Here is a 113,455-nt window from a genome sequence, read left to right as displayed (position 1 = left end):
TCCGCGTCACGGGAGCACGGTGCTCCGCACGGCCGTGGACGGCGGGATGACCGTCAGCGTCGAACTCCTGCGGGACGGCGAGCCGTTCGCGGGTCAGGACCAGCAGACGGGGCACGGCGCCATCGCGACGCTCCTGGAGCACGCGCTGGGGCTGCGGGCCTCCTCCGAGGAGCTGGCGGCCAGGGCGCTGCGGTACGGGGACCCGGAGCTGGACAACTGGCACGAGTCGGTCAGGGCGTTGCGGCTGCGCGGTGACGAGGAGACGTTCCAGGCGGCGGCCGCCTGGACGGCGAGCGACGATCCGCTACGGCAGGCGTTCGGGGCCCAGGTGCTGGCACGGCTCGGATTCCGTACCGGTGCGAAGCCGTTCGCGGCACGTGCCGTGCCCCTGCTGCGGGAGCTGGTGCGCGGGGCGTCGGACCCGGTGCTCATCGCGTCGGCGGAACGGGCGCTCGGTCATCACGAGGACCCGGCAGCCCTGCCGGAGGAGCCGCACGGCCTCTCGGACGGCCCCGGGGACTGAGGACACGGACCGTGGCCGAGGGCGGACATGACGACGGGCACGGCGACCGGCAGGAGCCGGTCCCCGTGCCCGGGGGGGGGTCTGGCGGCTACGCGGCCCGGCGCCCGCGCCCTCCGCCACCGGCCCGGCCGGCCCCGGCGCCACGGGCGGATCCGCCCGCGCCGCCGGCACCACCGCGCGCGCCACCGCCGCCGCGCGTCGCACCTCCACCGCTCTGTGCGGCGCCCGAGCCCGCGCCCGTACCCCCGCGACGGCCGCGGCCCCGGCTGCCCGAGCGGACGGCTCCGCCCGCCGCCGGACCAGAGCCGGAACCGCGTGTACGCGGCTTGGGCTGCGTCGGCTGCGGCACCTCGATGACGATCGCGACGCCGGACGGCTCACGGGCACCGGTGATCCGGCTGAGCTCCTCGTCGCTGGACCTGATCCGGGTGGTGCGCGGCGCGATGCCCGCGTCCGACATCAGCCGGGTCATGTCCCGCTTCTCCTCGGGCAGCACCAGCGTGACGACGCTGCCGGACTCCCCGGCGCGCGCCGTGCGCCCACCACGGTGGAGGTAGTCCTTGTGATCGGTCGGCGGGTCCACGTTGACGACCAGGTCGAGGTCGTCGACGTGAATGCCACGGGCCGCCACGTTCGTCGCGACCAGCGCCGTGACCTGGCCGTTCTTGAACTGGTCCAGCGTCCGGTTGCGCTGCGGCTGCGACCGGCCGCCGTGCAGGGCCGCGGCCCGCACACCGCTGGCGAGCAGCCGCTTGGCGAAGCGGTCGGCGGCACGCTTGGTGTCGACGAACATGATCACCCGGCCCTCACGGGCGGCGATCCGCGTGGCGACGGCCTTCTTGTCCGTCTCGTCCGCCACGTGCAGCACGTGGTGCTCCATGGTGGTGACGGCGCCCGCCGACGGGTCGACCGAGTGCACGACCGGGTCGGTCAGGAACATCTTGACCAGCCGGTCGATGTTCTTGTCCAGGGTCGCGGAGAACAGCATCCGCTGCCCGTCCGGCTCGACCTGCTTGAGCAGCGCGACGACCTGCGGCATGAAGCCCATGTCGGCCATCTGGTCGGCCTCGTCGAGGACGGTGACGGCGACCTCGTCGAGGCGGCAGTCGCCGCGCTCGATGAGGTCCTTGAGCCGTCCCGGTGTGGCGACGAGCACCTCGGCGCCGCGGCGCAGCGCGCCGGACTGCCGGCTGATCGACATGCCGCCGACGACCGTGGCCACGCGGAGGTTCACGGACGTCGCGTACGGCGTCAGCGCGTCGGTCACCTGCTGGGCGAGCTCACGGGTCGGGACGAGGACGAGGGCCAGCGGGGCGTGCGGTTCGGAGCGGCGTCCGGCGGTGCGCGCGAGCAGGGCCAGGCCGAAGGCCAGGGTCTTTCCGGAGCCGGTGCGGCCACGGCCGAGGATGTCCCGTCCGGCCAGCGAGTTCGGCAGGGTGGCGCCCTGGATGGGGAACGGGTCGGTCACACCCTGGGCGGCGAGGGTCTTCAGCAGCGCGGCGGGCATGTCCAGCTCGGCGAACGCCTCGACGGCGGGCAGTGCGGGGGTCATGGTCTCCGGCACGGCGAATTCGCCGCCCTGTGCCGGTGCGGGCCTGCGACGGGCCGGCGCCTTGCCGGAGCCTCGGGTGTTCGCCTGCGGCCGGTCCGCGCCGCGCCCTCTTATCGGGCGGTTGCGGGTGGGACGGTCCTGGCGTTCGGAGCGGGTCATACGGAATTGCCCTCCTGGGGGATTCCTGGGATTACTGCCGACTGCTGCGGACTGCTTGATGTGCGCCCCAGGATGCAAGCACAGAGCAGGTGTCCCGGACACGGAGCGGACCGGGGACGGTACGAGCCGGAAACAGCACAAACCGGGGCCCGCACCTTCACGGTGCGGGCCCCGGCTGCGAGGTACGCGTCCGGCGATTAGGCCGGGACGATGTTCTCCGCCTGCGGGCCCTTCTGGCCCTGCGTGACGTCGAAGGAGACCTTCTGGCCCTCCTGGAGCTCACGGAAGCCCTGGGTGGCGATGTTCGAGTAGTGGGCGAAGACGTCGGCGCCGCCGCCGTCCTGCTCGATGAAGCCGAAGCCCTTTTCCGAGTTGAACCACTTCACGGTTCCAGTAGCCATGTCATTCTCCTAAAAGAGGTGCAGTGCCGGAAATCCGCACTTTACGAATTCCAAGTCGCCGCATTGAGCCCCATCCGGAGAAAGCCGGAAAACAATAAAGCGCCTGAGGAGGGTTCCCGTCAGGCGCACATAAAGTTCATGGGTACCAAAACTGCAACTGGGCAACCGTAGCACGTTCTGTCGCCGAGCGGCAGATCCCCTCTGACCCGCCCCGCGGGAAGGTGCGCCGACCAGGGCGGTCACCGGGGCCGTTGCCGAGGGTTCCGGAATCGCCCCCCGACGCTTCCCGCGCTGTTCTCCCAAGGGTTGTGAGCCGTGGGGAGAAGGAGCGGAACCTCCGGATCATCGCTGCGGCCGACCGGGAGGACATTCACCCGAATGCCGCGCCCGCGCGCGTCCGGCGGGCGCGGACGCGGCGGACGGAGCGGGCAGGTTCTCGGCGCGGGTTGCTCCGGTCGGGTGCCCTCGGGTGGGCGCCTTCGGGTGGGCGCCTTCGGGCACATTCATCATGTACGCGACGCGATGCCGTCCTTGATCAGGGAAACGCCCCGGCCTCGAGCTCCTCGGGGCCGGGATCATCGCCCGGCCGGTACCAGGAGCCCGCGCCCCGGACGGTGTCGCGCAGGAAGCGGCCCGTGACCGGGATGTCCAGGCCACCGGGGGGGGAACCGGACGCTCACATCTCGCGGGGCGGGCTGTCGCCGTTGCCCCTGCGCAGGGTCCGCAGCGGGCCGCCGGGGCGCCAGACCTGGACGACCAGGTCGTCCCCGTCGAGCCCGGTGCGGACCACCTCGTCGGGTGCGGCGCGGAAGAGGAGGAAGGGTTCCGGCGGCGTCACCGCCTCGACGAAGCGGGCCAGCACGGCCGGGTCGGTGATCTCCACCGCCCGGCCGGAGACCCGGACGTCGCCGTCGGCCATCTCCGCGTCGGGCCCCGGGTTGGCCTGGACGGCGAAGCGGGGGTCGCGCCGCAGGTCGAGTGCCTTGCGGGAGTTCGGCATCATGCCGAACCACATCTCCTCCAGCCGGAACTCCACCTCCAGTCCGGTCACCCGGGGTGATCCGTCCTTGCGGAGCGTGGCCAGGACATGGTGCCTGTACTGCTGGAACCGCTTCCGGACGGTGGCGGCGAAGGCCGGCTCGGCCGCCTGGAAGTCTTGCCACGAACTCGATGTCATGCGGTCATCGAATCCCGTGATCCCGGCATCTTCCGTCGGGGTTTCCCGGGACTCTCCGGACGTCACCGGATCGGATGCCGCCTCGTCGCGCTCCTGGTGCCGTGGAAGGGGCGTGCCGTCGCTCCGGCGGCGGGGGCCCCGCCGACCCGAGATGAGTCGGACGGCGGTCTTCACGAAGGCCGTACTGCCCGGCGTGACGCCTGAGCGGTACGACGCGCTCGACGCCGAACCGCGGGCGCTCCCCGGTGACACGTTCGCCGGATGTCTTCGCACAGGTGTGTGCCGACCGGCGCCGGCCCGGAGATCCACGGCCTCTGGGAGTCGGAGGAGGCGATGGAGAAATTCGGCACGCTGATCATGCCGATCGCCCAGAGGCAGGGTCTGCCCCCGTCGTCCGGGCCTCCCGGCGTCCCCCCGGTGCGCCGCTACCGGGTGTCCGGCGCGTGACGCCGCTTCACCGGCCCGGCAGGGTGACGACCACCGCGTATCCGCACGTCCGCAGCACCCCCGGTGACTCGCCGACGGCCAGCACCGCGTCGTGACGGGCCAGTTCGACGTCTGTGCCGCCCTCCAGCACCGCACCGTCCTCCAGTGCCACGGCCACGACCGCACCGCCGTCCGGCGGGATGAGCCGGACGGTGCCTCGTACGACCGCGGTCGAGGCCGGCGGGCGGTCCCTGCGGTACATCACGTTGAGGTTGACGACCGGGCCCGCGAGGAGCCGGCCGTGGGTCGGCAGGTCGCCGGGGAAGTCGTGGGGCCACAACGGCTCGTCGACGATGTGGTGTTCCCCGCCGACCACGAGGTCCATGCCTTCGCCCTCGACGACGGTCAGGGTGCGGTCCAGGCCGGGGAAGAGGGAGAAGGGTCCGTCGCGGGACACGTCCGCCAGGCTGATCCGCCAGTCGACGGAGTCGGCCGCCGCGTCCTCGGGGGCAGCCGCGATCTGCCGGGTCACTCCCCCGCCGTTGTGCCAGGGCACGGCCGTCCGCCCTGCCGCCCTCAGTACGCGCAGGGTCACCGGACGACCCCCTGGGCCCGGGCCGCGGCGAGCCAGTGCGGGAATTCGGCGACCAGCCGGTCGTAGAGTTCGGCGTCCGGGACGGTCCGTGGGTCGGATCCGGCGTGGAAGAAGCCCGCGTTGTCCAGGGGTCGCATGCCGGGTACGGCCAGTTCGTCGAGCCTGCGCAGGAAGTCGAACTGGGAGCTCCGCCTGTTGCCGAAGCCGACGAACTGCCAGAACAGCGGAAGCCTCGCCGCCTTGCAGAGGTAGCGCTGTGCCGCGTGCTTGCTGATCGGTCCGCCGTCCGTCTGGAAGACGACGAGGGCGGGTGCGGTCGACCCGCTGTCGAGGTAGTGGTCGATGACGGCGTCCATGGCCAGGTGGTAGCTGGTCCTGCCCATGTGTCCGAGGCCGGCCACGATCGCGTCGATCCGGCCGTGGTGGTGGTCCAGGGCTATGTCGGTGACCGCGTCGACGTCCGTGGAGAAGAGCACGACGGGCACCCGGCCGTCGTCGTCGAGATGGGCGGACAGTCCGAGCACCCGGTCGGCCAGCGCCTGGACGCTGCCGTCCCGGTAGTACTCCTTCATCGAGCCGGAGTAGTCGAGCACCAGGTACACCGCGGCCCGTTGACCGCTCATCCCGTGCGTGTCCAGTGCCGCCCGCGCGCTCTCGTACGGGCCCGCCAGCGCCGGTGCCCGCTCCCGCACCTTGCTCAGGCTGATGGCCGGGCCCGGGGCGGAGGACGGTTCGGCCATGGCGGTCTCCGATCAGGGGATCCGGGCTGCCGGGGTGCCGGCGGCGGGTCCTTCGAGACTACGGGCTGCGCCACCCAGGTGTGCCCGTCTCCCCGGGCGTTCGCTATCTTGAGCGCCGCCGCCCCCAGCGGCCCCTCCTCTCCGTCCACGAATGAAGGAGCCGGCCATGGAGGCCGCCGCCACCACGTGTTACCGCCACCCGTCGTACGAGACGTACGTGCGCTGCACGCGCTGCGACCGGTACATCTGCCCCGACTGCATGCGCGAGGCCGCGGTCGGTCATCACTGCGTGGAGTGCGTGAAGGAGGGGCAGCGTTCGGTCCGCCGGGCCCGCTCGCTGTTCGGCGGTGCGGTGCCGACGGCCGCGACGCCGGTGGTGACGTACACACTGATGGTGCTGAACATCCTCGCGTACGTCGTCGAGGTGGTCCGTTCCGAGACGGTGGACCGGTTCGGGATGCTCGGTGCGGTGCTGGTCGATGCGGAGGGCGAGCACTACTACTACGAGGGCGGGTCCGTTCCCGGCTTCGACCTGATCGGGGTGGCCGACGGCGAGTGGTACCGGCTGCTGACGGGGGCCTTCCTGCATCTGCCGCCCGACGCCTCGTTCGGCGTGATGCACCTCGTCTTCAACATGTTCGCGCTCTGGAACCTGGGCCGGGTCGTCGAGGGGCAGCTGGGCCGGGCGCGCTATCTGGCGCTGTACCTGCTGTCGGCGCTCGGCGGTTCGGTGCTGGTGTACCTGGTCTCGCCGGAGACCACCGCGGTCGGCGCCTCGGGGGCGATCTTCGGTCTGGCGGCTTCCTTCTACGTCATCAACCGGCGCCTGGGCCGGGACATGCGGCCGGTCAACCGCTTCATGGCCGGGTTCCTGCTCTGGATGGTCATCTCCGCCGCGTTCACCTCGTGGGAGGGGCACCTCGGCGGTCTCCTGACCGGCGGTCTGGTGACCTACGGGCTCGCCTACGCACCGGCGAAGCTGCGGACCTCCGGGGTCCAGCTGGCCGGCGGGGTGGTCCTGGTCGCGCTGCTGGCGCTGGTGGTGTTCCTGAGGACGGCTTCGCTGACCGGCGCCGCCTGAGGGCGCGTACGGCTCCGGCCGGTGGGGCGGCGGCAGCCGGTGGACGCCCGGGGGCCCGTCGCCGGCCGGCCCGGAGACGTCCCGCCGGTCCCGGTCGCTGAACCGGCTCCGGACGCGCCACGGCGCCCGCCATGGTCCGGTCGGGGACGAGGCGGGCGCCGTGTTCAGTTCCGTACGCCTTTGTACGGGACGTCTGTGTGTGCCGTGATCAGACCGTCAGTGAACGGTCCGTCGGGCGGATCGGGGCCGGCAGTGCGCTGGTCCCGGTGAGGAAGCGGTCCACGCCGCGTGCCGCGGAGCGGCCCTCGGCGATGGCCCACACGATCAGGGACTGGCCGCGGCCCGCGTCGCCGGCGACGTAGACGCCGTCGACGTTCGTCGCGTAGTTCTCGTCGCGCGCGATGTTGCCGCGTTCGTCGAGGCCGAGGCCGAACTGCTGGACGAGGCCGTTGGCCTGGTCGGTGCCGGTGAATCCCATGGCCAGGGTGACGAGCTGGGCGGGGATGACCCGCTCGGTGCCGGCCTTCTGCTCCAGCTTGCCGTCCTTGAACTCCACCTCGATGAGGTGCAGGGACCGGACGTTTCCGTCCTCGTCGCCCTCGAAGTGGGTGGTGGAGACGGAGTAGACCCGCTCGCCGCCCTCCTCGTGCGCGGAGGTGACCTTGTAGAGCATGGGGAAGGTGGGCCAGGGCTGGTTGGCGTTCCGCTCCTCGCCCGGCCTCGGCATGATCTCCAGCTGGGTGACGGAGGCGGCGCCCTGCCGGTGGGCGGTGCCGACGCAGTCGGCACCCGTGTCGCCGCCGCCGATGACGACGACGTGCTTGCCCTCGGCGCTGATCGGGGTGACCGTCAGGTCGCCCTCCTGCACCTTGTTGGCGAGCGGGAGGTACTCCATCGCGAAGTGCACGCCGTTCAGCTCACGGCCCGGGACGGGCAGATCGCGGGAGACGGTGGCACCGGCGGCGATGACGATCGAGTCGTAGCGGCGCCGCAGCTTCGCGGCGTCGATGTCCCGGCCGATCTCGATCTCCGTACGGAACTTGGTGCCCTCCGCGCGCATCTGCTCGATGCGGCGGTTGATGTGCGACTTCTCCATCTTGAACTCGGGGATGCCGTAGCGCAGCAGACCGCCGATGCGGTCGGCGCGCTCGTAGACGACGACCGTGTGGCCGGCCCGGGTGAGCTGCTGGGCGGCGGCCAGACCGGCGGGACCGGAGCCGATGACGGCGACGGTCTTGCCGGAGAGGCGCTCGGGCGGCTGCGGGGTGACGTCGCCGCTGTCCCAGGCCTTGTCGATGATGGAGACTTCGACGTTCTTGATGGTGACGGCCGGCTGGTTGATGCCGAGCACGCACGCCGACTCGCAGGGAGCGGGGCACAGCCGCCCGGTGAACTCCGGGAAGTTGTTCGTGGCGTGCAGACGCTCGGACGCCGCCGACCAGTCCTCACGGTAGGCGTAGTCGTTCCACTCGGGGATGAGGTTTCCGAGCGGACAGCCGTTGTGGCAGAACGGGATGCCGCAGTCCATGCAGCGGCCGGCCTGCTTGCTGATGATCGGGAGCAGCGAGCCCGGAACGTAGACCTCGTTCCAGTCCTTGACGCGCTCGCCGACGGGGCGGGTCTGCGCGACCTCGCGGCCGGTGGTCAGGAAGCCCTTGGGGTCAGCCATTGGTCGCCGCCTCCATCATCTTCTCGGTGGTCTCCTGCTCGGAGAGACCGGCGAGCTCAGCGGCGTCCTTGGCGGCGAGCACTGCCTTGTAGGTGGACGGGATGATCTTGCTGAACCGGGCCACCGCGGTGTCCCAGTCGGCAAGCAGCTTCTCGGCGACCGTGGAGCCGGTCTCCTCCTGGTGGCGGCGCACGACGGCGTGCAGCCACTGCTTGTCGGTGTCGTCGAGGGGGCCGACGGCGCCGAGGTTACCGGTGTTGACGTTGTCGGGGTCCAGGTCGATGACGTAGGCGGTGCCGCCCGACATGCCTGCCGCGAAGTTGCGTCCGGTCTCGCCGAGTACGACGGCGTGGCCACCGGTCATGTATTCGCAGCCGTGGTCGCCCACGCCCTCGGAGACGACGGTCGCACCGGAGTTGCGGACGCAGAAGCGCTCGCCGGTCCGGCCGCGCAGGAACAGTTCGCCGCCGGTCGCGCCGTAGGCGATGGTGTTGCCCGCGATGGTGGAGTACTCCGCGAGGTGGTCGGCGCCGCGGTCCGGGCGGACGACGACGCGGCCGCCGGAGAGGCCCTTGCCGACGTAGTCGTTGGCGTCGCCCTCCAGGCGCAGCGTCACGCCGCGCGGTACGAACGCGCCGAAGGACTGGCCGGCGGAGCCGGTGAAGGTGATGTCGATGGTGTCGTCGGGCAGGCCCGCGCCGCCGAACTTCTTGGTCACCTCGTGGCCGAGCATGGTGCCGACGGTGCGGTTGATGTTGCGGATCGCGATCTGGGCGCGGACCGGCTGGGCGGCCTCGGCGCTCTCGGCGCCCAGGGCGTCGGCGGCGAGCTTGATCAGCTGGTTGTCGAGTGCCTTGGCCAGGCCGTGGTCCTGCTCGGCGATCTGGTGGCGCACCGCGCCCTCGGGCAGCTCGGGTACGTAGAAGAGGGGCGCCAGGTCAAGGCCCTGTGCCTTCCAGTGCGTGACGGCCCGGTCGGTGTCGAGGAGTTCTGCGTGGCCGACGGCCTCCTCGATCGTGCGGAAGCCGAGCTCGGCGAGGATCTCGCGGACCTCTTCGGCGATGAACTCGAAGAAGTTGACGATGTATTCGGCCTTGCCGGAGAACCGGTCGCGCAGGACCGGGTTCTGGGTGGCGATGCCGACGGGGCAGGTGTCGAGGTGGCAGACGCGCATCATGACGCAGCCGGAGACGACGAGCGGCGCGGTCGCGAAACCGAACTCCTCGGCGCCCAGCAGCGCGGCGATGACGACGTCGCGGCCGGTCTTGAGCTGGCCGTCGGTCTGGACGACGATGCGGTCGCGCAGACCGTTGAGCAGCAGCGTCTGCTGGGTCTCGGCGAGGCCGAGCTCCCAGGGGCCGCCCGCGTGCTTGAGCGAGGTCAGCGGGGACGCGCCCGTACCGCCGTCGTGGCCGGAGATGAGGACGACGTCCGCGTGGGCCTTGGAGACACCGGCCGCGACCGTGCCGACGCCGACCTCGGAGACCAGCTTCACGTGGATGCGGGCCGCCGGGTTGGCGTTCTTGAGGTCGTGGATCAGCTGAGCCAGGTCCTCGATGGAGTAGATGTCGTGGTGCGGCGGGGGCGAGATCAGGCCGACGCCCGGGGTGGAGTGCCGGGTCCTGGCGACCCACGGGTAGACCTTGTGGCCGGGCAGCTGGCCGCCCTCGCCGGGCTTGGCGCCCTGTGCCATCTTGATCTGGATGTCGTCCGCGTTGACCAGGTATTCGCTGGTCACACCGAAGCGGCCGGAGGCGACCTGCTTGATGGACGAGCGGCGTGCCGGGTCGTACAGCCGGTCCGCGTCCTCGCCGCCCTCACCGGTGTTGGACTTGCCGCCCAGCTGGTTCATGGCGATGGCGAGGGTCTCGTGCGCCTCCTGGGAGATGGAGCCGTACGACATGGCACCGGTGGAGAAGCGCTTGACGATGTCGGAGACGGACTCGACCTCGTCGAGGGAGATCGGCTCGCGGCCGCTCCTGAAGCCGAAGAGTCCGCGGAGCGTCATGAGGCGCTCGGACTGCTCGTTCACCCGGCCGGTGTACTTCTTGAAGATGTCGTACCGGCGGTTGCGGGTGGCGTGCTGGAGGCGGAAGACGGTCTCCGGGTCGAACAGGTGCGGCTCGCCCTCGCGGCGCCACTGGTACTCGCCGCCGATCTCCAGCGCACGGTGCGACGCGGAGATGCCGGAGGCGGGGTACGCCTTGGCGTGCCGGGCGGCGACCTCCTGGGCGACGATGCCGAGACCGGCGCCGCCGATCTTGGTGGCGGTGCCGTTGAAGTACTGCGCGACGAAGGCCTCGTCCAGGCCGACGGCCTCGAAGACCTGGGCGCCGCGGTAGGAGGCGACGGTCGAGATGCCCATCTTGGACATGACCTTCAGGACGCCCTTGCCGAGGGCGTGGATCAGGTTGCGGATGGCCTGCTCGGGCTCGATGCCCTCGATGAACGTGCCGGCGCGGACGAGGTCCTCGACGGACTCCATCGCGAGGTACGGGTTGACCGCGGCGGCGCCGTAGCCGATCAGCAGCGCGACGTGGTGGACCTCTCGTACGTCACCGGCCTCGACCAGCAGGCCCACCTGGGTGCGCTGCTTGGTGCGGATGAGGTGGTGGTGGACGGCCGAGGTGAGCAGCAGCGAGGGGATCGGTGCGTGCTCGGCGTCGGAGTGCCGGTCGGACAGGACGATCAGGCGGGCGCCGTCCTCTATGGCGGCGTCGACCTCGGTGCAGATCTCCTCGATCCGGGCGGCGAGGGCGTCGCCGCCGCCGCCGACCCGGTAGAGGCCGGCCAGGGTGGCGGCCTTCATGCCCGGCATGTCGCCGTCGGCGTTGATGTGTATGAGCTTGGCCAGCTCGTCGTTGTCGATCACCGGGAAGGGCAGCGTGACGCTGCGGCACGCCGCGGCGGTCGGCTCCAGAAGGTTGCCCGCGGGGCCGAGCGTGGAGCGCAGCGAGGTGACGAGCTCCTCGCGGATGGCGTCCAGCGGCGGGTTGGTGACCTGGGCGAACAGCTGGGTGAAGTAGTCGAAGAGCAGCCGGGGGCGCTCGGAGAGCGCGGCGATCGGCGAGTCCGTGCCCATGGAGCCGAGGGGCTCGCCGGCGGTGCGGGCCATCGGGGCGAGGAGGACGCGGAGCTCCTCCTCGGTGTAGCCGAAGGTCTGCTGGCGTCGGGTGACCGAGGCGTGGGTGTGGACGATGTGCTCGCGCTCGGGGAGGTCCTCGAGCTCGATCTCACCGGCTTCCAGCCACTCGGTGTAGGGCTGCTCGGCGGCGAGGGACGCCTTGATCTCGTCGTCCTCGATGATGCGGCGCTCGGCGGTGTCGACGAGGAACATCTTGCCGGGCTGGAGGCGGCCCTTGCGGACGACCTTCGCGGGGTCGATGTCCAGGACACCGACCTCGGAGGAGAGGACGACGAGGCCGTCGTCGGTGACCCAGTAGCGGCCGGGGCGCAGACCGTTGCGGTCGAGGACCGCGCCGACCTGGGTGCCGTCGGTGAAGGTGACGCAGGCCGGGCCGTCCCAGGGCTCCATCATCGTGGAGTGGTACTGGTAGAAGGCGCGCCGGGCGGGCTCCATGGACGCGTGGTTCTCCCACGCCTCGGGGACCATCATCAGCACCGAGTGCGGCAGCGACCGGCCGCCGAGGTGGAGCAGCTCCAGGACCTCGTCGAAGGAGGCCGAGTCGGAGGCGTCCGGGGTGCAGACGGGGAAGATCCGGTCGAGCTGCGCCGCGCCGAAGAGGCTGGAGGCGAGCTGGGACTCCCGGGCCTTCATCCAGTTGCGGTTGCCCTTGACCGTGTTGATCTCGCCGTTGTGCGCGACGAAGCGGTAGGGGTGCGCGAGGGGCCAGCTCGGGAAGGTGTTGGTGGAGAAGCGGGAGTGGACCAGCGCGACCGTGGTGGCGAAACGGCGGTCGGAGAGGTCCGGGAAGAAGGGTTCCAGCTGCCCGGTGGTGAGCATGCCCTTGTAGACGATCGTGCGTGCGGAGAGTGAGGGGAAGTACACCCCGGCCTCCCGCTCGGCGCGCTTGCGCAGCACGAAGGCCTTGCGGTCGAGGGCGACGCCTGTGCTCCCACCGTCGGCGACGATCACCTGGCGGAACTCGGGCATCGTGGCGCGGGCGAGGCTGCCCAGGAGGTCCGGGGCGACCGGGACCTGACGCCAGCCGAGGACGTCGAGGCCCTCTTCGCCGGCGATCTTCTCGATCTGCTGGACGGACTCCGCGGAGCCGTCGGCGGGCAGGAACGCGATTCCGACGGCGTAGGAGCCCGCCTCGGGGAGGTCGAAGGCGACCTCTTCGCGGAGGAAGGCATCCGGGACCTGAAGCAGGATGCCGGCGCCGTCGCCCGAGTCGATCTCGGATCCTGTGGCGCCGCGGTGTTCGAGGTTGCGCAGTACGGTCAGCGCCTGCTCGACCAGCTCATGGCTGGCCACACCGGTAAGAGTGGCCACGAACCCGACGCCACAGGCGTCGTGCTCGTTACGGGGGTCGTACATCCCCTGCTGGGCGGGGCGACCGTCCATGGGCGACCAGGCGTGGATACGCATCGGCTCTCCCGTCGTCGTCGTGGCATGTGCTGTGCCGAGGGACGACGTTGGCCCTCTGCGAAATTTCGTGCAGGTTACATGATGGAACGCTTCTCAAGAAGCGGATAGGGCGTTCCAGCATGCGGACACCACGGAGTCGTGGTGGAAGTGGGTCAGGAGCGGGCGGATCCTTGTGGATCACCGCCCGGGCGACCGGAGAGCACAGGCGTCGTTGCCCGCGGTGTCTACGGCTCTTGCCCTGCGGTCATGGATTCGAAACCGCCGGTTAACGGCTACTTATGTGTAGCGCCGCATAGGATCTCATTTTACGGCCGGGAGGCCCCGTCCGCCCAGTGACGTGCGCCAAGACGTACGTCACACCGTGCCAACGTCCGCGAGGCCGTTCAGCTTCCCGTCGCCACGCCGAACAGGGTGCCCAGACCGTACGTGATCGCCGCGGCGGCCCCGCCGAGCAGGAGCTGGCGCAGTCCGCTGAACCACCAGCTGCGCGCCGTCACCCTGGCCACCACCGCGCCGCAGCCGAACAGGCCGGCGAGGGCGAGGAGCACGGCGGGCCACAGCGCGGTGGCGCCGAGCAGGTACGGCAGTACGGGCAGCAGGGCGCCCAGCGCGAAGGCGCCGAAGGAGGACACGGCCGCGACGAGCGGGGAGGGCAGGTCGCCGGGGTCGATGCCGAGCTCCTCGCGGGCATGGATCTCCAGCGCCTGCTCCGGGTCCCTGGACAGCTGGCGCGCGACCTCCTGGGCGAGCGCGGGCTCGACTCCCCGGGACTCGTACAGCGCGGCGAGCTCCCGCATCTCGTCCTTGGGGTGCTTGCGCAGCTCACCGCGCTCCACGTCGAGCTCGGCCTCGACGAGCTCGCGCTGCGAGGCGACGGAGGTGTATTCACCGGCCGCCATGGAGAACGCGCCCGCGGCCAGACCGGCGAGGCCCGTGATGACGAGGGTCTGCTGGGAGACCGCTCCCCCGGCGACTCCCGTCATCAGGGCGAGGTTGGAGACGAGGCCGTCCATGGCGCCGAACACCGCGGGCCGCAGCCAGCCGCCGTTCACGTCGCGGTGGGTGTGGTTGTCCCGGTGCGCCTCGTGCAGTACGGCGTCGGTCTCGATGATGGACACAGTTCTCCCCTTCTCCGGAAGCGGGCTCCCCGCGTTCCGGCCCCCGCTCGACATGAGGGAACGTACGCACGAAAAGGGGCTCCCGCCAGCAAGGAAGGCCGTACTTACCTGCTCCGGGCACGTCGTCGGCGGCATCATCCGTGTGGCCCTTTTGTTGCCGTGATCGGGCTCGTGGGGGCCTTCGCGTGGCACAGATCGCTCAGCCGGCACCTGCCGGGGCGAACGAAGGGTCGACGCGATGGAGCTGACGGCGGACAGTCCGGCACAGCCGCTGACGGGTGCGGGGCCCGGCGGTACGGGCGACCGGGCCCGGGGGGCGCTGCTGGGGCTCGCGGTGGGGGACGCGCTCGGTGCCCCGGCGGAGAACCTGCGGCCGTCCGAGATCCGCCGGCGCTGGGGCCGGATCGAGGGCTTCGTCAGCGACGACCCGGCGGGCACGGACGACACCGAGTACGCGATCTTCTCCGGGCTGCTGCTGGCACGGCACGGTTCGGCGCTCACGGTCTCGCACGTCGAGCGGGCGTGGCACCACTGGATCGCCGACCTCGACGAGGGCCCGTTCCGCGGCGCCGGGTTCAGCGAGCGCGGCACGCTGGAGAATCTGCGGCGGGGCCTGGCCGCTCCCATCTCGGCCCAGCACCGGCACGCGTGGAGCGACGGTCTCGCGATGCGGGCGGCGCCGTTCGGGGTCTTCGCGGCGGGCCGGCCCGCGGAGGCGGCCCGGCTGGTGGCGGTGGACGGCCGGGTCAGCCATGACGGGGAGGGCATCTACGGCGGCCAGGCGGTCGCGGCGGGTGTGGCCGCCGCGATGGTGGGCGCCGGGCTCGCCTCCGTGATCGCCGCCGCGCTCTCGGTCGTACCGATGGACTCCTGGACGGCCCGTTCGCTGCGGCGCGCGGTCACCGCCGCGCAGCGCCCGTACCCGGACCGGCTGACGAGGGAGCGCACGGTGCGCTCCGCCGTGGTGATCGGCGGCTATCCGTGGACGGATCTGGCACCGGAGGCGGTGGGCCTGGCGTTCGGCGCGTTCACGGCGGCGCGCGGCGACTTCCGTACGGCGGTGCTGACGGCCGTGAACATGGGCAGGGACGCCGATACGACGGCCGCGGTGGCGGGGGCGCTGGCCGGTGCCCTGCACGGGGCATCGGCGATTCCACGGGACTGGGCGTCGGCGATCGGCCCGGTGCGGGGCAGCTGCCTGCCGTCGATGCGGGGCTACCACGTGCTGGACATCGCGGAGCTGCTGACCCCGGACGACGCCGAGGACGCTCCGCCCGGCCGGGACCGCCCGGCCGGCGCCCCTGCGCGGGTCGCCCCCGGCCTCCGGTGGGACGGCTCGGCCACCGGCGAGGGAGCCACCCGATGACCGCCGCGCACGGAGCCGGGGCCGCCGCACCCGCCCCGGGGGCCCCGTCCCACCCGGCGCCTGGCCCGGAGCGGGACGCTCCCGCCGTCCCGCCGGACACGGCTCCCCGTGTCGCCATCCGCATCACCGCCGGACCGGCCGACCGCCCCCGCACCGACGGGGCGACCGGGACGCGGGCCCCCGGGCGGCAGGCCCGGATCGAGGGGCTGCTGCTCGGGCTGGCCGCCGGGGACGCCGCCGGCTGGCCGGCCGCGCGGCACCGGGCGGCACGGATGCCCGAGTGGACCCGGCGGCTCACCCGGGAGCTCGACACCTTCGCCGAGCAGAACGCGACGACGACGCTGCCGGTGCCCATCGCCCTCAACCAGCCGCCCGAACCGCTGCGGCTCGGGCCCTCCGACGACGCCGAGTGGGCCGCGTTCGCCGCCCGGACCGTACTGGCCGCCGCCGCCGACCACGCGCCCGGCCTCTCCCCCGGCCACCGGATGCGGGACGCGATCGACCGGTCGTGGAACGCCCTGGCCGCGAAGGTGGCCGCAGCCGGCGCACGGGCGCCGGAGGTGGAGTCCGCCGTCCTCCCGCTCCGGGCCCGGATCTCCGTACGGGCCGGGCTCGGGAATCTCGCCGCCGGACTGCGCCCTCCCGCCACCGGCCACGACAACCCGCACTACTTCGACGACGCGGCCTGTGTCAGGGCCGCCGTGCTCGCGGTCGTGCATCCCGGCGATCCCGCCGCCGCCGCCGGACTCGCCGAGTTCGACGCGCGCTACACGCAGGACGGCGACGGGGTGCACGGCGCCCGCGCGATCGCCGCCGCGATCGCCGAGGCCCTGGCCGGGGCGGACGTCGACACCGTGGTGAACGCGGCGCTCGACCGGCTTCCCGAGGGCACCGAGATCGCCCGCAACGCCGTCCACGCGGTGCGGCTGGCCCGGGAGTTCGCGGGAGAGGCGGCGGGTGCCTTCGCCCTCGTCCCGGTGCTGGAGCACCAGATCGTCGACCACGTGTACAGCTACGGGATCGCCGCGGCCGAGACCGTGCCGGTCGCCCTGGCCCTGGCCACCGCCGCCCGGGGCGAGATCGCCCAGGCCGTGCCCGCGGCGGCCTGCCTGTCCCGGGTCGCCGACTCGGCGCCCGCCCTCGCCGGAGCGCTGACCGGTGCGCTGGGCGGGATCGGCACCGTGCCCGCGGGCTGGCGCGAGGCCTGCCGCACGCTGGCCGGGTGCGCGCTGCCCCGGCTCGCCGGCACCGATCTCATGGAACTCGCCGGGCTGCTGGCGGCCACGGACGTCACCTCGGGTGGACAATTCCGGCATGACACCCAAAACTCCCGCACCGTTCGCGGCGGACACGACCCGCACGACGCTCACCCTGGATGAGCGGATCACCGGCGCGCTCGTCGGGGCGGCCGTCGGCGACGCCCTCGGCGGCCCCGTCGAGGGCTGGACCCCGGAGCAGATCGCCGAACGCCACGGCGGCCGGGTGACCGGGATCGTCGGCCCCTGGCACGGCGAGGACTGGCGCACCGCACGCCGCATCGCCCCCTACCACAAGGGCGACGGGCACGTCACCGACGACACCCTCATGACCCATGCGCTGATCAGGGTGTACGAGACGGTGCGCGGTCATCTCGACGCGTACGCCGTGGCCGACCACCTCGTACCGGATCTGATGTCCCGTCCCCGCTGGATCCCGGAGCTGGAGGCCGAGGCGCTCCCCCTGCAGCGGATCTTCCTCGCCGAGAAGTGGATCGTCGCACGGCTGCACTACGGCCACGCCGACCCGCGCGAGGCCGGCTCCGGAAACATCGTCAACTGCGGAGCGGCGATGTACATGGCCCCGGTCGGACTGGTGAACGCGGCCCACCCGGAGGCCGCCTACGCGGAGGCGCTGGACGTCGCGGGTGCCCATCAGTCCTCGTACGGGCGGGAGGCGGCCGGGATCCTCGCCGCCGCCGTCGCCGCCGCCTGCACCCCGGGCGCCACACCCGGGTCCGTCGTCGGGACCTGTCTGGCGCTGGCCAAGGACGGCACGCGGTCGGCGATCGAGGCGGTGTGCGAGGTGGCCTCCCGGTACACCGACTTCGAGTCCGCGCTGGCCCCGGTCCGTGCCGCCGTGGCCCCCTTCGACACGGTGGGCCCGCACTACCGTGATCCCTCGCTCGGCGCCCGGCGGCCCTCCCGGCTGCACTCGGTCGAGGAGCTGCCGGTCGCGCTCGGGATGCTGCTCGTCGGCGGCGGCGACTACCGGCACACGGTGCTCGGCTCGGTCAACTACGGCCGTGACTGCGACTCGATCGCGACGATGAGCGGCGCGCTCGCGGGCGCGCTCCACGGCGAGCGGGCGGTCCCCGCCGCCTGGGTGAAGACGGTCGCCGAGGCCAGCCGCCTCGATCTGCACGCCCCTGCACGGGCCCTGACGGAGGTCGCCCGCGAGATCTTCGTACGGGACACCGCCCGCCGCCGGGCCCACGAGGCCGCGTTCGCGACACTGGCCGGCCCCCGGTGACCGTACGGCTGACGTGGGTTCAGCCCGAGGACCTGGTGGGGCACGAACTGCGCCAGGCCGCACAGGACGGCAGGGACGCCGGGGACGTGGAGCGCCGCTGGTACGAGGCCGGCGGCGCCCCCGCACCGGAGCGTGCGGGGGCGGCGAAGTCCCCCGCGTCACCCCGGCTGCGGGCGCTGGCCGAGCGGTTCCTCGACGAACTCGCGCTGCTGGAAAGCCCGTTGGCGAAGGTCGAGCCGACCGCACTGGCCGCGATCCAGGCGGCCTGCCCGCGCTGGCCCGCCCCCCGGCCCCGTCCCGCGGCCCTCGGGCCCGAACGGCTGCACGCCGCCTGGCTGGGCCGGGCCGCCGGCTGCCTGCTCGGCAAGCCCGTCGAGAAGCTGCCCCTGGCCGGCATCCGCGCGCTGGCCCGCGCCGCCGGCAACTGGCCGCTCACCACCTGGTTCACCGGCCGCGGGCTGCCGGACGAGCTGGCGGCCGCCCACCCCTGGAACCGGCGCTCGGCGACCACCTCCCTGGCCGAGAACATCGACGGCATGCCGGAGGACGACGACCTCGACCATCCCCTTCTGACCGTGCTGCTGCTCCAGCGCCACGGCCGCCGCTTCACCACGGCCGACCTCGCCCGGCTCTGGCTGGACTCGCTCCCGGCCGGCCGGGTCTTCACCGCCGAGCGCATCGCGTACCGCAATCTGCTCGACGGCATCGAGCCGCCGGACACCGCCCGCCACCGCAACCCGTTCCGGGAGTGGATCGGCGCCCAGATCCGGGCCGACGTGCACGGCTGGACCAACCCGGGTGACCCGGCCGCCGCCGCCGCGCAGGCACACCGGGACGCGGTGCTCACGCACACCTCCAACGGGGTGTACGGGGCGATGTTCACCGCCGCCGCGCTCGCCGAGGCGGCCGGCGGTGAGACGGACGTCCACGGCTGCCTGGCGGCCGGGCTGCGCGTGGTGCCGCCCCGCTCCCGGTACGCCCACGCGGTGCGCCTCGGGATCACGACGGCCCGGACCGAACCGGACTTCGACACGGTCGTGGACCGGCTGCACGCCGCCTACGCGGCCACCCACCACTGGGTGCACGTCCTGCCCAACGCGGCGCTGCTGGCCGCCGCCCTCACCCACGCGGACGGCGACTTCGGCCGCTCCGTCTGCTGCGCGGTGTCCGGCGGCTGGGACACCGACTCGAACGGCGCGACGGCCGGATCGCTCGCGGGCCTGCTGGCCGGGCGGCCCGCCGCGCTGCCCGACCGGTGGACGGCCCCGCTCAGGAACCGGCTTTCGACATCCGTGCCCGGCTTCGGCTCCATCGGCTTCGACACACTCGCCGAACTGACCTACCAGGAGGTACGCCGCCCATGACAGCGATCGCCGTGCTCGGCAGCACCGACAGGGACCCGGTCGCCCACGTCCACCGGGCGTCCCCGGCCGCTGCGCTCCGCGTGCGCAGGCCCGGCACCCCGGTGCCGACGCCGTACCGAAGCGAGACCGATGCCGTATGAATGCGACGACCGCTCCCCTCTCCGGCCTGCGGGTCCTGGACCTCGCCACGCTGTTCGCCGGACCGCTCGCGGCCACCATGCTCGGAGACTTCGGCGCCGAGGTCATCAAGGTCGAGCATCCGCGCAGGCCCGACCCCTCGCGCGGGCACGGTCCCGTGAAGGACGGGGTCGGCCTGTGGTGGAAGCTGCTCGGCCGCAACAAGCGCACGCTGACCCTCGACCTGTCCAGCCCCGGTGGCCGGGAGGTGCTGCTGCGGCTCGCCGCGGACACCGACGTGATCATCGAGAACTTCCGGCCCGGGACACTGGAACGCTGGGGCGTGGGCTGGGAGGAGCTGCACGCCGTCAACCCCCGGCTGGTGCTGGCCCGGGTCACGGGCTTCGGCCAGTTCGGCCCGTACGCGCACCGGCCCGGCTTCGGCACGCTCGCCGAGGCGATGAGCGGCTTCGCCGCCGTCACCGGGGAACCGGAGGGGCCGCCGACCCTGCCACCGTTCGGGCTCGCCGACTCGATCGCGGCGCTCGCCACGGCGTACGCGGTGATGACGGCCCTGTCCGGGCGTGACCGCACCGGGCAGGGGCAGGTGGTCGACCTGGCGATCATCGAGCCGATCCTGACCGTGCTGGGGCCGCAGCCGCTCTGGTACGACCAGCTCGGCTACGTCCAGCCGCGCACCGGCAACCGCTCCCGCAACAACGCCCCGCGCAACACCTACCGGACCTGCGACGGCCACTGGGTGGCCGTCTCGACCTCGGCCCAGTCGGTCGCCGAGCGCGTCATGCGCCTGGTGGGGCGCCCGGACCTGATCGACGAACCGTGGTTCGCCGCCGGGACCACGCGCGCCGAGCACGCCGACGAACTCGACGACGCCGTGGGGCACTGGATCGCCCGGCGCACCAGGGAGGAGGCGCTCTCGGCGTTCGAGAAGGCGGAGGCGGCCATCGCGCCGGTCAACGACGTACGGGACGTGATGGAGGATCCCCAGTACCGGGCGCTGGGCACGATCACCGAGGTCGACGACCCGGAGCTGGGGCCGCTGCGGATGCAGAACGTGCTGTTCCGGCTCTCGGGGACGCCGGGGGCGATCCGCTGGGCGGGCCGGCCGCACGGCGCGGACACCGACGAGATCCTGGCCGGACTCGGCCTGTCGGCGCCGAAGATCGCGGCACTGCGGGAGGAGGGTGCGCTGTGAGTGGTGCCCCGGCGGTGGCACTGACCTGGCTGTACGTTCCCGGGGACCGGCCCGCGGTGGTCCGCAAGGCGCTCGGCTCGGGGGCGGACGTGGTGATCGTGGACCTGGAGGACGCGGTCGCGCCGGACCGCAAGGAGTACGCACGGGCGGCGACCCTGGAGCTCCTCGCGGATCCGGTCACGGCCGGCCCGATGGCGGTGCCGGTCCATGTCCGGGTCCACGGCGAGGACGACGTGAAGGCCCTGAGAGGGCTGCCGGGGTTGTCCGGGATGCGGCTCCCCAAGATCACTCATGCGGCGTCCGTGCACCATGTGGCGGCGCTGGCGCCGGGGGTGGCGCTGTATCCGCTGCTGGAGTCGGCGCTGGCGATCGAGCACGCGTACTCGATCGCCGGTGCCCATCACGAGGTGCGGGGCATCGCGCTCGGCGAGGCGGACCTGCGGGCGGATCTGGGCGTACGGGAGGACGCCGGGCTCGACTGGTCACGCAGCCGCGTCGTGGTCGCCGCCCGGGCGGCCGGGCTCGACCCGCCCGTCATGTCGGTGTTCCCCGACGTCCGGGATCTGTCCGGGCTGCGGTCGTCGTGCGCGCACGGGCGGGGGCTGGGGCTGCTCGGCCGGGCGGCGATCCATCCCCGGCAGCTGCCGGTGATCGAGCGCTCGTTCCGGCCCACGGCCCAGGAGATCGAGGCCGCGGAGCAGATCATGGAGGCGTCACGGACGGACGCCGGGGCGCTGGCCCTGCCGGACGGGAGGTTCGTCGACGCCGCGGTGGTGGCGGCAGCGCGGCGGACCCTGGCCCTGGCGGGACGCCTGACGTGAGCCCGGCGGCACCCCGTCCGACGGGCCGTGGCACAGGAAGGGGCCGCCGGACCTCGCGGTCCTGCGGCCCCTGTGCGTTCCGGGTGGGTCAGCTCTTGTCGGCCTTCTGCGGGGCCGCATCGTCCTCCGGCGCCTTCGCCTCCGCGTCCGCCTCCTGAGCTCCGGCGTCCTTGTCCTCAGCGTCCTGCGCCGGGGCCGCGGCCCCGGCGCCGTCCTTGCCGGGCTCGCGGTCCTCGTCCGGCTCGCCCCCGGCCGGCTCCGCCGCGGCGGGCTCGACGATCTCCTCGCGGCCGGGGCGCACCTTCGCCGAGATCACGATGTACGTCACCGCCAGCACGAGGACGATGATCGCCGTCCACACGTTGAGCCGCAGGCCCAGCACGTGGTGCGCCTCGTCGACGCGCATGTACTCGATCCACCCGCGGCCCGCGCAGTACGCGGCCACGTACAGCGCGAAAGCCCTGCCGTGTCCGAGCGTGAAGCGGCGGTCCGCCCAGATGACCAGCACGGCCACACCGATGCACCACAGCGACTCGTACAGGAACGTCGGGTGGTAGGTGCCCGCGACCCGGTTCGCACCCTCGCTGATCTCCAGCGCCCACGGCACATCCGTCGGCTTGCCGTACAGCTCCTGGTTGAACCAGTTGCCCCAACGGCCGATCGCCTGGGCGAAGGCGATGCCGGGCGCCAGGGCGTCGGCCCAGGCGGGCAGCGGGATCCCACGTCGGCGGCAGCCGATCCAGGCACCGACCGCGCCGAGCGCGATCGCGCCCCAGATGCCGAGGCCGCCTTCCCAGATCTTGAAGGCGTCCACCCAGTTCTCACCGTCGCTGAAGTACAGCTGGTAGTCGGTGATGACGTGGTAGAGCCTGCCGCCGACAAGGCCGAAGGGCACGGCCCAGACGGCGATGTCGGCAACGGTGCCGGCTCGGCCGCCCCTGGCGATCCAGCGCTTGTTGCCGAACCAGACGGCGACGAAGACACCGATGATGATGCAGAACGCGTAGCCGCGGAGCGGGATCGGGCCGAGCTCGATCACGCCGGTCGACGGGCTGGGAATGAAGGCAAGGTTCATGACGGGGTCGACGCTACCCTGCCGGACGGGACGTACGGCAAGCCGTCCGGCAACTTCTGGGTAACGAGGCGCCTCATGGGGAGGGTGTCGCCCCTGCCGTGGCCGGTTTCTTGCCCTTGTTCGCCTCGGCCACCCACTTCTCGAGGTTCGCGACGGAGATCTCCTCGTCCCCCTTCTTCGGGAAGATCGGCTCGCCGTTGAGCAGCGCGGTGGGAGTCCCCTGGAAGCCGCCCTCGCCGAAGGCGGTGTCGGACTTCTCGACCCAGCCGTCGTAGGTGCCGTCCTCCACGCAGCTGCGGAAGGCGGGCGTGTCCAGGCCGTCCACCGAGCCCGCCAGCTCGATCAGCTTGCCGTTGTCGGCGAAGGCGTCGTCCGACTCGGCGGGCTGATTGCGGTAGAGCACGTCGTGGTACGGGGCGAACTTGCCGGCGTCCTGGGCGCAGGCAGCCGCGTTGGCCGCGCGCAGGGATCCGCTGCCGCCGAGATTGCCGTCGATGATCGTGGCCAGGTGGTAGTCCACCTTGATCCGGCCGTCGGCCGCCAGCTCCGCGATCGTGTCGCGGAAGGCGTCCTCGAACTGGGCGCAGACCGGGCAGCGGAAGTCCTCCCAGATCGTGAGCGTGGACGGCGCGTCGTCCGCTCCCACCCGGAGGGTGAGGCCGTCCTCGCCGGTCGCGCCGGACGGGGTGACCACGGGCCCTGCCTGGCCGTCCTTGTCGTTCTTGCCCGCGTTGGCGGCGATCAGGCCGATGACCGCGGCCAGCCCCATCACCCCCACCACGGCGGTCGCGACGATCAGCGTGCGCCTGCGGCGCTCCCGCGCACGGTCCAGCTCACGCTGCTGTACGAGCCGGTCGCGCGCGGCTCTCTTTCGCTCATGGTTCTTGTCGCTCACACCGCGCAAACGAACCGGGGAGGCACGTCAGCGCCTCCCCGGTCCCAGGTCCACCCGAACGGGTGCGGACCGAGTCAGCGCTTTCGAACGCCCTCGGCGAGTTCGCCGGCCAGCTCACGGACGGCTACGAGGCCGGCGGCCGCGTCCGGGGCGTCCAGCATCCGCTTGACGAACGCCGAGCCGACGATCACCCCGTCGGCGAAGGCCGCGACCTGCCGGGCGTGCTCGGGCGTGGACACACCGATGCCGACGCAGACCGGCAGGTCGGTGGTGGCACGGGTGCGCCGCACCAGTTCCTGGGCCTGCTCGCCGACCGACTCCCGGGTACCGGTGACGCCCATGAGCGAGGAGGCGTACACGAAGCCGGAACCGGCCGCCGTGATGGCGGCGAGACGCGCGTCCCGGCTGCTCGGCGCGACGACGAAGACGGTGGCGAGACCGTGCTTCTCGGCGTGCTCGCGCCACGGTCCGGACTCCTGGACCGGCAGGTCCGGCAGGATGCACCCGGCACCGCCCGCCTCGGCGAGCTCGGCGGTGAAGCGTTCGACCCCGTAGCGGTCGATCGGGTTCCAGTACGTCATGACGAGGACGGGGACACCCGTGGCCTCGTGCGCCTCGCGGACCGTGCGCATGATGTCCGCGATCCTGACGCCGCCGCGCAGCGCGATGTCGTCGGCGGTCTGGATGACCGGCCCGTCGAGCACCGGGTCGCTGTGCGGGAGGCCCACCTCGACGATGTCGGCGCCGCCCGCGACGACCGCCTTGACCGCCTCGATGCCGCCGTCGACGGTCGGGAAGCCGCCGGGCAGGTAGGCGATGAGCGCGGCCCGGTCCTGGGCCGCCGCCTTCGCCAGCGTCGCCTCGAGGAGCTCTCGGTTGCCGCTCACTTCTCCTCCTCCTGGTCGTACAGGCCGAAGTACCGTGCGGCCGTGTCCATGTCCTTGTCCCCGCGGCCGGACAGGTTGACCAGGATCAGCCCGTCCTTGCCCAGCTCCCGCCCGACCTCCAGGGCACCGGCCAGGGCGTGCGCGCTCTCGATGGCCGGGATGATCCCCTCGGTGCGGGACAGGAGGCGCAGCGCCTGCATGGCGGCGTCGTCGGTCACCGCGCGGTATTCGCCGCGGCCGACGTCCTTGAGGTAGGCGTGCTCCGGGCCGATGCCCGGGTAGTCGAGGCCGGCCGAGATGGAGTACGGCTCGGTGATCTGGCCCTCGTCGTCCTGGAGGACGTACGACCGGGAGCCGTGCAGGATCCCGGGCTCGCCCGCGGTCAGCGTCGCCGCGTGCTCACCGCTCTCCACGCCGTGTCCGGCGGGCTCGCAGCCGATCAGCCGGACGCCCGCGTCCGGGATGAAGGCGTGGAAGAGGCCGATGGCGTTGGAACCGCCGCCGACGCAGGCGACCGCGGCGTCCGGCAGCCGGCCGGTGCGCTCCAGGATCTGGCGGCGGGCCTCGACACCGATGACCCGGTGGAAGTCGCGGACCATCGCCGGGAACGGGTGCGGCCCGGCGACCGTGCCGAAGAGGTAGTGCGTGCGGTCCACGTTGGCGACCCAGTCGCGGAACGCCTCGTTGATGGCGTCCTTGAGCGTCCTGGAACCGGACGTCACGGCGATGACCTCGGCCCCGAGCATCCGCATCCGCGCCACGTTCAGCGCCTGCCGCTCGGTGTCGACCTCACCCATGTAGATGGTGCACTCGAGCCCGAAGAGGGCGCAGGCGGTCGCCGTGGCGACGCCGTGCTGGCCGGCTCCGGTCTCGGCGATGACCCGGGTCTTGCCCATGCGCCTGGTGAGCAGCGCCTGGCCCAGGACGTTGTTGATCTTGTGCGAGCCGGTGTGGTTCAGGTCCTCGCGCTTGAGGAAGATTCGGGCACCTCCGGCGTGCTCGGCGAAGCGCGGGACCTCCGTCAGCGCGCTGGGCCTGCCCGTGTAGTTGACCATGAGCTCGTTGAGCTCGGCGGCGAATGCCGGGTCGGCCTTGGCCTTGTCGTACTCGACGGCGACCTCGTCCACGGCGGCGACCAGCGCCTCCGGGATGAACTTGCCGCCGAACGCGCCGAAATACCCTTCGGCGCTGGGGATCAGACCCTCGGGGTCCGGAATGAAGAAGTCGGACGACATGCGGTGTACTCCTCGACCTGCGACGGGTGGTTTCACCGTGTGCGCCGTGAGCGGAGCGCCGCACCGGCCGGTGAGCGGTCGGTGCGGTGGGTCGGCGGCTCCCCCGGCGCGAGGTGCGCGGAGGGAGGGCGACGGCCGGGGTTCGCTACGGCGCGGACCCCGTGCGCCATCGCATGCCGTTGACCTGTCCCGGTTCGTCGCCGATCACGTACCGGACCCGCCGGCCGTGCACCCGCCGGGCGGGGGCCCGGCAGCCGCGGTGCCAGAACGGCGGCGCGCAGCGCCTGGGCTGGGGGTGGTCGCGAGGGGCGGGCGGGGGGCAACCGCGCGGCTGCGGCCCGTGGGGGTCCCGGGCCGTCGCCCCGGCGGGGCGCAGGCCCGGCCGGGTGCGGGGCGCGGGACGGTCGGGCACGGGTGAGGTCAGCCCCGTCCGTGCCGCAGCGCGGGGTGGGTGCCGGCGGCGACCAGGTCGGCCACGGCGGCGCGCGGGTCGCGGCCGGTGACCAGGGACTCGCCGACCAGCACGGCGTCGGCGCCGGCGTTGGCGTAGGCGATGAGGTCGTGCGGGCCGCGGACGCCGGACTCGGCGACCTTGACGATGTGGTCGGGGATCTCGGGGGCGACGCGTTCGAAGGTGGAGCGGTCGACCTTGAGGTCCTTCAGGTTACGCGCGTTGACACCGATGATCTTCGCTCCGGCGTCCACGGCGCGCTCCGCCTCCTCCTCGTCGTGCGCCTCGACGAGCGGCGTCAGGCCGATCGACTCGGCGCGCTCGATCAGCGAGACCAGGGCCTCCTGGTCGAGGGCGGCGACGATCAGCAGGGCGAGGTCGGCGCCGTAGGCCCGTGCCTCCCACAGCTGGTACGAGGTGACGATGAAGTCCTTGCGCAGGATCGGGATGTCGACCCTGGCGCGGACGGCTTCCAGGTCGGCGAGCGAGCCGCCGAAGCGGCGCTCCTCGGTGAGGACCGAGATGACGGACGCCCCGCCGGCCTCGTAGTCCCCGGCGAGCGCCGCCGGGTCGGCGATGGCTGCCAGGGCCCCCTTGGAGGGGCTGGAGCGCTTGACCTCGCAGATGACGGTCACGCCCTCGCCGCGCAGGGCGGCGACTCCGTCCTTGGCCTGGGGAGCGCGCGCCGCGCGCTCCTTGAGCTCGTCGAGGCTGACACGCGTCTGCCGCTCCGCGAGGTCGGCGCGGACGCCGTCGATGATCTCGTCGAGCACACTCACGCGAGCGGCCCCCTTCCGGAACGGTGATGAGGGAACACGATCAGACTTCTCGATGGTATCCGCAGGAGGCCGCAGGGCCCGCATCCGGAGACGGTACGTCCCACTACCTGGGCATTCACGGCGCCAGCCCTGACCCGAACGGCAGGTTCCGGAGGACCGAGAAGGCCAGCAGCACGACCCCCAGGCCCCACAGGTGGACGGGCGCGAGTGCGATGCGCAGGGGCTGTCCCCGGCTCGCGCGGACCATCCAGAGCAGCCACACCGCGGCGAAGACGACGTAGCCGGCGACCGCCAGGGCGTTGGAGCCCAGCGCCGCGACGAGGTCGCCGTGGGCGAAGGCGTGGGCGCTGCGCAGCCCTCCGCAGCCGGGGCAGAGGATGCCGGTGAACCGGAGCACGGGACAGACCGGGTAGTGGCCGGGTTCGTTGGGGTCGACGGTGGCCACGTAGCCGAAGGCTCCGACGACGGCCGCCATGACCCCGACGGGTGTGGCCAGCCGCCTCAGCCAGGAGACCGGTGCGGGCGCCGGGGGGAACACGGGGCCGTGACCGGCCGGGGGCGCCGGGGCGGCCCGTCCGCGATCGGCGGGTACGGGGGCCGGGCCCGGGGCGGCGGGAGAAGCTGAAGCGTCCACCCGCCGATTGTCCCCGCTGACGCGGAAAGGCGCAGCCCGCTCCGGGCTGCGCCTCGCGTCGTGTCGCCGTGGCGGCACGGTGCTCAGGAGGAGATCTGCGCCTGTCCGGCACGGGCCCTGGCCGCGGCCAGCTCGGCCGACTCCTTCGGCATGCCGAGGCCGGCGACCTTCATGGCGAGACCGACGGCACCGCCGAGGAGGGTGACGGCGATTCCGGCCCAGAAGCCGAGCGGGTTCGCCGCGACCATGAAGACGCCTGCGACGCAGAAGCCGATGAAGCAGATGATGACACCGGTCCAGGCGGCCGGGGTGTGTCCGTGGCTGCTGCCCGCCATGAGTTGCTCCTCGTTGGTGTTGCGCTGAAGGTATCGCTGTACAGAAAGCTCGGTGCCATTGTCCCGTACGTGCCGTGGGACCTGAGCCCGGGGGGTCATGCCTCGCGCGTCGGGTCCTCGCCGCGGTCCAGGGCCTTCCACAGGTCCTCGGGCCGGTCGGGGTCCGGGGCGGTGCGGGGGGCCTTGCGGGGGCGAGGGGTGCCGTCGCGCTCGTACCGTCCCGACATGGCGGGCCAGCGGCTGCCGTAGCGCAGGGCGAGCAGTCCGGCGAGCAGGATCAGCAGTCCGCCGACGGCCGTGACGTACGGCCACGCGGTGTGGCTCAGGGCCTGGATGGTGGCCGAGGCGTTGCCGGTGGTCTGCGCGGCCTTCTCGTCGAGCGCCTGACTGTCGGACGCTCCGGCGTAGGCGCTCAGTCCGGCGCCGAGGCCGCTGAGGGCCAGCAGCCCGGCGACGAGCGTCCGGCCGCTGCTGCGGACGGCGAAGACGGCGACGAGGGCGGCCAGGCCGACGACGGCCAGGGCCGCCGGGAGGCCCGTGACGTCCTGGCCGTCCGCGGTCAGCGGCAGAGTGCCGCCGCCGACGGCTGCCCTGCCCTCCGCCCAGGTCTGCCCGGAGGCGAGGAGCACGACGGTGGCGCCTGCGGCTCCGAGGAGCAGGCCGGCGCCCAGGCTTCGGCGGCTTCCCGCGCTGTCGGGCGCGGAGGCGGCCCGGCCACGGGGCTGGGGTACGGGGACAGCACTCACGTACTCCACTATCCCCTACCGGCTCCGTGGGCCCGGAGCCGGTTCGCCGTATGCACGGCCCGCAGGACCGCGGCGGCCTTGTTGCGGCACTCGGTGTCCTCGCCCACCGGGTCGGAGTCGGCGACGACTCCGGCTCCGGCCTGGACGTACGCGGTGCCGCCGCGGAGCAGGGCGGTCCGGATGGCGATGGCGGTGTCGGAGTCGCCGGCGAAGTCGAGGTAGCCGACGCATCCCCCGTACAGGCCTCGGCGGGTGGGTTCGAGCTCCTCGATGATCTGCATGGCGCGCGGCTTGGGGGCGCCTGAGAGGGTGCCCGCGGGGAAGCACGCGGTGAGGACGTCGAAGGCGCTGCGGCCCTCGGCGACGCGCCCGGTGACGGTGGACACGATGTGCATCACGTGCGAGTACCGCTCGACGGACATGAAGTCGACGACCTCGACGCTGCCGGGTTCGCAGACCCGTCCCAGATCGTTGCGGCCGAGGTCGACGAGCATCAGGTGCTCGGCGCGTTCCTTCGGGTCGCCGAGGAGCTCCTCGGCGAGCGCCTGGTCCTCCTGCGGGGTGGCGCCGCGGTGCCGGGTCCCGGCGATCGGGTGGACCATGGCCCGGCCGTCCTCGACCTTGACGAGCGCTTCCGGGCTGGAGCCGACGACGTCGAAGCCGTCGAAGCGGAAGAGGTACATGTACGGCGAGGGGTTGGTGGCGCGCAGGACCCGGTAGACGTCCAGCGCGCTTGCCGTGCAGGGCGTTTCGAACCGCTGGGAGGGCACCACCTGGAAGGCCTCGCCGGCCCTGATGCGCTCCTTGATGTCGTCGACGGCGTCCTGGTAGGCCTCTGCGCCCCACAGGGCGGTGTACGGCGGGAGCTCGGAGGGCGGCAGGGCGGCAGGGGCGTTCTCCACCGGCCTGGACAGGTCCCGTTCCATGGCGTCGAGCCGGGCGACCGCGTCGGCGTGGGCCTCGTCGACCCCGGTGTCCAGGTCGTTGTGGTTGATCGCGTTGGCGATCAGCAGGACCGTGCCGTCCCCGTGGTCGAGCACGGCGAGGTCCGAGGTGAGCAGCATGGTCAGCTCGGGAAGCTCCAGGTCGTCGCCGCCGTGTTCGGTGATCTTCTCCAGCCGGCGCACGATGTCGTACCCGAGATAGCCGACCATGCCCCCGGTGAACGGCGGCAGACCCTCCCCGCCGACCAGGTCGCGCGGGGTGTGCAGGGTCTCGACCGTGGCGCGCAGGGCCTGCAGCGGGTCCCCGTCGAGGGGGACGCCGACGGGCGGGGCGCCCAGCCAGTGCGCCTGTCCGCCGACGGCGGTGAGAGTGGCGGCGCTGCGCACCCCGATGAAGGAGTAGCGGGACCAGGTACGGCCGTTCTCCGCGGATTCGAGGAGGAAGGTGCCGGTGCGCTCTGCCGCGAGCTTGCGGTAGAGGCCGACCGGGGTGTCACCGTCGGCGAGGAGCCGGCGGCTGACGGGGATGACGCGCCGGTCGACGGCGAGCTTGCGGAAGGTCTCGAGATCCATGGCGGCTGACCTTACTGGGGCACGGAGAGCGGGAGGACGTCTGCGTCGAAGCAGGTGCGGTCGCCCGTGTGGCAGGCGGCCCCGGTCTGGTCGACCTTCACCAGGACCGTGTCGGCGTCGCAGTCCAGGGCGACGGACACGACCCGCTGGATGTGGCCGGACGTGTCGCCCTTGGCCCAGTACTCCTGGCGGCTGCGGGACCAGTAGGTGCAGCGGCCCGTGGTGAGGGTGCGGTGCAGCGCCTCGTCGTCCATCCAGCCGAGCATGAGCACCTCACCGGTGTCGTACTGCTGCGCGATGGCCGGGACCAGTCCGTCGGGGCCGCGCTTGAGGCGGGCGGCGACGGCCGGGTCGAGGTTGCTGGCGGGTGTGATGCCGGGCGTGCTGGTCATGCGCTCCATTGTGCCGCGCCGGGCGGGGCCGTCCGGGTGTGCGTCCACTGGGCGGACCGCGGGCGCCGGCCGTACGCTGGCGGGCATGTCGACCCATGCGAAGCGTGAACGTCTCCTGCTCGCCGACCTGTTGGAAGCGGCGGGTCCTGAGGCCCTGACCCTGTGCAACGGCTGGAAGACCCGAGATCTGGCCGCCCATGTCGTGGTGCGCGAGCGCCGTGCGGACGCCGCGGGCGGAATCGTGCTGGGTGTGCTGAAGAACCGGCTGGAGCGGGTGCAGGCCGAATTCGCCGCGAAGCCGTACGAGGAACTGATCCAGCTCATCCGTACGGGTCCGCCGCGGATGTCACCCTTCGGGCTGAAGCAGCTGGACGAGGCGGCCAACACGGTCGAGTTCTACATCCACGCGGAGGACGTGCGCCGGGCCCAGCCCGACTGGTCCCGGCGGGAGCTGGACCCGGTCTTCGCCGATGTGCTGTGGTCCCGCACCGAGAAAACGGCCCGGATGATGGGCCGCCGGTCCCCGGTCGGTGTGGTGCTGCGGCGCCCGGACGGCCAGACGGTGGTGGCCCACAAGGGCACCCCGGTGGTGACGGTCACCGGGGAGCCGGGTGAGCTGCTGCTGTTCGCGGCGGGCAGGCAGGACGCGGCTCGGGTGGAGCTGGACGGGGACAAGGACGCGCTGGCCCGGCTGCGTACGGCGGAGCTCGGCCTGTAGGGCCTGACGACGTGGCCGGGCCGGGCCGCCGCCGTTCAGGAATCGGTGCCCGCCCGCGCGGGTGCCCGGCGGGCCCGGTGGCGGGGCGCGTCCCGCGGTGCGTCCCGTCCCGGTCCCGAACCGAGCAGTCCGAGGAGGAACCCGGCGGGAATCGTGACCAGGCCCGGCGTCTGGAGCGGGAACACGTCGAAGTCCCACTCGGGGAAGAGCGCGACCGGGGAGCCGGAGAAGGCCGGTGACAGGATCATCAGGGTCGCGATCAGCGGCAGCGTTCCGTATACGGTCCACCGCACCCCCCGTGCGTGGAAACCCGGCCGGAAGAGGGCGTACAGCAGGACGGGCGGCAGGATCGAGGCCGCGGCGGCGAACGAGAGGGAGAGCAGCACCTGCGGATTGCGTTCGTGGGTGTACGCCGAGAGGAGCACGGCGAGCGCGCCGATCGCGAGGACGGCCCAGCGGGCCCGGCGGATCTCCCTGCGGGATGCCTTGCCGGCGCCCTGGGCACCGGACTTCGCCGTGAAGTCACGGGCCAGGGACGAGGCGGCGGCCAGGGTGATGCCGGCCACCGCGGCCAGGGTGGTGGCGAAGGCGGCACAGGCCACGAGCGCGAACAGCGGGCTGTCCCGCGGCCCGGAGGCGCCCGGGTCCAGGGCGCCGGTCACCATCAGCAGCGCGGTGCCGCCGGCCGGATCGGCGGCGCGCAGCAGGTCCCCTCCGATCAGGGCGGAGGCGCCGAGCCCGACGATGACGATGCAGGTGCACAGGAGGGCGACCGGGGCCACCGCCCAGACGCCGGCCCGGCGCGCGGTCCGGGCGTCGCGTATCGGATGCAGCCGCATCGTGATGTGTGGCATGCAGGCGGCGCCGAGGACGAGGGTGAGCTGGAATCCGATCAGATCGAGGCCGCCCGCGAGCCCGTGGCCGAACTGCAGCCCCGGCAGCGCGTAGTCGCCGCCCGCCTTGCTGCCCACCCGGGCGGCGTCGAAGAGGGCGAACGGGGACCAGTCGAAGCGGGCGAGGACGAGTCCGGCGAGCAGGGTGACGGCGGCCAGCACCACGGCGACCTTGAGGATCTGGATGAAGCCGGTCCCGCGCATGCCGCCGAAGGCCGAGTAGCAGACCATCAGCGCGCCGCTGGCGACCGTGCAGCCGGTGAGCGCGCCGTCGGGGAGTCCGAACATCGCCGTCATGACGTGCCCGGCGGTGGTCAGCTGGACGAGGAGCAGCGGGGCGAGGACCACGAGGGTGGCGACGCCCAGTGCCCGGCGTACGGAGCCGTCCCCGAGCCGGTCCGCGAGGAAGTCGCCGAGGGTGAACACGCCCTGGCGGCGCAGCCGTTCGGCGAAGAGGCGCATGACCAGGACCAGCGAGGCGACGGTGGCCAGGGCGAACAGGACGCCGTCGAACCCGGCGAGGGCGACGGATCCGGTGGTGGAGAGGAGGGTGGCCGCCGACACGTAGTCGCCGGCGATGGCGAGTCCGCCGCCGACGGGGCCGAGTGAGGCACCGCCCGCGTAGAAGTGATCCGGGTCGTCCTGGTCCGCCGCGGCCAGGCCGCACAGCAGCAGGGACACGGCGACGAAGCCGAGGAAGATGACCACGGCCAGGGACCGTGCGTCGATCGCGCCGCTCACCGGGTTCGCTCCGCCGGCTCGGCCGTACAAGGGGCAGCTGAAGGCATGCGCGCCAGGGCATCAGGCGGGACGGGCGCGGTACAGGGGGCGGGGCGCGGGCGCGGCGCCCGTACAGCCCTCGCGGGCCGGACGTGTGCGTCCGCACAACGCGGGGCCCCGCGCTCCGCGTGGTGCGGGGACGGCCCGCGCCCGCGCGGCCCGGTACGGCACCGTCCCCCGCCTCAACGGCCCAGCAGCCGCCGCGCCGCCAGCGCCAGTGACACCTCGACCGCGTCCGACGGCCGCGTCAGGCAGCGCCCCGTCAGCTGCTCGAACCGCCGCAGCCGGTTCAGCACCGTGTTGCGGTGGCAGTACAGCCGCGCGCCCGCCCGCTGTGCCGATCCGTCGGAGTCGAGCCACGCGGTCAGCGTCTCGATGATCACGTCCCGGTCAGCCGGGTCGAGCCGGTCGAGCGGGCCGAGGACCCGGTCGGCCAGCGCGGTGCCGAGACCGGGTGAGGACACGACGAGAGCGGCCGGGAGGTGCTCGTCGAGCAGGACGGTGCCGCCGGACGCCGGGCAGGCCCGCAGCGCCGTCCCGGCGAGGCGCCGGGCGTCGCCGACCGAGGCGAGCCCGTCGACCACGGAGCTGATCCCGATCCGGGTACCGGGCGGCGCGGTCAGTTCCGCCGCCACCGAGGCGAGTTCGTCCTGCCCCGGGGCCCGGGACGTCCGGCCGGTGATGCCGGCGTCCGCCTCCCCCTCGCAGGGGGCGGGCTCGTCGGCCGTCACCGCCGCCGCCTCCAGCGGCAGGATGGCCAGTTCCGCGTCGCCGCCGGTGTGCCAGAGCACGGGTGTGCCCTCGGGCAGGGTCAGCGGCGGCCGGTCCGTGTCGTGCGGGGCGCGGCGCGCGGTGGCGACCGCGAGCACCGCGTACCGCCCCTGCACGGGGAGCCCCAGCATCGCCGCGGCGTCCGGCAGGTCGGCGATCCGGGCGGTGCCGTCCAGCAGCGCCGCCGTCATCAGGCGCTGCTGGTTCTCGCGGCGCCAGGTCAGGCGCCGCTCGGCCTGCCGGTAGGCCTCGGCCACGACCCCGCAGTGCTCGTCGACGAAGTTCCAGACGTCCGCCGCGACATGGACGAGCAGCCGGATGTCCTCGGGGTGGCGGCGGGCGGTGTCGTCGACCAGGTCCTGCCAGACCATCGCCCCGCCCATCCGGAAGGCGTGCATGACCGCGTCGAGCGGTACGCCCTGTTCGGCCCGGGTCTCGCCGATCCACCGGGAGGTGCGGTGGGCGGCGTCGCGGAATTCCCGCGGCTGGATCAGGGAGGCGACGTTGTGCCGCAGCGAGTGGTGGACCTCCTGCCAGATCTCGGTGGGCTCGGTCTCGATCGCGGTGCGGTAGGCGGGCTCCTGCTCCCGCAGCGCCTCGACGAGCCGGTCCGTGAGTTCCGGCAGCGAATCCAGCAGCACGCGGGCCGCCCGGTGGAGCACGGCGACGGCCTCGCGGTCGGCCAGGGAGCGGAAGCGGTGCGGCAGCGGGGCGACGGGGGGCGGTCCGTGCAGCGCCCTGATCCGTGAACGTACGACCTGTGGCATGGCGGCCTCCACCGGGAATCGGCCGGCTCCGAAGAGGCCGGCCCGGTGCGCGGCCGGCCCCGGCACTGGGCAGGCGCACACCGAATGATCCTGACGACCGCAGAATGGCATACCGCCCGGTCGGTACCTAGGGGTGTGCGTGGTTCTTCTCATCACGGTCCTGCAACCTCGGCGTAACAGCCGGTGCCGCCCGGCTCCGGATCAGCGGTCCAGGAGCCGGGCCAGCTCGGTCCGGGACCGTACCCCCAGCGCGGCGAAGACGTTGCGCAGATGGTGGTCCACCGTCCGCGGGCTCACCGAGAGCCGCAGCGCCACCTCACGGTTGGTGGCGCCCTCCGCGACACAGCGGGCGATCCTCTGCTGCTGCGGGGTCAGCCCGGCCAGCGGTCCCGCGCCGCCCTGGTCCGGCACGTCCACCGCCTCGCCGGCCGCCCGCAGCTCCCCGCCCGCCCGGTCGGCCCAGGCGCGGGCGGAGCAGCGTTCGAAGGCGACCAGGGCGTCGCGCAGCGGGCCGCGGGCCTCACGGGTGCGCCGGCGGCGGCGCAGGGACTGGCCGTGGAGCAGCTGGGTGCGGGCACGCTCGAAATGGCCCCCCGCGCGGTCGTGGTGGGCGAGCGCCTCCTCGTAGTGCGCGGCGGCCTCCTCCGGAGGTGCCAGCAGGGCGCGGCAGCGGGCCAGCTGGGCGGGGGCCTGCGGGTCGGTGGTCCGGGTGGCCCACAGCGCGAACTCCTTTACCGCCATGGCGAGTTCGTCGGCTTCTTCGTCCGCGCGGCCGGAGAGGACCACGGCCTCGACGTAGCACGGCACGGCGAGCAGCCGGGTGGCGAAGTGCCCCGTCCCCGGGCCCGGTCTGACGAGCGGTCCGAGCCGGGCCGCCGCCTCCCCGGACCGGCCGGCCGCCAGGTCCGCGCGGGCCACCGCCCAGGTGGCGAGCATGGCCGCCTGGGTCAGGCCGTGCGGCCCCGCCCCGGCCAGGGCGGCGTCGGCATGGGCGGCGCAGGCCTCGGCGGGCCCCTCCACGGAGGCGGCGAGGGCGAGTACGGCGTGCAGATGGGTGGCACCGTTGGGCTGCCCCGTGCGCCGGGCGGCGTGCAGCCCCTCCAGTGCGTGGGCGCGGGCCCGGGCGTGCTGTCCGGCGCGCAGTTCGGCGTACGCGAGCTGTTCCAGGGCCTGCGGCAGCAGGGCGTCCGGCCCCCGGGTGCGTACGGCGGCGAGCGCGCGGGCCCCGGTCCGGCAGGCCGCGTCGACCTCGCCGAGCACCAGGGCGCAGACGCCCGCCCGCAGCAGCTCGCCCGGGTTCTCGGCACGCTCGGCGGAGTCCAGACAGCACCGCAGCAACCCGTGGCCGCGTTCGGTGTGTCCGGCGAGTACGGCGCACATCCCGGCCCGGTACTGCGCCATGGCCCGGTCGGTCACGGGGACGGGGATGCGGTTCATGGCGTCCAGGTACGCGATGGCGTCCCCCATGTCCCAGGCGGCCTCCGCGGCGCCGAACAGGGCGTCCAGGGTGCGGCGCGGGTCGTGCGGGGCCAGCAGGGCCGCCGCCGTCAGGAGTGCTTCGCGGGCGTCGGCCGCCGGCCCGTCGCGCAGGGCCAGCATGCCGCGTACGTAGGGTGCGGCGCCCCCGGCGAGGTGGCCGCCGACGCGGGCCATCAGGGCGCGGGCCCGGCCGGCGTCCCCGGCCAGCCTGGCCTGGTCCGCGGCGGCGGTGAAGCGCGCGGCGCGCGCCGCGTCGTCGGTCGAGAGCGCGGCGGCGCGGGCCAGCGCGGCCGACCGCTCGGCGTGCGGCTGCGGGGCGGTGGCCGCCGCCTCCAGCTGCCCGGCGAGCGCGGCGTCCGGGCCGGGTACGGCGCAGGCCCGCTGCACGAGTGCGGGCAGCGAGGGCGCGCCGGGTCCGGCGAGCAGTCCGGCGAGGAGCCCGTGCACGGCCCGGCGGCGGCCGGGAGGGGCCCGGTGCAGGACCGCGCGGCGCAGCAGCGGATGGCTGAAGTGCACCCGGCTGCCCGCCCGCTGGAGGGCTCCGGCGCTCCCCGCGGGCGCGAACAGGACCCGGTCGAGGTGTGCGGCGGCCAGCCCGGCACGGGCACCGGCCCGCAGCAGCAGGGCGGCGTCCGCGCCCGCCCCTTCCGGTTCGTGCTCCTCCGCCGCGGCGGCCAGCAGGAGGAGCGTGTGGGTGTCGGGGGAGAGCCCGTCGAGGTGTGCGGCGTGGGCTTCCAGCACGCCCTCGCCTCCGGGCAGCGGATAGGGCAGCGCGGTGCGCCCGGCCAGTTGGTCGGGGGTGAGGCGGCCGACGAGTCCGGCCAGCAGCCGCGGGTTGCCTGCCGCTTCGCGCACGAGTTCGCTGCGTACGACGGGGTCGACGTCGCCCGTGGCCTCGGTGAACCGGTCCAGGAGCGCGGACGACGCGTCGGCGTCCAGGGGGCCGAGGCGGAGCGCGGGCAGCCCTGCGAAGCAGGTCTCGTCGGCGGCGCCGATCACCACGGCGACCCGGCTGCCCGCGCCGAGTCTGCGGGCCACGAAGCCGAGCGCGGCCCGGGAGTCGGGGTCCCAGGCGTGGGCGTCGTCCACGCAGACCAGCAGGGGCTGTTCGGCACCCAGGCCGCGCAGCAGCGCGAGCAGGCCGCCCGGGGTGATGCCGGAGCGCAGGACCCGGTCGGGCGGTACGGGCAGCGGGCCGGGGGCGGAGCAGAGCAGCGCGTGCAGCCCGCTGTAGGGCAGCCGTTGCTCGGTGGGGGCCGCGGCGGCGTACAGAACGGGCCCCTCCCGCCCTGCGCGGTAGTCGGCGGCGGTCTGTCCCAGCAGGGCGGTGCGGCCGAGGCCCGGCGGGGAGGTCAGCACGAGCGCGCCGCCGTCCCCTGCCCGCAGCTGTCCCAACAGGGATCCCAGAATGGCGAGTTCACCGCTGCGGCCGTACAGCCGGAGCGGACTGTGCACGGTCGTCGATGGGGTCACGCTCTCACGTTACTTTCGCGTAAACAGTGTCGGAAGGTTCGCGTCCGCTCCCCGTCCCGGGGAGGCCCGGTGCGGTGCGCGCTCCCAACGGAAGGCGGTACGGGCTGTGCACGGGCACAGTCCCGGCCCGGTGCGCCGCGCCCCGCCCGTAACGTCGGTGCATGGCTGCCGAATTCCGTACACACGACGGTCTGACCCTTCGTTACCGGTCCTGGTCGCGGGACCCGGACCCTTCCCTCCCCCCGGTGGTGCTGCTGCACGGCTTCGCCGTCGATGCCCGGCTGAACTGGGAGGGCCCCGGGGTCGTCGAGGCCCTCGTCGCGCGGGGCCGCCGGGTGTACGCACCGGACGCGCGCGGTCACGGCGACTCGGACAAGCCGCACGACGACGCGTACTACGGCGAGTCGCTGATGGCCCGTGACGTGAGCCTGCTGATCGACCGCACGGGCGCGGACCGCGTGCATCTGGCCGGCTATTCGATGGGGGCCGTGGTGGCACTGCTCGCGACGGCCGGCGATGCCCGGATCAGCCGTCTGGTGGTCGGCGGGATCGGTGCCGGCGCGGTGGAGGTGGGCGGTCTGGACACCCGGGCGATGCCGCCGGAGCTCGTGTCGGCGGCGCTGACGGCGCGGGACGCGGCGGACGTCCCCGAGCGGACGCGCGGTTTCCGGATACTGGCCGACGCGTCGGGGGCGGACCGGCCGGCGCTGGCCGCGCAGATCCGTTCGGTGCACCGGGGCGCGCTGCCGCTGGACGGGATCAAGGTCCCCACGCTGGTCCTGGCCGGGGAGAGCGATCCCCTCGCGATACGCCCCCGGGTGCTGGCCGACGCGATCGCGGGCGCGGAGCTGACCGTGCTGCCGGGCGACCATCTGACCGTCGTGCGCGACCCGGGGTTCGCCGAATCCCTCGCCCGGTTCCTGTCCGAGGGCTGAGGCCCGGTCGTACGAAAGGGCCGGACCGCGGTACGCGCGGCCCGGCCCCCGTCGTCCCCCGTGGTTACGAGGTGTGCGGGCAGTTGCCGCGGTACTCCGCGATCGTCAGGCTGGCCGACGGCAGCGGGCAGAGGAACTGCTCGTAGCGGGTGTCGTTGTCGATGAAGCGCTTCAGCCACGAGATGCTGTACTTCGCGATCGTGGTGTTGGAGGAGTTCGGGGTGAAGTGGCTGGCTCCCCGCAGCTCCAGGTACGCCTTGTCCAGAGAGCTGGGCAGCGAGTTGTAGAAGGGCTCCGAGTGCGTCGCGACCGGGGCGATCGAGTCGCCGTCCGCGCCGATGATCAGGGTCGGGGTCTTCACCTCGGGCCAGGTCTTGTCGGTGTTCCAGCCCGTCAGCGGGATCGCCGCCTGCAGCGTGGGGCGGCTCTTCGCGGCTTCGAGGGAGCCGCCGCCGCCCATGGAGTGGCCCATCACGCCGAGCCGGGAGGAGTCGATCCGGCCGCGCACGGAGCTCTGCTGGGTGAGGTAGTCCAGTGCGGACAGCAGCTGCCGGCCGCGGCTGTCGGGCTGGTCCACCGTGGTGTTGGTGTCGATGGTGAAGACGACGAAGCCCTGCGAGGCCAGGCGCGGCCCGAGCCAGGCGATGCTGGACTGGTAGGCGGTGAAGCCGGGCGAGATGACGACCGCGCCGAAGGTGCCGTCCGCGGTGGACGTCGGGTAGTAGATCGTGCCGCCGCCGAAGCCGCTGACGCTCAGCGAGGACACGGACGTCTGGGACGTGGCGTACGAGCCGCGGCTCGCCTCGATACTCGAGTTGCTCGGCGCCGGGCCGCGCTCGTACGGGTTGTCGGCGGCCTGGGCTCCGCCGGGGATCAGCGCGGTGACCAGACCCGCGGTGGCGGCCGCGGCGGCCAGACCGAGCCTGACGGAGCGGCTCTTCGACATCCGGTGGCGGCGCGGGGAGATGTCGCCGGAGGGGAGGTGCTGCACGAGGGGGGTCCTCTCGGTCGTGGCGGAGCCATGACACGGCAGCCGTCGGCCCCCGTCGTCCCGGGGTCTTCGGGGTGCACCGCGTGGGTACCGCCGTCATTCGTTGGCGGTCGCCACTTTCGCGGTGCACCCCGTGCGCGCACATCGGCGAGATCGCCGGTCTTCGCGATCGGCCCCCCTGCACGGCCCGGTCAGCGGACCGGGTGTCCGGCCTCCCGGAGCGCGTCCTTGACCTCGGAGATCCGCAGGTCACCGAAGTGGAAGACGGACGCGGCCAGGACCGCGTCGGCGCCCGCGTCGACGGCCGGCGGGAAGTCCGCGAGCCGGCCCGCTCCACCGGAGGCGATGACGGGGACGGTGACGTGCGCCCGTACCGCCTTGATCATCTCGGTGTCGTAGCCGTCCTTCGTGCCGTCGGCGTCCATCGAGTTGAGCAGGATCTCGCCCGCGCCGAGCTCGGCGGCCCGGTGCGCCCACTCGACTGCGTCGATGCCGGTGCCCCTGCGGCCGCCGTGCGTCGTCACCTCGAAGGTGCCCCCGGGGGTGCGGCGGGCGTCGACGGACAGCACGAGCACCTGGCGCCCGAAGCGTTCGGCGATCTCCCGGATCAGCTCGGGGCGGGCGATGGCCGCGGTGTTGACCCCGACCTTGTCGGCCCCGGCCCGCAGCAGCTTGTCCACGTCGTCGGGGGTGCGGACGCCACCGCCGACGGTGAGCGGGATGAAGACCTGCTCGGCGGTGCGGCGCACCACGTCGTACGTCGTCTCCCGGTCGCCGCTGGAGGCCGTGATGTCCAGGAAGGTCAGCTCGTCGGCGCCCTCGGCGTCGTACAGCTTGGCCATCTCGACGGGGTCGCCCGCGTCGCGCAGGTTCTGGAAGTTGACGCCCTTGACGACACGGCCGTTGTCCACGTCCAGGCACGGGATGACCCGTACGGCGAGCGTCATCGCTCACCTGCCCGGAAGGCCTCGACCTCGACCTCGACGACCAGGCCGGGGTCGACGAGGCCGGACACGATGATCATGGAAGCGGCCGGACGCACGTCGTCGAACAGCTCCTTGTGGGCGCGGCCCACCTCGTCGACGTCCCTGGCGTGGGTGAGGTACATCCGGGTGCGGACGACGTCCTCGCGCCCCAGACCCGTCTGCTTCAGCGCGTCGAAGGCCACCTGGAAGGAGGCCACTGCCTGCTCGTACGGACTGCCCGCCGAGATCTGGCCGTTGACCACCGAGGTGCAGCCGGCGACCAGGACCAGGCCGCCCGGGAGCTCCACCGCGCGGGAGTAGCCGAACTTCTCCTCCCACGGGGCGCCGGAGGAGATGCGGCGTACGGAGTCCGTCATGCGGAGACCGCCTTCAGGGCCTCCTCCAGGGTGAACGCCTTCGCGTACAGCGCCTTGCCGACGATCGCGCCCTCCACGCCGTCCGGTACGAGCGAGGAGATCGCCCGCAGGTCGTCCAGCGAGGAGACTCCGCCGGAGGCCACGACGGGCTTGTCGGTGGCGGCGCAGACGTTCTTCAGGAGCTCCAGGTTGGGGCCCTGCAGCGTGCCGTCCTTGGCGATGTCGGTGACGACGTAGCGGGCGCAGCCCTCGGAGTCGAGGCGGGCGAGCGTCTCGTAGAGGTCGCCGCCGTCGCGGGTCCAGCCGCGGCCGCGCAGCGTCGTACCGCGGACGTCCAGGCCGACGGCGATCTGGTCGCCGTGCTCGGCGATGACCTTGGCGACCCACTCGGGGGTCTCCAGGGCCGCGGTGCCGAGGTTGACCCGGCGGCAGCCCGTGGCGAGGGCGGCGGCGAGCGAGGCGTCGTCGCGGATGCCGCCGGAGAGCTCGACCTTGATGTCCATGGCACCGGCCACTTCGGCGATCAGCGCACGGTTGTCGCCGGTGCCGAAGGCGGCGTCCAGGTCGACGAGGTGCAGCCACTCGGCACCGGCGCGCTGCCAGGCGAGGGCGGCCTCCAGCGGGGAGCCGTAGGAGGTCTCGGAGCCGGACTCGCCGTGGACGAGGCGCACGGCCTGGCCGTCGCGTACGTCGACGGCGGGGAGCAGTTCAAGCTTCGGCATTACAGCGTCTCGATCCAGTTGGTCAGCAGCTGGGCGCCGGCATCGCCGGACTTCTCGGGGTGGAACTGGGTGGCCCACAGCGCGCCGTTCTCCACGGCCGCCACGAACCGCTCTCCGTGCGTGGCCCACGTGACCCTGGGAGCACGGATCTTGGCGTTGGTCACTTCGAGGGACCAGTCGTGCGCCGCGTAGGAGTGCACGAAGTAGTAGCGGGCCTCGGGGCCGAGCCCGGCGAAGAGCTGGGAGCCCTCGGGGGATTCGACGGTGTTCCAGCCCATGTGCGGGACGACGTCGGCCTTGAGCGGGCCGACGGTGCCGGGCCACTCGTCGAGGCCGTCGGTCTCGACGCCGTGCTCGATGCCGCGCTCGAACAGGATCTGCATGCCGACGCAGATGCCCATGACGGGCCGGCCGCCGGACAGTCTGCGGCCGATGATCCATTCCCCGCGTGCCCGCTTCAGCCCTTCCATGCAGGCCGAGAAGGCTCCGACGCCGGGGACGAGCAGCCCGTCGGCGTTCATCGCCGTGTCGAAGTCGCGGGTGATCTCCACGTCCGCGCCGACGTGGGCGAGGGCCCGCTCGGCGGAACGCACGTTTCCGAAGCCGTAGTCGAAGACGACGACCTTCTTGCTCTCACTCACAGTCCCTGCCCTCAGTCCCAGAGTCCCTGGATCCGCATGACGCCTGCGACCAGGCACATCACGGAGCCGATCCCGAGGAGCACGACGACGCCCGTGGGCATGCCCTGCTTCCGGAAGGAGTACACGCCGCCGGCCAGGAAGAGGCCGACGACGATCAATACGGTGTTGAGGCCGGTCACAGGGCGCCCTTCGTGGAGGGAAGGATTCCCGCGGCGCGCGGGTCGTGCTCGCTGGCGTAGCGCAGGGCGCGGGCCAGGGCCTTGAACTGGCACTCCACGATGTGGTGGGCGTTGCGGCCGTACGGGACGTGGACGTGCAGGGCGATCTGCGCCTGGGCGACGAAGGACTCCAGGATGTGCCGGGTCATCGTCGTGTCGTACTCGCCGATCATCGGCGCCATCTTCTCGGGCTCGGTGTGCACCAGGTACGGGCGGCCGGAGAGGTCGACGGTGACCTGGGCGAGCGACTCGTCCAGCGGGACCGTGCAGTTGCCGAAGCGGTAGATGCCGACCTTGTCGCCGAGCGCCTGCCTGAAGGCGGCACCGAGCGCGAGGGCGGTGTCCTCGATCGTGTGGTGCGAGTCGATGTGCAGGTCGCCCTCGGTCTTGACCGTGAGGTCGAAGAGGCCGTGGCGGCCGAGCTGGTCGAGCATGTGGTCGTAGAAGCCGACCCCGGTCGCGACATCGACCTTGCCGGTCCCGTCGAGGTTGATCTCGACGAGTACGGAGGTCTCCTTGGTGGTCCGCTCCACCCTGCCTACGCGGCTCATGCGTCGTGCTCCTTCTTCAGTTCGCGCACCGCATCGAGGAACGCGTCGTTCTCGGCCGGGGTTCCCGCGGAGACCCGCAGCCATCCCGGTACGCCGTTGTCCCGGACCAGGACGCCCCGGTCGAGGATCTGCCGCCAGGCGGTGCGGCTGTCGGGGAAGCGGCCGAACTGGACAAAGTTGGCGTCCGAGTCCGTGACGGCGAAGCCGAGCTCCCGCAGCCCGTCGACCAGCCGGTCGCGCTCGCTCTTGAGCTGCGCGACATACCCCAGCAGCGTATCGGTGTGCTCCAGGGCGGCGAGCGCGGTGGCCTGGGTGACGGAGGACAGGTGGTACGGCAGGCGCACCAGCTGGACCGCGTCGACGACGGCCGGGGCCGCGGCGAGGTAGCCCAGGCGCAGGCCCGCGGCGCCGAAGGCCTTGGACATGGTGCGCGAGAGCACCAGGTTCGTGCGGCCCTCGATCAGGGGGAGCAGCGAGGGGTGGTGGCTGAATTCGCCGTACGCCTCGTCGACGACGACCATCGAGGGCCGGGCGGCCTGGGCGGCGTCGTACAGGGCGAGGACGGTGTCCGCGTCGACGGCGGTGCCGGTGGGGTTGTTGGGCGAGGTGATGAAGACCACTTCGGGGCGGTGCTCGGCGATGGCCTTCTTCGCGGCGTCCACGTCGATGGTGAAGTCCTCGTTGCGCGGCCCGGAGATCCAGCCGGTGCCGGTGCCCCGGGCGATGAGGGCGTGCATCGAGTAGGAGGGCTCGAAGCCGATCGCGGTGCGCCCGGGGCCGCCGAAGGTCTGCAGCAGCTGCTGGAGCACCTCGTTGGAGCCGTTGGCCGCCCAGACGTTGGCCGGTCCGACCTCGTGCCCGGCGGTGCGGGTGAGGTAGCGGGCCAGCTCGGTGCGGAGCTCCACGGCGTCGCGGTCGGGGTAGCGGTTGAGGTCGCGGGCGGCCTCGCGGACCCGCTCGGCGATGCGGTCGACGAGCGCGTCGGGCAGCGGGTAGGGGTTCTCGTTGGTGTTCAGCCGGACCGGTACGTCGAGCTGGGGTGCCCCGTACGGGGACTGTCCGCGCAGCTCGTCGCGGATCGGCAGGTCGTCCCAGGGGTTGCGCGTGGTGCTGTCGTCGCTCACTGCTGCGGAACCTTCCAGCCGAACCTGGCCTTGAGTGCGGCGCCGTGGGCGGGGAGGTCCTCCGCCTCGGCGAGGGTCACCACGTGGTGGGTGACCTCGGCGAGCGCGTCACGGGTGTAGTCGACGATGTGGATGCCGCGCAGGAAGGACTGCACGGACAGGCCCGAGGAGTGGCAGGCGCAGCCGCCGGTGGGCAGGACGTGGTTGGAGCCGGCGCAGTAGTCGCCGAGGGAGACGGGCGACCAGGGGCCGACGAACACGGCTCCGGCGTTGCGGACCCGGCCGGCGACGGCGGCGGCGTTCTCCGTCTGGATCTCCAGGTGCTCGGCGGCGTACGCGTCGACGACCTTGAGGCCGTCCTCCAGGTCGTTGACCAGGACGATCGCGGACTGCCGGCCGGCCAGCGCGGGCTCGATCCGGTCCGTGACGTGCTTGGTCGCGGCGACCTGCGGCTTCAGCTCGGCCTCGGTGGCGGCGGCCAGCTCCTCGGAGTCGGTGACCAGGACCGCGGCGGCCATCGGGTCGTGCTCCGCCTGGCTGATCAGGTCGGCGGCGACGTGCACCGGGTCGGCGCTCGCGTCGGCGAGGATCGCGATCTCGGTGGGTCCGGCCTCGGCGTCGATGCCGATGCGGCCCTTGAGGAGGCGCTTGGCGGCGGCGACGTAGATGTTGCCGGGGCCGGTGACGAGGTTGACGGGCAGGCAGTCCTCGGTGCCGTACGCGAACATCGCGATGGCCTGGGCGCCGCCGGCCGCGTACACCTCGTCGACGCCGAGCAGGGCGCAGGCGGCGAGGATGGTGGGGTGCGGAAGGCCGCCGAAGTCCTTCTGGGGCGGGGAGGCGACGGCGATGCCCTCGACTCCGGCCTCCTGGGCAGGGACCACGTTCATGACGACGGACGAGGGGTAGACCGAACGCCCGCCCGGGACGTACAGCCCCACGCGCTCGACGGGCACCCACTTCTCGGTGACCGTGCCCCCGGGGACGACCTGGGTGGTGTGCGTGGTGCGGCGCTGCTCGCGGTGGACGAGGCGGGCGCGGCGGATCGACTCCTCCAGCGCCGCCCGCACGGCGGGATCGAGCGTGACCAGCGCCGCGGTGATCGCGCCGGCCGGGACCCGGATCGCGTCGACGCGTACGCCGTCGAGTTCCTCCCCCCACTCGATCACTGCCGCGGAGCCACGATGGCGTACGTCCTCGCAGATGGGCCGCACCGTCTCCAGGGCGGCTTCCACGTCGAACTCGGCACGGGGCAGCAGGTCGCGCAGGGCTCCGCCCTCGGGGAGGGCGGTGCCGCGCAGATCGATTCGAGAGATCACACCGCAATTCTCTCAGACCGGTCCCGGCGCCCGGTCGCCCGTATCACTGGCTGATATGTGTCCCGGCTGTCACTGCTGACCTTTAGCGTTCACGTCGTCACACAGCGGGAAGAACGACTGTACGAAGCGCGGGACGATCCACGCAGGCGGAGGTGAGGCAGTGACCGAGCCGCACGACGGCGAGATCCCTGACGGGCTCAGCGCGGCGGAGCTGGGCATGTGGCAGTCCTTCCGGAACGGCACGACCTACGATCTGCGCTCCCGCGACCCGGTGCGCGACGATCCGTTCGCGCCGCACATCTGGGGGCCGGAGCGGAGCGTCGGCGCCCGGACGGTGGCGCGGCTGCTGCTGAGCGGTCCGCCCGCGAGGCCGGGGCGGGTGGCGGCGCTGAAGCTCCGGGGCGTGCGCATCACCGGGAAGCTGGACCTGGCGGGTGGCCGGGTGTCTCCGTACGTGGAGTTGACCGGCTGCCGCTTCGAGCAGGAGGTGGTGTTCCCCGAGTGCCATTTCACGACCCTGCGGATGGTGGGCTGCGCGCTGCCGAGACTGGACGCCGCCCGGCTGCGCACGGAGGGTGATCTGCATCTGCCGCGCTGCCGGGTGGAGCGCGGCATCCGGCTCACCGACGCGCAGATCGGCACGGACCTGCTGATCAACCAGCTCAGCGTGGGCCACGACCAGCGGGGCCGCGCCTTCGTCGGCGACGGGATGTCGGTGGCCCAGGATCTGCAGGCCGAGATGATCGAGACGCGCGGCGAGCTGAGCCTGCGCGGGGCGAAGGTCGGCGGTTCGCTGAGCCTGCGGGGCAGCCGGCTGCGCGCCACCGACGGCCGGCGGGCGCTGAACGCCCCGCAGCTGAGCGTCGAGCGCACGCTGTACATGACCGAGGCCTGGGTGAGCATCGAGACGGGGAACCAGGGCACCACTCCCCCGTACGGCATCGCGCGCGGCATCGGCCCGGCCCGCGGGACCCGCTCGCAGGTCTTCGAGTGCCGGGGCGCGGTGCGGCTCGACGACGGGCGGTTCGGCGACGCGGTGGACGTGCACAAGGCCCGGTTCCTGCTGACCGGCGACGAGGAGCTCTCGCTGCGCCGGATCGTGACGCCGGAGCTGCGGTTCAACGCGGAGCGCCCGGAGGAGGGGAGGGTCGTGCTGAACGGAGCGAAGGTCGTCACGCTGATCGACGTGTCGACCAGCTGGCCGGGGCCGGGCGGGCTGGCGATGGGCGGCTTCGCCTACGAGAACCTCGTCCCGTACGGCCACTTCCCGCTCTCCCGGCGCCTGGAGTGGGTGCTGGCCGCGACGCCGGAGTACGTACCGGAGCCCTACGAGCGCCTCGCGGCCGTGCTCCGCAGCTGCGGGGAGGACGCGGACGCCCGCGAGGTGCTGCTCGCCAAGCAGCGGCGCCGCCGCGAGACGCTGCCGCCCGCGGCCAGGCTGTGGGGCTACCTGCAGGACTGGACTGTGGCGTACGGCTACCGGCCGGGCCGGGCCGCGGTGTGGATGGCGGTGCTGTGGGCGGCGGGTGCCGTGGCCTTCTCGCACTACCACCCGGCACCGATCAAGGGTGAGGAGCATCCGCAGTGGAACGCCCCTCTGTACGCGCTGGACCTGCTGGTGCCGGTGATCAATCTCGGGCAGGACGGCTACTGGCGCATGGAGGACGGCTGGCAGTGGGCTGCGGCGGCCCTCATCCTGCTGGGGTGGATACTGGCCACGACGGTGGCGGCGGGCGCCTCCCGGCTGCTGCGCCGCGGCTGATCCGCCGGTGTCTCCCCTCCGGCCGGATCTCCGGAGGGGACAGCGGTCGAAAGGCCTGTCGAGGCCCGCCCGGCGAGCGGGCCGAGTCGGCCGGGGCAGCGGAATCAAGCCGGACACCGACGCTTCCTTTGCCCTTTCTTGACCCTGTCCGGGGCAACCCCCGCACTCGCTACAGAAGCTTCACAGAGCTCCTCTGGCGCCGCCCCCACCAGGGCTTTTCAATGGCCTGCACCATGGCTTTCCTCCGCACACTGCTGAGTCCCGCGCGCGCGTTCCGGTACGGCCCCGGGCTGTCCGCCGGGCTGCCCGCGGACGACGCGGTGCTGCTCGACGCGCCCGACGAGCGGCTCTCCCCCGCGCTGGTCGCGGCCGCCCTGGGAGAGTTCGGACCCGTCGCGGAGCTCCTGGCCACCACACGCGACGGCGCCGAGTGGGAGACGCGCGACCGCTGCCTGTCGCAGCTGGTGGCCTTCGCCCGCAACCGCGACGGCTGGCTCACCGCGTGGCTGGCCGCCGCCCCGCGCGACCCGGACGCCCGGCTCGTCAAGGCCGGACTGGCCGTACGCCGCGCCTGGGACTCCCCCGCCCACGCCGAACTGTTGCGTGCGACGGCCCCGCTCATCACGGCGGCCGCCGAGGCCGACCCCCGCGACCCGGTGCCGTGGCGGCTCGCCCTGGACCACGCCCGCGGCACGCACGCCACGCACACGGTCTTCGAGTCGCTGTGGGAGCAGGCCGTACGCCGTTCCGCGCACCACTACGGCTGCCATGTCGCCGCACTCCAGTACCTCTCCGCCGCCTGGTACGGCTCGCACCGCGAATGCTTCGACTTCGCCGAGCGGGCCGCCGAGGACGCCGCGGCGGAGTCCCTGGTGCAGGCCCTCCCGGTACGGGCCGCCTTCGCACTGTTGTGCGACGATGAGGCCATCGGGCGGGCCACCTCCGTGCAGGAGGACCGGATCGACGCGGCGGCGGACCTCGCGATCGGGCTCTCCGCCCGCTTTCCGGCCGGTGATCCCTGGCCCGCGGAGGTCCGCAACCTCCTCGCCCACGTCCTGGTCGTACGGGGTCGCGCGGACGAGGCGCTGGAGCAGTTCCGGCTGATCGGGGCGCACGCCACCTCGTTCCCGTGGGCGGCCGTCCGCGACGACGCGCTCAGCGGATTCCTCGACGCGCGAGCCGGTGCCCGGCTTCGTGTGGCCTCTTCGGCGTCCCCGCGCGGACGGCCAGGACACGACGGGCTCCGCGGCCATTAGGCTTGACCGTTGTGACCACCGCTCGCCTTCCCCTCTTCCCGCTGAACGCGGTGCTGTTTCCCGGCCTCGTGCTGCCCCTCAACGTCTTCGAGGAGCGTTATCGCGCCATGATGCGCGAGCTGCTCACGATCGACGAGGACGAACCGCGCCGCTTCGTGGTGGTCGCCATCCGCGACGGCCGCGAGACCGCTCCGACGGCCACCGGGATGCCGGACACGGTCGCCGCCGCGCCCCCGGTCGAGCGCGCCCCGGCCGACGGCTTCGGGCCCGATCCGATCCAGACCTTCCACCGGGTCGGCTGCGTCGCGGACGCGGCGAAGATCCGTGAGCGCGCCGACGGCAGCTTCGAGGTCCTGGCGACCGGCACCACCCGGGTCCGGCTGCTCTCGGTCGACGCGAGCGGCCCGTTCCTGACGGCCGAGGTCGAGGACCTGCCGGAGAACCCCCAGGATGCCGAGGGGGACGACTCGTCCGCCGAGGAGGAGGCCGGAGCCCTCGCCGAGGGTGTCCTGCGGGCCTTCCGCGGCTATCAGAAGCGGCTCGCGGGAGCGAACGAGCGTTCCCTCACGACCGGGGCGAACCTGCCGGACGACCCGTCCGTGGTCTCCTACCTGGTGGCCGCCGCGGCCGTCATCGACGTCCCCACGAAGCAACGGCTGCTCCAGGCACCGGACACCGCGACCCGGCTGCGCGAGGAACTGGCGCTGCTGCGCAAGGAGACGGCCGTCATCCGGCACCTCCCCTCGCTGCCCGCTGTCGACCTGACCCGCGCTCCCACCCACCCCAACTGACCCGAGGAACCTGCCCGGTGGCGAAGAAGGCGAAGAAGCAGCAGTCCGGCGGCACCCCGGCCACGGTTGCACTGGCCGCGGCCGGCACCGCGTTCACGGTCCACGCCTACGCGCACGACCCGTCGGCCCCGTCCTACGGCGAGGAGGCCGCCGAGGCCCTCGGGGTCTCGCCCGACCGGGTGTTCAAGACCCTGGTCGCCGACGTGGACGGCGAGCTGGTCGTCGCGGTGGTGCCGGTCGCGGGGTCACTGGACCTGAAGGCGCTGGCGTCGGCGGTCGGCGGCAAGCGGGCGGCGATGGCGGACCCGGCGGCTGCGGAGCGCTCCACGGGTTACGTGCGGGGCGGCATCTCCCCGCTGGGCCAGCGCAAGCGACTGCGTACGGTGCTCGACGCGTCGGCGGGGGCGCACCCCACGATCTGCGTCTCGGCGGGCCGCCGCGGCCTGGAGGTCGAGCTGTCCCCGCAGGACCTCACCACCCTGACGAACGCCGTACTGGCCCCGGTCGGCCGCGGCTGACCGCATCGCCCGGCACCGAGCCGCGACGATTCCGGCCGGTGAGGCGGACAGGCCCTCCGCGGGCGCCCCGCCTTCGCCGCTACCCCCGCTCGGGCCACTCCCCCGGGGCCTTGCCGTCGTCACCGGCCCCGAACGCCGGCTCCGCCCCCGGCGCGGAGGAGTCCGAGCCCGACGTGGACGCGTACGGCTCCCCGTGCGGAAGCTCCCACTCCGGCTCGGGATCCCGCGGCCCGAACAGCGCCGTCAGCCCGAGGTGCACGATCATCGCCGCGATGGGCCAGGCGAGCATCGCCGCACCCACCGCGTGCAGTTCCAGCGGCGCGTCGAACGTGACCCCCTTGCCGACCTCCTTGGCGCGGGCCACCACGTCCGACGTCGGCCCGAACCAGGTGCCGGTCCCCCACGCCAGCAGGGAGCCGAGCAGCCCGCCCAGGGCCAGCCCCACCACCAGCGGGATGCCCCCGTTCCTGCGGAAGAGGAAGACGGCGGTGGCCGACACGAGGCCGAAGGCCAGGGCGAGCAGGACGAATGTGCCGTCGGCCCCGATCGCGTCCTCGCCCTCGCTGTTCTTGAGGAACACCGCCGTGTCGTCGGAGACCAGCGGTACCCGGGGGGCGAGCCACAGCCACAGCAGCCCGAGGACGATGCCCGCGGCCGTCAGGAGGACGGCGATCACGGCACCCTGCAGCAGCTCCGCGCGTGAATCCGCGGCGTCCAGCGGCTCCGGGCCGCCGGGGGCGGCATGGGATCCCGACGGCGGGACCTGCCAGGGATCGTGGGGCCGGGGCTGGTGCGGCGGCGTCAGCGGTGCGTTCACGGTGCCATCGTGCCAGGCCGTCCGGCACACCGCCTCACCGGACCGTCAGCGGACCGCCGCCCGGCGGTACGCCCAGGTCGCCACGGCCAGCGACAGCACACCCACCGCCGCGCACACCGCGAGGTCGAGAGCGACGACCGCCCAGTCGGGATGTGCGTCGAAGGACCGGGACAGCGCCTCGACCCCGTACGTCGAGGGCAGCAGATCACGCGCCCAGCCGACCGGCTCGGGCAGCCGCTCGGCGGGCAGGACGCCCAGCAGCAGCGCGGCGGACATGCCCAGCTGCCCGAGCAGCGTCGCCAGCTCCTGACGCGGCGCCAGCAGCCCCAGTGCGGCGCCCAGCCCGGAGAGCGCGGCCCCGGACAGCGGGACGACCGCGACGAGCACCCACAGATGCGTCATGGGCAGCCCGAACAGCACGCTCCCCGTCACCGCCGTGACGATCGTGCCGGGCACGGTGAACGAGGCGTACGCCCCGGCGGCCCCCAGCACCACCGCGGCCGGCGGCACCGGCAGTGTGGCGTAGTGGTCGAGACCGCCGTCCGCGCGCAGCCGGCCGAAGTACTGGGCCAGCAGGTTCAGCGCCACGAAGGCCACGACCAGCACGCTGGATCCCGCGACCACGGCCCGCGCCTCGGCGCCGCCGTCGACGACCCCGCGCATCAGCACCATGATCCCGATGGACTGGAAGGTCGCCACGAACAGCAGCGGGATCCGGGCGACCCGCGCCCGCGACAGCTGTGCCCGGTACACGGCCGCCATCGAGGGCAGCAGCCGGGCCCGGGGCGCGAGGGGCGCGGGCGCCGTACGGACCGGTCCGCCGGAGGTGGTCGAGGCCACCGGTCCGGACACCTTCGTCCTGGTCCCCGTGGCCTCCGTGGGAACGATGCTCGTCACCTGGCGCTGATCCCCTTCGACTTCGACACGTTCGTGTTCACACCTTCACCAGTCCCTCGGCGGCTCTGGCCGCGTCCCCGCCGAGCGCCAGGTAGACGTCCTCCAGGCTCGGCGTGGCCAGCGTGAAGTCGTCCAGCGAGGAGAACGCGGCCCCGCCGGTCACGGCGGCGACCGCCGCCCGCGCCTCGTCGGGGCCGAGCCGCAGCACCCAGCGGCGTCCCGACTCCTGCGCGGACGCGCGCAGCGCGGCCACCTCCGGGACGTCCAGCGGGGCGCGCTCACGCCAGACCAGCTCGACCCGGACCTCGCCCGCCACCCGCTCCTTGAGCCCGGCCGGGGTGTCGCAGGCGATGACCCTGCCCCGTTCCATGACCGCGACCCGGTCGAGCACGGTCTCGGCCTCGATCACGTTGTGGGTCACGAGCAGGACCGTCGCGCCGTGCTCGGCCCGCCGCCGGTCGACGGCGGACCAGACGGCGCGCCGGGCGACGGGGTCCATTCCCGTCGTCGGTTCGTCCAGGACGAGGACGGGCCGCTCCCCGACCAGCGTGGCGGCGAAGCAGGCGAGCCGCCGCTGACCGCCGGACAGCTTGTTCAGGGGGCGCCCGGCAAGCTCGGTGAGCCCCAGCTCCTCGAGTACGGCGTCGCGCTCGGCCCGCGCCTCCCGCACCGGCAGCCCCCTGAGCCGCCCGGTGGTCTCGGCGGCGAGGGACACCGTCAGTTCGTCGAGTGCGGTGGACTCCTGCCCGAGGTAGCCGATCAGCCGGGAGGCCCGCTCGGGGTGGCGTACGAGATCGTGGCCCAGCACCTCGACGCTGCCGGAGTCGGGCCGCATCAGCCCGGTCAGCTGGCGTACGAGCGTGGACTTGCCCGCACCGTTGGGTCCGAGCAGTCCGAAGATCTCGCCGCGCCGCACATCGAGGCTGATCCCGTCGGTGGCGCGCACCTCGGGGGTGGCCGCGCGTCCGCGTCGGCCGCTGACGGCGGGATAGGTCCTGACCAGATCACGCACCGCGCACACGGTCCCGGTCTGTGCCTGTGCTGTGCCGGTACTCACGAGGTACGAGAGTACGGGGTCGGATGCCCCGTATCGCGCCCGGGGCCGGGCAGCACCGTCCCGCCTACCCCCCTGCGGGGGCGTGCTCGGCGGCGGCCCGTACATCGATCTCACGCCAGAATCCCGCCCGGATGGCATAACGGTCGTGCTCGTCGATCTGGTCGTCCTTGTGCGCGAGCAGCCCGAAGCGGGCCGCGTACCTCAGGAGCTCGCCGTCGATGCGGTGCGGGATGCGGGGGTAGAGGGTGGACAGCTTCTGCAGATGGACGGTCTCCGGCAGCCGTTCCATCCAGCGCCGGGCGAAGACCTGGCCTACCTCGAAGGGGTCGCCGCCGACGGTGGTGATGTCCTCCTCCCGGTCCGCCCAGCGCTGTTCGGCGCTGGTGAGCTGGGCCAGGGTGGGCAGGGAAGCGGTCTCGGCCGGTTCGCCGAGGGGGCCGCCGCGCTCCACCCAGCCCCGGTCCGACGACCAGCGCAGCGTCGCGTTGGCGGCGGGCGGCTGGACGGGGTGCGTGGCCTGGGCCCCCGGGGCGCGCAGGCTCGCCAGGTCCTTGGGGGTGGGGACGCCCTTGTGGCCGGGGGCGGGCTGCGGATGGGCGGTGACCCCGTCGGCCGGCGCGCCGGTGCCGTTGCGGGCGGCTGCCGCCTGCGCCTCGGACGCCCGCTCGGCCGAGGCCGCGAGGGCGGCCTCGGGCAGCGGCGCGGAGAGGATCGCGGCGATCTCGGGACGCGGCACGGGCGGCGGCGCGCACACGCCGCCGGTGTCCTTGGCCCGTACCGCCTTGGTGATCCAGGCCCGGTCCAGCACCCGCCGTTCGTCGGCCTCGGCGACGAGGTCCTCGGACTGGTTGTAGTCGCCGTCGGCGGCCTGGACGGCCCAGAGGTGGACGGCCACCCCGTGTTCCTTGGCGGACATCAGTCCGGGCAGCAGATCGCCGTCGCCGGTCACGAGCACCACGTCGGAGCAGGCGCGGTTTCTGGCCAGCTCGGTGAGCTCGGCGTGCATCGCCGCGTCGACGCCCTTCTGCGCCCAGCGTCCGTCACTGCGGGTGAGGGCCCCCAGCCGAACGGTGACCCTCGGCATCACGCGCAGCCGGCGGTGCTCGGGCTGGGGTACGCGGTCGGGGGCGCCGTCGAACCAGTAGATGCGCAGCAGCGGCTGTTCCGTGTCGGCCTCGGCACGCTCACGCAGGCCCTGGATCAGGGCGGCGTGGTCGACGGTGATGCGGGACCGGGCGGGCTCCCCGGCCAGCAGGCTCGCGGCTGCGCCCAGCAGATAGCCGGCGTCCACCAGGACGACGCAACGGTCCACGCGTTCCACCCTCTTCCAGGAATTCGGGAACGGATTCGGCGGACCCGGTCGTGGGGGGTGGGTCCGCTTGCTCGGGGTTCGCTTACTCAGGGTTTCCTTCGAGTCTGCCCGACCGTACGGGCGTTGACGTCCGGAACTCGATCATCGGCGTGGCGGATCCGGGAAACGGCGCATCATACCGCCCGGATTACACTGGGTAATGATCCAACATGCGGCATATGAGGTGCTATGTGAGTCTGACATCGGTCCTGGCCCCGAGATTCCCCACAGGAGGCATCACCATGGCCAAGAACAAGAACCGCAAGCAGGGCAGCCAGCACGACCGCGCGTCCGCCGCGGAGCGTGGTGCGGAGGAGGCGAAGTCGACGGCGTACGAGTCGCAGACCCAGCCGCAGTCGCAGGCCCAGGGCAGCCCCGCCGACGTTGCCCGTAAGCACCAGCGGCGCTTCGGCCACAACTGACCGGTTCCTAGGGCCGACAGGCCGAGAGGGGCGCCCCGCCGGTCGCGGGGCGCCCCTCTCGCTGCTCCGGGGAGTCTCTCAGCCGGCCAGGCAGGACGGGCCGAGCAGCACCTTCAGGTCCCCGAAGAGGGCCGGGTCGGGCTTGACCCGGTGCCGGTCGAGCCGGAGCACGGTGGTCTTGCGGGGGCCCTGGAGCCTGATGCGCACCTCGGTGTCGCCCCGGTGGCTGCTGAGCACCTCACCGAGCCGGCTGACCATGGGCGGGGTGATCTTGACCGTGGGGATGGTCAGCACGACCGGCGCGTTGGTCCCGGCCGACGAGATGTCGGGGACCTGCATCTCCATGGCGACGAGGCGCGGCACGTCCTCGCGCTTGTCGAGGCGCCCCTTGACGAAGACGACGGTGTCCTCGACGAGCTGGGTGGAGACCAGCTGGTAGGTCGCGGGGAAGAACATGCACTCGATGGAGCCCGCGAGGTCCTCAACGGTGGCGATGGCCCAGGCGTTGCCCTGCTTGGTCATCTTGCGCTGGAGGCCGGAGATGATGCCGCCGACCGTGACGATCGCGCCGTCGGAGTGCTCGCCGCCCGTGAGCTGCGAGATCGCGGCGTCCGACTTGTCGGACAGGACGTGCTCCAGCCCGAAGAGCGGGTGGTCGGAGACGTACAGGCCGAGCATCTCGCGCTCCTGCGCGAGCAGGTAGGACTTCTCCCACTCGATGTCGGAGAACTCCACGTCGAGCCCGAAGCCCGGCTCGTCGCTGTCCTCCTCGCCGCCGCCGAAGAGGTCGAACTGCCCCTCGGCCTCCTTGCGCTTGACCTGCACCACGTTGTCGATCATCGGCTCGTGGTGGGCGACGAGGCCCTTGCGGGTGTGGCCCATCTCGTCGAAGGCGCCGGCCTTGATGAGCGACTCGACGGTGCGCTTGTTGCAGACGACCGCCTCCACCTTGTCCAGGAAGTCCGGGAACGTGGAGTACTTCCCCTTCGCCTTTCGGCACCGGATGATCGAGTCGACGACGTTCTGGCCGACGTTGCGGATGGCGGTCAGGCCGAAGAGGATCACGTCGTCGCCCTGGGCGGCGAAGTTCGACTCGGACTCGTTGACGTTGGGCGGGAGCACCTTGATGCCCATGCGGCGGCACTCGTTGAGGTAGACCGCCGACTTGTCCTTGTCGTCCTTGACCGAGGTCAGCAGGGCCGCCATGTACTCGGCCGGGTAGTTGGCCTTGAGGTACGCGGTCCAGTAGGTGACCAGGCCGTACGCGGAGGAGTGCGCCTTGTTGAAGGCGTATCCGGCGAACGGGACCAGGACGTCCCACAGGGCCTTGATCGCCGCGTCGGAGAAGCCGTTCTTCTTCGCCCCCGCCTCGAAGAGGACGAAGTTCTTCGCCAGCTCGTCGGCCTTCTTCTTGCCCATCACGCGGCGCAGGATGTCTGCCTCGCCGAGCGAGTAGCCGGCGACGATCTGGGCGGCCTTCTGCACCTGCTCCTGGTAGACGATCAGACCGTAGGTGAGGCCGAGGACCTCCTTGAGGGGCTCCTCCAGCTCCGGGTGGATCGGGGTGATCTCCTGGCGGCCGTTCTTGCGCTCCGCGTAGTTCGTGTGCGAGTTCATTCCCATCGGGCCCGGCCGGTAGAGGGCCGAGACGGCGGAGATGTCCTCGAAGTTGTCGGGCTGCATCTGGCGCAGCAGCGAACGCATGGGCCCGCCGTCGAACTGGAACACCCCGAGCGTGTCGCCGCGGCACAGCAGCTCGTACGTCTTGGGGTCGTCCAGCGGGAGCGCGAGCATCTCCAGGTCGACGCCCTTGTTGGCCTTCACCATCTTGATGGCGTCGTCCATGATCGTCAGGTTGCGCAGGCCCAGGAAGTCCATCTTGAGCAGGCCGAGCGACTCGCACTGGGGGTAGTCCCACTGCGTGATCGTCACACCGTCGGTGTGCCGCACCCAGATCGGCGCGTGATCGACGATCGGCTCGCTGGACATGATCACGCCGGCCGCGTGCACACCCATCTGCCGGACCAGGCCCTCCACACCCTTCGCGGTGTCGATGACCTTCTTGACGTCCGGCTCGTTCTCGTACATCCCCCGGATCTCGCCCGCCTCGCTGTAGCGCGGGTGCTTCGGGTCGGTGATGCCGTTGAGGTCGATGCCCTTGCCGAGGACGTCGGCGGGCATGGCCTTGGTCAGGCGGTCGCCCATCGCGTACGGGTAGCCGAGGACGCGCGCGGAGTCCTTGATGGCGTTCTTGGCCTTGATCTTGCCGTAGGTGCCGATCATGGCGACCTTGTCCGCGCCGTACTTCTCGGTCACGTACCTGATCACCTCGACGCGCCTGCGCTCGTCGAAGTCGATGTCGACATCGGGCATGGAGACGCGCTCGGGGTTGAGGAAGCGCTCGAAGATCAGCCCGTGCGTGATCGGGTCGAGGTCGGTGATGCCCATGGCGTACGCGACGATCGAGCCGGCGGCGGAACCACGGCCGGGGCCGACCGCGATGCCGTTGTTCTTGGCCCACATGATGAAGTCGGCGACGACGAGGAAGTACCCCGGGAACCCCATCTGGATGATGATGTCCATCTCGTACTCGGCCTGCTTCTGCCGGTCCTCGGGGACACCGCCGGGGTAGCGGCGGCCCATGCCGACGCGGACCTCCTCCTGGAACCAGGTGACCTCGGTGAAGCCGTCCGGGATGTCGAACTTCGGCATCAGGTCGCGCTTCTCGAACATGCCCGTGGTGTCGATCTGCTGCGCGACCAGCAGGGTGTTCGCGCAGCCCTCCTGCCAGGCGTCCGAGGAGTCGACGGCGTACATCTCGTCCGTCGTCTTCAGGTAGTAGCCCGTGCCGTCGAAGCGGAAGCGGTCCGGGTCGGAGAGGTTCTTGCCGGTCTGGATGCAGAGCAGCGCGTCGTGCGCGGTCGCCTCGCTGGCGTAGGTGTAGTGCGAGTCGTTCGTCACGAGCGGCGGGATGTTCAGCTTCCTGCCGATCTGGAGGAGCCCGTCACGGACCCGGCGCTCGATCTCGATGCCGTGGTCCATCAGCTCCAGGAAGTACTTCCCCTCGCCGAAGATGTCCTTGTAGTCGGAGGCGGCCTGGACCGCCTCGTCGAACTGTCCGAGCCGCAGCCGGGTCTGCACCTCGCCGGAGGGGCACCCGGTGGAGGCGATCAGGCCCTCGGACCACTGGGCGATGGTCTCCTTGTCCATCCTCGGCCACTTCTGCAGCCAGCCTTCGGCGTAGGCGTCCGAGGAGAGCTTGAAGAGGTTGTGCAGCCCGGTGCTGTTCGACGCCCAGATCGTCTTGTGCGTGTATCCACCGGAGCCGGACACGTCGTCACGCTTCTGGTGCGGCTGGCCCCACTGGATCTTGCGCTTGTGCTTGCGCGACTCGGGGGCGACGTAGGCCTCGATCCCGATGATGGGCGTCACCCCGGCCTTCGTCGCCGAGTGGAAGAAGTCGTACGCCCCGTGGAGGTTGCCGTGGTCGGTCATCGCGATGTGCGACATGCCCATCGTGTTGCACGCCTCGAACATGTCCTTGAGCCGCGCGGCACCGTCCAGCAGCGAGTACTGGGTGTGGACGTGCAGGTGCGTGAAGGGCGGCTTGGCCACGGCTCTGTGCCTCCGGGTCGTTGTCGAGGGCGGCGCGCGAGGCGCCTCGATGAAGGGTGGTGATCGGGCGACGGCCGGCAGATGACGGCTTGGGGGGACAGCGTGGAAGTCTACGTCTCCGAGGTGACAGGTGACGGGCACTCCGGGGTACGGTCGCGCGTTGGAAGGGCGGGGACACCCGCCCCATTTGTCATGACCGCCATGTAGCAGGAGGCACCCAGCGATGTCGGACACGCAGACCCGCGCGGAGCAGCGCGGGGAGCAGATTCTCGCCGTTTTCGACACCGCTTTCGGTGAGCTCCTGGCCGCCGATCCCGCCGCCTTCCGGGTGAAGTTCCGCAAGATGGCCGGTTCGGCCTTCGCCTTCTACCGGGGCTCCGCCGGGCTGTTCTACGCCGATCTGGACCGTGAGCAGCACAGCGGCCCGTATCTCGACGAGCGTACGAGCCGGGTGTGGATCCACGGCGATCTCCATGCGGAGAATTTCGGCACGTACATGGACGCCAACGGCCGGCTGGTCTTCAACGTCAACGACTTCGACGAGGCCTACGTCGGCCCGTTCACCTGGGACCTCAAGCGCTTCGCGGCCTCCGTGGCCCTGATCGGCTACGCGAAGGCGCTGAGCGACGACCAGATCAGCGAGCTGGTCGGGGTCTACGCCGCCGCGTACCGGGAGCGCATCCACGCCCGGGCGACGGGCGCGAAGAACGACGAGGTCCCGCCCTTCACCCTGGACACCGCCGAGGGCCCGCTGCTGGGCGCGCTCCGTGCCGCCCGTTCGCTGACCCGGTTCGGGCTGCTGGACTCGATGACGGAGATCCGGGACTTCGAGCGCAGGTTCGCCGCCGGCGGCGGTGCGATCGACCTGGACGCCGCGACGCGCTACAAGGTGCTCGCCGCGTTCGACGGCTACCTGGAGACGCTCCCCGAGTCGAGCCTGACCCGGCCCGACTCGTACCGGGTGAAGGACGTCGTCGGCCGCCGCGGCATCGGCATCGGGTCGGCCGGCCTGCCCTCGTACAACATCCTCCTGGAGGGCAACAGCGACGCCCTGGAGAACGACGTGGTGATCTACCTCAAGCAGGCGCAGACCCCGGCGGTCTCCCGGCACATCGGCGACGCGGCCGTACGGGACTACTTCCAGCACGAGGGGCACCGCACGGTGATCTCGCAGCGCGCCCTGCAGGCGCACGCCGACCCGTGGCTGGGCTGGACCGAGCTGGACGGGGCGGGCCAGCTGGTCGCCGAGGTCTCGCCGTACGCGGTCGATCTGGACTGGTCCGACATCGACGAGCCGGAGGAGGTCGCGGCGGTCGTCGCCGATCTCGGCCGGGCCACGGCGACGATGCACTCGGCGGCGGACGACGAGAGCGGGCACTCGCTGGTGCCGTTCTCCACGGAGCGCGCGATCGACGCGGCCATCGCCGCGGACGAGGAGGGCTTCGTGGAACTGCTGGTCGACTTCGCGCACGGCTACGGCGCCCGCGCCCGTGCCGATCATCAGATCTTCGTGGACCTCTTCCGCAACGGCCGTATCCCGGGGCTGTAGGACCCGGCCGACGGCCTTAGGGCTCGTTTTACGGGGACGCATGGCACACTCTGCGGCGATGGACGTATCAGGGAAGCAGATCAGGGCGGTACGCGCGGCGCTGTTCACCGCGCTCGTCGTGACGCTCTCCTCCACGTCCCATGTGCTCCTCTCCCGGGTCCCGCTGCCGCTCACGGCGGTCGCGCTGCTGGCCGGTGCCGTCTTCGCCGTGGCGTTCGCGCTGGCGGGCCGGGAGCGCGGCTACGGGGCGATCGCCGGGCTGCTGGTCCCGCTGGAGCTGGCCGCCGACACGGTGTTCACCACCGGACAGCACCTCTGCTACGGGGCGGCGGGCGGCCCGATCGCGGGCCCGCTGCGTTCCGTGGGCGTGGACCTGCTCTGCGGCGGCGAGGCGCCCGTGCCGCTCACCGGTGTCGCCGCCGTGGGTGCGCCGCTGGCCGGGGTGAGCGCCACGGGGGACCGGGCGGCCGCCCTGCTGGCCTCTCCGGGCCCCGCCGTGCCGTGGCTGCTGCTGGCCGTCCACGTGGCGGTGGGCCTGCTGGCCGCGGCCTGGCTGTGGCACGGTGAGGCGGCGCTGGCGGGCCTGCTGCGCGCGGCGGCCGCCGTCGCGTTCCGGCCGCTGCTGACCGCGGCCGCCGTGGCCGGGACCGCCCGGCCGCTCGTACGCCGCGACGCCCGCTCCGCCGGGCGGCCCGGCCCGCTCTTCCCTGCCCGCCTCCTGGTGCACTCCGTGGGACGGAGGGGACCGCCGAGCTCGGCTCCCGTCACAGCCTGAGCACACGGCGACACCCCCCGAGACCACCCCCACGCACACCGGAGAGCACACATGAGCAACCGCAACAGCCAGGCCAACAAGCAGGCCGCCCGCGAGCGGCTGCGCGCCGAGCGCGAGCGCCAGGCCAAGAAGGACAAGGCACGCAAGCAGGTCGTCGTCGCCGTCTCGGTGGTCGGCGTGCTCGCGGTCGTGGGCGGCATCGCCTACGGCGTGTCGCAGCTGAACAAGCCCTCCGCCTGGGAGGCCGCCGCCGACGCGAAGAACGTGACGGCGCCGAAGAACACCTCGGGCGACGACGGCACGACCGTCGTGATCGGCGAGTCCTCCGCCAAGAAGACCCTGGAACTGTACGAGGACTCGCGCTGCCCGATCTGCGCCACGTTCGAGCAGGGGGTCGGCGAGACGATCGCCGAGGACGTCGAGGCGGGCAAGTACAGGATCAAGTACGTCGGTGCGACCTTCATCGACAACACGGACAACGGCGAGGGCTCGAAGAACGCCCTGAGCGCGCTGGGTGCGGCGCTCGACGTGAGCCCCGAGGCCTTCCTCGACTACAAGGCCGCGCTGTACTCCGCGAAGTACCACCCGCAGGAGAGCGAGGACAAGTTCGCCAAGGACGACTTCCTGATCGAGGTGGCGAACTCGGTGGACGCGCTCAAGGGCAACAAGGCGTTCGAGAAGGACGTCGAGGACGGTACGTACGACGCCTGGGCGATCAAGATGTCCAAGGCCTTCGACAAGAGTGGGGTGCAGGGCACACCGACGCTGATGATGGACGGCAAGAAGGTCACCGCCGAGGGCAGCGAGAACGCCCCCATGACGGAGGCCGAGTTCACCGCGGCGATCACCAAGGCCCTGAAGGGCTGACGGGAGAAGCTCCGGCGCACCGGAGGCAGGACTTCGGGTACCGGATCACCGACAGGCGGGCGAACCTTTCTGGTTCGCCCGCCTGTTCGCTCTACGCGCCGGCCGGGTACCGCTCCGAGACCGGTCGACGGTTCCGCGTCCCGGCCGCCGCACGGCCGTCAGGGCCGCGGCCACGGTTTCGCCGCCCCCTCACCACCGGCCCGTGAGGGGGCGGCGGAGGCCGCCGACCGCCACATGGACTCGCGGGCCACGAGGTCCCCGACGCGACCGCCGAGCGCTCACGGACGGGCCGCTACGCGGTCTTCGACCAGGACGAGAGTCAGGCCGCGGTGTCCTGGGTCCGCTCGCACCGCACGCTCAGCGGCATCCGGAAGATCCAGAAGGCCGACCACCGGGGGGCCGACCGATCAAATCCAGCCACTCGCGATCCCGCGAGGAGCAGTAACGCCGTTGACCACGAACGGTGCCACCCATGGACCGAATCCGGACACACCACCCGTCTGGATAGCGCCAGATGTTACGTAACCATCTCAACCCCTGGGATGCCCCGAACACTTCGCCCCCTATTGCCCTTGTTTGCGAAAGAATTGATTGGCTTGATCAACTCTCCTTGAAAGGTGACATGGCCACGTAATCTCCCGGCGGCGGGGGAGGAAGTTCCTCCCCCCACATGTCCGCTAGGAGTCACCGTGCGCGCTCTTGTCCGCATATCACCACGCCTGCGCCGTCACGCCCTGAGCACGGCCGTCCTGGCCGGAACTCTTGCCCTGGCTCCGCTGTCCAGCGCGCCCGGGAGCGCGGTCGCCGCGCCGTCGGCGTCATCGTCCGCACAGGAGTGCGCCGATGCCCCCGCGGCAGGTGCGACGGCCCGTCAGGCCCGCCCGGGCGGGGCCGATCACGCCGCCGAACCCAACGAGGTCAGTGCCGCCAAGGCCAAGGCCATGGACGCGGATCTGCGCGAGAGACTCGCCGACCGCCGGGTCACGGGCTCGACGGCCGCTGCCGGAGCGAGTATCCCGGTCTACTTCCATGTCATCCATTCCGGGACGACCGGGAAGCTCTCGTCGACCGACATCAACAACCAGCTCAGCGTCCTCAACGCCGCCTACAGCGGCCAGGGGACGGGCAACACCGACTCCGGCTTCCGCTTCACGCTCGCCGGCACGGACTACACGGACAACGCGTCCTGGTACAACCTGAGCTCCGGCTCCACCGCGGAGAAGGCCATGAAGTCCGCACTCCGCCAGGGCGGCGCCGGCGCGCTGAACGTCTACACCGCCAACCTCGGCGGCGGCCTGCTCGGCTGGGCGACCTTCCCGAGCTCCTACCGCACCAGCCCGTCCATGGACGGCGTGGTCCTGCTCGACACCTCGCTGCCGGGCGGCTCCGCCACCAACTACGACGAGGGCGACACCGCCACGCACGAGGTCGGTCACTGGCTGGGGCTCTACCACACCTTCCAGGGCGGCTGCAACGGAAACGGCGACTACGTCGAGGACACCCCGGCCGAGAAGAGCGCCGCCTACGCCTGCCCGACGGGCCGTGACACGTGCGCCAACAAGCCGGGCGCCGACCCGGTCCACAACTTCATGGACTACACCTACGACGCGTGCATGTACCAGTTCACCGGCGGCCAGGTGCAGCGCATGAGCGACAGCTGGACCGCCTACCGGGCCGGCTGACCCCACAGCCGGGACGGACACGAGGGCCCGAACCCCTTCGGGCCCTCGTCGTGTTGTGCGGACGGTCTACAACGTCGCGAGGAATCCGACCGCGACCTTCCAGGCCAGCTCGGCCGCGTCCTCGTCGTAGTCGGGCAGATCCGGGTCGGTGAACAGGTGCCCTGCCCCGGGGTAGCGGTAGATCTCGACATCCGCGCCGGTCCGCTGCATCTGGAGGTACCAGCTGTTCAGCCAGTCGTGCGACTCGAACGGATCGGGGTCGGCGACGTGCAGCTGTACCGGCAGCTCCTCCACCGAGGCGTTCTCCGCGAGGTCCGACGTGCCGTGGAGCAGCAGCAGCCCGCGCGCCTTCGCGTCACCGAGCGCGAGGGTCTGCGCCACCGACGCCCCGAACGAGAAGCCCGCGTAGACCAGCCCCTGGTCGGAGTACGGCGCGGCGGCCAGCACGGCGCGCTTGAGCAGCTCGTCCTTGCCGACCTGCTCCTGGAAGGCCATCGCCTCGTCGACCGTGTCGAAGGTGTGTCCTTCGAAGAGATCGGGCACGCGCACCTCGTGACCGGCTGCGCGCAGCCGGTCGGCAGCCGCGTGCACAGCGGGCCTCAGACCGTAGGTCGAATGGAAAAGCATGATGTTCATGCGTCCCATGGTGCCAGCTGTGCCCCGATCGCTTGGAGGACGACGGAATGGAGAACATCCTGCGACCGCTGCTCGTGGTGGGTGGATCGCTGATGGTCACGCTGGTGGCGGGGTGGCTGGTCGACCGGCTGCTGCGGCGTGCCGACAGCCGGCATCACGAGACGCCGGTCTGGGGTCTGCTGCGGCTCTGCCGTCCGCCCCTGCAGGTGGTGCTCTGCACGGCGCTGCTGAGGGCCAGCTTCGGCCAGCTCCGCCTCGACCTGGTGCGGGAGAACCGGGGTGCGATCGGCCAGGTCCTGACGCTGGTGCTGATCGCGGCCTCCGCCTGGCTGGTGATCCGCGTCGCCGCGACCGTCGTCCAGTCCTCGTACGCCCGCTACGCGACGTCCACCCGCGATCCGGCCCGGGTCCGCCGGGTCCGGACCCAGGTCACGCTGATCCAGCGTGTGGTCACCGCCGTGGTGGCGACGGTGGCGGTCGCCGCGATGCTCCTGACGTTCCCGGCGATGCGCACCGTCGGCACCTCGATGCTGGCCTCCGCGGGGGTGCTCGGCATCGTCGCCGGTGTCGCGGCCCAGTCGACACTCGGCAATCTCTTCGCCGGCTTCCAGATCGCCTTCGGCGACATGGTCCGGATCGGCGACACCGTGGTGGTGGACGGCGAATGGGGCACCGTGGAGGAGATCACCCTCACCTTCCTCACGGTACGGACCTGGGACGAGCGGCGGATCACGATGCCCGTGTCCTACTTCACCAGCAAGCCGTTCGAGAACTGGTCGCGCGGCGGGGTGCAGATGTCCGGGACGGTCTTCTTCCAGCTCGACCACTCGGCCCCGGTCGGCGCGATGCGTGACAAGCTGCGCGACATCCTCGGCGAGTGCGCCGCGTGGGACGGTCGCGACTGGTCCCTGGCCGTCACGGACACCGGCTCCACGACGATCGAGGTACGGGCCGTGGTGACGGCGAAGGACGCGGACGACATCTGGACTGCGCGCTGCGCGGTGCGGGAACAGATGATCGGCTGGCTCCGGGACCACCACCCGTACGCCCTGCCGCGCGTCATGACGGCTCCCGCCACCCTGCCGCCGGGCGACCACTGGCGGGAACTGACGGGCGCGGACGGCGGGCGGGCCCCGTCCAACGGCCAGGTGCCCGGCCAGGACAGGACCCCCCGCACCGGGCGCGGCTGAATCACCGCCGGCGGGCGGGACGTGTCAGAGCACCCGGCGCATGGCCTGGTGCGGCATCCCGGCATCCGGGAACTCGGGGCCGTACGCGACGTAGCCGAGCCGCTCGTAGAAGCCTAGGGCGTGCGTCTGGGCGTGCAGGTCGACACCTGCCAGGCCCAGCGCGCGTGCCTCCTCCTCGATGGCGCGGACCAGCGCGGCGCCGACACCGAGGCCTCGGGCCTCCCGGGTCACGGCGAGCCGGCCCAGCGAGCCGACGGTGAGGTCGCCCCCGGTCCGGCCGGCCGCCGCGGCACCGTGCAGCAGGCGGCCCGTACCGAGCGCGGTACCGTCCGCTGCCACGGCCAGGACGTGCACGGCGCGGGCGTCGTGGGCGTCGTACTCGATCTCCTCGGGCACCTGCTGCTCACCGACGAAGACGTCCTTGCGGACCTGGAAGCAGGCCGCGAGGTCACTCTCGTCCACAGCCCTGCGGGTGCTGTACGCGGCTGCTGCGGAGCTCATTGGCTTTCGGCCGCGATCGTGTCGAGGGCGTGGCGGAGGTCGTCCGGGTAGGTGCTGGAGAATTCGACCCAGCTCCCGTCCGAGGGGTGCTCGAAGCCGAGCCGGACCGCGTGCAGCCACTGACGGGCGAGGCCCAGGCGCTTGGCCATCGTCGGGTCCGCGCCGTAGGTCAGGTCGCCCACGCAGGGGTGGCGGTGGGCGGACATGTGCACGCGGATCTGGTGCGTGCGCCCGGTCTCCAGCTTGATGTCGAGCAGGCTGGCCGCGCGGTAGGCCTCGATGAGGTCGTAGTGCGTCACGGAGGGCTTGCCCTCGGCGGTGACGGCCCACTTGTAGTCGTGCTGCGGGTGGCGCCCGATGGGGGCGTCGATGGTGCCGCTCATCGGGTCCGGGTGGCCCTGCACCAGCGCGTGGTACTTCTTCTCGACGACCCGGTCGCGGAACTGTGCCTTGAGCAGCGTGTAGGCGCGTTCGGACTTGGCCACGACCATCAGGCCGGAGGTGCCGACGTCCAGCCGGTGCACGATGCCCTGACGCTCGGCGGCACCGGACGTGGAGATCCGGTAGCCGGCCGCCGCGAGCCCCCCGATCACGGTGGTCCCGGTCCAGCCGGGGCTGGGGTGGGCGGCGACGCCGACGGGCTTCATGATGACGACGATGTCGTCGTCGTCGTGCACGATCTCCATGCCCTCGACGGGCTCGGCGACGATCTGGACCGGAGCGGGCGCCTGCGGCATCTCCACTTCCAGCCAGGCGCCGCCGTGCACCCGCTCGGACTTCCCGGCCACCGCACCGTCCACCTGGACCTTCCCGGCAGCGGCCAGCTCGGCGGCCTTCGTGCGGGAGAAACCGAACATCCGGGAGATGGCGGCGTCGACGCGCTCGCCTTCCAGGCCGTCGGGTACGGGCAGGGTGCGGACCTCGGGATACGTACTCACCTGTCGAGTATGCCTTGCGCCCACTAGTCCTTGTGCACGGTGCCGTCGGGGTCCAGGCCCTTGAAGGAAAGGATCACGATCAGGATGCCGCCGCAGACGATCGCGGAGTCGGCGAGGTTGAAGACGGCGAAGTGCGCGGGGGCGATGAAGTCCACCACCGCGCCCTTGAACACGCCGGGCGCGCGGAAGATGCGGTCGGTGAGGTTGCCGAGCGCTCCGCCGAGCAGCAGGCCCAGGGCGATGGCCCAGGGCAGACTGTAGAGCTTGCGCGCCAGCCGGATGATCACGACGATCACGACGGCCGCGATGGCCGTGAAGATCACGGTGAAGGCCTCGCCGATCCCGAAGGCGGCGCCCGCGTTACGGATCGCGTCGAACTTCAGCCACTCGCCGAAGATCTCGATGGGCTCCTCGTGCTCCAGCTTCGCGACCACGATCATCTTGCTGACCAGGTCCAGCAGATAGGCCAGGACGGCCACGCCGAGCAGGACGAGGATCTTTCTCCTGCCCTGGCCGCCGGCCGCCGGGCTCGCGCCCCCGGAGGGCTGCTGGGGCTCCGCCCCGTCAGCCCCCTCGGCGTCGGGGATATCCGGCGTACCGATGATGCGCTCCGCCTCTGCCACGTGAGTCCCTCAACCTAGGTGCCTGACTGAAGACGAGGGTACGACACACCGGGTGAGGTCAACCGCGCCGCTCCTGCTTCTGCTTGTCCTCCACGCAGAGGGTGGCCCGGGGAAACGCCTGCATCCGCGCCTTGCCGATCGGATCGCCGCAGACCTCGCACAGCCCGTACGTCCCGGCGTCGAGCCGGGCGAGGGCCCGCTCCGTCTGTTCCAGCATCTCCTGGGCGTTGGCCGCCAGGGACAGCTCGTGCTCGCGGGTGATGTTCTTGGTGCCGGTGTCGGCGTCGTCATCACCGGCGCCGTCCCCGGAGTCCCGCATCAGGCCGGCCAGCGCCGCACCCGACGCCTCCAGCTCGCTGCGCAGCCGCAGGACCTCGCTGGTCAGCACCGTCCGCGCCTCGGTGACCTCCTCCGGAGTCCAGGGGTCCTCCCCGGGCCTGACCGCGAGCTCGCCCGTCACCGTCGCGGCGGCCGCACGGGCCTGCGGCACGGCGGTCGAGCCGCCCTTTCCTGCTGCCGCGGACCGGCCGGCGCTCTTCTTGGCTACCACCGTGTGGGCTCCTGTCTGCTCGGCGGCCTGGGCCGCCCCCGTGGCCTTCTTCGAAGCCTTCTTGGCTGCGCTCTTCTTCGCCGGGCTCTTCTTCGCCGGCCCGTGGTGCGCCGGAGCCCGATCGGCCCGTTCCTGCTCGTCCGGCTCCTGCGCCGCCGGTTTCCTGGCCGCCTTCCTCGCCGTCCTCACGGCCGGTTCCTCCCGGTCCGCGTCGGGACCGGGGTCCGTGACGGCCTCCTCGCTCCCGGCCGTCTCCCCGGCAGCCGCAGCCGTGGAGCCCGCGGACGCCGTTCTCGTTACGGCGGTCTTCTTCGCCACCATGGCCGCGGCCCCTTCACATATTGTGATCTTGCACGCGAATCGTGCTGGGACGATAAGTCGGCCCCAGCTCCGCGGCAACGGGGCACGCCGCCGGTCGGCCCTTCCCGTGCTCGCGTGGTGACGTGCCTGCAACCGTTGTGCCCAGCTCCCCGCCCGGTAATCCGCCCGCCCGGACACCCGGGACCCCGTCCGTCCCGACTGGCCATTCGGGTCACGCCGTGTCCTGCGGATAAACCGGTCGGCCGTCGCCCGGACGGGCCCGTACACTGGCCGCAGCGAGAGGCATGGATGGGACGAGTAGCGTCGTACGCAGCCGGCAGCGACCCGGGGACGGTGGGAGCCCGGGGGCGAGCGCGTCGTGAAGATCACCCCGGAGCCGCCGGAAGAACGCCGAAAGGCCAGTAGACCCGGCATCGCGACCCCAATGAGGGGGCCACGGGCGCACGTCCGGGGCCAAGGAGGGTGGTACCGCGGGAACCGGTGGTTCTCGTCCCTCCGACGGAATCGGAAGACGTCCGCCGGAGGAGCCCGCACATGACATCGCCGCAGTACCGCCAGGTACCCGCCCAGGTAGACCTGCCCGCCCTCGAGCACGCCGTGCTCGACTTCTGGCGCGACAACAAGGTCTTCGCCAAGAGCCTCGAACAGTCCGAGGGCCGCCCCGAGTGGGTCTTCTACGAGGGCCCGCCCACCGCCAACGGCATGCCGGGCGCCCACCACATCGAGGCCCGCGTCTTCAAGGACGTCTTCCCGCGCTTCCGCACCATGCAGGGCTACCACGTCGGCCGCAAGGCCGGCTGGGACTGCCACGGCCTGCCGGTCGAGCTCGCGGTGGAGAAGGAGCTGGGCTTCAACGGCAAGAAGGACATCGAGGCGTACGGCATCGCCGAGTTCAACGCCAGGTGCCGCGAGTCCGTCACCCGCCACACCGACGCGTTCACCGAGCTCACGACCCGGATGGGCTACTGGGTCGACCTGGACGACGCCTACCGCACGATGGACCCGGAGTACGTGGACTCCGTGTGGTGGTCGCTGAAGGAGATCTTCAACAAGGACCTGCTGGTCCAGGACCACCGCGTCGCCCCCTGGTGTCCGCGCTGCGGCACCGGCCTCTCGGACCACGAGCTGGCCCAGGGCTACGAGACGGTCGTCGACCCGTCGGTCTTCGTCCGCTTCCCGCTCACCTCGGGACCGCTGGCCGGCGAGGCCGCGCTGCTGGTCTGGACGACGACCCCCTGGACCCTGGTCTCCAACACCGCCGTCGCCGCGCACCCCGACGTCACCTACGTCGTCGCGACGAACGGCGAGGAGAAGCTGGTCGTCGCCCGGCCGCTGGTCGAGAAGGCCCTCGGCGAGGGCTGGGAGCTCACCGGCCCGTCCTTCACCGGCCGCGAGATGGAGCGCTGGACCTACGAGCGCCCGTTCTCCCTGGTCGACTTCCCCGCCGAGGCGCACTACGTCGTCAACGCCGAGTACGTCACGACCGAGGACGGCACGGGTCTGGTCCACCAGTCCCCCGCCTTCGGCGCCGACGACCTCGTGGTCTGCCGCTCCTACGGCCTCCCCGTCGTCAACCCCGTCCGCCCCGACGGGACCTTCGAGGAGGACCTCCCGCTGGTCGGCGGGGTCTTCTTCAAGAAGGCGGACGAGGCGCTCACCGAGGACCTGGCCGCCCGCGGCAAGCTCTTCCGCCACGTCCCGTACGAGCACAGCTATCCGCACTGCTGGCGCTGCCACACCGCACTGCTGTACTACGCGCAGCCGTCCTGGTACATCCGCACGACGGCGGTCAAGGACCGGCTGCTCCAGGAGAACGAGAAGACGAACTGGTTCCCGGACTCGGTCAAGCACGGCCGCTTCGGCGACTGGCTGAACAACAACGTCGACTGGGCGCTGTCCCGCAACCGCTACTGGGGCACCCCGCTGCCCATCTGGCGCTGCGAGGACGACCACCTGACCTGTGTGGGCTCGCGCGCCGAGCTGAGCGAGCTCACCGGCACCGACCAGTCGGGGCTGGACCCGCACCGCCCGTTCATCGACGAGATCACGTTCACCTGCTCGCGGGACAACTGCCGGCTGGAGGCGTACCGGGTCCCCGAGGTCATCGACGCCTGGTACGACTCGGGCTCGATGCCGTTCGCGCAGTGGGGCTACCCGTACAAGAACAAGGAGGTCTTCGAGAGCCGCTACCCGGCGCAGTTCATCTCGGAGGCCATCGACCAGACCCGCGGCTGGTTCTACACGCTGATGGCGGTCGGCACGCTCGTCTTCGACAAGTCCAGTTACGAGAACGTGGTCTGCCTCGGCCACATCCTCGCCGAGGACGGCCGCAAGATGTCCAAGCACCTGGGAAACATCCTCCAGCCCATTCCCCTGATGGACCAGCACGGCGCCGACGCGGTGCGCTGGTTCATGGCGGCGGGCGGCTCCCCGTGGGCGGCGCGCCGGGTGGGCCACGGCACCATCCAGGAGGTCGTCCGCAAGACGCTCCTCACGTACTGGAACACGGTCGCCTTCCAGGCCCTGTACGCCCGTACGTCGGCCTGGGCGCCGTCGGAGGCCGACCCCGCGCCGTCCGAGCGCACGGTCCTGGACCGCTGGCTGCTGAGCGAGCTGAACACCCTCGTGGACCAGATGACCCAGGCCCTGGACAGCTACGACACCCAGCGCGCCGGCAAGCTGCTCTCGGCGTTCGTCGACGACCTGTCCAACTGGTACGTGCGCCGCTCCCGCCGCCGCTTCTGGCAGGGCGACAAGGCGGCGCTGCGCACGCTGCACGAGGTCGTCGAGACGGTCACCCGGCTGATGGCCCCGCTGACCCCGTTCATCACCGAGCGGGTCTGGCAGGACCTGGTCACCCCGGTCACCCCGGACGCGCCCGAGTCGGTGCACCTCGCGGCCTGGCCGGAGGCCGACCCGGCGTCGATCGACCCGGCGCTCTCCTCCCGGATGGCGCTCGTGCGCCGCCTGGTCGAGCTCGGGCGCGCCACGCGTGCCGAGTCCGGCGTCAAGACCCGCCAGCCCCTGTCCCGGGCCCTGGTCGCGGCGTCCGGCTTCGAGTCCCTCCCGCCCGAGCTCCGCGCCCAGATCACGGAGGAGCTGAACGTCTCCTCCCTGGCCTCCCTCTCGGAGGTCGGCGGCTCGCTGGTCGACACCACCGCGAAGGCGAACTTCCGCGCGCTGGGCAAGCGCTTCGGCAAGGGAGTCCAGGCCGTGGCCAAGGCGGTCGCGGACGCGGACGCCGCGGCGCTCTCGCTGGCCCTGCGCGAGGGCACGGCAACGGTCGAGGTCGACGGCGAGCAGGTCACGCTCTCCCCCGACGAGGTCATCATCACGGAGACCCCGCGCGAGGGCTGGTCGGTGGCCTCCGACTCGGGCGCGACGGTGGCCCTGGACCTGGAGATCACTCCGCAGCTGCGTGCGGCGGGGCTGGCCCGTGACGCGATCCGCCTGATCCAGGAGGCCCGCAAGAACAGCGGCCTGGACGTGGCGGACCGGATCGCGGTCCGCTGGACCACGACGTCCCCCGCCACGGCCGAGGCCCTGACCGGGCACGCGGTCCTGATCGCGGACGAGGTCCTGGCCCTGGACTACGCGCAGGGCGAGGCGGACGACACGTACGGCACCCCGTTCGAGGACGAGGGCCTGGCCCTCACCTTCCGCCTCCGCAAGACGGAGCGCTGACCCGCACGACCTGAGCGGCCCGCCCGTCCGACCGGACGGGCGGGCCGCTTCTGTCTGCCCCGCTGCAGGGCTCGCTCCCAGCCCTTGCGGCGACTGGAGGAGCACGAGTCCGCACAGCGGGCGGGCCCCGCCCCGCCGACCGGGCACGCGAAAGGGCCGGGCCCCGGGAAATCCCGGGGCCCGGCCCTCTGCCTGCCGACGGCTACGCGCTCAGCGAGCGCAGACCGGTCAGTTGTCGTCCTCGTCGATCAGGAACCCACGCATCGGCGAAGGCGCCTGCTGCATCGGCTGCGGAGCCTGCGGCCGCACCGGAGCCATCGGCTGCGTCATCGCGGGCGACATCTGCTGCTGGCCGCCGTAGGAGGGTCCGCCGCCCATGGACGGGTTGCCACCCATCTGCTGGTTGCCGTGCCCACCGTGGTTCGAGCCCATGGTGTGGCCCATCGCACCCGCACCGGCCGGAGCCAGCGAGGGCGACGGCGGCAGTGAGGCGGCGGCGGAGGCGCGCGGCGGAGCCAGCGAGTCGTCGGCCTGGGTCTCCAGCTGACGCAGCTGGCTCTCCAGGTAGGACTTCAGACGGGTCCGGTACTCGCGCTCGAAGCCCCGCAGGTCCTCGACCTTGCGCTCCAGCGTCGCGCGGGCCGACTCCAGCGAGCCCATCGCCACGCGGTGCTTCTCCTGCGCGTCCCGCTCCAGTGCGTCCGCCTTGGCACGCGCGTCACGCTCAAGACCCTCGGCTCGGCTGCGCGCCTCGCCGACGATCTTGTTGGCCTCGGAACGGGCCTCCGCGATCGCCTGGTCAGCGGTCTGCTGGGCGAGGGACAGGACACGCGCGGCGCTGTCGCCGCCGGGGCCCTGGCCGGGCTGCTGCATCTGCTGCTGCTGCATCTGCTGTTGCTGCATCTGCTGCATCTGCTGCTGCGGGGCGTGACCGCCCATGGGGCCGCCCATCGGGCCACCCATGGGACCGCCCTGCATCGGGCCGGGGCCGTGGGGACCCTGCGGACCGGGACCGTGGCCACCCTGGGGACCGTGGCCACCCTGAGGGCCATGGCCGCTGGGACCGGCAGGCAGCTGCGGAGCGCCACCGGGCAGCTGGGGGGGACCCATCTGCGGGGGCTGCTGCTGCTGTACCGGTGGGCCCGATATGGCGGCGGGCACGGGGGCACCGGGCCGGTCCTGCTGCTCCGGGGGTTTGCGCATACCCTGCTGTTGCTGGTTCTGCGCGGCCGCACGCGTGGCGGCGGCCAGCTTGGCACGCAGGTCCTCGTTCTCACGGAGCAGGCGGGTCAGCTCCGATTCGACCTCGTCGAGGAAGGCATCGACCTCGTCCTCGTCATAGCCTTCTCGGAGGCGGACGGTCGTGAACTGCTTGTTCCGCACGTCCTCGGGGGTCAGCGGCATCTCTTCTTCACCTCTACGTAGTCGTCGGCAGTCGGCAAGACCGTATCGTTCACACGCTGCTCGCAAGCTTGCCCACGATGTTGAGCAGAATGTAGACGATGATCATCAGAACGAAGAAGGACAGGTCAAGTGCCACGCCCCCGAGACGCAACGGCGGTATGAACCGCCGCAGAAGCTTCAGCGGTGGATCGGTGACAGTGTAAGTGCCCTCGAGAACGACCACCATCGCCTTGCCTGGCTGCCATGAACGTGCGAACTGGAAGACGTAGTCCATGACCAGCCGGAAGATCAGCACGATGAGGAAACACATCAGCGCGATATAGACCACATCCAGTGCGACGCCCATGTCCCGCGCTTCCCTCTCCCCTGGCTCTCGTCAGCTCCGGCCTCCCGGCCGGCACCGGCCTCGCGGCCGGGTTGTTCCCGTTGTCGTGTTCTCAGCTCTGGTTGAAGAACCCGCCCTCTGCGATGCGGGCCTTGTCCTCCGCCGTGACATCGACGTTAGCAGGCGACAACAGGAACACCTTCTGCGTCACCCGCTCAATGCTGCCATGGAGACCGAAGACAAGTCCCGCGGCAAAGTCGACAAGTCGCTTCGCGTCCGTGTCGTCCATCTCCGTGAGATTCATGATCACCGGAGTGCCCTCACGGAAGTGTTCCCCGATGGTACGGGCCTCGTTGTAGGTCCTGGGGTGCAGCGTGGTGATGCGGTAGGGCTCCCGCTCGGACACGACCTTGGGCATGATCACCGGTGCGTTCTTCTCCAGGTTCGGGCGGTCAGGTGTGATGGATGCCACGGGTGCGATTCGGGCGGGTCGTCCGCTTTCCGCCGGGAGCTGAACCGGCTCACGCGGCGCGGGCGGCTGCACCACTCGTACCGGTTCATCCCTTTCCCGCTCCACCTGATGCGCGGGCTGGTGCCGCCGCCGGTCCCGCTCGGGCTCCGGCTCGGGTTCGAATTCGTCATCGGGGTCGAACCCCGGACCGTCGTACCCATCGTCCTCCACGAGGCCGAGGTAGACCGCCATCTTGCGCATCGCGCCGGCCATGCTCCGAGTCCTCCGCTCTGTGGTGGATCGGCATTCGTGTCACCAAGTGCCCGAGATCCACTCCGGCCTGCCCGCTCCGAGCGGGAATGACCATATTTTCTGCTGTGGTCCGACTTGCTTCGCGACGTTACCCGAGCCGGGGTCGGACTCCGAGTACCGCCGTACCGACGCGTACATGTGTCGCTCCGGCCGCCACCGCGTCCTCGAGATCCGCACTCATTCCCGCAGAGACCATGTTCGCAGCCGGATGGTTCCCGCGCAGGCGGGACGAGAATTCCATCAGGCGGTCGAACGCGGCCCGTTGCCGGCCCGCGTACGGCCCGGCGAGCGGGGCGACGGTCATCAGGCCGCCGAGCCGGAGCCCGGGTGCCGCCTCCACCGCCGCGGCCAACTCCTCGATCGCGTCCGGCGCGACCCCGCCCCGGTCACCGCGCTCGCCGCTCTCCGCGTCCAGGGCGACCTGGATGAGGCAGCCGAGTTCACGTCCGCCTCTCACCGCCGCCGCCGAGAGCGCGGAGACGAGCTTGGTCCGGTCCACCGACTGCACCACATCGGCATAACCGGCCACGGAACGAACCTTGTTCGTCTGCAATTGTCCGACAAAGTGCCATGTGAGCGACAGATCCGCGCACGCCACGGCTTTGGGTGCCGCGTCCTGGTCGCGGTTCTCCGCGACATGGCGCACACCGAGTTCGTGCAGAATCCGCACATCGCTCGCGGGATACGTCTTGGTGACCACGATGAGGGTCACTTCTTCCCGTCCGCGGCCCGCCGAGGCGCAGGCGGACGCGATACGTTCCTCCACCTGTGCGAGATTCGCGGCGATTTGAGCCCTGCGTTCCGTCATGCCCTATCAGTCCAACCAGACATATCCCGCGAGCCGACCCGTGGTGCGGTCGCGGCGGTACGAGAAGTGGTCGCCCGATTCCAGGGTGCAGAACGACGAGCTGTGCCGGTCGCCGACCCCGAGGGCGTCGAGCTGGGCGTGCACTCCGGCGGTGACGTCCACCGCCGGTGTCCCCCAGCTGGTCTCCGACCACGCGGCCGGGACCGTCCGGGAGACCTCGGCACGCATCTGCTCCGGAACCTCGTAGCACCGTCCGCAGACGGCCGGTCCGGTGTGCGCGACGATCCGGGACGGTTCGGCGCCGAGAGCGGTCATGGCCTCGACGGCGGCCGGTACGACCCCCGCGACGAGTCCCGGCCGGCCCGCGTGGGCGGCCGCGACGACGCCGGCCGAAGGATCGGCGAGCAGTACGGGGGTGCAGTCGGCGGTGAGAACCGCGAGCGCGAGTCCCCGCCGGGCCGTCACCACCGCGTCCACGGCGGGGATGTCACTCGCGTCGCCCCACGGCCCGTCGACGACGGCCACCTCGCGCCCGTGGACCTGGTTCATCCAGACGACCCGCGCCGGATCCAGGCCGAGCGCGGCGGCGGCGCGTTCGCGGTTCGTGCGGACGGCGACGGGGTCGTCGCCCACCGCGCCGCCGAGGTTGAGCTCCTCGTACGGAACGGCGCTCACTCCGCCCCACCTGTCGGTGAAGGCGAAATGGGCGCCGCCCGCCGAAGACTCCGCGGTCTTCACCGCGTGCTGCGGACCTATCACTTCAAGAAGTCCGGTACGTCCAGCTCTTCGGCCTGGGAGTCCTGGTAGGGACGTGCCGTCGGGACGTGCGGAGGGGAGACCGGCGGCAGCGAGCTCTCGTTCGCCGCAGGCACCGGCTCGGCCGGCGCCTGGGTCTCCTCACGCGGGGGCACGGAGCCCAGCGTGCTGGTCTGGCGCACCGGTTCGGCGGTGCGGGCCGGCGGAGCCGGCTCCTCGCGCTTGCCGGCGCCCGCGCCGAGGACGGTCTCGCGACGGGCCGGCGGCTGTCCGCCGTCGAAGCCCGCTGCGATCACGGTGACCCGCACCTCGTCGCCCAGCGCGTCGTCGATGACCGCGCCGAAGATGATGTTCGCCTCCGGGTGGGCCGCCTCGCTCACCAGCTGCGCGGCCTCGTTGATCTCGAAGAGACCGAGGTCGCTGCCGCCGGAGATGGAGAGCAGGACACCGCGGGCGCCGTCGATGGACGCCTCCAGGAGCGGCGAGGAGATCGCCATCTCCGCGGCGGCCACCGCACGGTCGTCGCCGCGGGCAGATCCGATGCCCATGAGCGCCGATCCGGCCTCGGACATGACCGACTTGACGTCGGCGAAGTCGAGGTTGATCAGACCCGGGGTCGTGATGAGGTCGGTGATGCCCTGGACACCCGAGAGCAGCACCTGGTCGGCCGACTTGAAGGCGTCGAGCACGCTGACCTGGCGGTCCGAGATGGACAGCAGCCGGTCGTTGGGAATGACGATGAGGGTGTCGACCTCTTCACGGAGCTCGGCGATGCCGTCCTCCGCCTGGTTCGCGCGTCGCCGGCCCTCGAAGGTGAACGGGCGGGTGACCACACCGATCGTCAGGGCGCCGAGCGAGCGGGCGATGTTGGCGACGACGGGTGCGCCGCCGGTGCCGGTGCCGCCGCCTTCTCCGGCGGTGACGAAGACCATGTCGGCCCCCTTGAGGACCTCCTCGATCTCCTCACGGTGGTCCTCGGCCGCCTTGCGGCCCACGGCGGGGTTCGCCCCGGCGCCGAGGCCACGGGTGAGCTCACGGCCGACGTCGAGCTTGACGTCGGCGTCACTCATCAGCAGTGCCTGCGCATCGGTGTTGATCGCGATGAACTCGACGCCCTTGAGGCCGACCTCGATCATTCGGTTGATGGCATTGACACCACCGCCGCCGACACCGATGACCTTGATGACTGCGAGGTAGTTCTGCGGTGCTGCCACGTCGAAGGCCTCTCGCCTCGAGTTACGTGTCGTCGCTTCGCGGTAGTCCCGCCGCGACGACGGATGCCGATTGGGACGGTCCGGACGCCGACCCAAACCCTAACGTTGAAGTTTAGGGTTACCAGTGTGTCCGCTTCTTGGACTCTTCCGAACAGGACACTAAGTCGACAAGTGGCGCACGTTCAACGAACACGCCGAACCTCCCGTTTTTCTTTTCACCCTATGTGATCACCCGTAGCGCTGACCAACCAGGGTGCTGGCCAGGCCGAATACGCGTCAACTCTTCGATGCGGCGGGCGCGGTGGGCGCACTCACGTCGAAGTGCCCCGCTTTGGGCGAGGCATTCATGAGAGCGGTGAGGACCCGCGCCTTCACGGCCCCTTCTTCACCACTGCCCCACATCACGGTCCGTCCCCGGGTCAGCTCCAGGACGACGGAGTCGTACGAGGTGATGCGCACGACCCGGGTCTCCCCGGCCACCCTTTCCGGGAGATCGCCCGCGACATCGACCGCTTCCCGCAACAGACGGTCACTGCCGAAGCGTCGCAGACTCGCCGACCGGTCGGCGTCCAACTCCAGCAGAGGTACACGTCCGGGCGCTTCGTCCACCGTGGCGAAGCGCACGCCCTTGGCGTCCACTTCGACGAACTTCGCGCCCTTCCTCACCAACAGGACCGGCTGTCGTTCGGTCACCTTAAGGCCGATGCCGTGCGGCCATGACCGCACGACATCCACGGAGTCGATACGGGGCAGCTTCTGGCGCAACCTGTCCTCCATGGCCTCGACGTCCACGGAGACCAGCGGAGCTCCGACCGGAACCGCCGCCACGGCCTCCACCTCGGCACGGGTCAGGACGTCGGTGCCACTGGTCGTCACCTGCTCGACCCGCAGCCAGGAGGAGCCGTAGAGCACCCAGAGCGTTCCCGCGGCGATCAGAGCCACGGCGACCGCGGCCAGGATCAGTCGCGTACGGCCGGTCAGCCGGCGCCCTTCGGGGCCGGCGTGCGGCGGTCGGGCCGGGGTGTCGGCCTGTTTGGCTGCGCCGCGCTGGGCGGTCGTCGGTCCGGCCACGCTCGCTCCTTCGCCGGACCCGGGGCGCCCGCCCCGGGTCCGCACCGCCTCACGCCTGGCGGCGTGCGGCAATCGCCTCGTACACCATGCCGACGAGCAGGTCGTCGGCGTCCCGTCGCCCGAACTCCGCGGCGGCCCGGGACATCTCGTACAGCCGGTGCGGATCCGCCAGCACCGGAAGGACGTTGCCCTGCACCCACTCGGGGGTGAGCGCCGCGTCGTCCACCAGCAGTCCGCCGCCCGCGTTGACCACCGGCTGGGCGTTGAGCCGCTGTTCGCCGTTGCCGATCGGCAGGGGTACGTAGGCGGCGGGCAGCCCGACGGCGGAGAGTTCGGCGACGGTCATCGCGCCCGCGCGGCAGAGCATCATGTCGGCCGCGGCGTACGCGAGATCCATCCGGTCCACGTACGGTACCGGGATGTAGGGCGGCATCCCGGGCATGTTGTCGACGCGCGGCAATTCGTTCTTCGGGCCGACCACGTGCAGGATCTGGATACCGGACCGCTGCAGCAGCGGTGCGACCCGCTGGACCACCTCGTTGAGGTGGCGGGCGCCCTGCGAGCCGCCGGAGACCAGCAGCGTCGGCAGGTTGGGGTCGAGCCCGAAGGCCGCACGCGCCTCCGGGCGGACCCGGGCCCGGTCGAGGGTGGCGATGGTCCGGCGCAGCGGGATGCCGATGTAGCGGGCACCGCGCAGCTTGCTGTCGGGGGTGGAGACGGCGACCCCGTGGGCGTACCGCGAACCGATCTTGTTGGCCAGGCCCGGCCGGGCGTTGGCCTCGTGGACGACGATCGGGACCCCGGCGCGTTTCGCGGCGAGGTAGCCGGGCAGGGCGACGTAGCCGCCGAAGCCGACCACGCAGTCCGCCCTGGTGCGCTCCAGGATCTGCTCGGCCGCCTTGATCGTGCCGCGCAGCCGCCCCGGGACGGTGATCAGCTCGGGTGTGGGCTTACGGGGCAGCGGCACGGCAGGGATCAGCGCCAGTTCGTACCCCCGCTCGGGTACGAGCCTTGTCTCGAGTCCGCGTTCCGTGCCGAGGGCAGTGATTCCCACGGTCGGGTCCTGCCTGCGCAGGGCGTCTGCGAGGGCAAGCGCGGGCTCGATGTGGCCGGCGGTCCCCCCGCCGGCGAGTACGACATGCACCGAAATTCACCGCTCTCCGGACGGACGCTTCGTGACGCGCCGTCTCATCGTCTTCCATCTGACCCCGGGCCTCCGCATGGCCAGGGCCGCTTTCGCCGCGGGGTCCTCTCGCGCGAAGGCGATCATGAGCCCCACCGCGAACATGGTCGGCAGCAGGGCCGATCCTCCGTAGGAGAACAGCGGGAGCGGGACACCGGCGATCGGCAACAGGCCGAGCACCGCACCGATGTTGATCACGGCCTGCGCCGTGATCCAGGTGGTCACGCCTCCCGCTGCGTACCTGACGAAGGGGTCCTCCGTGCGTCCGGCCACGCGGATACCCGCATAGCCTAGAGCCGCGAACAGGGCGAGCACCGACAGCGTCCCTGCCAGACCCAGTTCCTCCCCGGTGATGGCGAAGATGAAGTCGGTGTGGGGCTCAGGGAGTTGACCCCATTTTTCCACACTCGCACCCAGCCCGGAACCGAACCACCCGCCGGACGCCAGGGCGTAGATTCCGTGCACGGCCTGCCAGCACGAGTCGCCCGGACCCGGTTCGGAGGCGCCGATGCAGCCGAGCCGGGACATCCGGTTGGGGCTGGTCTTGATGAGCACGAAGCCGATGAGGCCCGCGAAGGCGAGGACCCCGGCGAAGAGCCTGGTGGGAGCGCCGGCCAGCCAGAGCAGGCCGAACAGGATCGCGGTGAGGATGATCGCCGTTCCCATGTCGCCTCCGATCATGATCAGCCCGAGCAGCATGAAGGCGACCGGCACGAGGGGCACGAGCATGTGCTTCCACTGCGTCAGCAGCCGCCTGTCCTGTTTGCGGGCGAGCAGGTCGGCGCCCCACAGGACCAGGGCGAGCTTGCCGAACTCACTGGGCTGGAGCTGGAAGGGGCCGCCCAGGTAGAGCCAGTTCTGGTTGCCGTTGACCGACATCCCTATCCCGGGCACCTGGACCAGGACCATCAGGAAGACCGTGCCCGTGAGGAGCGGATAGGCGAGCGCCCGGTGGAGCTTGACCGGCATCCTGGAGGCGAGCAGCATCAGCCCTGCCCCGATCACGGCGGCGAGGAACTGCTTGCGGAAGAAGTAGGTGCCGGGCTTGTCGAGCTCCAGGGCCTTGATCATCGAGGCGGAGTAGACCATCACGAGCCCGAGCACCGTGATCAGGAGGCTGGACCCGAGGATCAGGTAGTAGGCGGTCAGAGGCCGGTCCCAGGCCCTGCGCGCCCGCTCGTACATCTGACGCACCCCGGCGCCGCGGGGCGGGCTGGGGGCCGTGCTCCGGCCGCCCCCGCCGCGGGGTGCCCGGGGCCGTCGGGCGCCGGTGGCGGGACGGCTCCGCAGGGCGAGCCCCGCGGGCACGGGGCGGCCTGCGGGACCTGCCGGGAGCGGACCGGCGAGCAGGGGCGGGGTGAGCGCCCGGCTGATCGCCGCTGCCGTCCGTGAGCGGTCCGTTCCGCGCCCGGCTGAGCTCTCGTCGGCCGGCATTGTCGCTGTCCCCTCCACTGCTCGTGCCCGGGGCTGTCACCGGGGCCCCGGAGGACCGCGGCGGTGCCGCTCGTGTCCCGGTACTCCGGGACGGTACGGCGCGGAGGCCGGGTCCGTCAGGCGCTCTCGTCGGCGAGTTGGCGGACCGCGTCCGCGAACGCCTCGCCCCGCTTGTTGTAGTTGACGAACATGTCCATCGAGGCACAGGCCGGCGCCAGCAGTACGGTGTCGCCCGGCTCGGCGAGCCGTGCCGCCTCCCCGACCGCGGCGGACATCGCCCCAGTGTCGGTCCGGTCGAGGTCGACCACCGGCACCTCGGGGGCGTGTCGCGCCAGGGCTTCGCGGATCAGCGCGCGGTCGGCGCCGATCAGCACGACGCCCCTCAGCCGCTTCGCCGCCCCGGTCACCAGCTCGTCGAAGGTGGCGCCCTTGGCGAGGCCGCCGGCGATCCAGACGATCGGCTCGTAGGCCGCGAGGGAGGCCTCGGCGGCATGGGTGTTGGTGGCCTTGGAGTCGTCGATGTACGTGACCCCGCCGACCTCCGCGACCCGTTCGATGCGATGCGCGTCGGGGCGGAAGGCCCGCAGCCCGTCGCGCACGGCCTTCGGCGGTACGCCGAAGGCGCGGGCGAGCGCCGCCGCGGCCAGGGCGTTGGCGATGTTGTGCGGGGCCGGCGGATCGACGTCGCCGACCTCGGCGAGCTCCTGGGCCTGCTTCTGCCGGTTGGTCACGAAGGCCCGGTCGACGAGGATGCCGTCGACCACGCCGAGCTGCGAGGGCCCCGGCGTGCCGAGGGTGAACCCGATCGCCCGGCAGCCCTCCTCGACGTCGGCCTCGCGCACCAGGTCCTCGGTCGCACCGTCCTGCGCGTTGTAGACGCAGGCGATGCTGTTGCCCTCGTAGATCCGGCCCTTGTCGGCCGCGTAACCGGCCATGGAGCCGTGCCAGTCGAGGTGGTCCGGGGCCAGGTTGAGGACGGCCGCCGAGTGGGCGCGCAGCGAGGGCGCCCAGTGCAGCTGGTAGCTGGACAGCTCGACGGCGAGTACGTCGTACGTCTCGTCGCCGAGCACCGCGTCCAGCAGGGACACCCCGATGTTGCCGACCGCGGCGGTGCGCAGCCCGGCCGCTCCGAGGATCGAGGCGAGCATCCGTACGGTCGTGGTCTTGCCGTTGGTTCCGGTGACCGCGAGCCACGGTGCGGCGTCCCGCCCTCGCAGCCGCCAGGCGAGTTCGACGTCGCCCCAGACGGGGACGCCCGCCTCGGCGGCTGCCAGGAAGAGCGGCTTGCCGGGCTTCCAGCCGGGAGCCGTGACGACGAGCTCGGTGGACTCGGGCAGGGTGTCCCCGTCGCCGAGGCGCACGGTGATTGCCTCCCGTCGCCCACCGCCCTCGCCGGAGGCGCTGCGCGCCGCAGCCCATTCCTCCAGCTCGGCGGCCTGGGCGCGGGAGCGCTCGTCGTCACCGTCGTCGACGACGGTGACGAGGGCGCCGCGCTCGTGCAGGGCACGGGCCGCGGGGATACCGCTGACACCGAGCCCGGCGACCGTGACGTGTTTGCCCTGCCAGTCCACGTTGCTCACTTCTTGGCTGCCCAACCTGCGTAGAAGAGGCCGAGACCGACGATCACGCACATGCCCTGGATGATCCAGAAGCGGACCACGACCAGGACCTCGGACCACCCCTTGAGTTCGAAGTGGTGCTGGAGCGGCGCCATCCGGAAGACCCGCTTGCCGGTCATCTTGAACGAGCCGACCTGGATGACCACGGACATGGTGATCATCACGAAGAGGCCGCCGAGGATGGCGAGCAGGAACTCCGTGCGGGAGCAGATCGCGAGGCCTGCCAGGGCGCCGCCGAGGGCCAGCGAACCGGTGTCGCCCATGAAGATCTTCGCGGGCGAGGTGTTCCACCACAGGAAGCCGAAGCAGGCGCCCATCAGTGCGGAGGCGACGACCGCGAGGTCGAGTGGGTCGCGCACCTCGAAACACGCCTGGGGGTTGGTCAGGGTGGTCGCGTTGGCGCAGGACTCCTGGAACTGCCACAGCCCGATGAAGGTGTACGCGCCGAAGACCATCACCGAGGCACCGGTGGCCAGGCCGTCCAGACCGTCCGTCAGGTTCACGCCGTTGGACATGGCGAGAATCATGAACAGCGCCCAGACGCAGAACAGCACCGGGCCGATGGACCAGCCGAAGTCCTCGACGAACGAGAGCCGGGTGGACGCGGGGGTGTTGCCGCGGATGTCCGCGAACTGGAGGGAGAGCACGGCGAACGCGATGCCGACGATGAGCTGGCCGGCCATCTTCGCCTTGGCCCGCAGACCCAGCGAACGCTGCTTGACGATCTTGATGTAGTCGTCGAGGAAGCCGACGAGGCCCATCCCGGCCATCAGGAACAGGACGAGGACACCGGAGAAGCGCATCTCCTCGCCGGTGATCACCTTCGCCAGGACGTACGCGATGATCGTCGCCAGGATGAAGGCGATACCACCCATGGTGGGCGTGCCCTGCTTGCTGCCGTGGGTACGCGGGCCGTCGTCCCGGATGAACTGCCCGTAGCCCTTGCGGGCCAGAAGTTTGATCAGCAGCGGAGTGCCGACCAGGGTCAGGAAGAGCCCTATGGCTCCCGCGAAGAGGATCTGCCTCATCGGACGGCGACCTCGCCCTCGGTCGCGTTCTCCAGCAGTGCCAGGGCGACCTTCTCCAGGCCGACCGACCGGGACGCCTTCACCAGCACGACGTCTCCCGGGCGCAGTTCACTGCGCAACAGGTCGACGGCCGCCTGTGCGTCGGACACGTGCACCGACTCCTCACCCCACGAACCCTCGTTATATGCGCCCAGTTGCAGCCAGGAGGCTTCTCTTCCTCCGACAGCGACGAGCTTGCTGACGTTGAGCCGGACGGCGAGCCGTCCGACAGCGTCGTGCTCGGCGAGCGACGCGTCGCCGAGCTCGGCCATCTGACCGAGCACCGCCCACGTACGTCCCCCTCCCGCCCGTGAGGCCTTACCCATGGCAGCCAGCGCACGGAGTGCGGCTCTCATGGATTCGGGGTTCGCGTTGTAGGCGTCATTGACGACCGTCACACCGTCCGGACGCTCGGTGACCTCCATGCGCCAGCGGGAGAGGGTGCCCGCCCCGGAGAGCGCCTCGGCGATCTCAGTCACGGACATGCCCAACTCATGGGCGACGGCGGCCGCGGCGAGCGCGTTCGACACGTGGTGCTCACCGTACAGGCGCAAGGTCACGTCGCTGCACCCGGTGGGTGTGTGGAGCGCGAAAGCGGGGCGGCCGTCGTCCGTGAGCCGGACGTTCTCTCCCCGTACGTCCGCTTCCGGGGCCTCTCCGAAGAGGAGCACCCGTGCCTTCGTGCGGGACGCCATGGCCCGCACGAGCGGATCGTCGGCGTTGAGCACGGCGACGCCGTCCTCGGGAAGGACCTCCACGAGCTCGCCCTTGGCCTGGGCGATCGCCTCGCGGCTGCCGAACTCGCCGAGGTGGGCGCTGCCGACGTTGAGGACCAGGCCGATCCTCGGCGGTGTCAGCTGGGCGAGGTAATGGATGTGGCCGACCCCGCGCGCGCCCATCTCCAGGACGAGGTGGCGGGTCTCGGCGGTGGCGCGCAGCGCGGTGAGCGGCAGGCCGATCTCGTTGTTGAGGGACCCCGGGGTCCAGACGGTGGGCGCCTTGCGCTCCAGCAGCTGGGCGATGAGGTCCTTGGTGGAGGTCTTGCCGGCCGAGCCGGTCAGGGCGACGACGGTGGTGCCGAGGCGTTCGACGACGGCGCGGGCGAGGGTGCCGAGCGCCGCCACGACGTCGTCGACGACGATCGCCGGCACACCGACGGGACGGGCGGCGAGCACGGCTGCCGCTCCCGCCTCGACGGCGCGCCGCGCGTAGTCGTGGCCGTCGACCCGCTCGCCCGCGAACGCGGCGAACAGGGAGCCTTGCCGCACCTCTCGGGAGTCGATGACGACGGGGCCGGTGACGGTGACGGACCGGTCCGGTATGTCGTGCGGCTGCCCGCCGACGATTTCGGCGATCTCGGCGAGGGAAAGGGCGATCACTTGGTCATCCCTGACTGTTGTTCTCGTGGGTGTGTGCGCGGTCCTCGGGGGCGTGCACGGCGCTCGTGCGCCCCGAGGAGCGCTCGATGGCCTCGCGCAGGACCTTGCGGTCGTCGAAGGGGCGTACCACCCCGTGGATGTCCTGGCCCTGCTCATGTCCTTTTCCGGCCACCAGCACGGTGTCGCCGGGCTCGGCGCGGGCGACGGCCGCGGCGACGGCCGCGGCCCGGTCCGCGTCGACGAGCACGTCGCCGCGCTCGTGGACGGGTACCTCGGCGGCGCCCGCGAGCATGGCGGCGAGGATCGCCAGGGGGTCCTCGGAGCGGGGGTTGTCGGAGGTCAGCACGGCGGTGTCGGCGAGCCGGGCCGCGGCGGCGCCCATCGGGCCGCGCTTGGTCGTGTCACGGTCTCCTCCGCAGCCGAGCACGATGTGCACCTTGCCCTCGGTGACCTTCCGCAGGGAGCGCAGGACGGATTCCACGGCGTCGGTCTTGTGCGCGTAGTCGACGACCGCGAGGTACGGCTGTCCGGCGTCGACGCGTTCCAGCCGTCCGGGGACACCGGGGACGGACGCGACGCCGTCGGCGGCGGTCTGCGGGTCGACCCCGGCTGCGGCCAGGGTGACGATCGCGGCGAGGGTGTTGGCGACGTTGAACGGGCCGGGCAGCGGGGCCGTGGCGGCGATCCGCTCGCCCTTGGGGCCGATCACGGTGAAGTTGCTGTCCCGGGGGCCGACTTCGACGTCCTCGGCCCGCCAGTCGGCGTCCGGGTGGCCCTCGGCGGAGAAGGTGACGACCGGGACGGACGCCTCCTCGACCAGCCTGCGGCCGTACTCGTCGTCGAAGTTGACGACCCCGAGCTTGCTGCGCCGGGGGGTGAACAGCTGTGCCTTCGCCTGGAAGTAGTCCTCCATCCCGGAGTGGAACTCCATGTGCTCCGGGCTGAGGTTGTTGAACACGGCGACGTCGAAGACACAGCCGTCGACGCGGCCGAGCACCAGGGCGTGGCTGGAGACCTCCATGGCGACCGCCTCGACGCCGCGTTCGCGCATGACGGCGAACAGGGCCTGGAGGTCGGTCGCTTCCGGGGTGGTGCGCTCCGACTTGATGCGCTCGTCGCCGATCCGCATCTCGACGGTGCCGATCAGCCCGGTGCTGCGTCCGGCGCCGCGCAGCCCGCCCTCGACCAGATAGGCCGTGGTGGTCTTGCCGGAGGTGCCGGTGATGCCGATCTGCAGGAGGCCGATGCCGGGCCGCCCGTAGATCTCGGCGGCGACGCCGCCCATCCGGCCGCGGGGATCCTCGGTGACCAGGACCGGAAGGCCGGTGGCGGCGGCGCGCTCGGCGCCCGCCGGGTCGGTGAGGATCGCGGCCGCGCCGAGACCGGCGGCCTGGGCGGCGAAGTCGGCACCGTGGAATCGGGCGCCGGGCAGGGCCGCGTACACGTCCCCGGGGCGCACGGCCCGGGAGTCGTGGGTGATTCCGGTGACCTCACCGGCGTCCTGCGGTCCGGCGCCGAGCCTGGCTGCCAGCTCTCCGAGGGAAGTCGGCCGGAGCCGGTCCGGTCGGGGCGCTCCCGGATAGGTCACAAGCGCGTCCTTCTGAGTGGTTTGGAACTGATCAGCGTGGGGCACGGCCGTGAGCGTACCGGGCCGACCCGGCCTCTCGCGAAGCGAGGGGCCATGGTTGCGGTACTTCTCGTTCCGGTTCCCGGGATCGGGGGTGATGGTCGTCACTGGGTGCTTCCCGGGTCACTCGCCGGGCTCGAAGGACACCGGCAGCCGGGCGGGATCGCTGCCGGAGGGCGCGGTCTGGAGGGTCTTCAGGGCGAACTCCATGACCTTCTTGTAGATCGGACCGCAGATCTGGCCGCCGAAGTAGCTGCCCTTGGTGGGGTTCTGGATCGCGCAGTAGACGGTGACCTGCGGATTGTCGGCCGGGGCGAAGCCCGCGAAGGAAGCCGTGTAGCCCTTGTAGACGCCGCGTACGGGATCGACGCGGTTGGCCGTCCCGGTCTTGCCCGCGACCCGGTAGCCCTGGATGTGGGCCTTGGTCCCGGTGCCCTCCCGGTCGTCGACCACGGACTCCAGCATCTTCGCCAGGGTCTTGGCGGTCTTCTCGCTGACCACGCGGGTGCGTTCGGGGGCGTCCGACGCCGTGTACCGGCCGTCGGCGCCCTTGGTGCCGCGGACGAGGGTCGGCTCGATCCTGACCCCGCCGTTGGCGATGGTCTGATAGACGGACGCGGCCTGCATGGCGTTGAGCGAGAGGCCCTGACCGAACGGGATCGTGTACTGCTGCGAGGTCGACCAGTCCTGGGGCTTGGCGAGGATGCCGGGCGACTCCCCCGGGTAGTCGAGCCCCGTGGTGCTGCCGAGGCCGAATTTCCGGAGGTACGAGTACAGGACCTCGTTGGCCTCCGACTGGGTCTTCCCGAGCTGCCCGGTGGCCAGAATGGTGCCGATGTTGCTCGACTTGGCGAGCACCCCGTTGAGCGTGAGGTACCAGGTGGGGTGGTCGATGTCGTCCCTGAACGCCCGGTCCCCGCGGTGCAGCCGGTTGGGGACGGTGACGTGCGTGTCGGGGGTCGCGACCCCCTCCTCCAGCACTGCGGCCATGGACATGACCTTGCTGGTGGAGCCGGGCTCGTAGACGTCCTGGAGCGCCGCGTTGCCCAGGGCGGCCGAGTTGACCTGCGAGAGGTCGTTCGGGTCGAAGCCGGGGGCGTTGGCCATGGCCAGCACCTCGCCGGTCCTCGTGTTCTGGACGATCACATAGCCGCGGTCCGCCTTCGACTTCCGCACCTGGTCGGCGATGGCCCGCTGGGCCGCCCACTGGATGTCGCGGTCGATGGTCAGCTCCACGTCGGCGCCCTCGACGGCCGGGATCTCCTCGGATCCTGCGGTGGGTACCGGACGGCCGCCGGCCTGCGCGTACCTGATCTTGCCGTTCTCTCCCTGGAGCTGACCGTTCAGCTGTGCTTCCAGGCCCCCGCCGCCCTTGCCCTCGGCATTGACGAATCCCAGTATCCCGGCGGCGAGATCCCCGTTGGGATAGACCCGCCTGGTGGTGGGCTCCTGGAGGACACCGGCCAGCACGTCGGCGCCCGGGCCGCCGTCGGCCTTGTCCTCGGCCGCCTTCTCGGCGAAGACGGACTTGAGGTCCTTGATCTGCTTCCAGACCTGCGGGGTCTGCCGCCTGGCCAGCACGGTGTAGCGGCTCTTGGGGGTGGAGAGCTTCTTCGTCAGCTCCGCCACGTCCTTGCCGAGGATCGGGGCGAGCAGCGCCGCCGCCTGCTGCGGCGCGTCCGGGGCCTTGCTGTCCTCGGGGGTGAACATCTTCGGGTCGGCCGTGATGTCGTGCGCGTCGACGCTGGTGGCCAGGGCGATTCCGCTGCGGTCGGTGATCTCCCCGCGTTCGGCGGCGATCGTGTACTCGAGGTAGCGGTTCTTCTCGGCCTTGGCCGCGTACGCGCTGGCGTCGACCGCCTGGACCTGGAGGAGCCGGACGACGAAGGCCAGCATGACGAGCGTCAGGCAGAGGCTGATCAGGCGCAGTCGCGGGCGCGGGTTGCCGAGCCGGATGGACTGCGGGGCGCCGCCCCGCGAGGACCGTGGGCGCGGCCGGCCGGGCGAGGAGCGCTGGCGCCCGCTCTCCCGGCGTGCGGAGGGCCGTGGCCGCCCGGAGCCGCTCGCACCGTTACGGGGGCGCGCGGGGCCGGGGACACGGCGGCGCGGCGGTTCCTTGGACGGCACTGCGTCACCTGCCGGGACTCGTCGGGGGCGGAGTGGTGGAGGTCGTGGGCGGCACCGGGGCGGCCGCGGAGGACTCGGCCGGACCGGAGGACTCGGCCGGACCGGCGGTGGCACTCGCCTCCGGCAGGGGAGCGACCGTGGTGGACGGCTCGGCGGTGGCCCGCTCGGGCACCCCGCGGACGGTGCCGTCCGGATTCAGGAAAGCGGGGTTGCCGCCGGGCACCATGCCGAGCCGGCGGGCGCGCCGCTCCAGCGCGTCCGGCTGGGAGTAGCCGTCGACGTCGCGCTGCAGAGCCTGCTGCTCGTCGGTGAGTTCGGTGGTCTCCCGCTTCAGCTCGCTCAGCCGGAAGGAACCCTCGTTGAGCGCCGAGTTCAGCAGCAGCAGCGAGATCAGGCCACCGGCGAGGAGGAGCACGACCAGCAGGACGAAGGGGGTACGGGCAGCGGTGCTCGGGCCCGACGGCATCAGCCGGGCGAGCCGGCCGGCCCGCCCCTTCATCTGCTCGGCCGCCCTGGTCACCGCTGCTCCCCCGCCCTTCCCGGCCTCCGGCCGTCCCGGCGGGGCGCGCTCACCGCTCCTCCTCGCGGATCCGCTGGGCGCCGCGCAACCTGGCGGGGGCGGCCCGCCGGTTCTCGGCGACCTCCTCCTCGGTGGGCAGTTCGGCGCCGCGGGTCAGCAGCTTCAGACGGGGCTGGTAGCGCTCGGGGACGACGGGCAGGCCGGGGGGCGCCGTGTTGGCCGCTCCGGCCGCGAAGACCTGCTTGACCAGCCGGTCCTCCAGCGAGTGGTACGAGAGGACGGCGATCCGGCCGCCGACGGCGAGGCTCCGTACCGCGGCCGGAACGGCCCGCTCCAGGACGGTGAGTTCGCCGTTCACCTCGATGCGCAGGGCCTGGAAGGTCCGCTTGGCCGGATTGCCGCCGGTGCGCTTGGCGGCCTGCGGCAGGGAGTCGCGGATCAGCTCGACCAGTCGGGCACTGTTGCTGAAGGGTTCCTTCTCGCGCTCGCGTACGACGGCGGAGACGATCCGCTTGGCCTGCTTCTCCTCGCCGTACGCGCGCAGGATCCGCACGAGCTCACCCGGCGGGTAGGTGTTGAGCACCTCGGCGGCGCCGATGCCGGTCGTCTGGTCCATGCGCATGTCGAGCGGGGCGTCCTGGGCGTACGCGAATCCGCGGTCGGCCTCGTCCAGCTGCATGGAGGAGACACCGAGGTCGAACAGAACGCCCTGGACCTTGGGGACCCCGAGCCGGTCGAGGACCTCGGGCAGCTCGTCGTAGACGGCGTGCACCAGGGTGGCCCGGTCGCCGTACGGGGCGAGGCGCTCGCCGGAGAGCCGCAGCGCCTCCTTGTCGCGGTCCAGTGCGATCAGCCGGACGTCAGGGAAGGCGGCGAGCAGGGCCTCGCTGTGGCCGCCGAGCCCGAGGGTGCAGTCCACGACCACCGGTGGCTGTGGTCCTGTCGCCTCCAGAGCCGGGGCCAACAGGTCCAGGCACCGCTGGAGCATCACCGGGACATGTCGGGTCTGGCTCAATGCGCCCTCTCAGGCTCTGTCCCGTGTGGCTGCACGTGCGGTCTGGTCCCCGCCCGCTCGGAAGGGGAGGTCCGCCGACGCCGGGGAAGGGGCGTCGGCCGACCGACGAGCGGGAGAGGGCCGGGCCGCATGTACACCGCACATCACGGGGAATTCGAAAACATGCAAACTGTGCACAAAGTGCGGTCGAGTCGGTAACTTCGCGTCACTTTAGTCCACCCTGCCATTCGATCGATTCCCGATCAACGAACCCGGCAGCGCGTCGCACCACTCGCACGGTCCGGGACGCTCACCCGGCCGGACGCAGGACTGTGAGGCTTGTGGATTACCTCACAACAAGTCTCGTTGACGTTCTTTGTCCCTTTCCGCAGGACGCCAGGAGCCGCCGCGAGAGCTAACGTCTGAGCCATGTCGACTTCCGCTCAGTCCCCTGCCGAGACCGATGCCCCTGTCGCAGGTGCGGCCCGATCCGGCGGGACGGTCACCGACCGGCTCGTCGAGGCGAACGCCCTCTACGCGAACGAGTTCCGCGACCCCGGCATGGACGCGCGCCCGGTGCTCCACGTCGCCGTGGTCGCCTGCATGGACGCCCGTCTGGACCTCCACGACGCGCTCGGCCTGGAGCTGGGCGACTGCCACACCATCCGCAACGCGGGCGGTGTGGTCACCGACGACGTCATCCGGTCGCTGACCATCAGCCAGCGTGCGCTCGGCACCCGCAGCGTCATCCTCATCCATCACACGAACTGCGGCCTCGAGAGCATCACCGAGGAGTTCCGGCAGGAACTGGAGCACGAGGTCGGACAGCGTCCGGTCTGGGCGGTGGAGGCCTACACGGACGCCGACCAGGACGTGCGGCAGTCGATGCAGCGCGTGCGGACCTCACCGTTCCTCCTGCACAGGGACGACATCCGCGGTTTCGTCTTCGACGTGACGACGGGCCGACTGCGCGAGATCCTGCCCGCGTCCTGAAGCGGCGCACCCGCGATTATCGACCGACATACGGCCCACACCCGGCGTTTCACCCCTAGTTGTCCACAGGCGAGTGACACGAAGCGGTAACGGCAACAAGAATGCGGGTGTGACAGTCTCCGGGTCCTCCGGAGCGTGTCCGTATTTCGGGGCGGGCCGCCATTCCTGTGCGTCGGCCCGTGCGCAAAGGGCCGAGGAGGGCCGGGTGACGACCTATGACGATCGAGCGAGCCTCACAGATCTGACCACCACAGCGGAGCAGGTGCGCAGGTCGGTGGAGGGTGTGATCGAGGGCAAGCCTGAGGTCGTACGGCTTTCGCTGACCGTACTGCTCGCGGAGGGCCATCTGCTGATCGAGGATGTGCCCGGGGTCGGGAAGACGATGCTGGCCAAGGCACTGGCGCGGTCCATCGACTGCTCGGTGCGGCGCATCCAGTTCACGCCTGACCTGCTGCCCTCGGACATCACCGGGGTGTCGATCTTCGATCAGCAGCGCCGCGACTTCGAGTTCAAGCCCGGCGCGATCTTCGCCCAGATCGTGATCGGCGACGAGATCAACCGCGCGTCGCCGAAGACCCAGTCGGCACTGCTGGAGTCGATGGAGGAGCGCCAGGTCACGATCGACGGGGAGACCTACGAGCTGCCCAGTCCGTTCATGGTCGTCGCCACGCAGAACCCGGTGGAGATGGAGGGCACGTACCCGCTGCCCGAGGCTCAGCGGGACCGGTTCATGGCCCGGGTGTCGATCGGCTACCCCAGCGCGGAGGCCGAGCTCCAGATGCTCGACGTGCACGGCGGGGTCTCGCCGCTGGAGGACCTGCAGCCGGTGGCGCACGCCCACGACATCGTGAAGCTGATCGACGCGGTCCGCATGGTCCATGTGGCCGAATCCGTACGGCGGTACGCGGTGGACCTGGTGGGGGCCACCCGTCATCACCCTGACCTCAGACTCGGTGCCTCGCCGCGTGCGACGCTGCATCTGCTGCGTGCGGCCAAGGCGTCGGCCGCCCTCGGCGGGCGGGACTACGCCCTGCCGGACGACGTCCAGGCGCTCGCGGTGGCGGTGCTCGCGCACCGGCTGCTGCCCACCGCCCAGGCGCAGCTCAACCGCCGTACCGCCGAGCAGGTCGTGCTGGAGATCCTGCAGCGCACGCCCGTGCCCACCTCGGGCGACGCGGCCGCCCCCGCGCAGCCGCAGCCCGGCCGCCCGGTCTACGGCCAGCAGCCCGGCGCACGGCGGCTGTGATGGCGGCCGGAGCGCCCGGCCCCGTGGACAACGGCGACGACAAGGGCGGTCCGCGGGCCGCGCTGAGCGGTCTGACGACACGGGGGCGGTCCTTCCTCGCCGCCGGTGTCGCCGCCGGGGTCTGCGCCTATGCACTGGGTCAGGGCGATCTGCTGCGGGTCGGGCTGCTCCTCGCGGTGCTGCCCCTCATCTGTGTGACGGTGCTCTACCGCACCCGTTACCGGGTCGCGGGCAGCCGGCGGCTGTCGCCGTCGCGGGTGCCCGCGGGGTCGGAGGCGCGGGTGCATCTGCGCATGGACAACGTGTCCCGGCTGCCCACGGGTCTGCTGATGCTGCAGGACCGGGTTCCGTACGTGCTCGGCCCACGCCCCCGGTTCGTACTGGACCGGGTGGAGGCGGGCGGCCGGCGTGAGGTGTCCTACCGGGTCCGGTCGGACCTGCGCGGGCGCTACCCGCTGGGGCCGTTGCAACTGCGGCTGAGCGATCCGTTCGGAATGTGCGAGCTGACCCGTTCCTTCAGCGCGTACGACACCCTCGTCGTCGTCCCCCGCACCGAGCCCCTTCCGACGCTGCGGCTGGCGGGCGAGGCCTCCGGATACGGGGACGGCAGGCAGCGTTCGCCGGCCCTGGCCGGCGAGGACGACATCATTCCGCGCGGCTACCGGCACGGGGACGACCTGCGCCGGGTGCACTGGCGCTCCACCGCGCGCTACGGCGAGCTGATGGTGCGCCGCGAGGAGCAGCCGCAGCGGGCCAGGTGCACGGTGCTGCTGGACACCCGTCGGGTCGCGTACCAGGGGGCCGGGCCGGATTCCGCGTTCGAGTGGGCGGTGTCGGGTGCGGCTTCCGCACTGGTGCACATGCTGGAGCGCGGCTTCGCCGTGCGGCTGGTGACGGACGACGGGAATGGTGTGCCGGGCGGGAGTGCCGACGGATTCGCCGGATCCGCCCAGGAGTCCGCTGAAGCGGCCGGCCTGATGATGGACACCCTCGCGGTCGTCGATCACTCCGACGGGGGCGGTCTCTCCCGTGCGTACGACGTGCTGCGCGGGAACAACGAAGGGCTGCTGATCGCGTTCTTCGGTGCTCTCGACGAGGAGCAGACGGCGGTGGCGGCCCGGATGCGGCAGCGCAGCGGCGCCGCGGTCGCGTTCGTGCTGGACGGCGCCGACCGGGCGCGTGGCGGGCAAGGGGCTCCCGCGGCGCAGGCTGCCGACCGTCTGCGGCTGCTGCGCGAGGCGGGGTGGACGGCCGTGGCGGTTCCGCCGAGGGCCGGCCTGGCCCAGCTCTGGCAGCAGGCGGGGCAGGAGCGCTCCGTCGGACAGCCCGGCGCGGCCGGTGCGACGACGGGTTTCTCCGGGGGATGGTCATGAGCGGGCGTACTCGACTGGCGCTGTGCGCCTTCGCGGCGACGATGACGGCGGCGGCGGCCATGCTGCCCCTGGTCGAGCCCTCGAAGTGGATCCTGCATGCGGCCTTCCTGCTGGCGATCCAGGGCGCCGTGGGGGCACTGGCCCGCCGGGTGCCGCTGGCCCGGATCCTGACGGTCTCCCTGCAGCTGCTGGTCACGCTGCTGATGCTGACGGTGTCGTTCGCCAGGGAGCACGCCCTGTTCGGGGTGCTGCCGGGCCCGCGGGCCGTCCAGCGGCTCGCGGATCTGCTCACCTCGGGCGCCGACGACGTCAGCAGGTACGACACCCCGGCACCCGCGACGGACGGCATCCAGCTGATGCTGGTCGGCGGGGTGCTGCTGATCGGGCTCACCGTGGACGTCCTCGCGGTGACGTTCCGTACCGCGGCGCCGGCCGGTCTGCCGCTGCTCGCGCTGTACTCGGTCGCGGCCGGGCTCTCCGACGGAGGAGCGGGCTGGCTCTGGTTCCTTCTCGCGGCGTGCGGCTATCTGCTCCTGCTGCTGGCCGAGGGCAGGGACCGGCTGTCCCGGTGGGGACGGGTCTTCGGCGGTGCTTCGCCTTCCTCGGGGGGTCTGGCGTCCGGCTTCGAGGGGCCCGGACACGCCGTCGCGCCGGTGCGGACCGGGCGGCGTATCGGCGCGGTGGCGCTGGGTGTCGCGCTGGTGGTTCCGGCGGCCCTGCCCGCCCTGGACGGCGGGCTGCTCAGCGGCACGGGCGGAGGCAGCGGCAGGGGTGGCGGCGGCGGCACGATCTCCGCGGTGAACCCGCTGGTCTCGCTGCAGGACAACCTCAACCAGCCGGAGAACCGGGAGGTGATGTCGTACCGCAGCAACGCCACGAACCCGCAGGACATGTACCTGCGCATCCTGGCCCTGGACCAGTTCGACGGAGGCGAGTGGCGGCCGTCGACCCGCCGGCTGAGGGACGTTCCGGACAGGCTGCCGCAACCGGCGGGCCTGAGTCCGGACGTCGCCGTCACGGAGATCAGGACGAACATCTCCGCGTCGGCCTCGTACCAGCAGACGTATCTGCCGCTCCCCTACCCGGCCAGCGAGGTGGACGTCGAGGGCCGCTGGCGGTACGAGCCCGAGGGGCGCACGCTCGTCGGCGACGACGGCCAGACGACGCGCGGCGCCCGGTACGAGGTGAGCAGTCTGGTGGTGGAGCCGACCTCCGCGCAGCTCGCCGGGGCGATGGCACCGCGTTCGGAGCTGGCGCGTGAGTACACGCGGGTTCCCGGTTCGCTGCCCGACGTGGTTCCGAGGACCGCCGAGCGGGTGACGCAAGGGGCCGCCAACGACTACGAGCGAGCGGTGAGGCTGCAGGACTGGTTCGCGTCCGAGGGCGGTTTCCGTTACGACACGACGGTGACGTCGGGGACCGGCACGGCGGCGATCGAGCGCTTCCTGCGGGACAAGGAAGGCTTCTGCGTCCACTTCTCGTTCGCGATGGCCGCGATGGCCAGGACGCTGGGTATCCCGGCGCGGGTCGCGGTGGGCTTCACACCCGGCACGGTCCAGGCGGACGGCTCCCTGTCGGTCGGGCTGCGGGATGCGCACGCCTGGCCCGAGCTGTATTTCGAGGGTGTGGGCTGGACCCGCTTCGAGCCGACCCCGTCCCGGGGTACCACCCCGTCGTACACCCGGCCGGAGGCTCCCTCGGACGGCCCGAGCAGCCCGGCGCAGCCGTCGGAGGGCACCTCCGCGGCGCCCACGGCCGCGCCGTCCGTCTCGGAGACCTGCCCGGAGCAGATGCGGCGCCAGGGTGAGTGCGGTGCGTCGGCGGCTCCCGTGCCGGTGGACTCCGGCGGCCCGTGGACCACGGTGAGAACGGTGCTCCTGATCGGGCTCGCTGCCCTGGTGGTGCCGGCGCTCCCGCTGCTGCCGATGTTCTGGCGGCTGCGGGCCCGCTCACGGAGGCTGGGCCACTCGGGCGGCCGGACGCCCGCCGATGCCACGGCCAGGGTCCTGGCCGCGTGGCGGGAGATCACCGATACGGCCTGGGACCACGGTATTCCGCCGGACGAGTCGCAGACCCCGCGCAAGGCGGCGGCACGCGTCGTTCGGCTGGGGACGCTCGACGGCGCCGCGGCCGCCGCGGTCCATCGGGTGGCGGGGGCCGTGGAGCAGGTGCTGTACGCACCGGAGCCCCGCGCGGCCACCGGCCTGTCCGAGGATGTGCTGACCGTGCGGGCGGGGCTGCGCGCCACCGCCGGCCGTACCGGGCGGCTGCGGGCGACGCTGGCGCCACGTTCGGCCGTTCGGGTGATCTGGGCGGTCTCGGAGCGCCGGGCGGCTCTCGCCGCACGGTGGGCGAACCGCCCGGCCCGCGACAGCCGGCCGACCCGCCTGCGCCGCCCGTCACGCCAGCAGGGATGACCCGGCCCCGCCCCGCCCTCGCGCCGGTGGCGCCCAGGGGCGGGCCGGCTCGTCACAGGTCCTGTTCCGGGACGGTCCGGGCGGCAGCACGGCCTTGCCCGGCTGCCCGCCCGCCGCGGGCCGGTTCCGGGCGGGCAGCCGGGTATGTCACAGCGGTCGGGCTCGGTGAGCAGACCCTCTCGGGCGGGTCTGCTCCGCCCTCCGGGTGGGCGTGGGCGGGCTCGGGGCGGAGACGTCCGAGGGGCGGTCGCATGGCTGCGACCGCCCCTCACACATGAGGTCCAGCGTCAGGCTCTCGGCGCACGCGGCCGGATCCCGGGGCGGGGCGGGACTGCCCTGCGCCGGCCGGGGAACGGTGCGTTCACTGGCCCTGTTCGTCGCGGCGGCGCTGCCACCGCTGCTCGATCCGGTTCATCATCGACCGGCGTTGCCTGGGATGTCGGCGTTCGCCGCCGCCCCCGCTCCCCGCCGGCTGCTGCTCACCGGGCTTGGGCGCTTTGCGCCACCCGGTGACCGCCAGCACGGCGCAGCCCAGCATGACGAGGAATCCCACCACGCTGATCCAGATCTGCTGGGCGACCATTCCGGCCATGAGGAGCGCGATACCCACCAGAAAGCCGGCCACCGCCTGGTAGACCCGTCGCCGGGTGTACCTGCGCAGCCCGCTTCCCTCAAGCGCTGTAGCGAACTTGGGATCTTCGGCGTACAGCGCTCGCTCCATCTGCTCGAGCATTCGCTGCTCGTGCTCCGAGAGCGGCACGGAGTCCTCCTCGTCGTCGGCCGCGGGGGGCGACCGGTATGCGGCCCTTCCAGGATAGGCAGGGATTCGCCCCCGTGAAACCCGCCCACTAGCCCTAGCCAGTCCGGACCGCCATGTCGGCTCGGCTGCTGAGGCGTAGATTCCCCGACCTCCGATCCGTCATGCCGGATGGTGTCACCCGATCATACGGGGCCCGCGCCCCGATCGGGTGCTCCGGGCCGTACTCCGTCTGCAGCTGCGTTGCTGATCAGCCGTGCTCCGGCCGCCCCGCCGGCACCGCTCAGGCGCGCTTCTCGCCCAGAACGTGCAGCTGGGTCGCCACCGCGTGGAAGGCCGGCAGTTCCGCGACGGCCGCCTCGAGGCGGAGGAGGGCCTCCATCGCCCCGGGCTCGGTGTCCACCAGAGCGCCCGGTACGAGGTCCGCGAAGACCCGTACGCCGTGGACCGCGCCGACCTCGATGCCCGCGGCGGTGACCAGCTCGGTCAGCTGCTCGGCGGTGAACCTGCGGGGCACGGGGTCGCCCTCGCCCCAGCGTCCGGCCGGGTCCGTCAGCGCCTGCCGGGCCTCGGTGAAGTGGCCGGCGAGCGCACGGGCCAGGACGGCACCGCCGAGCCCGGCACCGAGCAGGCTGAGGGCGCCGGACGGACGGAGCGCGTCGACCGCGTTCCGTACGCCCTCGGCGGGGTCGTCCACGTACTCCAGGACGCCATGGCACAGGACCGCGTCGTAGCCGGCGCGGTCCACCACCTCGAACAGGCCCAGAATGTCGCCCTGGACTCCGCAGACCCGGTCGGCGACCTCGGCCTCGGCGGCGCGGCGCTCCAGCGCGAAGAGGGCGTTGGGGCTGGGGTCGACCACCGTGACACGGTGGCCGAGCCGGGCGACGGGCACCGCGAAGTTCCCGGTGCCGCCGCCGGTGTCCAGCACGTCCAGGGCCTCCCTGCCGGTCGCCTCGGCCCGGCGCTCGAGAGCGTCCTTGAGGACCTCCCAGACCACAGCAGTACGGAGGGAGGCACGGGGGCGCAGCTGGTCCGACACGGCAGTTGACTCCTCGGCACGGTGCCGCCACGGACGGCGGAGCGTGAACGGTGCAGGTGATACGGGTGCTCTCCACCCTATTGCCTCGCACCGCCGTCCTGGTCCCCCGCGTCGGGCCACGACACGGGGGAAGCCCGACGGGCTGCCCGGGCCGCTACCCGAGCCGGTCCTTGCGCGGCTGCGGCAGGACCGGCTGGAGCACCAGGAGCCGTTCGACCAGGCGCAGGAACATGGCCGCGTCCCGCAGCAGGTCATCGGCGTCCCGCCGGGTGGCCGCGCCGGGTATGCCCGCCTCCGCACGGGCGCGGCGCGCGGCCCCCGAAGCGAACAGGGCACTCCATTCGGTGAGTTCGGGCGCTATCTCCGGGAGGACCTCCCAGGCGCTGCGGATCCTCTCCCGGCGGCGCCTGCTGGTTTCGGGCCGGCCACGGGCGGCGAGCACGGCCGCCGCGGTGCGCAGTGCGGCCAGATGAGCGGTGGCGTACCGCTCGTTGGGCACGTCGAGTACGGCGGCCTCGTCCAGTCCGGTGCGGGCCTGGGCGAGCAGATCGAGAGCGGCGGGCGGCGCCGTGGTGCGGCGCAGAACGGGGTGGACGTCGGTTGCCGGACCGGTCAGTGAGGGGGCAGGGCTGCCTGAGCGGCGCCGCGGGGCAGCGGCTGCGGACGAGCTGGCCATGACGAACCTCCTGTCGTCGTGTGACGGCTTCGTGGCCGTATGTATCCATCGTGACGGATACCACTGACAATCCCTCAGGAATACCCCCTGACCTGGCGTTCTTCCCGCATATCCGAACACCTGCCCACCCGGACGCGCGCCACACGGCCCGCCACGCCCGGCGCCCGTACACCAGTTCGCGAGGGTCGGACACGTCGGGCGTTTTGCTTCGGGCGCGAGTTCGGGTAATTTTTTTGCACTGACCAGTCAGTTCAAAAAACATGCCGGACAGAGGGGTGGGGTCGTCGTGGACAGCCCGTACGGGGCGGCAGTGAGCGCCGAGGACTTCGGACTGGAAGGACCCCGCGGCTGGGCCTTCCGGGGCGTGGACTTCACCGCTGATCCCGGATCGCTCGTGGCGGTCGAAGGTCCCTCCGGCTCGGGCCGCACCTGCCTGCTGCTCGCGCTCACCGGCCGGATGCGTCCCACCCGGGGCCATGCGGAGGTCGGTGGACACCGCGTGCCCGGCCGGCTCGCCGCCGTCCGCAGAATCAGCGCGCTGGGGCCGGTCCCCGGCGTCAGCGAGCTCGATCCGGCCCTCACCGTCGCGGAGCACCTGCGGGAACGGGCCCTGCTGCAGCGCCGCTTCGACGGTTCGGTGCGCTCCCTGCTGAGCCCCCGTGCCCAACGGGCCGCCACCGCGCGGGTCGTGATCGACACGGCACTCGAAACCGCTGGGCTGGACCCCGCCACCCTGCCCAAGGCCGAACGGACCTCCGTGCGGGACCTGGAGCGCGTCGAGGCCCTGCGGCTGTCCGTGGCCCTCGCGCTGATGGGCCGTCCGCGGCTGCTCGCCGTGGACGACACCGACCTCAAGCTCTCCGGCACGGACCGCGCCGAGGCCTGGAAGCTGCTGCGCGGTCTCGCCGACGACGGGACGACCGTGCTCGCCGTGTGCAGCGAGGCCCCCGAGGGCGCGCTCACCGTACGGACCGGCCCCCCGCCGAAGGACGGTACGGCCGCCACCGTGGCGGACGAGGAAACGACAGAGGAGGAGACGGCCGATGCGATCGCCGAAACTGGCCGCGCTTGAGCTCAGGCGGTTCGGCAGGGGGCGGATGCCGCGCGCCGCGCTGGTGGCGCTCCTGCTGCTGCCCCTGCTGTACGGCGCGCTGTACCTCTGGTCGTTCTGGGATCCGTACGGGCGGCTCGACAGGATCCCCGTCGCGCTCGTCAACGAGGACAAGGGCGCGAGCACCGAGGGCGAGCGCCTCACGGCCGGTGACGACCTCACCGGCCGGCTGCTGGACTCCAAGGTCTTCGACTGGCACGAGGTCGGCCCGGCCGAGGCCGAGAAGGGCGTCGAGGACGGGACGTACTACCTCTCGCTGACCATGCCCGCCGACTTCAGCGAGCGGATCGCGTCCAGCGCGGGCGACTCCCCCGAGACCGGCGCCCTCCAGGTCCGGACGAACGACGCCAACAACTACATCGTCGGGCAGATCTCCCGGACGGTGTTCGCCGAGGTCCGCAGCGCCGCCTCGACGAAGGCCTCGCGCGGCTTCCTCGACCGGATCTTCATCAACTTCTCCGGTCTCCACGACGCGACGGCCAGGGCGGCCGCGGGCGCCGACGACCTCAGGAGCGGTGTCGCCAGGGCGAAGGAGGGGTCCAAGGATCTCGCGAGCGGACTCAAGGACGCCAAGTCGGGCAGCGGCACGCTGTCCGCCGGGATCATCAAGCTCGACAAGGGCGCGAGCGGCCTGGAGACGGGGTCCCGACAGGTCGCCGACGGCACCCAGGCGCTCGCAGACCAGGTCAACGGGGTGGCCGCCGACGTGCGTCCGTTCCTGAAGGACAACGGCAAGGCGATCGGGGACACCGCCCGGCTGGTCGCCGACTCCTCCAAGGCCGTACGGGACAACCTCGACCTGCTGGTGGAGACGGCGCCCACCGCCTCCGCCACCGCCCACACGGCCTCCGACGACCTGGCGGAGGTCCACCGGATCCGCTGCGAGGAGCAGCCGCTGCCCGACCCCGGCGTCTGCCCCCAGCTGAAGCGCGCCAAGACCGCGGCGGCCGATGTCGCGAAGGTCGCCGACGACGTGAACGCGCTGGTCACCCACCAGAACGGCGACCTGACGGAGCTGCGCACACAGCTGACCACCCTGCGCAAGCAGGCCGACGCCCTCGCGAAGCGCTCACCGGACCTGGACACGGATCTGGAGTCCGCCGTCGCGAAGATCAACGCGCTCAACACCGGCGCCCACAAGGTCGCCAAGGGGGCCGACACGCTCCACACCGGGCTGGGCACCGCGAAGACCGGCGCCGGGAGCCTGGACGCGGGACTGGGGAAGCTCAAGAAGGGCGCCAAGAGCCTCGACAGCGGGCTGTACCGGCTCGGTGACGGTTCGGCGACGCTCGCCCAGGGGCTGAACGACGGCGTCGGGAAGATCCCCGACTACGACAAGAAGGACCGCCACGACCGGACCGGCGTCATGGCCGACCCCGTGCGGCTGGCCTCCACCTCGCTGCACGCGGCACCCAACTACGGCACCGGCTTCGCGCCCTACTTCATCCCGCTCTCGCTCTGGGTGGGCGCGATGGTGGCGTACATGCTGATCCAGCCGCTCAACCGGCGGGCGCTGTCGGCCGGGGCGCCGGCCTGGCGCATCGCCTTCGCGGGCTGGCTGCCGGTCGCCGCCATCGGCCTGCTCCAGGTCGCCGCCCTGATGTCCGTGCTGCACTGGCGGCTCGGCCTGGAGATGACGCACGCCGCCGGCACGATCGGCTTCCTCGCCCTGGTGACCTGCTGTTTCGCCGCGATCGTGCAATGGCTGAACGCCCGCTTCGGCGCGGCGGGACGCATCCTCGTCCTCGCGGTGCTGATGCTCCAGCTGACCTCGGCCGGGGGCACGTACCCCGTACAGACCAGCCCGGGCTTCTTCGGCGCGATCCACCCCTACCTGCCGATGACGTACGTCGTGGACGGGCTGCGCAGGCTGATCACGGGCGGCGGTCTCGGCCCGGTCTGGCAGGCCTGTGCCGTCCTGCTGGCCTTCACCGCGGGGGCTCTGGCGCTGACCGCGCTCTCCGCCCGCCGCAAGCAGGTGTGGACCCTGGACCGGCTGCACCCGGAGCTCAGTCTGTGAGCGCGCGGGAACCTGTGAGAATCGTCGGTATGGACAGCAGTAGCACCACGCGTCGCCAGGCCACCCGGCAGAAGCTCTACGAGGCGGCGGTGACCCTCATCGCGGAGAAGGGCTTCTCCGCGACCACGGTGGACGAGATCGCCGAGCGTGCCGGGGTGGCCAAGGGCACGGTGTACTACAACTTCAAGAGCAAGACCGAGCTCTTCGAGGAGTTGCTGCGCCACGGAGTCGGGCTGCTCACGGAATCACTGCGCTCCGCCGCCGAGGAGACCGAGGAGCGCGACGGCACCCGGGTGGAGGCGCTGGACGCGATGATCAGGGCCGGTCTGGTCTTCATCGACCGCTACCCGGCCTTCACCCAGCTGTACGTCGCCGAGCTCTGGCGCACCAACCGCGCCTGGCAGTCGACGCTCCTGGTACTGCGCCAGGAGGCCGTCGCCGTGGTGGAGGAGGTGCTCCGGGAGGGCGTCGCCAACGGTGAGCTCAGCGAGGAGATCGACATCCAGCTGACGGCAGCCGCGCTCGTCGGGATGGTGCTGGTGGCGGCTCTCGACTGGCAGGCCTTCCAGCCGCAGCGGACCATCGACGACGTGCACTCGGCCCTGTCCCTGCTGCTGCGCGGCCGCGTCAGCGGGCGCTGAGGAGCACCCGGGAACACGTCGGCACACGAGGACGCCGGGCCGGTGGAATTCGATCCCCCTCGAATTCCACCGGCCCGGCGTCCTCGTGACTCCGCAGAACCCTCCCCCGTGACCCCGTTCCCCCGTGGTCCCCGGGCTCTGCGTCGTGCACCCCCGTCGCGTCCGGAGCGCCGCACCGTTCCGCCGCCCCGTGCCGGCGGTCCTGGCGCTGCGCCCCTTCCGTGGGCTCCACTCTGCCGTCCGCGCAGGTGGAGGCCCATCCGCTTTCCTACTCATCTCGCGCACTGGGTAGGGATACTCAGCGCTGTGTGCCGGGGCCCACCCGGGCCGGACCGCGCCTGGTCACGAGGGCGTCCGTGCCCGTACTCCCCTGGTGTTCACGAGACGGGACCCACGCCTGCGCACGAGGAGCGGCGTCCGGCGGGAGCGGGCGGGCACCGGCCTCGCGACCGGCCTGTCGGTGGCACCCCTTAGGGTCTGTGACATGGCACGAATTGCGGTGATCGGCGCCGGCACGGGCGCGATGGCGGCGGCTGCCCGGCTCGCCGTGGCAGGCCACCGGGTGACGGTGTACGAGCGGTCGCGGACCTACGGCGGCTCGCTCGGCCGCCATGCCCGGGACGGCTTCGTCTTCGACACCGGCCCCTCGCTGCTCCATCTTCCGGCGGTCTACCGCGATCTGTTCGTGAAGACGGGCAGGGAGCCGCTGGAGCAGTGCGTCACGCTCACCCAGGTCGACCCGGCGAGCCGCCACCTCTTCGCGGACGGCACCGCGGTGTCGCTGCCCAACGCCTCACGGGCCGGGGTGGTCGGCGCGCTGGACCGGGCGCTCGGGGAGGGGGCCGGCGCCCGCTGGGGAGCGTTCCTGGACCGGGCGGGCATCGCCTGGGACCGGTCGCGCAGGCCCCTCCTGGAGGAGCCCCTGCGCGACGCGCGGGCGCTGGGCCGGGATCCCTACCCGGCGCTGCGCCGCCGCAGGCTGCTGCGCTCCGCCCGGCAGGCACGGACGGTGGCGGAGATCGGCTCCCTGGAGCTGGCGGACCCCCGGCTGGCCGCCCTGCTCGACGGATACGCCCTGGCGTACGGCCTGGACCCCCGTCACGCACCGGCCGCCGCCGCCCTCCTGCCGTACATGGAGGAGACCTTCGGCAGCTGGTACGTCGCCGGGGGGATGCGGGCCCTCGCCGACGCGGTGTACGAGCGGTGCCTGGCCCGCCGTGTGACGTTCGTCTTCGGTGCCGAGGTGATCCGGGTGGCCGAGAAGGACGGCCGGGCCGCCGGCATCGAGCTGGCGGACGGCGAGAGCGTGGAGGCCGACCACGTGGTCCTGGGCGCGCAGCCGCGCCCCGCGCTGTTGCCCGGTCAGGAGTGCTGGCCCGGCGGGACGTCCGGGGAGCTGCAGGGCGTGGAGCACCGCCGGATGCCGGGCCGCTTCCTGGTCCTGCTGTCGCTGCGCGGTGCCCGGGAGGCCGGTGCCGCGCACCGGACCGTGGTGCACCCGGCGGACGGGGCGGCGGAGCAGGAGGCGGTGTTCGGGGGCCGGACCGCGGAGCGGCCCACGGTGACGGTCCTGCGTCCGGACGACCCCGCCACCCGCCCGGACGAGAAGCACGAGGCGGTGACCCTGATGGCGACGGTCGCGCCGCACGGTCCGGTCGACTGGACGGATGCCGCGCTGTGCGAGCGGTTCGCGGACACCCTGATCGGCCGGGCTGCCGAGGCCGTTCCCGGCCTGCGCGAGCGGATGATCCGCTCCGAGGTGCGCACCCCCGCCGACACCGCGGCCGACACGGGCGCCGAGGGCGGTTCGGTACCCGCTCCCGCGCTGGCGGGAGCGGACGGCGCCTGCCTGCACCCCGGGAACCGCACCCCGCTGCCCGGCCTGTATCTGGCGGGCGGCTGGTCACATCCGGGCGGCGGACCGGCCCATGCCGGGATGTCGGGGGCCCTGGTCGCCGGACTCGTCGTGGAGGGCGACGGCTTCCGCGGTTCCCGGTGAGCCGCGGAGCGCACGTCGGCCGCCGGACGGCCGGTCAGTAGCGGTACTGCTCGTTCTGACCGGTGTCGTATCCGTTCCCGTACGGGGCGGGCCGGACCGGTGCCTCCGGGGGCATCGGGGGGTACTGCTCGCTCTCGCGCTGCTGCGGGACCCAGACGCCGCCCGGCGGGGTGTCGGAGGCGTACGGGTCGGCGTAGGCGTCGGTGGGCTGCTGCCCGCCGTCGTAGCTGTCGTAGGCGTTGCCCTGGCTGTCGTACGAGGCGTACGGCCCGGTGCCCGCGGTGGTGCCCGTCCCGGTGTACGGGTCCGAGTAGGCGGCGTAGCCAGCCTGTTCGGTGCCGTAGTCGTACGCCCCGGTGGCGTAGCCGTCCTGGCCCTGGTAGGTCTCCTGGCCCGGATAGGCGTCCTGGGCCTGGTGGGCGCCCTGGGCGCCGTAGGGGTCCTGGGAGGGCTGCGCATAACCGGCGTACGGGTCGTAGGCGGCGTACTGCGGCTGCTGTTCGTTCTGCTGCTGGTCGTTCTGCTGCTGGTCCTCACCGCCCCGGGCGGTGTGGCCCGCGTCGGTGTAGATGCCGTACTGGCCGGTGTCGTCCGGCAGCGGCTGCGGTTCGTATACCGCGGAGGCGGCGCTCCCGGCGGCCTGCGGGGCGGCTTCCTCGTACTCCAGGTCGGAGACCTGGAGCGTGGGCTCCCTGGTGGCGGACCGCTCGCCGCCGGCGCGGCGACGGCGGCTGGCACCGGGGCTGCCGCCTATGGCCCAGCCGGTGGAGAAGCCCTTCCGGAAGGAGAGCGTCACATACGTCTGGCCCGTCGCGAAGGCGATCGCGCCGAGGGCGATCACCAGCACGGAGGGGATCAGTACACCGAGGACCACACCGAGGAAGCCGGCGAAGGCGAGCAGCCGCCAGCGCAGGCGTGCCTTGTACTGCAGCAGTACCTCGCCCAGCAGCCACAACGCCACGATGCCGAATGCGATGTAGAGGACCGTCCAGCCCACGCCCGCCCCCTCCTACGGCCACCGCCCCGGTAGGTGGCGGGTACGGCCGGTCACGACTGCTTGTGCAGTCCGAGATTCTCGTAGATCTCGAGCGTCGCCGTCGAGTTGTTGAGCGTGATGAAGTGCAGCCCCGGGACACCCTCGGAGAGCAACTTCGCGCAGAACTCCGTGGCGAACTCGATGCCAATGGAGCGTACAGCGGCGGGGTCGTCCTTGGCGGCGAGGATGCGGTCTTTCAGCACCGGAGGCAGGGATGCGTTGCTGAGCTGGGCAAATCTTTCCAGCTGTTTGACGCTGGTGAGGGGCATGACCTCGGGGATCACCGGGGTGTCGCAACCCGCAGCGACCACACGGTCACGCATCTGCAGGTAGCTTTCCGGATGAAAGAACATCTGGGTGATCGCGTAGTCGGCTCCGGCGCGGCACTTGTCCACGAAATTCCGGATGTCGGAGTCCCAGTCGGCCGACCGGGGGTGCATTTCGGGAAACGCCGCGACGCCGACGCAGAAATCGCCGGATTCCTTGATCAGCCGGACCAGGTCTGCGGCGTACCGCACCCCCTGCGGATGCTCGACCCACTCGCCCATCGGGTCACCCGGCGGGTCTCCGCGCACGGCGAGGATGTTGCGGATCCCGGCGTCGGCGTACTGCCCGACCATGTTGCGCAGTTCGGCGACGGAGTGGTCGACGGCGGTGAGGTGCGCGACCGGGGTGAGGGTCGAGTCGGCGGCGATCTGCTGGGTCGCCCGCACCGTCCCGGCACGGGTCGAACCACCGGCCCCGTACGTCACGGAGACGAAACTCGGACGTACCGCCTCGACCCGCCGCAAGGCGTTCCAGAGGTTCCGCTCGCCCTTCTCGGTCTTGGGCGCCCAGAACTCGAACGAGTACGAGGTCTTGCCCGTCGCGAGCAGCTCACGCACGGTGCGGGCGTGATCTGTCCTGGTGGAAGGTGTGCCAAGGGCCATACTGGGAGGTTAACCAGGGCTCGGCGGTACCCCAACCGGACGGTGCGATTTGACCGGGAATAGGACGGTTGTTGTCCACCCTTCGGACAGCGGCCCGGCGGACCCGGCCCCGCGGGCGACCGGCCCCGCGGGCGGTCCGCCCCACGCTCCGGCTCAGACCGCTCGTGCCCGGACACGCGCGGCGAGTGCCGCCGCCGCCCCGGCCGGGTCGTCCGCCTCGGTGATCGCCCGTACGACGACGACCCTGCGCGCGCCGGCGTCCAGCACCTCGTCCAGGTTGCCCGCGTCGATCCCGCCGATGGCGAACCACGGACGCGGCTGTCCGAGCGAGGCGGCGTAGCGCACCAGGCCGAGGCCGGGGGCGTACCGGCCCGGCTTGGTCGGGGTGGGCCAGCAGGGGCCCGTGCAGAAGTAGTCGACGCCCGCCTCCGCGACGGCCGCGTCGACCTCGGACTCGGCGTGGGTGGAGCGGCCGATGACCACGTCGTCGCCGATGACGGCGCGGGCGGCGGGCACCGGCAGATCGCCCTGCCCGAGGTGCAGCACGTCGGAGCCGATGGCGTGGGCGATGTCGGCCCGGTCGTTCACCGCGAGCAGCTTGCCGTGGCGCTTGCAGGCGTCGGCGAACACCGCGAGGTGGTCGAGCTCCTCCGCGGCCTCCATGCCCTTGTCGCGCAGCTGGACGATGTCCACGCCCGAGGTGAGCACGGCGTCGAGGAATTCGGGCAGGTCGCCCTGCCGCTTCCGGGCGTCCGTGCACAGGTAGAGCCGGGCGTCGGAGAGCTGCGGGCGAGGCGTGGACATGTGGTGTTCCCCCGTCGGTACATCGGTGGTCGCTGTGTCGGTCCAAGCCGTGAGCGGAGTGCGGGCCGTGTCGGTCACGGCCCGCACTCCGCTCACGGTCGTACGGTCAGACGGCGAGCGCCTGGGCGCGGCGCTTCACCTCCGTACCGCGATTCTCACTCAGGGCCTGCGCGGGTGTTCCGGGCAGGCTCGGGTCGGGGGTGAAGAGCCAGTCCAGCATCTCTTCGTCCTTGTAGCCGTCGTCCCTCAGGAGCGTCAGGGTCCCTGCGAGGCCCTTGACCACCTTGTCGCCGTCGATGAAGGCGGCGGGCACCTGGAGCGTCCGGTTCTCACCACGTCGTACGGCGATCAGCTGGCCCTCCTTGACCAGCTGGCGTACACGCGTCACCTCGACATCGAGCATTTCCGCGATGTCGGGAAGGTGGAGCCATGCGGGGACGAGAGCATCGATCTTTGCGTCAATCTCGGTCACAGGGACAAGCGTGCCATCCCGGACCGGCGGCCGGTAGCCGGGCCGACCGTACGGGGACACACCGTGCCCTCAGAGCGTCGCAGATCTCAGCGGCACGGAGGAGTCCGCGGCACGCACCGGATCGATCCGTGCCCCGGCCTCGACGAGCTTGCGCCCCTGGGCGAGGTCGCGCGGCCGGCCGACGGCCAGCACCGCCACCAGCACGCCCGCACGCAGCCAGCAGACCGTCCAGGACGCCTCGGCGGGGTCGCCGCGCCACAGCAGCGTGTCGGCGCCGGAGTGGTGGCCCGCGTACTGCACGAAGCGGCCGAACTGCTCGGACCAGAAGTAGGGCACCGGGTCGTACGTACGCGGCCGGCCGTCGGCTACGGCGGCGGCGACCGTCCGGGGTCCCTGGAGGGCGTTGTCCCAGTGGTGGACGAGCAGCCGCTCGCCGTAGCGGGCGGAGGGGAAGGAGGCGCAGTCGCCCACCGCGTACACGTCCGGCACCGAGGTGCGCAGGGAGCCGTCGGCGGTGACCGAGCCGTCCGGACCGAGTGCGATGCCGGAGCCGGCCAGCCAGCCGGTGGCGGGCCGGGCGCCGATGCCCACGATCACCGCTCCGGCGGGGATCACCCGGCCGTCCGTCAGGTGCACGGCTCCCGGTTCGACGCGTGCGACCCGGGTGCCGGTGAGCAGTTCGGCTCCGCTCTCGGCGTACCAGGCGGCCATCGGGGCGGCGACCTCGGCGGGCAGGGTGCCCGCCAGGGGGCGGTCGGCGGCTTCGACGACGGTGACCGCGCAGCCCGCGGCGCGGGCCGTGGTGGTGAACTCGGCGCCGATCCAGCCGGCTCCGACGACCACGACGTCGTGCCGCCTCTCCAGGACGGGCAGCAGCCGCTCGGCGTCGTCGAGGGTGCGCAGCAGATGGACGCCGGGCACGCCCTGCGAGCCGGGCAGGACGACGGGTTCGGCTCCGGTGGCGAGGACCAGGACGTCGTACGGGACGGGCCCGTCCGGAGTGTCCAGCTCGTGCGCGGCGGCACGCAGGCCGGTCACGTCCAGGCCCAGTCGCAGGGCGATGTCCAGTGCCTCGAAGTCGATGTCGAAGGCGGAGTCCTCGGCCTTGCCGAGCAGGACCGCCTTGGACAGCGGCGGGCGGTCGTACGGCTGGTGCGGCTCGGCACCGATCAGGGTCACGGTGCCCGTGAAGCCCCGTTCACGCAGGGCCACGGCCGTCTGCACCCCGGCCATGCCCGCGCCGACGATCACGACACGGCGTGGCCGCTCTCCCGCTGTCCGGTCCCGCGTCTGCTCGCTCACCCGTCCACCCTAATCACCCGACGCGCCGTCAGGCGGGGAGCTCCTCCACCACGCTCGTCCCGCTGCCTTCCTGGGACTCCCACTCCCACCGCTCGTCCAGTCGCACCCGGCCGTCGGGAAGCTCCGTGACGGCCGAGACGCAGTGCCCGCCCGAGGTCGTTCCGTCCCGCTTCAGCTGCACGTACCGGAAGTCCAGCGTGTCCGCGTCCCGGGTGCCGACGAGATGCCCGCGGACGACGTCACCGCCCGCGTACTCGGCCCAGATCCGCCCCTCCTGCTCGTGGTACGTGAACCGGGTGCGGGTGCCGACCTGGCCGGGGGCCTGGTCGGCTACGGGTGCGAGGACGAGTCCGTCGAGTGAACGGGCCACAGTGGCTGCTCCCTTACTGGCCGTGGGCGGCGGGGTCTAGGCTGGCCACCGTAAGGCACTCGCGGGAGCCCGGACGCACCGGGCTGAGAGGGAGGCTGACCGGCCTCCGACCGTACGAACCTGATCCGGGTCATGCCGGCGAAGGGAGGGGCTGGACGCCCATGCGCAGCTGTGGAAACACCTCCGACGTCCTGGTCGTCGGGGGCGGAATCATCGGTCTGGTGACTGCCTGGCGGTCGGCCCAGCGCGGCCTGTCCACGGCGGTGATCGATCCCGGCCCCGGCGGCGGGGCCGCCGGGGTCGCGGCCGGAATGCTGGCCGCCGTCACCGAACTGCACTACGGCGAGCAGATGCTGCTCGGCCTCAACGTCGCCTCCGCCGCGCGCTATCCGGCGTTCGTGGCCGAGCTGGAGGAGGCCACGGGTCAGGAGACCGGCTTCCGCACCTGCGGCACGCTGTCCGTCGCCCTGGACTCCGACGACCGGGCGCATCTGCGGGAGCTGCACGCCCTGCAGCAGCGTTCGGGGCTGGAGTCCGAGTGGCTCAGCGGCCGTGAGTGCCGCCGCCTGGAACCGATGCTCGCCCCCGGGGTGCGCGGCGGGCTGCGGGTCGACGGCGACCACCAGGTGGATCCCCGGCGGCTGGCCTCGGCCCTGGTCACCGCGTGCGAGCGGGCCGGGGTGGTCTTCCACCGGGTCTGGGCACAGCGGCTCTCCGTCGCGGGCGGCCGTGCGACAGGGGTCGTCCTGGCGGACGGTACGGAGACGTCCGCCGGTCAGGTCGTCCTCGCCGGCGGCAGCCTGAGCGGCCGGCTCGAAGGACTGCCCGAGGCGGTCGTGCCGCCGGTCCGCCCGGTCAAGGGGCAGGTGCTGCGGCTGGCCGTGCCGCCCGCGTACGCCCCCTTCCTCAGCCGGACCGTGCGGGCCGTGGTGCGCGGCAGCCACGTCTACCTCGTGCCCCGCGCGAACGGCGAGCTGGTCGTGGGCGCCACCAGTGAGGAGCTGGGCTGGGACACCACGGTCACCGCGGGCGGGGTCTACGAACTCCTGCGCGACGCCCACGAGCTGGTGCCGGGCATCACCGAGCTGCCGCTGACGGAGACCGGGGCCGGGCTGCGCCCCGCGTCCCCGGACAACGCCCCGCTGCTGGGCCCGACCGCACTGCCCGGCCTGCATCTCGCCACCGGCCACCACCGCAACGGGGTGCTGCTGACACCCGTCACCGGCGAGGTGATGGCCCAGGTGCTGACCACCGGCGAACTGCCCGAGGTGGCCCGCCCCTTCACGCCGCACCGTTTCGGCCCGTCCCGCGAAGCCCTCTCCCCCGCCCCCGCGTCCCAGGAGCAGCCCGCATGACTGAGCCCGTGCCCACGTCCGTGTCCGTATCCGTCAACGGGGAGCGCCGCGGTGTCCCCGCCGGGACCTCGCTCGACGCCCTGGTCGCCACCCTGACCGCCGCCCACTCCGGGGTCGCCGCCGCGGTCAACGAGGCCGTCGTCCCGCGCAGCCGGTGGTCCGCCACCGTGCTCGCCGACGGCGACCGTGTCGAGGTGCTCACCGCGGTCCAGGGAGGCTGACCATGTCCGACGATCTCTTCACCCTCGGTTCCACCGTCCTCTCCTCCCGTCTGATCATGGGAACGGGCGGGGCGCCGAGCCTCGACGTGCTGGAGCGCTCCCTGATCGCGTCGGGCACCGAGCTGACCACCGTGGCGATGCGCCGGCTCGACCCGACCGTGCGGGGTTCGGTGCTCTCCGTCCTGGAACGGCTCTCCATCCGCGTCCTGCCGAACACCGCGGGCTGTTTCACCGCGGGCGAGGCCGTGCTGACCGCCCGGCTGGCCCGGGAGGCGCTCGGTACCGACTGGATCAAGCTGGAGGTCGTGGCGGACGAGCGGACCCTGCTGCCCGATCCGATCGAGCTGCTGGACGCCGCCGAGGTCCTGGTCGACGACGGCTTCACCGTCCTGCCGTACACCAACGACGACCCGGTCCTGGCCCGGAAGCTCCAGGACGTGGGGTGCGCGGCGGTCATGCCGCTCGGCTCCCCCATCGGTTCCGGGCTCGGTATCCGTAATCCGCACAACTTCCAGCTGATCGTCGAGCAGGCCGGGGTACCGGTGATCCTGGACGCCGGTGCGGGGACGGCCTCGGACGCGGCGCTGGCGATGGAGCTGGGGTGCGACGCCGTGATGCTCGCCTCGGCGGTGACCCGGGCCCAGGAGCCCGAGCTGATGGCCGCGGCGATGCGGCACGCGGTGGACGGCGGGCGCCTGGCGTACCGGGCGGGCCGGATCCCGCGGCGCCACTTCGCCGAGGCGTCCTCGCCGGCCGGGGGCCGGGCGGTGCTGGATCCGGAGCGCCCGGCCTTCTGACGTCCGTGTCCGCGTGGCCGTGTCCGCGTGGCCGCACCGCGTCACCACACGTGCGTGTCCCTGTCACGGCTCGGCTCCAGAACGGCCCCGGGGCACCCGGGGCCGTCCGCCGTGTCCGTGGCGGCTCGTAGACTCGCAGCGTGGATACGACCCTCCAGGACCCCCTCGTCGGGCAGCTGCTCGACGGCCGCTACCGCATCGATGCGCGCATCGCCGTCGGTGGTATGGCCACGGTCTACCGGGCCCTGGACACCCGGCTGGACCGGGTGCTCGCCCTCAAGGTGATGCACCCCGCGCTGGCGACGGACGCGGCGTTCGTCGAGCGCTTCATCCGTGAGGCCAAGTCCGTGGCCCGGCTCGCTCACCCCAACGTGGTGGCCGTCTTCGACCAGGGCGCCCAGGGGGCGTACGTGTACCTGGCGATGGAGTACGTCGCGGGGTGCACGCTGCGCGACGTCCTGCGCGACCGGGGGGCCCTGCAGCCCCGGGCCGCGCTGGACATCCTGGAGCCGGTCCTGGCCGCGCTCGGCGCCGCGCACCGGGCCGGCTTCGTGCACCGCGACATGAAGCCGGAGAACGTCCTGATAGGGGACGACGGCCGGGTGAAGGTGGCGGACTTCGGCCTCGTCCGGGCGGTGGGCACCGTCACGGACACCACCGGCTCGCTGCTGGGGACGGTGTCCTACCTCGCCCCCGAGCAGATCGAGCACGGTACGGCCGACACCCGCTCCGATGTGTACGCCTGCGGCGTCGTGCTGTACGAGATGCTGACCGGCGGCAAACCGCACACCGGCGGCACCGCCGCCCAGATCATCTACCAGCACCTCAACGAGGACGTGCCGGCCCCGTCCGGTGCCGTTCCCGGCCTGGCGGCCGGGCTGGACGGGCTGGTGGCGGCCGCCACGGCCCGTGACCCCGAGGTCCGGCCCGAGGACGCGGTGGCCCTGCTGGCCAGGTCCCGCGAGGTGCGGGCGGCCCTCACCGAGGAGCAGTTGGACGCGATGCCCCCGCAGGCCCTCGCGCAGGTGCACGACGCCGCCGAGGACCGTACGAGCGTCATCCCGCGGGTGATCCCGGCCGGCCAGGGCACCGCGCACCACACGAGCCGCCTGGAGATGCCGCCGCCCCTGCCGCCCCGGTCGCGGCGGAGCGGGCCCGGACGGTTCGCGGCGGTTCCCCGGCGGGGGATGTTCGCCGCACTCGTCGCCCTCCTGCTGGTGCTCGGGCTCGGCGCGGGCGTCTGGTACATCAACGCGGGTCAGTTCACCCACGTCCCGTCCCTTCTGGGCCAGACCCAGAAGGCGGCACAGGGGCGTCTCTCGGACGCCGGTCTCGACCTGAAGGGCGTCGAGCACGCCTACAGCGACACGGTGAAGCGCGGCACGGTGATCAGCAGCGACCCCGGCTCGGGCGAGCGGATCCGGGGCAACGACGCGGTGAAGCTGGTGGTGTCGCGCGGTCCGGAGATCGTGAAGGTGCCCGACATCGAGGGCCTGTCCGTCCCCGACGCCCGGCGCGAGCTGAAGCAGGCGGGCCTGGAGCAGGGCATGGTGACCCGTGAGTTCGACGAGGAGGTCGTGCGGGGGGACGTGATCCGTACGGATCCCGCCGTCGGCACCGAGCGTCACGCCGGCTCCGCGGTCGCGCTGGTCGTCAGCAAGGGCAGCCCGGTCGATGTCCCCGACGTCACGGGGCTCGATGTCGAGGACGCCACCGCCGCGCTGGACGAGGCGGGCCTCAAGGCGAAGGTGCTGCCCGGCCGGGTCAGCTCGCCCGAGGTCGCGGGTGACGTCGCCGAGCAGACGCCCGCCGACGGCCAGGAGGCCGCCGAGGGCGACACGGTCGAGCTCACGGTCTCCAAGGGGCCGCGGATGCTCGACGTCCCCGATGTGACCGGACAGGACGTCGACGAGGCCCGGAGCGCGCTGGAGGAGGCGGGCTTCGAGGTCGAGGTGGACCGGCCCTTCCTCTCCTTCGGCGACACGATCGCGAGCCAGTCGGTCGAGGGCGGGCAGCGGGCCGCCGAAGGCTCCACGATCACGATCAGAACCAAGGGTCTGTAGTACACATGCGCAATCCTGTGGGCGGGCATGTCCCGGTGGCCGGGGGACTCGCCAAGGTCGGGCTCGTTCACGCACGGGAGCTGGCGGCGGAGGCCGTGCAGGTCTTCGTCGCCAATCCGCGCGGCTGGGCGACTCCGCCCGGGAATCCGGCGCAGGACGACCTGTTCCGCGCGGAGTGCGCGGCGGGGTCGGTCCCCGCGTACGTCCACGCCCCGTACCTGATCAATTTCGGCTCGCACACGGAGGCCACCGTGGAGCGGTCCGTCGAGTCGCTGCGGCACTCGCTGCGCCGGGCCAGGGCGATCGGCGCCCTGGGGGTGGTGGTTCACACGGGGTCGGCGACCGGCGGCCGCCCGAGGGCCGAGGCCCTCGCACAGGTGCGTACGCACCTGAGGCCGCTGCTGGACGAGCTGACCCATGACGACGACCCGTTCCTGCTGCTGGAGTCGACCGCCGGACAGGGCTTCTCGCTCTGCTCGCGGACCTGGGACTTCGGCCCGTACTTCGAGGCCCTGGACTCCCATCCGAAGCTGGGCGTCTGCCTGGACACCTGCCACATCTACGCGGCCGGTCACGACCTGACGGGTCCCTCCGGCATGCGGCAGACCCTGGACCTGCTGGTGGACACGGTCGGCGAGGGGCGGCTGAAGCTGATCCACGCCAATGACTCCAAGGACGCGGTG

Annotated in this window: 102 protein-coding genes and 1 riboswitch (2 of these 103 only partly in view); of the genes, 36 read left to right on the top strand and 66 right to left on the bottom strand. The window is 72.2% G+C overall.

All coding sequences use genetic code 11. The features are described 5' to 3' along the window. Positions 1–523: the 3' portion of an ankyrin repeat domain-containing protein gene (locus AB0F38_RS04620; RefSeq protein ID WP_361886484.1), read on the top strand. The gene continues 593 nt to the left of window position 1, outside the view; the window shows 523 of its 1,116 coding nt (coding positions 594–1,116); the start codon falls outside the window, past its left edge; the stop codon is at positions 521–523. 88 nt (positions 524–611) lie between these two features. Here AB0F38_RS04620 and AB0F38_RS04615 read toward each other — a convergent pair whose 3' ends face one another. The 3 genes from AB0F38_RS04615 to AB0F38_RS04605 all read right to left on the bottom strand — a co-directional run bounded on the left by AB0F38_RS04615 (position 612) and on the right by AB0F38_RS04605 (position 3,812). Beyond that, positions 612–2,234, bottom strand: a complete 1,623-nt coding sequence (locus tag AB0F38_RS04615) for a DEAD/DEAH box helicase (protein WP_361886481.1) — start codon at positions 2,232–2,234, stop codon at positions 612–614. Between the two features lie 197 nt (positions 2,235–2,431). After that, complete coding sequence (locus AB0F38_RS04610) at positions 2,432–2,635, bottom strand: cold-shock protein (RefSeq protein ID WP_015607926.1); 204 nt, start codon at positions 2,633–2,635, stop codon at positions 2,432–2,434. Between the two features lie 676 nt (positions 2,636–3,311). After that, positions 3,312–3,812, bottom strand: coding sequence for a pyridoxamine 5'-phosphate oxidase family protein (locus AB0F38_RS04605; protein ID WP_361886478.1), 501 nt, complete (start codon positions 3,810–3,812; stop codon positions 3,312–3,314). Positions 3,813–4,073: 261 nt separating this feature from the next. Here AB0F38_RS04605 and AB0F38_RS04600 point away from each other — a divergent pair, with 261 nt between their 5' ends. Next, entirely contained in the window at positions 4,074–4,259 is a 186-nt protein-coding gene (locus tag AB0F38_RS04600; protein WP_361886475.1) for a hypothetical protein, read from the top strand. Positions 4,260–4,266: 7 nt separating this feature from the next. Here AB0F38_RS04600 and AB0F38_RS04595 read toward each other — a convergent pair whose 3' ends face one another. Continuing rightward, positions 4,267–4,833, bottom strand: a complete 567-nt coding sequence (locus tag AB0F38_RS04595) for a HutD family protein (protein ID WP_361886472.1) — start codon at positions 4,831–4,833, stop codon at positions 4,267–4,269. Then, positions 4,830–5,573, bottom strand: a complete 744-nt coding sequence (locus AB0F38_RS04590; RefSeq protein ID WP_361886470.1) for a VWA domain-containing protein — start codon at positions 5,571–5,573, stop codon at positions 4,830–4,832. Before AB0F38_RS04590 ends, AB0F38_RS04595 begins: the two co-directional genes overlap by 4 nt. 166 nt (positions 5,574–5,739) lie before the next feature. Between AB0F38_RS04590 and AB0F38_RS04585 the strand changes: the two genes are divergently transcribed. Next, positions 5,740–6,654, top strand: coding sequence for a rhomboid family intramembrane serine protease (locus tag AB0F38_RS04585; protein ID WP_361886467.1), 915 nt, complete (start codon positions 5,740–5,742; stop codon positions 6,652–6,654). A gap of 208 nt (positions 6,655–6,862) precedes the next feature. On the opposite strand, the gene AB0F38_RS04580 is transcribed toward AB0F38_RS04585, so the two are convergent. The 3 genes from AB0F38_RS04580 to AB0F38_RS04570 all read right to left on the bottom strand — a co-directional run bounded on the left by AB0F38_RS04580 (position 6,863) and on the right by AB0F38_RS04570 (position 13,993). After that, positions 6,863–8,323: a glutamate synthase subunit beta gene (locus tag AB0F38_RS04580; protein ID WP_361886465.1), complete on the bottom strand. Its 1,461-nt coding sequence runs from the start codon at positions 8,321–8,323 to the stop codon at positions 6,863–6,865. After that, positions 8,316–12,875: a glutamate synthase large subunit gene (gltB, locus tag AB0F38_RS04575; protein WP_361886462.1), complete on the bottom strand. Its 4,560-nt coding sequence runs from the start codon at positions 12,873–12,875 to the stop codon at positions 8,316–8,318. Before gltB ends, AB0F38_RS04580 begins: the two co-directional genes overlap by 8 nt. A gap of 383 nt (positions 12,876–13,258) precedes the next feature. Further along, entirely contained in the window at positions 13,259–13,993 is a 735-nt protein-coding gene (locus tag AB0F38_RS04570) for a VIT1/CCC1 transporter family protein (protein WP_361886459.1), read from the bottom strand. Between the two features lie 238 nt (positions 13,994–14,231). Here AB0F38_RS04570 and AB0F38_RS04565 point away from each other — a divergent pair, with 238 nt between their 5' ends. From AB0F38_RS04565 to AB0F38_RS04535, 7 genes are read left to right on the top strand one after another with little or no spacing between them, the layout of a single operon-like run. Beyond that, on the top strand, positions 14,232–15,359 hold the full coding sequence (locus AB0F38_RS04565) for an ADP-ribosylglycohydrolase family protein (RefSeq protein WP_361886456.1): 1,128 nt from the start codon (positions 14,232–14,234) through the stop codon (positions 15,357–15,359). Beyond that, complete coding sequence (locus AB0F38_RS04560; RefSeq protein ID WP_361886453.1) at positions 15,356–16,738, top strand: ADP-ribosylglycohydrolase family protein; 1,383 nt, start codon at positions 15,356–15,358, stop codon at positions 16,736–16,738. Before AB0F38_RS04565 ends, AB0F38_RS04560 begins: the two co-directional genes overlap by 4 nt. Further along, on the top strand, positions 16,674–17,867 hold the full coding sequence (locus AB0F38_RS04555; protein ID WP_361886450.1) for an ADP-ribosylglycohydrolase family protein: 1,194 nt from the start codon (positions 16,674–16,676) through the stop codon (positions 17,865–17,867). Before AB0F38_RS04560 ends, AB0F38_RS04555 begins: the two co-directional genes overlap by 65 nt. Continuing rightward, the gene (locus tag AB0F38_RS04550) at positions 17,864–19,231 is read left to right on the top strand and encodes an ADP-ribosylglycohydrolase family protein (RefSeq protein ID WP_361886447.1); all 1,368 of its coding nucleotides are present in this window, start codon (positions 17,864–17,866) and stop codon (positions 19,229–19,231) included. The genes AB0F38_RS04555 and AB0F38_RS04550 overlap by 4 nt, the downstream gene beginning before the upstream one ends. Beyond that, complete coding sequence (locus tag AB0F38_RS04545) at positions 19,228–19,371, top strand: hypothetical protein (RefSeq protein WP_361886444.1); 144 nt, start codon at positions 19,228–19,230, stop codon at positions 19,369–19,371. The genes AB0F38_RS04550 and AB0F38_RS04545 overlap by 4 nt, the downstream gene beginning before the upstream one ends. Further along, positions 19,368–20,564, top strand: a complete 1,197-nt coding sequence (locus tag AB0F38_RS04540; protein WP_361886441.1) for a CoA transferase — start codon at positions 19,368–19,370, stop codon at positions 20,562–20,564. The genes AB0F38_RS04545 and AB0F38_RS04540 overlap by 4 nt, the downstream gene beginning before the upstream one ends. Then, a complete protein-coding gene (locus tag AB0F38_RS04535) occupies positions 20,561–21,385 on the top strand; it encodes a CoA ester lyase (RefSeq protein ID WP_361886438.1) in 825 nt (274 codons plus the stop codon). Before AB0F38_RS04540 ends, AB0F38_RS04535 begins: the two co-directional genes overlap by 4 nt. Before the next feature lie 88 nt (positions 21,386–21,473). Here the strand turns inward: AB0F38_RS04535 and lgt are convergent, their stop codons facing one another. From lgt to hisI, 11 genes are all read right to left on the bottom strand, one after another. Then, positions 21,474–22,460, bottom strand: a complete 987-nt coding sequence (gene lgt, locus AB0F38_RS04530) for a prolipoprotein diacylglyceryl transferase (protein ID WP_361886435.1) — start codon at positions 22,458–22,460, stop codon at positions 21,474–21,476. Between the two features lie 73 nt (positions 22,461–22,533). Continuing rightward, positions 22,534–23,355, bottom strand: a complete 822-nt coding sequence (locus tag AB0F38_RS04525; protein ID WP_361886432.1) for a thioredoxin domain-containing protein — start codon at positions 23,353–23,355, stop codon at positions 22,534–22,536. Between the two features lie 74 nt (positions 23,356–23,429). Then, positions 23,430–24,242 carry a tryptophan synthase subunit alpha gene (gene trpA / locus AB0F38_RS04520; RefSeq protein WP_361886429.1) on the bottom strand — a complete coding sequence of 271 codons (813 nt, stop codon included), beginning with the start codon at positions 24,240–24,242 and terminating at the stop codon, positions 23,430–23,432. Continuing rightward, entirely contained in the window at positions 24,239–25,477 is a 1,239-nt protein-coding gene (trpB, locus tag AB0F38_RS04515; protein WP_361886426.1) for a tryptophan synthase subunit beta, read from the bottom strand. Before trpB ends, trpA begins: the two co-directional genes overlap by 4 nt. Positions 25,478–25,622: 145 nt before the next feature. Then, a complete protein-coding gene (locus AB0F38_RS04510) occupies positions 25,623–25,889 on the bottom strand; it encodes a tryptophan synthase subunit(beta) (protein WP_361886423.1) in 267 nt (88 codons plus the stop codon). Positions 25,890–25,897: 8 nt separating this feature from the next. Then, complete coding sequence (trpC, locus tag AB0F38_RS04505) at positions 25,898–26,707, bottom strand: indole-3-glycerol phosphate synthase TrpC (RefSeq protein WP_361886420.1); 810 nt, start codon at positions 26,705–26,707, stop codon at positions 25,898–25,900. Between the two features lie 115 nt (positions 26,708–26,822). Continuing rightward, positions 26,823–27,341 (bottom strand): DUF2752 domain-containing protein, encoded by a 519-nt coding sequence (locus AB0F38_RS04500; RefSeq protein ID WP_361886417.1) that lies wholly within the window; start codon positions 27,339–27,341, stop codon positions 26,823–26,825. An 83-nt stretch (positions 27,342–27,424) separates the two neighbouring features. Beyond that, positions 27,425–27,676 (bottom strand): HGxxPAAW family protein, encoded by a 252-nt coding sequence (locus AB0F38_RS04495; RefSeq protein ID WP_361886414.1) that lies wholly within the window; start codon positions 27,674–27,676, stop codon positions 27,425–27,427. 95 nt (positions 27,677–27,771) lie between these two features. Then, entirely contained in the window at positions 27,772–28,431 is a 660-nt protein-coding gene (locus AB0F38_RS04490; protein WP_361886412.1) for a TIGR02234 family membrane protein, read from the bottom strand. Then, positions 28,431–29,939 carry an anthranilate synthase component I gene (locus AB0F38_RS04485; protein WP_361886409.1) on the bottom strand — a complete coding sequence of 503 codons (1,509 nt, stop codon included), beginning with the start codon at positions 29,937–29,939 and terminating at the stop codon, positions 28,431–28,433. Before AB0F38_RS04485 ends, AB0F38_RS04490 begins: the two co-directional genes overlap by 1 nt. Before the next feature lie 11 nt (positions 29,940–29,950). Further along, complete coding sequence (hisI, locus tag AB0F38_RS04480; protein ID WP_361886406.1) at positions 29,951–30,331, bottom strand: phosphoribosyl-AMP cyclohydrolase; 381 nt, start codon at positions 30,329–30,331, stop codon at positions 29,951–29,953. An 85-nt stretch (positions 30,332–30,416) separates the two neighbouring features. Here hisI and AB0F38_RS04475 point away from each other — a divergent pair, with 85 nt between their 5' ends. Continuing rightward, on the top strand, positions 30,417–31,049 hold the full coding sequence (locus tag AB0F38_RS04475) for a TIGR03085 family metal-binding protein (RefSeq protein WP_361886403.1): 633 nt from the start codon (positions 30,417–30,419) through the stop codon (positions 31,047–31,049). Between the two features lie 35 nt (positions 31,050–31,084). Here the strand turns inward: AB0F38_RS04475 and AB0F38_RS04470 are convergent, their stop codons facing one another. From AB0F38_RS04470 to AB0F38_RS04460, 3 genes are all read right to left on the bottom strand, one after another. Continuing rightward, positions 31,085–32,683, bottom strand: coding sequence for a cation acetate symporter (locus AB0F38_RS04470; RefSeq protein ID WP_361886400.1), 1,599 nt, complete (start codon positions 32,681–32,683; stop codon positions 31,085–31,087). Between the two features lie 221 nt (positions 32,684–32,904). Then, the gene (locus AB0F38_RS04465; RefSeq protein ID WP_361886397.1) at positions 32,905–34,260 is read right to left on the bottom strand and encodes a helix-turn-helix domain-containing protein; all 1,356 of its coding nucleotides are present in this window, start codon (positions 34,258–34,260) and stop codon (positions 32,905–32,907) included. A gap of 201 nt (positions 34,261–34,461) precedes the next feature. After that, positions 34,462–37,194, bottom strand: a complete 2,733-nt coding sequence (locus tag AB0F38_RS04460; protein WP_361886783.1) for a LuxR family transcriptional regulator — start codon at positions 37,192–37,194, stop codon at positions 34,462–34,464. 179 nt (positions 37,195–37,373) lie between these two features. Between AB0F38_RS04460 and AB0F38_RS04455 the strand changes: the two genes are divergently transcribed. Next, entirely contained in the window at positions 37,374–38,147 is a 774-nt protein-coding gene (locus AB0F38_RS04455) for an alpha/beta fold hydrolase (protein WP_361886394.1), read from the top strand. A gap of 64 nt (positions 38,148–38,211) precedes the next feature. On the opposite strand, the gene AB0F38_RS04450 is transcribed toward AB0F38_RS04455, so the two are convergent. The 9 genes from AB0F38_RS04450 to hisD form a co-directional block, all read right to left on the bottom strand. Next, positions 38,212–39,093: a dienelactone hydrolase family protein gene (locus AB0F38_RS04450; RefSeq protein WP_361886780.1), complete on the bottom strand. Its 882-nt coding sequence runs from the start codon at positions 39,091–39,093 to the stop codon at positions 38,212–38,214. A gap of 236 nt (positions 39,094–39,329) precedes the next feature. Then, positions 39,330–40,085 carry an imidazole glycerol phosphate synthase subunit HisF gene (gene hisF, locus AB0F38_RS04445; RefSeq protein ID WP_361886392.1) on the bottom strand — a complete coding sequence of 252 codons (756 nt, stop codon included), beginning with the start codon at positions 40,083–40,085 and terminating at the stop codon, positions 39,330–39,332. Then, the gene (locus AB0F38_RS04440; RefSeq protein WP_361886389.1) at positions 40,082–40,480 is read right to left on the bottom strand and encodes a RidA family protein; all 399 of its coding nucleotides are present in this window, start codon (positions 40,478–40,480) and stop codon (positions 40,082–40,084) included. The genes hisF and AB0F38_RS04440 overlap by 4 nt, the downstream gene beginning before the upstream one ends. Next, positions 40,477–41,202 carry a bifunctional 1-(5-phosphoribosyl)-5-((5-phosphoribosylamino)methylideneamino)imidazole-4-carboxamide isomerase/phosphoribosylanthranilate isomerase PriA gene (gene priA, locus AB0F38_RS04435; RefSeq protein WP_361886386.1) on the bottom strand — a complete coding sequence of 242 codons (726 nt, stop codon included), beginning with the start codon at positions 41,200–41,202 and terminating at the stop codon, positions 40,477–40,479. Before priA ends, AB0F38_RS04440 begins: the two co-directional genes overlap by 4 nt. Continuing rightward, positions 41,202–41,843: an imidazole glycerol phosphate synthase subunit HisH gene (hisH, locus tag AB0F38_RS04430; RefSeq protein ID WP_361886383.1), complete on the bottom strand. Its 642-nt coding sequence runs from the start codon at positions 41,841–41,843 to the stop codon at positions 41,202–41,204. The genes priA and hisH overlap by 1 nt, the downstream gene beginning before the upstream one ends. Positions 41,844–41,854: 11 nt before the next feature. Next, complete coding sequence (locus tag AB0F38_RS04425) at positions 41,855–42,022, bottom strand: hypothetical protein (RefSeq protein ID WP_361886380.1); 168 nt, start codon at positions 42,020–42,022, stop codon at positions 41,855–41,857. Further along, positions 42,019–42,612 carry an imidazoleglycerol-phosphate dehydratase HisB gene (gene hisB / locus AB0F38_RS04420; protein ID WP_099176212.1) on the bottom strand — a complete coding sequence of 198 codons (594 nt, stop codon included), beginning with the start codon at positions 42,610–42,612 and terminating at the stop codon, positions 42,019–42,021. Before hisB ends, AB0F38_RS04425 begins: the two co-directional genes overlap by 4 nt. Beyond that, positions 42,609–43,736, bottom strand: coding sequence for a histidinol-phosphate transaminase (locus AB0F38_RS04415; protein WP_361886376.1), 1,128 nt, complete (start codon positions 43,734–43,736; stop codon positions 42,609–42,611). The genes hisB and AB0F38_RS04415 overlap by 4 nt, the downstream gene beginning before the upstream one ends. Beyond that, positions 43,733–45,055: a histidinol dehydrogenase gene (gene hisD / locus AB0F38_RS04410; protein WP_361886373.1), complete on the bottom strand. Its 1,323-nt coding sequence runs from the start codon at positions 45,053–45,055 to the stop codon at positions 43,733–43,735. The genes AB0F38_RS04415 and hisD overlap by 4 nt, the downstream gene beginning before the upstream one ends. Positions 45,056–45,215: 160 nt before the next feature. Between hisD and AB0F38_RS04405 the strand changes: the two genes are divergently transcribed. The 4 genes from AB0F38_RS04405 to ybaK all read left to right on the top strand — a co-directional run bounded on the left by AB0F38_RS04405 (position 45,216) and on the right by ybaK (position 49,382). Further along, positions 45,216–46,817, top strand: coding sequence for an oxidoreductase (locus AB0F38_RS04405; protein WP_361886370.1), 1,602 nt, complete (start codon positions 45,216–45,218; stop codon positions 46,815–46,817). Between the two features lie 221 nt (positions 46,818–47,038). Next, entirely contained in the window at positions 47,039–48,073 is a 1,035-nt protein-coding gene (locus AB0F38_RS04400; protein ID WP_361886367.1) for a hypothetical protein, read from the top strand. A gap of 11 nt (positions 48,074–48,084) precedes the next feature. Further along, positions 48,085–48,864, top strand: coding sequence for an LON peptidase substrate-binding domain-containing protein (locus AB0F38_RS04395; protein WP_361886364.1), 780 nt, complete (start codon positions 48,085–48,087; stop codon positions 48,862–48,864). Between the two features lie 17 nt (positions 48,865–48,881). Further along, the gene (gene ybaK, locus AB0F38_RS04390) at positions 48,882–49,382 is read left to right on the top strand and encodes a Cys-tRNA(Pro) deacylase (RefSeq protein ID WP_361886361.1); all 501 of its coding nucleotides are present in this window, start codon (positions 48,882–48,884) and stop codon (positions 49,380–49,382) included. A 79-nt stretch (positions 49,383–49,461) separates the two neighbouring features. Here ybaK and AB0F38_RS04385 read toward each other — a convergent pair whose 3' ends face one another. The 4 genes from AB0F38_RS04385 to AB0F38_RS04370 form a co-directional block, all read right to left on the bottom strand. Next, positions 49,462–50,199: an ABC transporter permease gene (locus AB0F38_RS04385; RefSeq protein ID WP_361886358.1), complete on the bottom strand. Its 738-nt coding sequence runs from the start codon at positions 50,197–50,199 to the stop codon at positions 49,462–49,464. Positions 50,200–50,244: 45 nt separating this feature from the next. Beyond that, positions 50,245–50,961 carry an ABC transporter permease gene (locus AB0F38_RS04380; RefSeq protein WP_361886777.1) on the bottom strand — a complete coding sequence of 239 codons (717 nt, stop codon included), beginning with the start codon at positions 50,959–50,961 and terminating at the stop codon, positions 50,245–50,247. 172 nt (positions 50,962–51,133) lie between these two features. Beyond that, positions 51,134–52,117, bottom strand: a complete 984-nt coding sequence (locus AB0F38_RS04375; protein ID WP_361886774.1) for an ABC transporter ATP-binding protein — start codon at positions 52,115–52,117, stop codon at positions 51,134–51,136. Between the two features lie 100 nt (positions 52,118–52,217). Continuing rightward, on the bottom strand, positions 52,218–53,474 hold the full coding sequence (locus AB0F38_RS04370) for an NYN domain-containing protein (RefSeq protein ID WP_361886355.1): 1,257 nt from the start codon (positions 53,472–53,474) through the stop codon (positions 52,218–52,220). A gap of 272 nt (positions 53,475–53,746) precedes the next feature. Here AB0F38_RS04370 and AB0F38_RS04365 point away from each other — a divergent pair, with 272 nt between their 5' ends. Continuing rightward, positions 53,747–53,926 (top strand): hypothetical protein, encoded by a 180-nt coding sequence (locus AB0F38_RS04365; protein ID WP_361886352.1) that lies wholly within the window; start codon positions 53,747–53,749, stop codon positions 53,924–53,926. Positions 53,927–54,004: 78 nt separating this feature from the next. Here AB0F38_RS04365 and dnaE read toward each other — a convergent pair whose 3' ends face one another. After that, positions 54,005–57,541: a DNA polymerase III subunit alpha gene (gene dnaE / locus AB0F38_RS04360; protein WP_361886349.1), complete on the bottom strand. Its 3,537-nt coding sequence runs from the start codon at positions 57,539–57,541 to the stop codon at positions 54,005–54,007. Positions 57,542–57,764: 223 nt separating this feature from the next. Here dnaE and AB0F38_RS04355 point away from each other — a divergent pair, with 223 nt between their 5' ends. From AB0F38_RS04355 to AB0F38_RS04340, 4 genes are all read left to right on the top strand, one after another. Next, entirely contained in the window at positions 57,765–59,090 is a 1,326-nt protein-coding gene (locus tag AB0F38_RS04355) for a DUF2252 domain-containing protein (RefSeq protein WP_361886346.1), read from the top strand. Positions 59,091–59,148: 58 nt separating this feature from the next. Further along, entirely contained in the window at positions 59,149–59,865 is a 717-nt protein-coding gene (locus tag AB0F38_RS04350; protein WP_361886343.1) for a hypothetical protein, read from the top strand. Between the two features lie 51 nt (positions 59,866–59,916). Beyond that, on the top strand, positions 59,917–60,732 hold the full coding sequence (locus tag AB0F38_RS04345) for a DsbA family protein (RefSeq protein ID WP_361886340.1): 816 nt from the start codon (positions 59,917–59,919) through the stop codon (positions 60,730–60,732). Between the two features lie 689 nt (positions 60,733–61,421). After that, positions 61,422–62,414, top strand: a complete 993-nt coding sequence (locus AB0F38_RS04340) for a zinc metalloprotease (protein ID WP_361886337.1) — start codon at positions 61,422–61,424, stop codon at positions 62,412–62,414. A gap of 66 nt (positions 62,415–62,480) precedes the next feature. Here the strand turns inward: AB0F38_RS04340 and AB0F38_RS04335 are convergent, their stop codons facing one another. Beyond that, positions 62,481–63,059: a dienelactone hydrolase family protein gene (locus AB0F38_RS04335; RefSeq protein WP_361886334.1), complete on the bottom strand. Its 579-nt coding sequence runs from the start codon at positions 63,057–63,059 to the stop codon at positions 62,481–62,483. Positions 63,060–63,097: 38 nt separating this feature from the next. Here AB0F38_RS04335 and AB0F38_RS04330 point away from each other — a divergent pair, with 38 nt between their 5' ends. Further along, positions 63,098–64,240: a mechanosensitive ion channel domain-containing protein gene (locus AB0F38_RS04330; protein ID WP_361886331.1), complete on the top strand. Its 1,143-nt coding sequence runs from the start codon at positions 63,098–63,100 to the stop codon at positions 64,238–64,240. A gap of 24 nt (positions 64,241–64,264) precedes the next feature. On the opposite strand, the gene AB0F38_RS04325 is transcribed toward AB0F38_RS04330, so the two are convergent. The 4 genes from AB0F38_RS04325 to AB0F38_RS04310 are packed head-to-tail and all read right to left on the bottom strand — an operon-like array spanning position 64,265 to position 67,173. Continuing rightward, on the bottom strand, positions 64,265–64,741 hold the full coding sequence (locus tag AB0F38_RS04325; protein ID WP_361886328.1) for a GNAT family N-acetyltransferase: 477 nt from the start codon (positions 64,739–64,741) through the stop codon (positions 64,265–64,267). Next, positions 64,738–65,679 (bottom strand): RluA family pseudouridine synthase, encoded by a 942-nt coding sequence (locus AB0F38_RS04320; RefSeq protein WP_361886325.1) that lies wholly within the window; start codon positions 65,677–65,679, stop codon positions 64,738–64,740. Before AB0F38_RS04320 ends, AB0F38_RS04325 begins: the two co-directional genes overlap by 4 nt. 23 nt (positions 65,680–65,702) lie before the next feature. Continuing rightward, on the bottom strand, positions 65,703–66,302 hold the full coding sequence (gene lspA, locus AB0F38_RS04315; protein WP_361886322.1) for a signal peptidase II: 600 nt from the start codon (positions 66,300–66,302) through the stop codon (positions 65,703–65,705). A 58-nt stretch (positions 66,303–66,360) separates the two neighbouring features. Continuing rightward, positions 66,361–67,173, bottom strand: a complete 813-nt coding sequence (locus AB0F38_RS04310; RefSeq protein ID WP_361886319.1) for a TraR/DksA C4-type zinc finger protein — start codon at positions 67,171–67,173, stop codon at positions 66,361–66,363. Between the two features lie 534 nt (positions 67,174–67,707). Between AB0F38_RS04310 and ileS the strand changes: the two genes are divergently transcribed. Then, positions 67,708–70,857 carry an isoleucine--tRNA ligase gene (ileS, locus tag AB0F38_RS04305; protein WP_361886316.1) on the top strand — a complete coding sequence of 1,050 codons (3,150 nt, stop codon included), beginning with the start codon at positions 67,708–67,710 and terminating at the stop codon, positions 70,855–70,857. A 228-nt stretch (positions 70,858–71,085) separates the two neighbouring features. Here ileS and AB0F38_RS04300 read toward each other — a convergent pair whose 3' ends face one another. The 16 genes from AB0F38_RS04300 to rsmH form a co-directional block, all read right to left on the bottom strand. Beyond that, positions 71,086–72,261: a DivIVA domain-containing protein gene (locus AB0F38_RS04300; RefSeq protein WP_361886313.1), complete on the bottom strand. Its 1,176-nt coding sequence runs from the start codon at positions 72,259–72,261 to the stop codon at positions 71,086–71,088. 49 nt (positions 72,262–72,310) lie between these two features. Next, complete coding sequence (locus AB0F38_RS04295; RefSeq protein ID WP_014045410.1) at positions 72,311–72,607, bottom strand: YggT family protein; 297 nt, start codon at positions 72,605–72,607, stop codon at positions 72,311–72,313. A gap of 91 nt (positions 72,608–72,698) precedes the next feature. Further along, positions 72,699–73,310, bottom strand: a complete 612-nt coding sequence (sepF, locus tag AB0F38_RS04290) for a cell division protein SepF (protein WP_361886310.1) — start codon at positions 73,308–73,310, stop codon at positions 72,699–72,701. Positions 73,311–73,437: 127 nt separating this feature from the next. Next, the gene (locus tag AB0F38_RS04285; protein WP_361886306.1) at positions 73,438–74,157 is read right to left on the bottom strand and encodes a YggS family pyridoxal phosphate-dependent enzyme; all 720 of its coding nucleotides are present in this window, start codon (positions 74,155–74,157) and stop codon (positions 73,438–73,440) included. Between the two features lie 6 nt (positions 74,158–74,163). Next, positions 74,164–74,913 (bottom strand): peptidoglycan editing factor PgeF, encoded by a 750-nt coding sequence (gene pgeF, locus AB0F38_RS04280; RefSeq protein ID WP_361886771.1) that lies wholly within the window; start codon positions 74,911–74,913, stop codon positions 74,164–74,166. Next, positions 74,913–76,127: a cell division protein FtsZ gene (gene ftsZ, locus AB0F38_RS04275; RefSeq protein WP_361886303.1), complete on the bottom strand. Its 1,215-nt coding sequence runs from the start codon at positions 76,125–76,127 to the stop codon at positions 74,913–74,915. Before ftsZ ends, pgeF begins: the two co-directional genes overlap by 1 nt. 276 nt (positions 76,128–76,403) lie before the next feature. Further along, positions 76,404–77,198 carry an FtsQ-type POTRA domain-containing protein gene (locus AB0F38_RS04270; RefSeq protein ID WP_361886300.1) on the bottom strand — a complete coding sequence of 265 codons (795 nt, stop codon included), beginning with the start codon at positions 77,196–77,198 and terminating at the stop codon, positions 76,404–76,406. A gap of 49 nt (positions 77,199–77,247) precedes the next feature. After that, positions 77,248–78,342 carry an undecaprenyldiphospho-muramoylpentapeptide beta-N-acetylglucosaminyltransferase gene (gene murG, locus AB0F38_RS04265; protein ID WP_361886297.1) on the bottom strand — a complete coding sequence of 365 codons (1,095 nt, stop codon included), beginning with the start codon at positions 78,340–78,342 and terminating at the stop codon, positions 77,248–77,250. 6 nt (positions 78,343–78,348) lie between these two features. Next, the gene (gene ftsW, locus AB0F38_RS04260) at positions 78,349–79,689 is read right to left on the bottom strand and encodes a putative lipid II flippase FtsW (protein ID WP_361886768.1); all 1,341 of its coding nucleotides are present in this window, start codon (positions 79,687–79,689) and stop codon (positions 78,349–78,351) included. 242 nt (positions 79,690–79,931) lie between these two features. After that, a complete protein-coding gene (murD, locus tag AB0F38_RS04255) occupies positions 79,932–81,395 on the bottom strand; it encodes a UDP-N-acetylmuramoyl-L-alanine--D-glutamate ligase (RefSeq protein ID WP_361886294.1) in 1,464 nt (487 codons plus the stop codon). Beyond that, positions 81,392–82,462, bottom strand: coding sequence for a phospho-N-acetylmuramoyl-pentapeptide-transferase (mraY, locus tag AB0F38_RS04250; protein WP_361886292.1), 1,071 nt, complete (start codon positions 82,460–82,462; stop codon positions 81,392–81,394). Before mraY ends, murD begins: the two co-directional genes overlap by 4 nt. Further along, positions 82,459–83,880, bottom strand: a complete 1,422-nt coding sequence (gene murF, locus AB0F38_RS04245; protein WP_361886289.1) for a UDP-N-acetylmuramoyl-tripeptide--D-alanyl-D-alanine ligase — start codon at positions 83,878–83,880, stop codon at positions 82,459–82,461. The genes mraY and murF overlap by 4 nt, the downstream gene beginning before the upstream one ends. 4 nt (positions 83,881–83,884) lie before the next feature. After that, positions 83,885–85,468, bottom strand: coding sequence for a UDP-N-acetylmuramoyl-L-alanyl-D-glutamate--2,6-diaminopimelate ligase (locus AB0F38_RS04240; protein WP_361886286.1), 1,584 nt, complete (start codon positions 85,466–85,468; stop codon positions 83,885–83,887). A 162-nt stretch (positions 85,469–85,630) separates the two neighbouring features. Continuing rightward, complete coding sequence (locus AB0F38_RS04235; protein WP_361886283.1) at positions 85,631–87,634, bottom strand: penicillin-binding protein 2; 2,004 nt, start codon at positions 87,632–87,634, stop codon at positions 85,631–85,633. Between the two features lie 4 nt (positions 87,635–87,638). Further along, the gene (locus AB0F38_RS04230) at positions 87,639–88,154 is read right to left on the bottom strand and encodes a septum formation initiator family protein (protein ID WP_361886280.1); all 516 of its coding nucleotides are present in this window, start codon (positions 88,152–88,154) and stop codon (positions 87,639–87,641) included. A gap of 49 nt (positions 88,155–88,203) precedes the next feature. Beyond that, the gene (gene rsmH, locus AB0F38_RS04225; RefSeq protein ID WP_361886277.1) at positions 88,204–89,169 is read right to left on the bottom strand and encodes a 16S rRNA (cytosine(1402)-N(4))-methyltransferase RsmH; all 966 of its coding nucleotides are present in this window, start codon (positions 89,167–89,169) and stop codon (positions 88,204–88,206) included. 408 nt (positions 89,170–89,577) lie between these two features. On the opposite strand from rsmH, the gene AB0F38_RS04220 reads away from it, so the two are divergent. From AB0F38_RS04220 to AB0F38_RS04205, 4 genes are all read left to right on the top strand, one after another. Next, positions 89,578–90,141: a carbonic anhydrase gene (locus AB0F38_RS04220; protein ID WP_361886274.1), complete on the top strand. Its 564-nt coding sequence runs from the start codon at positions 89,578–89,580 to the stop codon at positions 90,139–90,141. Between the two features lie 205 nt (positions 90,142–90,346). Then, positions 90,347–91,387 (top strand): MoxR family ATPase, encoded by a 1,041-nt coding sequence (locus AB0F38_RS04215; RefSeq protein WP_361886271.1) that lies wholly within the window; start codon positions 90,347–90,349, stop codon positions 91,385–91,387. Next, on the top strand, positions 91,387–92,760 hold the full coding sequence (locus tag AB0F38_RS04210) for a DUF58 domain-containing protein (RefSeq protein WP_361886268.1): 1,374 nt from the start codon (positions 91,387–91,389) through the stop codon (positions 92,758–92,760). Before AB0F38_RS04215 ends, AB0F38_RS04210 begins: the two co-directional genes overlap by 1 nt. Then, positions 92,757–95,177 (top strand): transglutaminaseTgpA domain-containing protein, encoded by a 2,421-nt coding sequence (locus tag AB0F38_RS04205; protein WP_361886265.1) that lies wholly within the window; start codon positions 92,757–92,759, stop codon positions 95,175–95,177. Before AB0F38_RS04210 ends, AB0F38_RS04205 begins: the two co-directional genes overlap by 4 nt. A 361-nt stretch (positions 95,178–95,538) precedes the next feature. On the opposite strand, the gene AB0F38_RS04200 is transcribed toward AB0F38_RS04205, so the two are convergent. The 3 genes from AB0F38_RS04200 to AB0F38_RS04190 all read right to left on the bottom strand — a co-directional run bounded on the left by AB0F38_RS04200 (position 95,539) and on the right by AB0F38_RS04190 (position 97,652). Further along, complete coding sequence (locus AB0F38_RS04200; RefSeq protein ID WP_361886262.1) at positions 95,539–95,937, bottom strand: DUF3040 domain-containing protein; 399 nt, start codon at positions 95,935–95,937, stop codon at positions 95,539–95,541. Positions 95,938–96,217: 280 nt separating this feature from the next. Then, positions 96,218–96,976 (bottom strand): methyltransferase, encoded by a 759-nt coding sequence (locus AB0F38_RS04195; RefSeq protein ID WP_361886259.1) that lies wholly within the window; start codon positions 96,974–96,976, stop codon positions 96,218–96,220. A gap of 154 nt (positions 96,977–97,130) precedes the next feature. Then, positions 97,131–97,652, bottom strand: coding sequence for an SAV_6107 family HEPN domain-containing protein (locus AB0F38_RS04190; RefSeq protein WP_361886256.1), 522 nt, complete (start codon positions 97,650–97,652; stop codon positions 97,131–97,133). A gap of 286 nt (positions 97,653–97,938) precedes the next feature. Between AB0F38_RS04190 and AB0F38_RS04185 the strand changes: the two genes are divergently transcribed. The 4 genes from AB0F38_RS04185 (at position 97,939) to AB0F38_RS04170 (ending at position 103,423) form a co-directional block, all read left to right on the top strand. Further along, complete coding sequence (locus tag AB0F38_RS04185; protein WP_361886253.1) at positions 97,939–98,724, top strand: ATP-binding cassette domain-containing protein; 786 nt, start codon at positions 97,939–97,941, stop codon at positions 98,722–98,724. Next, positions 98,696–100,783 (top strand): YhgE/Pip domain-containing protein, encoded by a 2,088-nt coding sequence (locus tag AB0F38_RS04180; RefSeq protein WP_361886250.1) that lies wholly within the window; start codon positions 98,696–98,698, stop codon positions 100,781–100,783. The genes AB0F38_RS04185 and AB0F38_RS04180 overlap by 29 nt, the downstream gene beginning before the upstream one ends. 29 nt (positions 100,784–100,812) lie before the next feature. After that, on the top strand, positions 100,813–101,424 hold the full coding sequence (locus AB0F38_RS04175) for a TetR/AcrR family transcriptional regulator (protein WP_361886247.1): 612 nt from the start codon (positions 100,813–100,815) through the stop codon (positions 101,422–101,424). Between the two features lie 484 nt (positions 101,425–101,908). Further along, complete coding sequence (locus AB0F38_RS04170) at positions 101,909–103,423, top strand: NAD(P)/FAD-dependent oxidoreductase (protein WP_361886244.1); 1,515 nt, start codon at positions 101,909–101,911, stop codon at positions 103,421–103,423. Between the two features lie 34 nt (positions 103,424–103,457). On the opposite strand, the gene AB0F38_RS04165 is transcribed toward AB0F38_RS04170, so the two are convergent. The 6 genes from AB0F38_RS04165 to AB0F38_RS04140 form a co-directional block, all read right to left on the bottom strand. Continuing rightward, on the bottom strand, positions 103,458–104,420 hold the full coding sequence (locus AB0F38_RS04165; RefSeq protein WP_361886241.1) for a hypothetical protein: 963 nt from the start codon (positions 104,418–104,420) through the stop codon (positions 103,458–103,460). 50 nt (positions 104,421–104,470) lie between these two features. After that, positions 104,471–105,388 carry a methylenetetrahydrofolate reductase [NAD(P)H] gene (gene metF / locus AB0F38_RS04160; protein WP_361886239.1) on the bottom strand — a complete coding sequence of 306 codons (918 nt, stop codon included), beginning with the start codon at positions 105,386–105,388 and terminating at the stop codon, positions 104,471–104,473. A gap of 153 nt (positions 105,389–105,541) precedes the next feature. Next, positions 105,542–106,192 carry a thiamine phosphate synthase gene (gene thiE / locus AB0F38_RS04155; RefSeq protein WP_361886236.1) on the bottom strand — a complete coding sequence of 217 codons (651 nt, stop codon included), beginning with the start codon at positions 106,190–106,192 and terminating at the stop codon, positions 105,542–105,544. Positions 106,193–106,298: 106 nt separating this feature from the next. Then, positions 106,299–106,664 carry an Rv2175c family DNA-binding protein gene (locus AB0F38_RS04150; protein ID WP_361886233.1) on the bottom strand — a complete coding sequence of 122 codons (366 nt, stop codon included), beginning with the start codon at positions 106,662–106,664 and terminating at the stop codon, positions 106,299–106,301. A gap of 69 nt (positions 106,665–106,733) precedes the next feature. Further along, complete coding sequence (locus AB0F38_RS04145; protein ID WP_361886230.1) at positions 106,734–107,966, bottom strand: FAD-dependent oxidoreductase; 1,233 nt, start codon at positions 107,964–107,966, stop codon at positions 106,734–106,736. A gap of 28 nt (positions 107,967–107,994) precedes the next feature. Then, positions 107,995–108,336: a hypothetical protein gene (locus AB0F38_RS04140; protein ID WP_361886227.1), complete on the bottom strand. Its 342-nt coding sequence runs from the start codon at positions 108,334–108,336 to the stop codon at positions 107,995–107,997. Positions 108,337–108,387: 51 nt separating this feature from the next. Further along, a riboswitch (TPP riboswitch) is annotated at positions 108,388–108,500 on the top strand. Between AB0F38_RS04140 and thiO the strand changes: the two genes are divergently transcribed. The 5 genes from thiO to AB0F38_RS04115 form a co-directional block, all read left to right on the top strand. Further along, positions 108,498–109,691 carry a glycine oxidase ThiO gene (gene thiO / locus AB0F38_RS04135; protein WP_361886224.1) on the top strand — a complete coding sequence of 398 codons (1,194 nt, stop codon included), beginning with the start codon at positions 108,498–108,500 and terminating at the stop codon, positions 109,689–109,691. Its footprint overlaps the riboswitch before it by 3 nt. Then, positions 109,688–109,912 carry a sulfur carrier protein ThiS gene (gene thiS / locus AB0F38_RS04130; protein ID WP_361886222.1) on the top strand — a complete coding sequence of 75 codons (225 nt, stop codon included), beginning with the start codon at positions 109,688–109,690 and terminating at the stop codon, positions 109,910–109,912. The genes thiO and thiS overlap by 4 nt, the downstream gene beginning before the upstream one ends. Positions 109,913–109,914: 2 nt before the next feature. Next, positions 109,915–110,709 carry a thiazole synthase gene (locus tag AB0F38_RS04125; RefSeq protein WP_361886219.1) on the top strand — a complete coding sequence of 265 codons (795 nt, stop codon included), beginning with the start codon at positions 109,915–109,917 and terminating at the stop codon, positions 110,707–110,709. Between the two features lie 140 nt (positions 110,710–110,849). After that, entirely contained in the window at positions 110,850–112,772 is a 1,923-nt protein-coding gene (pknB, locus tag AB0F38_RS04120; RefSeq protein ID WP_361886216.1) for a Stk1 family PASTA domain-containing Ser/Thr kinase, read from the top strand. Between the two features lie 5 nt (positions 112,773–112,777). After that, a protein-coding gene (locus AB0F38_RS04115) for a deoxyribonuclease IV (RefSeq protein ID WP_361886213.1) crosses the window boundary here: on the top strand, positions 112,778–113,455 show its 5' portion. The gene runs 189 nt beyond the window's last position; the window shows 678 of its 867 coding nt (coding positions 1–678); its start codon is at positions 112,778–112,780; the stop codon falls past the right edge of the window.

Source organism: Streptomyces sp. NPDC025273 (assembly GCF_040638585.1).
Taxonomy (GTDB): Bacteria; Actinomycetota; Actinomycetes; order Streptomycetales; family Streptomycetaceae; genus Streptomyces; species Streptomyces cinereorectus.
This window is presented reverse-complemented; position numbering and strand designations above follow the sequence as displayed.

What these genes read in the sequence shown, in the direction of transcription:
- AB0F38_RS04615 (WP_361886481.1), bottom strand. Translation starts at nt 2,234, where the DNA reads ATGACCCGCTCCGAACGCCAGGACCGTCCCACCCGCAACCGCCCGATA.
- AB0F38_RS04610 (WP_015607926.1), bottom strand. Translation starts at nt 2,635, where the DNA reads ATGGCTACTGGAACCGTGAAGTGGTTCAACTCGGAAAAGGGCTTCGGC.
- AB0F38_RS04605 (WP_361886478.1), bottom strand. Translation starts at nt 3,812, where the DNA reads ATGACATCGAGTTCGTGGCAAGACTTCCAGGCGGCCGAGCCGGCCTTC.
- AB0F38_RS04600 (WP_361886475.1), top strand. Translation starts at nt 4,074, where the DNA reads ATGTCTTCGCACAGGTGTGTGCCGACCGGCGCCGGCCCGGAGATCCAC.
- AB0F38_RS04590 (WP_361886470.1), bottom strand. Translation starts at nt 5,573, where the DNA reads ATGGCCGAACCGTCCTCCGCCCCGGGCCCGGCCATCAGCCTGAGCAAG.
- AB0F38_RS04585 (WP_361886467.1), top strand. Translation starts at nt 5,740, where the DNA reads ATGGAGGCCGCCGCCACCACGTGTTACCGCCACCCGTCGTACGAGACG.
- AB0F38_RS04580 (WP_361886465.1), bottom strand. Translation starts at nt 8,323, where the DNA reads ATGGCTGACCCCAAGGGCTTCCTGACCACCGGCCGCGAGGTCGCGCAG.
- gltB (WP_361886462.1), bottom strand. Translation starts at nt 12,875, where the DNA reads ATGCGTATCCACGCCTGGTCGCCCATGGACGGTCGCCCCGCCCAGCAG.
- AB0F38_RS04565 (WP_361886456.1), top strand. Translation starts at nt 14,232, where the DNA reads ATGGAGCTGACGGCGGACAGTCCGGCACAGCCGCTGACGGGTGCGGGG.
- AB0F38_RS04560 (WP_361886453.1), top strand. Translation starts at nt 15,356, where the DNA reads ATGACCGCCGCGCACGGAGCCGGGGCCGCCGCACCCGCCCCGGGGGCC.
- AB0F38_RS04555 (WP_361886450.1), top strand. Translation starts at nt 16,674, where the DNA reads ATGACACCCAAAACTCCCGCACCGTTCGCGGCGGACACGACCCGCACG.
- AB0F38_RS04545 (WP_361886444.1), top strand. Translation starts at nt 19,228, where the DNA reads ATGACAGCGATCGCCGTGCTCGGCAGCACCGACAGGGACCCGGTCGCC.
- AB0F38_RS04540 (WP_361886441.1), top strand. Translation starts at nt 19,368, where the DNA reads ATGAATGCGACGACCGCTCCCCTCTCCGGCCTGCGGGTCCTGGACCTC.
- lgt (WP_361886435.1), bottom strand. Translation starts at nt 22,460, where the DNA reads ATGAACCTTGCCTTCATTCCCAGCCCGTCGACCGGCGTGATCGAGCTC.
- trpB (WP_361886426.1), bottom strand. Translation starts at nt 25,477, where the DNA reads ATGTCGTCCGACTTCTTCATTCCGGACCCCGAGGGTCTGATCCCCAGC.
- AB0F38_RS04495 (WP_361886414.1), bottom strand. Translation starts at nt 27,676, where the DNA reads ATGGCGGGCAGCAGCCACGGACACACCCCGGCCGCCTGGACCGGTGTC.
- AB0F38_RS04485 (WP_361886409.1), bottom strand. Translation starts at nt 29,939, where the DNA reads ATGGATCTCGAGACCTTCCGCAAGCTCGCCGTCGACCGGCGCGTCATC.
- hisI (WP_361886406.1), bottom strand. Translation starts at nt 30,331, where the DNA reads ATGACCAGCACGCCCGGCATCACACCCGCCAGCAACCTCGACCCGGCC.
- AB0F38_RS04475 (WP_361886403.1), top strand. Translation starts at nt 30,417, where the DNA reads ATGTCGACCCATGCGAAGCGTGAACGTCTCCTGCTCGCCGACCTGTTG.
- AB0F38_RS04465 (WP_361886397.1), bottom strand. Translation starts at nt 34,260, where the DNA reads ATGCCACAGGTCGTACGTTCACGGATCAGGGCGCTGCACGGACCGCCC.
- AB0F38_RS04455 (WP_361886394.1), top strand. Translation starts at nt 37,374, where the DNA reads ATGGCTGCCGAATTCCGTACACACGACGGTCTGACCCTTCGTTACCGG.
- AB0F38_RS04450 (WP_361886780.1), bottom strand. Translation starts at nt 39,093, where the DNA reads ATGTCGAAGAGCCGCTCCGTCAGGCTCGGTCTGGCCGCCGCGGCCGCC.
- hisF (WP_361886392.1), bottom strand. Translation starts at nt 40,085, where the DNA reads ATGACGCTCGCCGTACGGGTCATCCCGTGCCTGGACGTGGACAACGGC.
- AB0F38_RS04440 (WP_361886389.1), bottom strand. Translation starts at nt 40,480, where the DNA reads ATGACGGACTCCGTACGCCGCATCTCCTCCGGCGCCCCGTGGGAGGAG.
- priA (WP_361886386.1), bottom strand. Translation starts at nt 41,202, where the DNA reads ATGCCGAAGCTTGAACTGCTCCCCGCCGTCGACGTACGCGACGGCCAG.
- hisB (WP_099176212.1), bottom strand. Translation starts at nt 42,612, where the DNA reads ATGAGCCGCGTAGGCAGGGTGGAGCGGACCACCAAGGAGACCTCCGTA.
- AB0F38_RS04400 (WP_361886367.1), top strand. Translation starts at nt 47,039, where the DNA reads ATGGCCTGCACCATGGCTTTCCTCCGCACACTGCTGAGTCCCGCGCGC.
- AB0F38_RS04380 (WP_361886777.1), bottom strand. Translation starts at nt 50,961, where the DNA reads ATGGCGGCCGTGTACCGGGCACAGCTGTCGCGGGCGCGGGTCGCCCGG.
- AB0F38_RS04365 (WP_361886352.1), top strand. Translation starts at nt 53,747, where the DNA reads ATGGCCAAGAACAAGAACCGCAAGCAGGGCAGCCAGCACGACCGCGCG.
- AB0F38_RS04355 (WP_361886346.1), top strand. Translation starts at nt 57,765, where the DNA reads ATGTCGGACACGCAGACCCGCGCGGAGCAGCGCGGGGAGCAGATTCTC.
- AB0F38_RS04350 (WP_361886343.1), top strand. Translation starts at nt 59,149, where the DNA reads ATGGACGTATCAGGGAAGCAGATCAGGGCGGTACGCGCGGCGCTGTTC.
- AB0F38_RS04345 (WP_361886340.1), top strand. Translation starts at nt 59,917, where the DNA reads ATGAGCAACCGCAACAGCCAGGCCAACAAGCAGGCCGCCCGCGAGCGG.
- AB0F38_RS04335 (WP_361886334.1), bottom strand. Translation starts at nt 63,059, where the DNA reads ATGGGACGCATGAACATCATGCTTTTCCATTCGACCTACGGTCTGAGG.
- AB0F38_RS04330 (WP_361886331.1), top strand. Translation starts at nt 63,098, where the DNA reads ATGGAGAACATCCTGCGACCGCTGCTCGTGGTGGGTGGATCGCTGATG.
- AB0F38_RS04325 (WP_361886328.1), bottom strand. Translation starts at nt 64,741, where the DNA reads ATGAGCTCCGCAGCAGCCGCGTACAGCACCCGCAGGGCTGTGGACGAG.
- AB0F38_RS04310 (WP_361886319.1), bottom strand. Translation starts at nt 67,173, where the DNA reads ATGGTGGCGAAGAAGACCGCCGTAACGAGAACGGCGTCCGCGGGCTCC.
- ileS (WP_361886316.1), top strand. Translation starts at nt 67,708, where the DNA reads ATGACATCGCCGCAGTACCGCCAGGTACCCGCCCAGGTAGACCTGCCC.
- AB0F38_RS04300 (WP_361886313.1), bottom strand. Translation starts at nt 72,261, where the DNA reads ATGCCGCTGACCCCCGAGGACGTGCGGAACAAGCAGTTCACGACCGTC.
- AB0F38_RS04295 (WP_014045410.1), bottom strand. Translation starts at nt 72,607, where the DNA reads ATGGGCGTCGCACTGGATGTGGTCTATATCGCGCTGATGTGTTTCCTC.
- sepF (WP_361886310.1), bottom strand. Translation starts at nt 73,310, where the DNA reads ATGGCCGGCGCGATGCGCAAGATGGCGGTCTACCTCGGCCTCGTGGAG.
- AB0F38_RS04285 (WP_361886306.1), bottom strand. Translation starts at nt 74,157, where the DNA reads ATGACGGAACGCAGGGCTCAAATCGCCGCGAATCTCGCACAGGTGGAG.
- mraY (WP_361886292.1), bottom strand. Translation starts at nt 82,462, where the DNA reads ATGAGGCAGATCCTCTTCGCGGGAGCCATAGGGCTCTTCCTGACCCTG.
- AB0F38_RS04220 (WP_361886274.1), top strand. Translation starts at nt 89,578, where the DNA reads ATGTCGACTTCCGCTCAGTCCCCTGCCGAGACCGATGCCCCTGTCGCA.
- AB0F38_RS04210 (WP_361886268.1), top strand. Translation starts at nt 91,387, where the DNA reads ATGGCGGCCGGAGCGCCCGGCCCCGTGGACAACGGCGACGACAAGGGC.
- AB0F38_RS04205 (WP_361886265.1), top strand. Translation starts at nt 92,757, where the DNA reads ATGAGCGGGCGTACTCGACTGGCGCTGTGCGCCTTCGCGGCGACGATG.
- AB0F38_RS04190 (WP_361886256.1), bottom strand. Translation starts at nt 97,652, where the DNA reads ATGGCCAGCTCGTCCGCAGCCGCTGCCCCGCGGCGCCGCTCAGGCAGC.
- AB0F38_RS04180 (WP_361886250.1), top strand. Translation starts at nt 98,696, where the DNA reads ATGCGATCGCCGAAACTGGCCGCGCTTGAGCTCAGGCGGTTCGGCAGG.
- AB0F38_RS04175 (WP_361886247.1), top strand. Translation starts at nt 100,813, where the DNA reads ATGGACAGCAGTAGCACCACGCGTCGCCAGGCCACCCGGCAGAAGCTC.
- AB0F38_RS04170 (WP_361886244.1), top strand. Translation starts at nt 101,909, where the DNA reads ATGGCACGAATTGCGGTGATCGGCGCCGGCACGGGCGCGATGGCGGCG.
- metF (WP_361886239.1), bottom strand. Translation starts at nt 105,388, where the DNA reads ATGGCCCTTGGCACACCTTCCACCAGGACAGATCACGCCCGCACCGTG.
- thiE (WP_361886236.1), bottom strand. Translation starts at nt 106,192, where the DNA reads ATGTCCACGCCTCGCCCGCAGCTCTCCGACGCCCGGCTCTACCTGTGC.
- thiO (WP_361886224.1), top strand. Translation starts at nt 108,498, where the DNA reads ATGCGCAGCTGTGGAAACACCTCCGACGTCCTGGTCGTCGGGGGCGGA.
- thiS (WP_361886222.1), top strand. Translation starts at nt 109,688, where the DNA reads ATGACTGAGCCCGTGCCCACGTCCGTGTCCGTATCCGTCAACGGGGAG.
- AB0F38_RS04125 (WP_361886219.1), top strand. Translation starts at nt 109,915, where the DNA reads ATGTCCGACGATCTCTTCACCCTCGGTTCCACCGTCCTCTCCTCCCGT.